This is a genomic window from Serratia marcescens subsp. marcescens ATCC 13880 (genome assembly GCF_017299535.1).
GTDB classification, from domain to species: domain Bacteria; phylum Pseudomonadota; class Gammaproteobacteria; order Enterobacterales; family Enterobacteriaceae; genus Serratia; species Serratia marcescens.
The window spans coordinates 1,310,799-1,421,100 of sequence record NZ_CP071238.1; the positions used below are offsets into that span (position 1 = coordinate 1,310,799).

The 110,302-nt window shown below is 62.1% G+C and carries 115 protein-coding genes, 1 pseudogene and 1 riboswitch (2 of these 117 only partly in view); of the genes and pseudogenes, 54 read left to right on the forward strand and 62 right to left on the reverse strand.

Annotated features, from left to right (window positions below):
* From galM to modE, 7 genes are all read right to left on the reverse strand, one after another.
* Window positions 1-561: the 5' portion of a galactose-1-epimerase gene (gene galM / locus J0F90_RS06155; RefSeq protein ID WP_033641062.1), read on the reverse strand. It extends 483 nt beyond the left edge of the window; 561 of the gene's 1,044 nt are visible here — the first part of the coding sequence; its start codon is at window positions 559-561; its stop codon lies off the left edge, out of view.
* On the reverse strand, window positions 555-1,706 hold the full coding sequence (gene galK / locus J0F90_RS06160) for a galactokinase (protein ID WP_033641061.1): 1,152 nt from the start codon (window positions 1,704-1,706) through the stop codon (window positions 555-557). Before galK ends, galM begins: the two co-directional genes overlap by 7 nt.
* On the reverse strand, window positions 1,703-2,755 hold the full coding sequence (gene galT / locus J0F90_RS06165) for a galactose-1-phosphate uridylyltransferase (RefSeq protein WP_033641060.1): 1,053 nt from the start codon (window positions 2,753-2,755) through the stop codon (window positions 1,703-1,705). Before galT ends, galK begins: the two co-directional genes overlap by 4 nt.
* A 285-nt stretch (window positions 2,756-3,040) precedes the next feature.
* The gene (locus J0F90_RS06170; protein WP_033641059.1) at window positions 3,041-3,859 is read right to left on the reverse strand and encodes a CPBP family intramembrane glutamic endopeptidase; all 819 of its coding nucleotides are present in this window, start codon (window positions 3,857-3,859) and stop codon (window positions 3,041-3,043) included.
* Window positions 3,860-4,025: 166 nt separating this feature from the next.
* Complete coding sequence (locus J0F90_RS06175) at window positions 4,026-4,598, reverse strand: cysteine hydrolase family protein (RefSeq protein ID WP_016928708.1); 573 nt, start codon at window positions 4,596-4,598, stop codon at window positions 4,026-4,028.
* A gap of 94 nt (window positions 4,599-4,692) precedes the next feature.
* Window positions 4,693-6,180, reverse strand: coding sequence for a molybdate ABC transporter ATP-binding protein ModF (gene modF / locus J0F90_RS06180; RefSeq protein ID WP_033641473.1), 1,488 nt, complete (start codon window positions 6,178-6,180; stop codon window positions 4,693-4,695).
* A gap of 90 nt (window positions 6,181-6,270) precedes the next feature.
* Entirely contained in the window at window positions 6,271-7,062 is a 792-nt protein-coding gene (modE, locus tag J0F90_RS06185; protein WP_033641058.1) for a molybdenum-dependent transcriptional regulator, read from the reverse strand.
* A 188-nt stretch (window positions 7,063-7,250) separates the two neighbouring features.
* Here modE and J0F90_RS06190 point away from each other — a divergent pair, with 188 nt between their 5' ends.
* From J0F90_RS06190 to modC, 9 genes are all read left to right on the forward strand, one after another.
* The gene (locus J0F90_RS06190) at window positions 7,251-9,410 is read left to right on the forward strand and encodes a TonB-dependent siderophore receptor (protein WP_033641057.1); all 2,160 of its coding nucleotides are present in this window, start codon (window positions 7,251-7,253) and stop codon (window positions 9,408-9,410) included.
* Window positions 9,411-9,414: 4 nt separating this feature from the next.
* Entirely contained in the window at window positions 9,415-10,410 is a 996-nt protein-coding gene (locus J0F90_RS06195) for an ABC transporter substrate-binding protein (protein WP_033641056.1), read from the forward strand.
* 1 nt (window position 10,411) lies between these two features.
* On the forward strand, window positions 10,412-11,167 hold the full coding sequence (locus J0F90_RS06200; RefSeq protein WP_033641055.1) for a class I SAM-dependent methyltransferase: 756 nt from the start codon (window positions 10,412-10,414) through the stop codon (window positions 11,165-11,167).
* 1 nt (window position 11,168) lies between these two features.
* Entirely contained in the window at window positions 11,169-12,194 is a 1,026-nt protein-coding gene (locus tag J0F90_RS06205) for a FecCD family ABC transporter permease (RefSeq protein ID WP_033641054.1), read from the forward strand.
* A 23-nt stretch (window positions 12,195-12,217) separates the two neighbouring features.
* Complete coding sequence (locus J0F90_RS06210) at window positions 12,218-12,979, forward strand: ABC transporter ATP-binding protein (protein WP_407826306.1); 762 nt, start codon at window positions 12,218-12,220, stop codon at window positions 12,977-12,979.
* Between the two features lie 146 nt (window positions 12,980-13,125).
* Window positions 13,126-13,275: an AcrZ family multidrug efflux pump-associated protein gene (locus J0F90_RS06215; RefSeq protein ID WP_004939813.1), complete on the forward strand. Its 150-nt coding sequence runs from the start codon at window positions 13,126-13,128 to the stop codon at window positions 13,273-13,275.
* A gap of 158 nt (window positions 13,276-13,433) precedes the next feature.
* On the forward strand, window positions 13,434-14,207 hold the full coding sequence (gene modA, locus J0F90_RS06220; protein WP_033641052.1) for a molybdate ABC transporter substrate-binding protein: 774 nt from the start codon (window positions 13,434-13,436) through the stop codon (window positions 14,205-14,207).
* The gene (gene modB / locus J0F90_RS06225) at window positions 14,204-14,893 is read left to right on the forward strand and encodes a molybdate ABC transporter permease subunit (protein WP_016928698.1); all 690 of its coding nucleotides are present in this window, start codon (window positions 14,204-14,206) and stop codon (window positions 14,891-14,893) included. Before modA ends, modB begins: the two co-directional genes overlap by 4 nt.
* Window positions 14,894-15,961, forward strand: coding sequence for a molybdenum ABC transporter ATP-binding protein ModC (modC, locus tag J0F90_RS06230; RefSeq protein WP_016928697.1), 1,068 nt, complete (start codon window positions 14,894-14,896; stop codon window positions 15,959-15,961).
* A 31-nt stretch (window positions 15,962-15,992) separates the two neighbouring features.
* On the opposite strand, the gene J0F90_RS06235 is transcribed toward modC, so the two are convergent.
* Window positions 15,993-16,811, reverse strand: a complete 819-nt coding sequence (locus J0F90_RS06235; protein WP_033641472.1) for a pyridoxal phosphatase — start codon at window positions 16,809-16,811, stop codon at window positions 15,993-15,995.
* Between the two features lie 178 nt (window positions 16,812-16,989).
* Here J0F90_RS06235 and pgl point away from each other — a divergent pair, with 178 nt between their 5' ends.
* Window positions 16,990-17,985, forward strand: a complete 996-nt coding sequence (gene pgl, locus J0F90_RS06240; RefSeq protein ID WP_033641051.1) for a 6-phosphogluconolactonase — start codon at window positions 16,990-16,992, stop codon at window positions 17,983-17,985.
* 65 nt (window positions 17,986-18,050) lie between these two features.
* Here pgl and J0F90_RS06245 read toward each other — a convergent pair whose 3' ends face one another.
* Both J0F90_RS06245 and dmeF read right to left on the reverse strand, forming a co-directional pair.
* Entirely contained in the window at window positions 18,051-18,533 is a 483-nt protein-coding gene (locus tag J0F90_RS06245; RefSeq protein WP_016928694.1) for a kinase inhibitor, read from the reverse strand.
* A gap of 32 nt (window positions 18,534-18,565) precedes the next feature.
* A complete protein-coding gene (dmeF, locus tag J0F90_RS06250; protein WP_072009686.1) occupies window positions 18,566-19,534 on the reverse strand; it encodes a CDF family Co(II)/Ni(II) efflux transporter DmeF in 969 nt (322 codons plus the stop codon).
* Window positions 19,535-19,612: 78 nt separating this feature from the next.
* On the opposite strand from dmeF, the gene J0F90_RS06255 reads away from it, so the two are divergent.
* Window positions 19,613-19,888, forward strand: coding sequence for a metal/formaldehyde-sensitive transcriptional repressor (locus J0F90_RS06255; protein WP_004939805.1), 276 nt, complete (start codon window positions 19,613-19,615; stop codon window positions 19,886-19,888).
* Window positions 19,889-19,890: 2 nt separating this feature from the next.
* Window positions 19,891-20,292, forward strand: a complete 402-nt coding sequence (locus tag J0F90_RS06260) for a YkvA family protein (RefSeq protein WP_025301916.1) — start codon at window positions 19,891-19,893, stop codon at window positions 20,290-20,292.
* A gap of 4 nt (window positions 20,293-20,296) precedes the next feature.
* Here J0F90_RS06260 and bioA read toward each other — a convergent pair whose 3' ends face one another.
* A complete protein-coding gene (bioA, locus tag J0F90_RS06265; protein ID WP_033641049.1) occupies window positions 20,297-21,571 on the reverse strand; it encodes an adenosylmethionine--8-amino-7-oxononanoate transaminase in 1,275 nt (424 codons plus the stop codon).
* A gap of 88 nt (window positions 21,572-21,659) precedes the next feature.
* Here bioA and bioB point away from each other — a divergent pair, with 88 nt between their 5' ends.
* From bioB to bioD, 4 genes are read left to right on the forward strand one after another with little or no spacing between them, the layout of a single operon-like run.
* The gene (bioB, locus tag J0F90_RS06270) at window positions 21,660-22,697 is read left to right on the forward strand and encodes a biotin synthase BioB (RefSeq protein WP_028127661.1); all 1,038 of its coding nucleotides are present in this window, start codon (window positions 21,660-21,662) and stop codon (window positions 22,695-22,697) included.
* The gene (gene bioF / locus J0F90_RS06275) at window positions 22,697-23,848 is read left to right on the forward strand and encodes an 8-amino-7-oxononanoate synthase (RefSeq protein WP_033641048.1); all 1,152 of its coding nucleotides are present in this window, start codon (window positions 22,697-22,699) and stop codon (window positions 23,846-23,848) included. The genes bioB and bioF overlap by 1 nt, the downstream gene beginning before the upstream one ends.
* Window positions 23,832-24,599 (forward strand): malonyl-ACP O-methyltransferase BioC, encoded by a 768-nt coding sequence (gene bioC, locus J0F90_RS06280; protein ID WP_033641047.1) that lies wholly within the window; start codon window positions 23,832-23,834, stop codon window positions 24,597-24,599. Before bioF ends, bioC begins: the two co-directional genes overlap by 17 nt.
* Window positions 24,592-25,266, forward strand: a complete 675-nt coding sequence (gene bioD, locus J0F90_RS06285; protein ID WP_033641046.1) for a dethiobiotin synthase — start codon at window positions 24,592-24,594, stop codon at window positions 25,264-25,266. Before bioC ends, bioD begins: the two co-directional genes overlap by 8 nt.
* A gap of 28 nt (window positions 25,267-25,294) precedes the next feature.
* Here the strand turns inward: bioD and J0F90_RS06290 are convergent, their stop codons facing one another.
* Window positions 25,295-26,017, reverse strand: a complete 723-nt coding sequence (locus J0F90_RS06290) for an ATP-binding cassette domain-containing protein (RefSeq protein ID WP_016928685.1) — start codon at window positions 26,015-26,017, stop codon at window positions 25,295-25,297.
* Window positions 26,018-26,386: 369 nt separating this feature from the next.
* Here J0F90_RS06290 and J0F90_RS06295 point away from each other — a divergent pair, with 369 nt between their 5' ends.
* The 3 genes from J0F90_RS06295 (at window position 26,387) to J0F90_RS06305 (ending at window position 29,504) form a co-directional block, all read left to right on the forward strand.
* Window positions 26,387-26,593 (forward strand): hypothetical protein, encoded by a 207-nt coding sequence (locus J0F90_RS06295; protein WP_126186656.1) that lies wholly within the window; start codon window positions 26,387-26,389, stop codon window positions 26,591-26,593.
* 531 nt (window positions 26,594-27,124) lie between these two features.
* Window positions 27,125-29,137, forward strand: a complete 2,013-nt coding sequence (gene uvrB / locus J0F90_RS06300) for an excinuclease ABC subunit UvrB (protein WP_016928683.1) — start codon at window positions 27,125-27,127, stop codon at window positions 29,135-29,137.
* A gap of 100 nt (window positions 29,138-29,237) precedes the next feature.
* The gene (locus J0F90_RS06305) at window positions 29,238-29,504 is read left to right on the forward strand and encodes a VF530 family protein (RefSeq protein ID WP_004939783.1); all 267 of its coding nucleotides are present in this window, start codon (window positions 29,238-29,240) and stop codon (window positions 29,502-29,504) included.
* A 6-nt stretch (window positions 29,505-29,510) separates the two neighbouring features.
* Here the strand turns inward: J0F90_RS06305 and J0F90_RS06310 are convergent, their stop codons facing one another.
* Window positions 29,511-30,428, reverse strand: coding sequence for a gluconeogenesis factor YvcK family protein (locus tag J0F90_RS06310; protein WP_025301926.1), 918 nt, complete (start codon window positions 30,426-30,428; stop codon window positions 29,511-29,513).
* A 260-nt stretch (window positions 30,429-30,688) separates the two neighbouring features.
* A riboswitch (molybdenum cofactor riboswitch) is annotated at window positions 30,689-30,833 on the forward strand.
* Here J0F90_RS06310 and moaA point away from each other — a divergent pair.
* The 6 genes from moaA to J0F90_RS06340 all read left to right on the forward strand — a co-directional run bounded on the left by moaA (window position 30,820) and on the right by J0F90_RS06340 (window position 34,382).
* A complete protein-coding gene (moaA, locus tag J0F90_RS06315) occupies window positions 30,820-31,806 on the forward strand; it encodes a GTP 3',8-cyclase MoaA (RefSeq protein ID WP_033641045.1) in 987 nt (328 codons plus the stop codon). It overlaps the preceding riboswitch by 14 nt.
* 24 nt (window positions 31,807-31,830) lie before the next feature.
* Entirely contained in the window at window positions 31,831-32,346 is a 516-nt protein-coding gene (gene moaB, locus J0F90_RS06320; RefSeq protein WP_033641044.1) for a molybdenum cofactor biosynthesis protein B, read from the forward strand.
* A gap of 3 nt (window positions 32,347-32,349) precedes the next feature.
* Window positions 32,350-32,829: a cyclic pyranopterin monophosphate synthase MoaC gene (gene moaC / locus J0F90_RS06325; protein ID WP_004939770.1), complete on the forward strand. Its 480-nt coding sequence runs from the start codon at window positions 32,350-32,352 to the stop codon at window positions 32,827-32,829.
* The gene (moaD, locus tag J0F90_RS06330; RefSeq protein WP_004939768.1) at window positions 32,826-33,071 is read left to right on the forward strand and encodes a molybdopterin synthase sulfur carrier subunit; all 246 of its coding nucleotides are present in this window, start codon (window positions 32,826-32,828) and stop codon (window positions 33,069-33,071) included. The genes moaC and moaD overlap by 4 nt, the downstream gene beginning before the upstream one ends.
* 2 nt (window positions 33,072-33,073) lie before the next feature.
* The gene (moaE, locus tag J0F90_RS06335) at window positions 33,074-33,541 is read left to right on the forward strand and encodes a molybdopterin synthase catalytic subunit MoaE (protein ID WP_033641043.1); all 468 of its coding nucleotides are present in this window, start codon (window positions 33,074-33,076) and stop codon (window positions 33,539-33,541) included.
* 130 nt (window positions 33,542-33,671) lie between these two features.
* Window positions 33,672-34,382 carry a Bax inhibitor-1/YccA family protein gene (locus J0F90_RS06340; RefSeq protein WP_004939761.1) on the forward strand — a complete coding sequence of 237 codons (711 nt, stop codon included), beginning with the start codon at window positions 33,672-33,674 and terminating at the stop codon, window positions 34,380-34,382.
* Window positions 34,383-34,452: 70 nt separating this feature from the next.
* Here J0F90_RS06340 and J0F90_RS06345 read toward each other — a convergent pair whose 3' ends face one another.
* From J0F90_RS06345 to J0F90_RS06365, 5 genes are read right to left on the reverse strand one after another with little or no spacing between them, the layout of a single operon-like run.
* Window positions 34,453-35,559, reverse strand: a complete 1,107-nt coding sequence (locus tag J0F90_RS06345) for an ABC transporter permease (RefSeq protein ID WP_033641042.1) — start codon at window positions 35,557-35,559, stop codon at window positions 34,453-34,455.
* A 12-nt stretch (window positions 35,560-35,571) separates the two neighbouring features.
* On the reverse strand, window positions 35,572-36,726 hold the full coding sequence (locus tag J0F90_RS06350; protein WP_033641041.1) for an ABC transporter permease: 1,155 nt from the start codon (window positions 36,724-36,726) through the stop codon (window positions 35,572-35,574).
* Window positions 36,723-38,459, reverse strand: a complete 1,737-nt coding sequence (locus J0F90_RS06355; protein ID WP_033641040.1) for an ATP-binding cassette domain-containing protein — start codon at window positions 38,457-38,459, stop codon at window positions 36,723-36,725. The genes J0F90_RS06350 and J0F90_RS06355 overlap by 4 nt, the downstream gene beginning before the upstream one ends.
* A gap of 8 nt (window positions 38,460-38,467) precedes the next feature.
* Complete coding sequence (gene hlyD, locus J0F90_RS06360) at window positions 38,468-39,454, reverse strand: secretion protein HlyD (RefSeq protein WP_033641039.1); 987 nt, start codon at window positions 39,452-39,454, stop codon at window positions 38,468-38,470.
* An 18-nt stretch (window positions 39,455-39,472) separates the two neighbouring features.
* Window positions 39,473-40,171, reverse strand: coding sequence for a CerR family C-terminal domain-containing protein (locus J0F90_RS06365; RefSeq protein WP_033641038.1), 699 nt, complete (start codon window positions 40,169-40,171; stop codon window positions 39,473-39,475).
* Window positions 40,172-40,468: 297 nt separating this feature from the next.
* On the opposite strand from J0F90_RS06365, the gene rhlE reads away from it, so the two are divergent.
* The 3 genes from rhlE to dusC all read left to right on the forward strand — a co-directional run bounded on the left by rhlE (window position 40,469) and on the right by dusC (window position 43,932).
* On the forward strand, window positions 40,469-41,842 hold the full coding sequence (rhlE, locus tag J0F90_RS06370) for an ATP-dependent RNA helicase RhlE (protein WP_033641037.1): 1,374 nt from the start codon (window positions 40,469-40,471) through the stop codon (window positions 41,840-41,842).
* Window positions 41,843-41,955: 113 nt separating this feature from the next.
* Entirely contained in the window at window positions 41,956-42,915 is a 960-nt protein-coding gene (locus tag J0F90_RS06375) for a D-2-hydroxyacid dehydrogenase family protein (protein ID WP_033641036.1), read from the forward strand.
* Between the two features lie 84 nt (window positions 42,916-42,999).
* A complete protein-coding gene (gene dusC, locus J0F90_RS06380; protein WP_028127658.1) occupies window positions 43,000-43,932 on the forward strand; it encodes a tRNA dihydrouridine(16) synthase DusC in 933 nt (310 codons plus the stop codon).
* A gap of 41 nt (window positions 43,933-43,973) precedes the next feature.
* On the opposite strand, the gene J0F90_RS06385 is transcribed toward dusC, so the two are convergent.
* The 8 genes from J0F90_RS06385 to J0F90_RS06420 form a co-directional block, all read right to left on the reverse strand.
* Entirely contained in the window at window positions 43,974-44,240 is a 267-nt protein-coding gene (locus J0F90_RS06385) for a hypothetical protein (protein ID WP_004939738.1), read from the reverse strand.
* 246 nt (window positions 44,241-44,486) lie between these two features.
* The gene (fbpC, locus tag J0F90_RS06390) at window positions 44,487-45,533 is read right to left on the reverse strand and encodes a ferric ABC transporter ATP-binding protein (RefSeq protein WP_033641035.1); all 1,047 of its coding nucleotides are present in this window, start codon (window positions 45,531-45,533) and stop codon (window positions 44,487-44,489) included.
* Window positions 45,534-45,544: 11 nt separating this feature from the next.
* Window positions 45,545-47,623: an ABC transporter permease gene (locus J0F90_RS06395; protein WP_033641034.1), complete on the reverse strand. Its 2,079-nt coding sequence runs from the start codon at window positions 47,621-47,623 to the stop codon at window positions 45,545-45,547.
* 67 nt (window positions 47,624-47,690) lie between these two features.
* Complete coding sequence (locus J0F90_RS06400) at window positions 47,691-48,722, reverse strand: ABC transporter substrate-binding protein (protein ID WP_004939729.1); 1,032 nt, start codon at window positions 48,720-48,722, stop codon at window positions 47,691-47,693.
* Window positions 48,719-50,023 (reverse strand): MFS transporter family glucose-6-phosphate receptor UhpC, encoded by a 1,305-nt coding sequence (gene uhpC / locus J0F90_RS06405; protein ID WP_033641033.1) that lies wholly within the window; start codon window positions 50,021-50,023, stop codon window positions 48,719-48,721. The genes J0F90_RS06400 and uhpC overlap by 4 nt, the downstream gene beginning before the upstream one ends.
* A gap of 84 nt (window positions 50,024-50,107) precedes the next feature.
* Window positions 50,108-51,649, reverse strand: a complete 1,542-nt coding sequence (locus tag J0F90_RS06410) for an MASE1 domain-containing sensor histidine kinase (protein ID WP_033641032.1) — start codon at window positions 51,647-51,649, stop codon at window positions 50,108-50,110.
* Entirely contained in the window at window positions 51,649-52,278 is a 630-nt protein-coding gene (locus J0F90_RS06415) for a response regulator transcription factor (RefSeq protein WP_028128264.1), read from the reverse strand. Before J0F90_RS06415 ends, J0F90_RS06410 begins: the two co-directional genes overlap by 1 nt.
* A gap of 122 nt (window positions 52,279-52,400) precedes the next feature.
* Entirely contained in the window at window positions 52,401-53,165 is a 765-nt protein-coding gene (locus J0F90_RS06420) for an arylamine N-acetyltransferase family protein (RefSeq protein WP_033641031.1), read from the reverse strand.
* A 158-nt stretch (window positions 53,166-53,323) separates the two neighbouring features.
* Between J0F90_RS06420 and J0F90_RS06425 the strand changes: the two genes are divergently transcribed.
* Window positions 53,324-53,944: an HD domain-containing protein gene (locus tag J0F90_RS06425; RefSeq protein WP_016928662.1), complete on the forward strand. Its 621-nt coding sequence runs from the start codon at window positions 53,324-53,326 to the stop codon at window positions 53,942-53,944.
* On the opposite strand, the gene J0F90_RS06430 is transcribed toward J0F90_RS06425, so the two are convergent.
* The 3 genes from J0F90_RS06430 to pyk are packed head-to-tail and all read right to left on the reverse strand — an operon-like array spanning window position 53,904 to window position 57,011.
* Window positions 53,904-54,836, reverse strand: a complete 933-nt coding sequence (locus tag J0F90_RS06430) for an AEC family transporter (protein WP_033641030.1) — start codon at window positions 54,834-54,836, stop codon at window positions 53,904-53,906. The two genes, J0F90_RS06425 and J0F90_RS06430, sit on opposite strands and share 41 nt — an antisense overlap.
* A gap of 7 nt (window positions 54,837-54,843) precedes the next feature.
* A complete protein-coding gene (locus tag J0F90_RS06435; protein WP_033641029.1) occupies window positions 54,844-55,578 on the reverse strand; it encodes a TSUP family transporter in 735 nt (244 codons plus the stop codon).
* Window positions 55,578-57,011: a pyruvate kinase gene (pyk, locus tag J0F90_RS06440; protein WP_016928659.1), complete on the reverse strand. Its 1,434-nt coding sequence runs from the start codon at window positions 57,009-57,011 to the stop codon at window positions 55,578-55,580. Before pyk ends, J0F90_RS06435 begins: the two co-directional genes overlap by 1 nt.
* 304 nt (window positions 57,012-57,315) lie before the next feature.
* Between pyk and J0F90_RS06445 the strand changes: the two genes are divergently transcribed.
* Window positions 57,316-58,068, forward strand: coding sequence for an SDR family NAD(P)-dependent oxidoreductase (locus J0F90_RS06445; protein WP_033641028.1), 753 nt, complete (start codon window positions 57,316-57,318; stop codon window positions 58,066-58,068).
* Here J0F90_RS06445 and J0F90_RS06450 read toward each other — a convergent pair.
* Entirely contained in the window at window positions 58,053-58,949 is an 897-nt protein-coding gene (locus tag J0F90_RS06450; protein WP_033641027.1) for a LysR substrate-binding domain-containing protein, read from the reverse strand. The genes J0F90_RS06445 and J0F90_RS06450 overlap by 16 nt on opposite strands.
* Window positions 58,950-59,066: 117 nt before the next feature.
* Here J0F90_RS06450 and J0F90_RS06455 point away from each other — a divergent pair, with 117 nt between their 5' ends.
* Complete coding sequence (locus J0F90_RS06455) at window positions 59,067-59,846, forward strand: HalD/BesD family halogenase (protein WP_033641026.1); 780 nt, start codon at window positions 59,067-59,069, stop codon at window positions 59,844-59,846.
* A gap of 38 nt (window positions 59,847-59,884) precedes the next feature.
* Here the strand turns inward: J0F90_RS06455 and ansP are convergent, their stop codons facing one another.
* Together ansP and J0F90_RS06465 are read right to left on the reverse strand one after the other, a co-directional pair.
* Window positions 59,885-61,351, reverse strand: coding sequence for an L-asparagine permease (gene ansP / locus J0F90_RS06460; protein ID WP_028127655.1), 1,467 nt, complete (start codon window positions 61,349-61,351; stop codon window positions 59,885-59,887).
* A 432-nt stretch (window positions 61,352-61,783) separates the two neighbouring features.
* Complete coding sequence (locus tag J0F90_RS06465; RefSeq protein WP_004939694.1) at window positions 61,784-62,221, reverse strand: PACE efflux transporter; 438 nt, start codon at window positions 62,219-62,221, stop codon at window positions 61,784-61,786.
* A 112-nt stretch (window positions 62,222-62,333) separates the two neighbouring features.
* Between J0F90_RS06465 and J0F90_RS06470 the strand changes: the two genes are divergently transcribed.
* A complete protein-coding gene (locus tag J0F90_RS06470) occupies window positions 62,334-63,227 on the forward strand; it encodes a LysR family transcriptional regulator (RefSeq protein WP_016928653.1) in 894 nt (297 codons plus the stop codon).
* Between the two features lie 16 nt (window positions 63,228-63,243).
* Here the strand turns inward: J0F90_RS06470 and J0F90_RS06475 are convergent, their stop codons facing one another.
* Window positions 63,244-63,807, reverse strand: coding sequence for a DedA family protein (locus J0F90_RS06475; RefSeq protein WP_025301947.1), 564 nt, complete (start codon window positions 63,805-63,807; stop codon window positions 63,244-63,246).
* A gap of 50 nt (window positions 63,808-63,857) precedes the next feature.
* Entirely contained in the window at window positions 63,858-64,535 is a 678-nt protein-coding gene (locus tag J0F90_RS06480; RefSeq protein ID WP_033641025.1) for a DJ-1/PfpI family protein, read from the reverse strand.
* 91 nt (window positions 64,536-64,626) lie between these two features.
* Here J0F90_RS06480 and J0F90_RS06485 point away from each other — a divergent pair, with 91 nt between their 5' ends.
* The 3 genes from J0F90_RS06485 to pbpG all read left to right on the forward strand — a co-directional run bounded on the left by J0F90_RS06485 (window position 64,627) and on the right by pbpG (window position 67,800).
* Entirely contained in the window at window positions 64,627-65,571 is a 945-nt protein-coding gene (locus J0F90_RS06485) for a GlxA family transcriptional regulator (RefSeq protein WP_016928650.1), read from the forward strand.
* 44 nt (window positions 65,572-65,615) lie between these two features.
* The gene (locus tag J0F90_RS06490; protein WP_033641024.1) at window positions 65,616-66,719 is read left to right on the forward strand and encodes an adenosylhomocysteinase; all 1,104 of its coding nucleotides are present in this window, start codon (window positions 65,616-65,618) and stop codon (window positions 66,717-66,719) included.
* Window positions 66,720-66,870: 151 nt separating this feature from the next.
* Window positions 66,871-67,800, forward strand: a complete 930-nt coding sequence (gene pbpG, locus J0F90_RS06495; RefSeq protein ID WP_033641023.1) for a D-alanyl-D-alanine endopeptidase — start codon at window positions 66,871-66,873, stop codon at window positions 67,798-67,800.
* A gap of 34 nt (window positions 67,801-67,834) precedes the next feature.
* On the opposite strand, the gene J0F90_RS06500 is transcribed toward pbpG, so the two are convergent.
* Window positions 67,835-68,290, reverse strand: a complete 456-nt coding sequence (locus tag J0F90_RS06500) for a GNAT family N-acetyltransferase (protein WP_033641022.1) — start codon at window positions 68,288-68,290, stop codon at window positions 67,835-67,837.
* 76 nt (window positions 68,291-68,366) lie between these two features.
* Here J0F90_RS06500 and J0F90_RS06505 point away from each other — a divergent pair, with 76 nt between their 5' ends.
* The 3 genes from J0F90_RS06505 to J0F90_RS06515 all read left to right on the forward strand — a co-directional run bounded on the left by J0F90_RS06505 (window position 68,367) and on the right by J0F90_RS06515 (window position 70,864).
* Window positions 68,367-68,771, forward strand: a complete 405-nt coding sequence (locus J0F90_RS06505) for a VOC family protein (protein ID WP_033641021.1) — start codon at window positions 68,367-68,369, stop codon at window positions 68,769-68,771.
* Between the two features lie 120 nt (window positions 68,772-68,891).
* Window positions 68,892-69,821, forward strand: a complete 930-nt coding sequence (locus J0F90_RS06510; protein WP_033641470.1) for an alpha/beta fold hydrolase — start codon at window positions 68,892-68,894, stop codon at window positions 69,819-69,821.
* A gap of 122 nt (window positions 69,822-69,943) precedes the next feature.
* Window positions 69,944-70,864, forward strand: a complete 921-nt coding sequence (locus J0F90_RS06515) for a DUF808 domain-containing protein (protein ID WP_028127651.1) — start codon at window positions 69,944-69,946, stop codon at window positions 70,862-70,864.
* A gap of 42 nt (window positions 70,865-70,906) precedes the next feature.
* Here J0F90_RS06515 and J0F90_RS24915 read toward each other — a convergent pair whose 3' ends face one another.
* The 6 genes from J0F90_RS24915 to J0F90_RS06540 form a co-directional block, all read right to left on the reverse strand.
* Complete coding sequence (locus J0F90_RS24915; RefSeq protein ID WP_016928643.1) at window positions 70,907-70,990, reverse strand: small membrane protein YohP; 84 nt, start codon at window positions 70,988-70,990, stop codon at window positions 70,907-70,909.
* Window positions 70,991-71,093: 103 nt separating this feature from the next.
* On the reverse strand, window positions 71,094-71,633 hold the full coding sequence (locus tag J0F90_RS06520; protein ID WP_033641020.1) for a GNAT family N-acetyltransferase: 540 nt from the start codon (window positions 71,631-71,633) through the stop codon (window positions 71,094-71,096).
* Window positions 71,634-71,768: 135 nt separating this feature from the next.
* The gene (locus tag J0F90_RS06525) at window positions 71,769-72,581 is read right to left on the reverse strand and encodes a MetQ/NlpA family lipoprotein (protein ID WP_015377051.1); all 813 of its coding nucleotides are present in this window, start codon (window positions 72,579-72,581) and stop codon (window positions 71,769-71,771) included.
* A gap of 130 nt (window positions 72,582-72,711) precedes the next feature.
* A complete protein-coding gene (locus J0F90_RS06530) occupies window positions 72,712-73,563 on the reverse strand; it encodes a DUF1460 domain-containing protein (protein WP_033641019.1) in 852 nt (283 codons plus the stop codon).
* A gap of 104 nt (window positions 73,564-73,667) precedes the next feature.
* Window positions 73,668-74,210 carry a GNAT family N-acetyltransferase gene (locus tag J0F90_RS06535; RefSeq protein ID WP_033641018.1) on the reverse strand — a complete coding sequence of 181 codons (543 nt, stop codon included), beginning with the start codon at window positions 74,208-74,210 and terminating at the stop codon, window positions 73,668-73,670.
* Window positions 74,210-74,677 (reverse strand): acyltransferase, encoded by a 468-nt coding sequence (locus tag J0F90_RS06540; RefSeq protein WP_016928638.1) that lies wholly within the window; start codon window positions 74,675-74,677, stop codon window positions 74,210-74,212. The genes J0F90_RS06535 and J0F90_RS06540 overlap by 1 nt, the downstream gene beginning before the upstream one ends.
* Window positions 74,678-74,882: 205 nt before the next feature.
* Between J0F90_RS06540 and J0F90_RS06545 the strand changes: the two genes are divergently transcribed.
* A complete protein-coding gene (locus tag J0F90_RS06545) occupies window positions 74,883-75,473 on the forward strand; it encodes a Yip1 family protein (RefSeq protein WP_025301967.1) in 591 nt (196 codons plus the stop codon).
* Window positions 75,474-75,530: 57 nt separating this feature from the next.
* Here the strand turns inward: J0F90_RS06545 and J0F90_RS06550 are convergent, their stop codons facing one another.
* Window positions 75,531-76,382 carry a DMT family transporter gene (locus tag J0F90_RS06550; protein WP_033641017.1) on the reverse strand — a complete coding sequence of 284 codons (852 nt, stop codon included), beginning with the start codon at window positions 76,380-76,382 and terminating at the stop codon, window positions 75,531-75,533.
* Between the two features lie 243 nt (window positions 76,383-76,625).
* Entirely contained in the window at window positions 76,626-76,916 is a 291-nt protein-coding gene (locus J0F90_RS06555) for a hypothetical protein (protein WP_126186426.1), read from the reverse strand.
* Between the two features lie 64 nt (window positions 76,917-76,980).
* Here J0F90_RS06555 and J0F90_RS06560 point away from each other — a divergent pair, with 64 nt between their 5' ends.
* The 3 genes from J0F90_RS06560 to J0F90_RS06570 are packed head-to-tail and all read left to right on the forward strand — an operon-like array spanning window position 76,981 to window position 79,674.
* Entirely contained in the window at window positions 76,981-77,697 is a 717-nt protein-coding gene (locus tag J0F90_RS06560) for an ABC transporter ATP-binding protein (RefSeq protein ID WP_033641016.1), read from the forward strand.
* A 16-nt stretch (window positions 77,698-77,713) separates the two neighbouring features.
* Complete coding sequence (locus J0F90_RS06565) at window positions 77,714-78,670, forward strand: ABC transporter substrate-binding protein (RefSeq protein WP_033641015.1); 957 nt, start codon at window positions 77,714-77,716, stop codon at window positions 78,668-78,670.
* Window positions 78,667-79,674 carry a FecCD family ABC transporter permease gene (locus tag J0F90_RS06570; protein ID WP_033641014.1) on the forward strand — a complete coding sequence of 336 codons (1,008 nt, stop codon included), beginning with the start codon at window positions 78,667-78,669 and terminating at the stop codon, window positions 79,672-79,674. Before J0F90_RS06565 ends, J0F90_RS06570 begins: the two co-directional genes overlap by 4 nt.
* Window positions 79,675-79,677: 3 nt before the next feature.
* Here the strand turns inward: J0F90_RS06570 and J0F90_RS06575 are convergent, their stop codons facing one another.
* From J0F90_RS06575 to J0F90_RS06595, 5 genes are all read right to left on the reverse strand, one after another.
* Window positions 79,678-81,201 (reverse strand): flavodoxin domain-containing protein, encoded by a 1,524-nt coding sequence (locus J0F90_RS06575; RefSeq protein WP_033641013.1) that lies wholly within the window; start codon window positions 81,199-81,201, stop codon window positions 79,678-79,680.
* Between the two features lie 5 nt (window positions 81,202-81,206).
* Entirely contained in the window at window positions 81,207-81,632 is a 426-nt protein-coding gene (locus J0F90_RS06580; protein ID WP_023447580.1) for a PAS domain-containing protein, read from the reverse strand.
* A gap of 227 nt (window positions 81,633-81,859) precedes the next feature.
* Entirely contained in the window at window positions 81,860-83,566 is a 1,707-nt protein-coding gene (dld, locus tag J0F90_RS06585) for a D-lactate dehydrogenase (RefSeq protein ID WP_033641012.1), read from the reverse strand.
* 126 nt (window positions 83,567-83,692) lie between these two features.
* On the reverse strand, window positions 83,693-84,487 hold the full coding sequence (map, locus tag J0F90_RS06590; protein WP_033641011.1) for a type I methionyl aminopeptidase: 795 nt from the start codon (window positions 84,485-84,487) through the stop codon (window positions 83,693-83,695).
* Complete coding sequence (locus J0F90_RS06595; RefSeq protein WP_004939618.1) at window positions 84,484-84,687, reverse strand: ParD-like family protein; 204 nt, start codon at window positions 84,685-84,687, stop codon at window positions 84,484-84,486. The genes map and J0F90_RS06595 overlap by 4 nt, the downstream gene beginning before the upstream one ends.
* Window positions 84,688-84,856: 169 nt before the next feature.
* Between J0F90_RS06595 and ddlA the strand changes: the two genes are divergently transcribed.
* Window positions 84,857-85,960 carry a D-alanine--D-alanine ligase gene (gene ddlA, locus J0F90_RS06600; protein ID WP_015377061.1) on the forward strand — a complete coding sequence of 368 codons (1,104 nt, stop codon included), beginning with the start codon at window positions 84,857-84,859 and terminating at the stop codon, window positions 85,958-85,960.
* Window positions 85,961-85,994: 34 nt separating this feature from the next.
* Here the strand turns inward: ddlA and J0F90_RS06605 are convergent, their stop codons facing one another.
* Window positions 85,995-86,774: an ABC transporter substrate-binding protein gene (locus J0F90_RS06605; protein WP_033641010.1), complete on the reverse strand. Its 780-nt coding sequence runs from the start codon at window positions 86,772-86,774 to the stop codon at window positions 85,995-85,997.
* 34 nt (window positions 86,775-86,808) lie between these two features.
* On the reverse strand, window positions 86,809-87,963 hold the full coding sequence (locus J0F90_RS06610; RefSeq protein ID WP_033641009.1) for a methionine aminotransferase: 1,155 nt from the start codon (window positions 87,961-87,963) through the stop codon (window positions 86,809-86,811).
* Window positions 87,964-88,081: 118 nt separating this feature from the next.
* Here J0F90_RS06610 and J0F90_RS06615 point away from each other — a divergent pair, with 118 nt between their 5' ends.
* The 3 genes from J0F90_RS06615 to J0F90_RS06625 all read left to right on the forward strand — a co-directional run bounded on the left by J0F90_RS06615 (window position 88,082) and on the right by J0F90_RS06625 (window position 92,409).
* Window positions 88,082-89,002 (forward strand): LysR substrate-binding domain-containing protein, encoded by a 921-nt coding sequence (locus tag J0F90_RS06615; protein ID WP_033641008.1) that lies wholly within the window; start codon window positions 88,082-88,084, stop codon window positions 89,000-89,002.
* A gap of 112 nt (window positions 89,003-89,114) precedes the next feature.
* Window positions 89,115-91,412, forward strand: a complete 2,298-nt coding sequence (gene bglX, locus J0F90_RS06620; RefSeq protein WP_033641007.1) for a beta-glucosidase BglX — start codon at window positions 89,115-89,117, stop codon at window positions 91,410-91,412.
* 73 nt (window positions 91,413-91,485) lie between these two features.
* Window positions 91,486-92,409: a DUF7916 family protein gene (locus J0F90_RS06625; protein ID WP_033641006.1), complete on the forward strand. Its 924-nt coding sequence runs from the start codon at window positions 91,486-91,488 to the stop codon at window positions 92,407-92,409.
* Here the strand turns inward: J0F90_RS06625 and J0F90_RS06630 are convergent.
* The gene (locus tag J0F90_RS06630; RefSeq protein WP_016928625.1) at window positions 92,406-93,434 is read right to left on the reverse strand and encodes a methyltransferase; all 1,029 of its coding nucleotides are present in this window, start codon (window positions 93,432-93,434) and stop codon (window positions 92,406-92,408) included. The genes J0F90_RS06625 and J0F90_RS06630 overlap by 4 nt on opposite strands.
* Before the next feature lie 352 nt (window positions 93,435-93,786).
* On the opposite strand from J0F90_RS06630, the gene J0F90_RS06635 reads away from it, so the two are divergent.
* The gene (locus J0F90_RS06635; RefSeq protein ID WP_016928624.1) at window positions 93,787-94,179 is read left to right on the forward strand and encodes a hypothetical protein; all 393 of its coding nucleotides are present in this window, start codon (window positions 93,787-93,789) and stop codon (window positions 94,177-94,179) included.
* A gap of 75 nt (window positions 94,180-94,254) precedes the next feature.
* On the opposite strand, the gene J0F90_RS06640 is transcribed toward J0F90_RS06635, so the two are convergent.
* Window positions 94,255-95,052, reverse strand: a complete 798-nt coding sequence (locus J0F90_RS06640) for an alpha/beta fold hydrolase (protein ID WP_080286930.1) — start codon at window positions 95,050-95,052, stop codon at window positions 94,255-94,257.
* Window positions 95,053-95,289: 237 nt separating this feature from the next.
* Between J0F90_RS06640 and J0F90_RS06645 the strand changes: the two genes are divergently transcribed.
* Window positions 95,290-96,051, forward strand: a complete 762-nt coding sequence (locus tag J0F90_RS06645; protein WP_033641004.1) for a CDP-diacylglycerol diphosphatase — start codon at window positions 95,290-95,292, stop codon at window positions 96,049-96,051.
* A gap of 41 nt (window positions 96,052-96,092) precedes the next feature.
* On the opposite strand, the gene J0F90_RS06650 is transcribed toward J0F90_RS06645, so the two are convergent.
* The 6 genes from J0F90_RS06650 to lsrK all read right to left on the reverse strand — a co-directional run bounded on the left by J0F90_RS06650 (window position 96,093) and on the right by lsrK (window position 101,642).
* Complete coding sequence (locus J0F90_RS06650; RefSeq protein WP_033641003.1) at window positions 96,093-96,395, reverse strand: hypothetical protein; 303 nt, start codon at window positions 96,393-96,395, stop codon at window positions 96,093-96,095.
* A complete protein-coding gene (locus J0F90_RS06655; RefSeq protein ID WP_033641002.1) occupies window positions 96,392-97,027 on the reverse strand; it encodes a division plane positioning ATPase MipZ in 636 nt (211 codons plus the stop codon). Before J0F90_RS06655 ends, J0F90_RS06650 begins: the two co-directional genes overlap by 4 nt.
* Before the next feature lie 270 nt (window positions 97,028-97,297).
* Window positions 97,298-97,639: an HNH nuclease YajD gene (yajD, locus tag J0F90_RS06660; RefSeq protein WP_016928619.1), complete on the reverse strand. Its 342-nt coding sequence runs from the start codon at window positions 97,637-97,639 to the stop codon at window positions 97,298-97,300.
* A gap of 79 nt (window positions 97,640-97,718) precedes the next feature.
* Window positions 97,719-98,612, reverse strand: coding sequence for a LysR family transcriptional regulator (locus tag J0F90_RS06665; protein WP_033641001.1), 894 nt, complete (start codon window positions 98,610-98,612; stop codon window positions 97,719-97,721).
* Between the two features lie 59 nt (window positions 98,613-98,671).
* The gene (locus tag J0F90_RS06670) at window positions 98,672-99,856 is read right to left on the reverse strand and encodes an MFS transporter (protein ID WP_033641000.1); all 1,185 of its coding nucleotides are present in this window, start codon (window positions 99,854-99,856) and stop codon (window positions 98,672-98,674) included.
* A gap of 220 nt (window positions 99,857-100,076) precedes the next feature.
* Window positions 100,077-101,642 (reverse strand): autoinducer-2 kinase, encoded by a 1,566-nt coding sequence (gene lsrK / locus J0F90_RS06675; protein ID WP_033640999.1) that lies wholly within the window; start codon window positions 101,640-101,642, stop codon window positions 100,077-100,079.
* 193 nt (window positions 101,643-101,835) lie between these two features.
* Here lsrK and lsrG point away from each other — a divergent pair, with 193 nt between their 5' ends.
* The 3 genes from lsrG to J0F90_RS06690 all read left to right on the forward strand — a co-directional run bounded on the left by lsrG (window position 101,836) and on the right by J0F90_RS06690 (window position 103,796).
* Window positions 101,836-102,129, forward strand: a complete 294-nt coding sequence (gene lsrG, locus J0F90_RS06680; RefSeq protein WP_033640998.1) for a (4S)-4-hydroxy-5-phosphonooxypentane-2,3-dione isomerase — start codon at window positions 101,836-101,838, stop codon at window positions 102,127-102,129.
* An 87-nt stretch (window positions 102,130-102,216) separates the two neighbouring features.
* Entirely contained in the window at window positions 102,217-103,122 is a 906-nt protein-coding gene (locus tag J0F90_RS06685; protein WP_004939557.1) for an O-acetylserine/cysteine exporter, read from the forward strand.
* Between the two features lie 83 nt (window positions 103,123-103,205).
* On the forward strand, window positions 103,206-103,796 hold the full coding sequence (locus J0F90_RS06690; RefSeq protein ID WP_033640997.1) for a LysE family translocator: 591 nt from the start codon (window positions 103,206-103,208) through the stop codon (window positions 103,794-103,796).
* On the opposite strand, the gene J0F90_RS06695 is transcribed toward J0F90_RS06690, so the two are convergent.
* Window positions 103,772-104,599 carry an AraC family transcriptional regulator gene (locus J0F90_RS06695; RefSeq protein WP_033640996.1) on the reverse strand — a complete coding sequence of 276 codons (828 nt, stop codon included), beginning with the start codon at window positions 104,597-104,599 and terminating at the stop codon, window positions 103,772-103,774. The two genes, J0F90_RS06690 and J0F90_RS06695, sit on opposite strands and share 25 nt — an antisense overlap.
* 69 nt (window positions 104,600-104,668) lie before the next feature.
* Between J0F90_RS06695 and J0F90_RS06700 the strand changes: the two genes are divergently transcribed.
* Window positions 104,669-104,887 carry a DUF7661 family protein gene (locus J0F90_RS06700; protein ID WP_016928610.1) on the forward strand — a complete coding sequence of 73 codons (219 nt, stop codon included), beginning with the start codon at window positions 104,669-104,671 and terminating at the stop codon, window positions 104,885-104,887.
* 9 nt (window positions 104,888-104,896) lie between these two features.
* Here the strand turns inward: J0F90_RS06700 and J0F90_RS06705 are convergent, their stop codons facing one another.
* Window positions 104,897-105,745: a PA4780 family RIO1-like protein kinase gene (locus tag J0F90_RS06705; RefSeq protein ID WP_016928609.1), complete on the reverse strand. Its 849-nt coding sequence runs from the start codon at window positions 105,743-105,745 to the stop codon at window positions 104,897-104,899.
* Window positions 105,746-105,865: 120 nt separating this feature from the next.
* A complete protein-coding gene (gene amyA / locus J0F90_RS06710; RefSeq protein WP_016928608.1) occupies window positions 105,866-107,356 on the reverse strand; it encodes an alpha-amylase in 1,491 nt (496 codons plus the stop codon).
* Between the two features lie 500 nt (window positions 107,357-107,856).
* On the opposite strand from amyA, the gene J0F90_RS06715 reads away from it, so the two are divergent.
* Window positions 107,857-108,762 (forward strand): bifunctional helix-turn-helix transcriptional regulator/GNAT family N-acetyltransferase, encoded by a 906-nt coding sequence (locus J0F90_RS06715; RefSeq protein ID WP_033640995.1) that lies wholly within the window; start codon window positions 107,857-107,859, stop codon window positions 108,760-108,762.
* A gap of 85 nt (window positions 108,763-108,847) precedes the next feature.
* Window positions 108,848-110,146 (forward strand): SLC13 family permease, encoded by a 1,299-nt coding sequence (locus J0F90_RS06720; RefSeq protein WP_033640994.1) that lies wholly within the window; start codon window positions 108,848-108,850, stop codon window positions 110,144-110,146.
* Here J0F90_RS06720 and J0F90_RS06725 read toward each other — a convergent pair.
* Window positions 110,121-110,302 (reverse strand): annotated as a pseudogene (locus J0F90_RS06725) (hypothetical protein) (its annotated part continues 71 nt past the right edge of the window); the annotation flags it as partial. The gene J0F90_RS06720 and the pseudogene J0F90_RS06725 overlap by 26 nt on opposite strands.

A 110,302-nucleotide genomic window follows, 5' to 3' on the forward strand; every position in this document is an offset into this window, starting at 1 on the left:
GGCGTCGGTGCCGGCACCGTCCAGATTGAAATAGGCGTGGTTGGTCAGGTTGACCGGGCAGGGGCGATCGACCTGTGCCAGATAGCTGATTTCCAAACGATTATCCGGGGTCAGACGGTAGCAGACCTGCACGTCGAGATTGCCGGGGAAACCCTGATCGCCCTCCGCCGAGTGCAGCGCATAGCAGACCTGTTGCGCATCCTGCTGGACCCGGCGCCAGCGGCGGGCATGAAAACCGTCGGGGCCGCCGTGCAGCTGGTGGAGGCCCTGATTGGCGGCCAGCGCATGGGGTTTCCCGTCGATGGGCAGGCTGGCGTTGGCGATGCGGTTGGCGTAACGGCCGACGGTGGCGCCCAGATAGGCGCCCTGGCGCGGGTAGTCTGCCGGGCTGCGGCAGCCGAGCAGCAGTTCGCGTTTTTCACCGGATTTGAGCGGCAAGACGGCGGACAGCCAGGTGGCGCCCCAGTCCATCAGCGTCACCGTCATGCCGGCGGCGTTTTGCAGCTGCGTCAGCTGATAAGGCTCCCCATCGGGCGCCGCCGCCGTGCTCATCGTCAGCATGTACCGGCCCCCTGCGAAGCCTGGCAGACATAGAACGTTTCCTGCAATCCGCCGGTTTGCCGCGGATACTCGTGCGCCACGGCGGCACGCACCGTCTCCACGAGATCCTGCGGCATCAGCGCGACGATGCAGCCGCCAAAGCCGCCGCCGGTCATGCGCACGCCACCGCGCGGGCCGATCGTCGCTTTGACGATCTCGACCAACCGATCGATCGGCGGCACGGTGATTTCGAAGTCGTCACGCATCGAGGCGTGGGACTCCGCCATCAGCCGGCCCATGCGTTGCAGATCGCCGGCCGCCAGCGCATCGGCCGCCGCCAGCGTGCGGGTATTCTCGCTGATGACATGGCGCGCGCGTTTGGCCACCAACGGATCCAACTGATGTTGACGTGCTGCAAACTGTTCCGGGCTGACGTCACGCAGCGCCTTGACGCCGAAGAACCGAGCCGCTTCTTCACACTGTTTGCGGCGGGTGTTGTACTCGCTGTCCACCAGCCCGCGCTGCACATTGGAGTTGATGATCACCACCGCGACGCTGTCCGGCATCGGCACCGCACGGGTCTCCAGCGAGCGGCAGTCGATCAGCAGAGCGCTGTCGCGCCGGCCGAGCGCGGAGATCAACTGGTCCATGATGCCGCAGTTGCAGCCGACGAACCGGTTCTCCGCCTCCTGGCCGTTCAGCGCCAGCGCCACGCCGTCCAGCGGCAGCTGATAGAGCGCCTGCAGCGCCTGGCCCACCGCCACCTCCAGCGCGGCGGAGGAGCTGAGTCCCGCCCCTTGCGGCACATTGCCGGCGATCACCAGATCCGCGCCGCCGAAGTCGGCGTTGCGGCGCTGAAGATGTTTCACCACGCCGCGCACATAGTCGGACCAGCGCTGATCGGGGTGGCTGACGATCGGCTCGTCGAGCGAGAATTGATCCTGCTGATTCTGATAATCGGCGGCCAGCACGCGGATCTGGCGGTCGTCGCGCTTGGCGCAGGCGATGACGGTTTGGTAATCGATGGCGCAGGGCAGCACGAAGCCGTCGTTGTAATCGGTATGCTCGCCGATCAGGTTCACCCGCCCCGGCGCCTGGATGGTCAACGCCGGCGCGTAGCCGAAGTGCTCGGTAAACAGGGAATGGGTAAGCGGTTTCAGGCTCATGCTTGGGCTCCGGCTTCACGGTAATGGATATCGCTGACGGCGCGCAGACGCTCTGCGGCCTGTTCGGCGGTCAGATCGCGCTGGGTTTCCGCCAGCATCTCGTAACCGACCATAAATTTGCGCACGCTGGCTGAACGCAGCAGCGGCGGATAGAAATGGGCGTGCAGCTGCCAGTGTCGGTTGTCGGCGCCGTTGAACGGCGCGCCGTGCCATCCCATCGAATAGGGGAAAGAACACTGGAACAGGTTGTCGTAGCGGCTGGTCAGCTTCTTCAGCGCCAGCGCCAGATCTTGGCTTTGTGCCGCGCTGAGATCGGTGATGCGCTGCACCGCCGTTTTCGGCAGCAGCAGCGTTTCAAACGGCCAGGCGGCCCAGTAGGGCACCACCGCCAGCCAGTGTTCGGTGTTCACCACGATGCGTTCGCCTGCGGCCAGCTCGCGCTGCACATAGTCCAGCAGCAGCGGGGAGGCGTGCTCCCGAAAATACGCTTGCTGCAGGCGATCTTCGCGCTCGGCCTCGTTTGGCAGAAAACTGTTGGCCCAGACCTGCCCGTGCGGGTGCGGGTTGGAGCAGCCCATCGCCGCGCCTTTGTTTTCGAACAATTGCACCCAGGGGTAGTGCTTGCCCAGCTCCTCGGTTTGCGCCTGCCAGGTGGTGACCACCTGCTCCAGCGCCGGCAGCGTCAGTTCGGGCAGGGTCTTGCTGTGATCGGGAGAGAAGCAGATCACCCGGCTGACGCCGCGCGCGCTCTGGCTGCGCATCAGCGGATCCTGGCTGTCGGGCGCCGGCGGCGTATCGCTCATCAGCGCGGCGAAATCGTTGGTGAAAACATAGGTGCCGCGATAATCCGGATTGCGATCGCCGGTGACGCGCGCGTTGCCCGGGCACAGGAAACAGTCGGGATCGTGCGCCGGCAGCGTTTCTGTGGGGACGGCCTCCTGCTGGCCCTGCCAGGGGCGCTTGGCGCGGTGCGGTGAGACCAGCACCCACTGGCCGCTCAGCGGATTGTAGCGGCGGTGCGGATGATCGATAGGGTTAAATTCCGTCATACGGTTCCTTTCTTGGCGCCGACGAAAGTGTAATCGCTTCCAATTACCGTCTTGAGACGCCCGTTGCTGAACAGGGAGAGGCTGTTGCGCAGAAAGATAGCACGCGCGCGGCGGTAAAAAGGTGATCTAACGCGAAAAATGGAATCGTTTACACTTCATTGCAAAGCGCAGGAGGGGGGAAGAAAAGCAGGCGGCAACGTGATTGAGGGCATTGCGGTGAAGTGCCGGTGATAGCGTTTTCACCCGACCAGCCGGCAGAGAGGGGCTCTCTGCCGGCTTCAGCCGTTAAGAATGCTGGTACAGCGGATAGGTGAAGAACAGCAGATGGGTCAGATTAAGCCCGAAATGGAACAGAATCGGCACCCACAGACGGCCGCTCCACATCCACGCCAGGCCGTAGATCACCCCGGCGAGGGTTGCGAAGATCACCATCAGCGTACCGCCCGCCAGATGCGCGGCGCCGAACACCAGGGAGGCGACGATCAGCGCCGGCCAGGCGCCCAGCCACTGGCTGAGGCGCTGTTGCAGGTAGCCGCGAAACAGCGCTTCCTCGGCCATGCAGACAAAGAACAGGTTCGCCATCACGAAAGGCAGGATCCAGGCGGGCGCATGCCACTCAATTTTTAAGCCGCCCAGCGCGACGGCCAGCAGCAACAGCGCCGGCACGGCCAGCAGCAGCGCAATCCAGCCCGCTCTGCCGGCGTTGCCGCCGCGTTCGGCGGAAAACAGCGTGGGCAAGCAGGCGAACAGCAGGAAGGGCACCATCGCCTTATCGAAGTTGTAATACATGGTGAACGGCGCGCTGAGCGGACCGGCTTTTTCGCCGTCGATCATCAGTTGATTGTGGATGCCGGGCACCAGGTGCAAGAACAGCGCCACGCAGCCGGCGACCACCAGCCCTTCGAGCGCAATCGCCAGATTACGCTGCGCGCGAAAATGGTGGCGCAACCCCGCCAGCGCTACGATCGCCAGCAGATAACTCAGGCTGAGCGGCGTCAGTACCCCATGATAAAGCCCCATGCCCGCCGAGGCGGCCAGGATCACCCAGGCTATCAGCCGATTAAACGGCAAGAAAAATAACGAAGCAGCCAGTACGCCCCACATGATATGTCCCTTTAAATATGTACACGGCGCTCAGCGCCTTTGCGGCGTGCGATGATGGCAAAATTGAGCGCTAGAGCGGATAGTAGCACACCAGGATGACGCTAAAGGTCGGGGCAGTGATGCATTTGTGCATGATGCCGGCCCACACGACCGGCGGCGAGGAGGGTTAGCCTTTCATCCATGCCTGCGAACGGGTGATTTCGGCCAGGTTTTGCAGGGTATCCAGGCTCTGCTGGTGGATCTCCTGCGTGGGGGCCGCGCACAGATCGTGCAGCACGGTCACCTGAAAGCCGGCGTCGTGCGCCTGCCGCGCGGTGCTCTCGATGGCGAGCGGCGTGCTGATGCCCGCCAGCAGCAGATGGTGGCACCGATGTTGCCGCAGCCAGGCTAACAAATTGTTACCGGAGAAAGCGCTGACTGCCGTTTTTTCAAACTGCAGATCGGTCTCTTCCTGATGCAGTTCGGGCATCCAGCGGCAGCCCGGGCCATTTAGCCGCAGCGCGCCGATCTGCTTGAGATGGTTGAACAGCGGCGAATGGGGCGGGATGTCATGATAATCGTCGGCGAATCCCACCCGCACCCAAATCACCGGGATTTTTCGCACCCGGGCATAGGCCGCGGCGGCATTGACGTTGGCGAGCAGGTGGGTCGTCATCACCTGTTCGCGGCAGTGGTTGGCGCGCCCTTTGGGCCCGATCAGATCTTCGATCAGGTCGATGATAATCAACGCAGCGGACATGGCGTCTCCAAAAATGGCCTTCTTCCTTTCTATGATAAAAGGCCAAATGTGATGTGCTGCGGTGAAGTGTTGCCGGATATGTTTACGCCGCGTTTCAGGCGGAGGCCGCCTCCAGCCGTTGCTGTTGGTAACCATAGCCGCCTTCGCCGTCGGGCACGAAGCTGAGGCGGTGAGTGATGCACTGCGGCGCATCTTCGGCATGGTGCGAGACGAACAGCAACTGGGTGGCGCCCTGGCCGATCAGCACGTCGATAAAGCGGCGCACCAGCTGGCGATTGAGCGGATCCAGCCCCTGCAGCGGCTCGTCGAGGATCAGCAGCGCCGGGTGTTTCACCAGCGCGCGGGCGATCAGCGCCAGCCGCTGTTGGCCCCAGGAAAGGCTGTGGAACGGGGCGTCACCGCGCGCGCCGTTGAGCCCGAGCAGCGCCAGCCATTGCTCTGTCAGCTGCCGCTGACGATCCGAGACCGCCTGATAAATGCCGATCGAATCGAAGAACCCCGACAGCACCACGTTGCGCACGCTGGTGTTGACGCGATAATCCAGATGCAGGCTGCTGCTGACGTAGCCGATATGGCGTTTGATTTCCCAGATGGTTTCCCCGCTGCCGCGGCGGCGGCCGAACAGCGTCAGATCGTTGCTGTAGCCCTGTGGATGATCGCCGGTGATCAAGCTGAGCAGCGTGGATTTGCCGGCGCCGTTCGGGCCGACGATCTGCCAGTGCTCGCCGGGGTTAACCTGCCAGTCGAGATGATTGAGGATCGGCCGATCGTTATAGCTGACCACGCCGTCGCGCAGGACGATCAGCGGCCGATCCGCCGGCAGGGCCACTTTTTGCGTCGGATCCTCGGTTTCCGGCAGCGCCAGCCCGCTGAGGTTTTCGCTGTGCGCCAACTGCGCCACCAGCGCGTCCGCCATTACCTGGCTGCGCGGCCCGCGGCTGGTCAGGGTGCAGTCCGCCAGCACGCCCACCTGGCGGACAAAATCCGGTATTTCGTCGAACCGGTTGAGCACCAGCACCACGGTTTGGCCCTGGGCGGAAAGCTCGCTCAGCAACGCGGCGAGCTGCGCGCGCGAGTGCACGTCCAGCCCGTCGAAGGGTTCGTCGAGGATCAGCAGGTCGGGCTCGGGCATCAGCGCCCGGCACAGCAGGGTCTTGCGCGTTTCGCCGGTGGAGAGGTATTTGAAGCGGCGCGTCAGCAGGGCGGTGATGCCGAACTGCGCGGCCAGCCGCTCACAGCGCGCGGCGTCTTTCACCTCTTCCTGAATGATCTCCGCCGCGGTGCGGCCGGTGTCGTCTTCGTCCGCGCTGAGCAGATCGGTGTTGTTGCGTTGCCACTCGTCGCTGACCATTTTTTGCAGCTGTTCGAAGGAGATGCGCACCGCGTGCTGAAAGTCGCTGCGGCGCTCGCCGCTCAACAGAACCAGTTCGTCGGCCAGCGCGCGCGCCAGGGCGGATTTGCCGCTGCCGTTGGCGCCGACGAAGGCCCAGCTGTCGCCGGCCTGGATCGCCAGTGCATCCAGCGTCAGGGTGCGGGTATCGCTTAAGCGGAATGAACCTTGCGAAATATGCAACGACGACATCACCTGTTCCTTTTTTTGCAATTATTTGCCTTAGAAATAGGCGCATTGCAGGGGGATGTCAATCAACAAAAATGCAACGTTACGTTGCGCTTAACACAACGTGGCGACAATCACGTGGTCGGCGTTGAACAGGGCGTGTACGGCGGCGCCGACGCTCAGCTGCAGGCGCTGCAACTCCGCCGTCGTCAGCGTGGCGCACAGGGTTTCGCCCCCCGCCAGCGTCACCAGCACCTCGCTGTGTTCGGCGCCCGGCTGAATGCCGGCCACCACGCCCGCCAGCGCGTTATCCGCGTCGGCATGTTCCGCCGTCTCGACGCTTAACCGCACCCAGGGCGCCTTGATCAGCGCCAGCACCTCTTTGCCTGGCGTCAGTTGCAGCCGGTCGGCGCTTTGCTGGGTGATGGCCGCCGTCAGGCGAGTGCTGCCGTCGTTCAACAAGATCGCCAGATGCTGCTGCACCTGCTGATGATCGCGCTCGATGACGGTGCCGAAAAATTGATTGCGCGCGCTGGTTTGCAGCGAGAAGCGCGAGATGGCCGCCAGCAGACTGTCGAGCGGCAGATCGTCCTGCTGCAACACGTCGAAGGCCTTTTGCTGCACCTGGCCCAGCAGGTCATACAGCTGGATCAGCCGCTGGCCGTAGTGCGTCAGCTGCGCGCCGCCGCCGCCTTTTCCGCCGGTGGCGCGGTCCACCACCGTGTGTTCCGCCAGCTGGTTCATCTCATTGATGGCGTCCCAGGCGCTTTTGTAGCTGATGCCCGCCAGTTTGGCGCCCTGGCTGATGGAGCCGGTGTGCTGTACCTGTTTCAGCAGCGCGATGCGGCGCGGATCGGCGAACAGCTTTTGCTGGAGTTTGAGAGTCAGAAGAATTTCGGCCTGCATAGCGCATCCTGTCGGCGGCAAAAATCTTATTGTCGCCGATTTGGCGACAAAGCGCCAAACGCAGTGCGCTGGAGAGCGGGGTAATAAAGACTGGCATTGCCTTATTGTTATAATATAACATAACAGAAAAACGATAAGGCTTTACGCCGGCTGCGGCCGGTTTTTATTTCACCACAGGGATGCACCACATGAGTACGACACGCCGGCGTCTTGGCACGTCCAGAAAATCTTTATGCCTTGCCGCCTGGGTCGGCGGCGCACTGACGGCGCCGCTGGCTTTCGCCGCCGACTGCGATAAAGCTCGCAATGCCACGGGATGTGAAGAACATCTCACCGTGGAGGCGGCGGCCTCCGCCGGGCGTTACGATGCGTTGAACGCCCTGAGCCGCAGCGCGTCACAGCTCGGGCTGAGCGCTCGGGAGACGCCGCGCAGCGTCGATATCATCCGCGCGCGGGCGATCCAACAGCGGGGCGATCGCTCGCTGGCCGCCGCCGTCGAGCGCGCCACCGGTCTGTCCGGCGTCGCTTCGCCAACGTTGTCCAACAACTTTTCCGCGCGCGGTTTTCGGCCGATCGCCTGGCTGTATAACGGCGTAGAGATGCCCGGCAGCACGCTGCAGCTGGGCGATCCGGCGCATTACGACAGCATTGAGGTGCTGCGCGGGCCGGGGTCGGCATTGAACGGGCTGAGCGCCGCAGGCGGCAGCGTCAACCTGATCTCGCGGCGGCCGACCTTCAGCCGCCAGCCGGTTGAACTCGACTATGGCTTCGGCAGCTACCGCAGCCAGCGTATGCATCTGGGGGCCGGCGGCGCGCTGGTGGACGATGCGGTGGCGTACCGGTTAGACGTCAGCGGCAACGACAGCGGCAGCAACGTGCAGTATGAACGCGATCGGCAGAAGCGGGTTTCCGGCTCGCTGCTGTTTAAATTGACGGACGATGCGTTGCTGACGCTGAGCCTGGACCGCATGCTCAACCGCACCAACAACCCTTACTACGGCACGCCGCTGCTGGATGGGCGCATTGCCGGCGAGCTGCGCGACATCAATTACAACAACCTGACCGACAGCCGCATCCAGAGCAACGCCACCGCGTTTCAGGCCAGTCTGGACTGGTTTATGACGCCCGAAGTGGAGTGGCATAACCAATTCTATTACTACAGCGGCTTTCGCGAATGGCGCAACGTCGAGCGTTTCCGCGTCGCGGCGGCGGCCCGGCCCGGCGACGTCAACCGCGACTCTTTCGGCGCTCTGGCGCACGACGACGATCTGATCGGCAACCGCAGTTCGCTGGTGTTCGATCGCGTTATCGCCGGTTTCGATAACCGGTTGCTGGTCGGCTTCGATCTGAGCAAGCGGCATTTTCAGTACTACTCCAACGGTTTCCCCGGCTCCGAGGACGTGCCGCTCGGCGCGCCGCCCAGAGAACCGTTCGCTCAGGGCACCGCCAGTCAACGCGCGCCGGTGCGCCACGTTACTCAGAATCAGTACGCCGCTTTTCTTGAAGATCGCTTCAGCCTGACCGAGCGTTTAGCGTTGCTGGGCCAACTGCGCTACAACCATATGGACATGGACTGGCGCTTCCAGGGGCCGCAGGAAGAGAGCCGCGCGCGCACCTATGTTTTCAGCACCTGGAGCCTGGGCCCCAGCTATGCGCTGACCGATAACCTCACGCTTTACGCCAACTACACCACCGGCCAGGAGCCGGGCAACGATCTGTTCTTCCTCAGCCCGACGCAGACCGATCTGCCGCTGACGCGAGCGCGCCAGTGGGAGGCCGGCGCCAAAGGGCAGTTTTGGGGTAACAAGGGCGAGGCGACGCTGGCGCTGTATGAACTGCGCAAGGACAACCTGTTTGTGCCCGATGCGCAGCGGCCGGATGCGTTGAACGCGGTAGGCAGGCAGACGTCGCGCGGCATCGAGCTTGGCGTGGTGCTGCGTCCCGACGATCGTTGGGAGCTGGCCGGCAACGCCGCCTATACGCACGCCCGCTACGACGACTATCGCGGCGGCAGCCCGCTGCGCAGCTACAACGGCAATCGCCCGGCCTATATCCCGGACTGGACCGCCAACCTCAGCGTGCATTATCAGGCGACGGAACGTTTGGGGCTGGCTTCTTCGCTGCGCTACGTCGGCAGCAGTTACAACGACGACGCCAACCAGCGCAAGATGCGCGCGTACACCACGCTTGATCTGGCGGCGGATTATCAGCTGACGCCGATCGTCGATGTCGGTTTCCGCATTCGCAACGCCACCAACCAGCTGTACGCCTATCAGCGCACCTACCCGGATCAGGCGCTGATCGCGCCGCCGCGCAGCTATGAAACCTTCGTGTCGGTCAGGTTCTGACGTCGTGAAACGTTCGCTTTACCTGTTGTTGTGCGCCCTGGGCTTGGGCTGGGGCGTGCCGCTGCACGCCTATGCCGTCAGCCTGCACAATTGCGGGGCAATGCGCGATTACCCGCAGCCGCCGCAGCGGGTGCTGGTCTACGCCAATCCGGCGCTGGAAAACCTGCTGGCGCTGGGGCTGGCTAGCCGTGCGATCGGCGTGGTCGGGTATGACCGCACGCGCGATCCCGCGCCGACGGCGTCGGCCGATACGCTGCGGGCGCCCGTCGGCCCGGCGCCGCCCACGGCGGAAGCGTTGCTGCTGATGCGGCCGGATTTTGTCTATTCGGCCAGCTATTACTGGCTGCACAGCCCGGAAACGCCCGATCGGGCGCGGTTGGCGGAATGGGGCATCGATACTTATCTCTCTCCCGGCGCCTGCAGCGGCCAGCAAAGCGCGATCGCCGCCGCGCTGACGTTCGAAGACATTTTCACCGAGCTGCGGGAGCTGGCGCGCATTTTTAACGCTGGCCGCGCCGGTGAAGCGCTGATCGCGCGGCTGCGCGAGCAGCTGAAGGCGCTCGAACCGCAGCGCGCGTCATTGCCGCATCGGCGTCTGCTGTGGTGGTATGCCGGCACGCAGACGCCCTACGTGGCGGGTTGCTGCGGCGCGCCAGGTTTGCTGAGCCGCAGCGTCGGCAGCGAGAACCTGTTCGGCGATCTGCCCGAGCTGTGGCCGACGGTATCCTGGGAGATTATCGCCGCCCGCGATCCGGATGCGATCGTGCTTGGCGATCTGCCGCGCGGCGGCTTCGGGGACAGCGCGGCCGACAAGATCGCCTTTCTGGAGCATCACCCGCTGACCGCTACGCTGCGCGCCGTACGTCAGCGGCACTACGTGATCCTCCCCGGTTACGACATGGACCCTTCCGCCCGCACCGTGGCGGCGCTGGGCCGTTTGATTCGGGGCCTGGCGGCCTTGCCGCCGCAGACTCCGATGCTTTCCAACAAGGAACCTTGATATGACTGCCGTTTCATTCTCTTCGCTGCTGGACTCCTGGGATCGCCAGCAGGCGGCTTACATCGCCGAACGCGAAGCGCGTTTTAACGCCCAACTGGACGTGCTGGCGCTGGCCGTCGGCCAGGATTTTCACGTGCTGGATCTGGCCTGTGGCCCGGGATCGCTGAGCCTGCGTATTTTGCAGCGCTTTCCGCAGGCCAGGGTGACCGCCATCGATCTCGATCCGCTGCTGCTGGCGGTGGCGCGCGGCGCGCTGGCGGCGTACGGCGATCGGATCCGCATTCTGCAGGTCGATCTGGCGGATCCTGCCTGTTTTTCCGTGCTGTCCGGCCCCACGCCGCAGGCGGCGGTGTCCAGCACGGCGCTGCACTGGCTGATGCCGGAGCAGCAGCTGGCGTTGTACCGTAACGTCGCCGGGCTGCTGGCCGCCGGCGGCGTATTCCTCAATGCCGATCATCAGCGCTATGACCACCGTCAGCCACGGCTGAAAGCGTTGGCCGAACGGCACGACGAGCAGACCCAACAACACGCCTGGGACAGCGGCGTTGAGGATTGGGATCGTTGGTTCGCCGGCGCACTGCAATCGCCGGCCTTGGCCGCTTATCAGGCCGAGCGCGAAGCGCTGTTCGCCGGCCGGCCGGTACCGCCGCCGACGCCGGTGGATTTCCAGCTTGCGGCCCTCAGACAAGCCGGTTTCAGCGAGGCGGGGACGGTGTGGCAACTGTTGGACGACTATGTGATCGCAGGCTGGAAATAGCATGAGCCGGCGGTTACTGCCCGGCCGTGAGGCCGGCGGGTTGTTGCTGCTGGCGGCGGCGCTGCCGCTGGCCCTGCTGGGCGCCACCTTGTCGGGGCCCGCGCCGATCGCGTGGCACGACGCCTGGCGCATCGTGCTCGGCGTCAGCGGCGGTGCGCAGACCGATGCCGAGGTGTATCAGCGCATCATCTGGTCGCTGCGGATGCCGCGCGCGCTGCTGGCGGCGCTGGCCGGCGCCGGGCTGGCGCTGGCGGGCACCGTGCTGCAGTCGCTGACCCGCAACCCGCTGGCCGATCCCTGGGTGCTGGGGATCTCCTCCGGCGCCGGCGTGGGGGCGGTGACGGTGTTGGTGTTGGGGCTGGGGGGCGGCCTATTGTCGGTGTCCGGCGGGGCGTTTATCGGCGCGCTGGCGGCGTTTGCATTGGTGATGCTGTTGGCCGGACGTTCGCTGGAGGGGGAGTCCACGCTGTTTATTCTGGCCGGGGTGGCGGTGACGCAGCTGCTCTCCGCGCTGACTTCGCTGATCACCCTTTGGCAGGCGGACGCCAACGCCACGCGCGGCGTGATGTTCTGGCTGCTGGGATCGTTCAGCGACGCGCGCTGGCCGCAGGTCGGGCTGTGCGGGCTGGCGCTGGCGGCGACGCTGCTGCTTTGTTGGCTGCGGGCGGGTGAGCTGGACGCGCTGGCGTTCGGCGGCGTGACCGCCGCTTCGCTGGGGGTGGCGGTGGCCCCGCTGAAGCTGCTGCTGTATGTGGTGACCACCGCGCTGACGGCGGCGATCGTCGCGTTCAGCGGCGCGGTGGGGTTTATCGGGTTGACGGTGCCGCATGTCGCCCGGCGGCTGGTGGGCTCGCGGCATCGGCTGCTGTTGCCGGCCAGCGCGCTGTGCGGCGCCCTGTTCGCCGTGGCGGCGGACACGCTGGCCAGAACGCTGTTTGCGCCGCGCGAGCTGCCGGTCGGCGTGCTGACGGCGCTGCTGGGGGTGCCGATATTCCTGCTGTTGCTGTATCGAAAGGTCAATGCATGACGATTGAAAAAGCGCGATCCGGCCTGTGCGCCGAAGCGGTGAGCTGGCGAGCGGGGGCGCGCACGGTGCTGGAAAATCTCAGTTTCTGCGCCTTGCCCGGTGAGATCACCGGCGTGCTCGGCGTCAACGGCAGCGGTAAATCGACGCTGCTTAAGCTGCTGGCCGGGCTGCAGCCCGCCGCCGGCGGCCGCGTTTGGCTGGAAGGGCGCGAAATCGCCGCATTTTCCGGACGGGAACGCGCCAGGCGCATCGCTTTTCTCGAGCAATCCGCCCCCGGCGCCTTCGCGCTGCCGGTGAAGGAGGCGGTATTGTTGGGGCGTCTGGCCCATGTCGGCCGCTGGCGTGGTTTTGGTTCCGAGGATCGCCGCCTCGCCGGGCAGGCGATGGAGCAAGTGGGCATCAGCCACCTGGCCGATCGCGATTGGCAGCGGCTGTCCGGCGGTGAACGGCAGCGGGTGCATCTGGCGCGCGCGCTGGCGCAGCAAACGCCGTGGCTGCTGCTGGACGAACCCGCCAATCATCTGGATATCGCTCATCAGCAGCAGTTTATGGCCTTGCTGCGGCGGCTGAAACTCAGCGTGGTGGTGACGCTGCACGATCTGAATCTGGCGGCCTGTTATTGCGATCGGGTCGCGCTGCTGCAGCGGGGCGGGATCTGTGCGGCAGGCGCGCCGCGGCAGGCGCTGACGCCGGAGAACATTCACGCGGTATACGGTGTGGAGGCCAAGCTGGCGGCGCCCGCCGGCTATGCGCCGCCGTTGATCTATTACCCCGCGCCGGGATGAGGGAGGCTGAAAGGGCACGTTTGGCCGATCACAATTTCGCCTCGCTGGCTAAAATAACTCCGGTTTTAGCGATTTTTTTGGGTTAGAATAACCCGATATGCGGTGAAAGGCATTTGCCGCTCAATGGGCAGTTAAGCGAGGCTATCATGTTGGAATTATTGAAAAGTCTGTTGTTCGCCGTGGTGATGGTGCCGGTGGTCATGGCGCTCATTCTCGGCCTGATCTACGGTTTTGGCGAAGTGTTCAACGTCTTCTCCAAAGTGGGCCGTTCGAAAGAAAACCGCACCCAGCACTGACCGTTCCCGATCCCGATACCCGCCGGCATCCCCCGGCGGGCATTCCTCAAGTTATCTCACGCTTTGCCGATAAACCGCATGACAAGCTTTCGCGCAACGTTATATTATTTTTTATATAACGAAGAGTGATAATGCACGTTAACTTGCGGAGAAAAACAATGAAACAGCAATGGACCAAATGGGTTGGCGGGATCGTTCTGGCATCGGGCCTGGTGGCTCAGGCTTCGGCGGCGGAAAAGATCACCGTGTTCGCCGCCGCGTCGCTGACCAACGCGCTGCAGGACATCGCCACCCAATATCAAAAAGGCAAGGACGTGCAGGTGGTTTCCTCCTTTGCGTCATCCTCGACGCTGGCGCGCCAAATTGAGCAGGGCGCTCCGGCCGATCTGTTTATCTCCGCCGATCAGCAGTGGATGGATTACGCCATCGACAAGCAGCAGATGGTGAAAGACACCCGTTACACGCTGCTGGGCAACGAACTGGTGCTGATCGCCGCCAAGAGCGATAAACAAGACAAGATTGCCATCGACAAGCAGACCGACTGGGCCAAGTTGCTCAGCGGCGGCCGCCTGGCGGTGGGCGATCCGGATCACGTGCCGGCCGGCATCTACGCCAAAGAGGCGCTGGAGCATCTGGGCGCCTGGAGCGCGCTGGAACCGAAACTGGCGCGCGCCAACAACGTGCGCAGCGCGATGGCGCTGGTGGAACGCGGTGAAGCGCCGCTCGGCATCGTCTACGGCTCCGATGCGGTCGCCAGCGACAAGGTGAAAGTGGTGGGCGTGTTCCCGGAAGACAGCCACAAACCGGTTGAATATCCGATGGCGATAGTGAAAGATCGTCAAACTCCGACGGTCAGCGCTTTCTATACCTATCTGAAGAGTCCGGAAGCGGCCGCTATTTTCGAACATTATGGATTCACCCCGCGTAAATGATTCTGAGCGAGTATGAGTGGCAGGCGGTTGAGCTGAGCCTGAAAGTCTCCGGTTTGGCGGTGGTCTGCAGCCTGCCGTTCGGCATTCTGATGGCCTGGGTGCTGGTGCGTTGCCGTTTTCCCGGCAAAGCGCTGCTGGATGGCGTCATTCACCTGCCGCTGGTGCTGCCGCCGGTGGTGGTCGGCTATTTGCTGCTGATCGCCATGGGGCGGCGCGGCGTCATCGGCGAGCGGCTGTACGACTGGTTCGGTTTCAGCTTCAGCTTTAGCTGGCGCGGCGCCGCGCTGGCGTCGGCGGTGGTGGCGTTTCCGCTGATGGTGCGCGCCATTCGGCTGGCGCTGGAGGCGGTGGACACTCGGCTGGAGCTGGCGGCGCGCACGCTGGGCGCCAACCCGTGGCGGGTGTTTTTCACCATCACGCTGCCGCTGTCGCTGCCCGGCGTCATTGTCGGCGTGGTGCTGGCCTTCGCCCGCTCGTTGGGGGAGTTCGGCGCCACCATCACCTTCGTCTCCAACATTCCCGGTGAAACCCGCACCATTCCGCTGGCGATGTATACGCTGATCGAAACGCCGGGGGCGGAAGCCGCCGCCGCGCGGCTGTGCGCGATCGCCATCGTGCTGTCGCTGGCTTCGCTGATGGTGTCCGAATGGCTGGCCCGCTGGGGCCGCAAACGGATGGGGGCGTAAATGCTGGAGCTGGATTTCTCGCAGCAGCTGGGCGACCTTAATCTCAACGTCCGCGCCGATTTGCCGGCGCAGGGCATCACCGCGATTTTCGGCCTGTCCGGCGCGGGAAAAACCTCATTGATCAACGCCATCGGCGGCCTGACCCGTTTACAGCAGGGGCGCATCGCGCTCAATGGCCGCACGCTGGTGGATACCGCCGCGGGCCTCTGCCTGCCGCCGGAAAAGCGCCGTATCGGCTACGTGTTTCAGGATGCGCGCCTGTTCCCGCATTATCGGGTGCGCGGCAACCTGCAGTACGGCATGGCGGCCGGTATGCGCGCGCAGTTCAATACCATTGTCGAGCTGCTGGGCATCGGGCCGCTGCTTAATCGGCTGCCGTTGACGCTCTCCGGCGGTGAAAAACAGCGGGTGGCGATCGGCCGCGCGCTGCTGACGGCGCCGGAACTGCTGCTGATGGACGAACCGTTGGCCTCGCTCGATCTGCCGCGCAAACGCGAGCTGCTGCCGTATCTGGAGCGGTTGGCGCAGGACGTGAACATCCCTATCCTCTACGTCAGCCATAGCCTGGACGAGATCCTGCGGCTGGCCGAGCAGGTGATGGTGCTGGATCGCGGTGAGGTGCGCGCGTTCGGCGGGCTGGAAGCCGTCTGGGCCAGCAGCGCGCTGCGGCCGTGGCTGCAACGTGAAGATCAGAGCAGCGTGCTGCGCGTCAGCGTGATTGAGCATCATCAACGCTATGCCATGACTGCGCTGGCGCTCGGCGATCAGCGGCTGTGGGTCAGCGGCATCGACGCCGAATTGGGCACCCAACTGCGCATTCGCATCAACGCCGCCGACGTCTCGCTGGTGCTGCAACCGCCGGTCAACAGCAGCATTCGCAACGTCTTGCCGGCCAAGGTCAGCGAGTGTCTGGACGTGGACGGGCAGGTGGAAGTGAAGCTGGCGGTCGGGGAACACGTGCTGTGGGCGCGGATCACGCCGTGGGCGCGCGATGAACTGGCGATCCGCCCCGGGCAGTGGCTGTACGCGCAGGTGAAGAGCGTGTCGATCAGCCGCGAGAGCCGCTAAGGCAGGCCCTCCCGGCGGGAGGGCGAAAAAACTAGAGTATGCGGGTGCGGATCACTTCGGCGATGCCCGGCTGCAGGTTATCGGCGATCACCAGATCGGCGCGTTCCTTGATCGCGTCATCGGCGTTGCCCATCGCCACGCCCAACCCGACCGCTTCCAGCATGCTGATGTCATTGTAGTTGTCGCCGAACGCCACCACCTGATCCATGCTAAGCCCCTGCGACTCCACCCATTGGCGCAGGCGTTTGCCTTTGCTGTTGCCGCCTTTGGCGATATCCACCTGATCGTGCCAGGACCATTCGCACGCCAGCCCCAGCTCTTTTTCCACCGTGTCGGCAAACTCGCGCAGCGCCGGAATATCGGCGTGCGAGGTGGCGAATTTCCAGATCGCCTGCGCGTCGTCGGCCGCCTGCGTCAGGCTGCCGACCTGCAGCAGCGTTGGGCGCTGCGCCGCCGGCAGGGTTTCCGCCCAGGCCAGCGAACGGGTCACGTGGCCGCTCGGTTCCTGATACAGCATGGCGTCGTCAACGTACATCAGCCCGTGAATGTCGGTCTGTTTGAGCATCTGCAGCACCTGCTTGGCTTGCTCCTTCGCCAAGGGATCGGCGGCCAGCACCTTTTTCTGCTGAAAATCATACAGGTAGGTGCCGTTGCAGCAGATGGCCGGGGTATCTATCTGCAGCGCCTGGTAAAACGGATGGATGGCGACGTGATGGCGGCCGGTGACCACCACCACCTGGACGCCGGCGGTGCGCGCCTGCGCCAGCGCTTCCAGCGACTGCGGTAAGATGCGTTTTTGATTGTCCAGCAGGGTGCCGTCAAGATCGAGGGCGATGACGCGGTAGCTCATAGGGTTCTCGTTATCGTTAGCCATAAAATTAATCCGATGGTACACCGGATAGCCTATGGAGAAAACCGCGTGAGCTTCCGGTGCTAAGCAGGGTTGCCATGCGACGGATGTGCGGTAAGCTAGGAGCAATCGAACGGCCTGAAACCGGTTCCTCTTTTACCCTTTGCAAGGAGAACACATGAAGCAAATCGTTTATGTCGCCAGCCCGGAGAGCCAGCAGATCCACGTCTGGCAGTTGGACGACGCCGGCGCGCTGGCGCTGCTGCAAACCGTTGACGTGCCGGGCCAGGTGCAGCCGATGACCCTTCATCCGGACAAGACCCACCTGTACGTCGGCGTGCGTCCGGCGTTCGGCATCGTCAGCTACCGCATCGAGGCGGACGGCACGCTGCAGCAGGCCGGCATGGCGCCGCTGCCGGGCAGCCCGACCCATATCTCCACCGATTTGCAGGGGCGTTACCTGTTCTCCGCCTCCTACAGCGGCAACTGCGCCAGCATCAGCCCGATCGGCCACGACGGCGTGGTGACGGCGCCGATCCAACAGATCGACGGCCTGAGCGCGCCGCACTCGGCGAACATCGATCCGACCAACCAGCTGGTGCTGGTGCCGTGTCTGAAAGAAGACCGCATCCGTCTGTTCAACCTGAGCCTGGCGGGCCAGCTGACGCCGCACGCGCAGGAGGCGGTGGATATCGCCGCCGGCGCCGGCCCGCGCCATATGGCGTTCCACCATAACGACAAGTTCGCCTACTGCGTCAATGAGTTGAACGGCACGGTGGACGTGCTGGCGATTTCGGAAAACGGCGGCAAATACACCGTGACGCAAACGCTGGATATCATGCCGGACGACTTCGACGGCACCCGCTGGGCGGCGGACATTCATATCACGCCGAACGGCCGTTTCCTCTACACCAGCGATCGCACCGCCAGCATTCTGACCCTCTTCAGCGTCTCCGAAGACGGCGGCACGTTGAGCGTGGTCGGCTATTATCCGACCGAAACGCAGCCGCGCGGTTTCAATATCGATCACAGCGGCCGCTTCGTGATTTCGTCCGGCCAGAAGTCCGATCACATCGCGGTGCATGAAATTGATCAGGCCAGCGGTAAGTTGACTACGCTGGCGCGTTATCCGGTGGGCAAAGGCCCGATGTGGGTCAGCGTGCTGGCGAAGTAATTCGTCGGCCAGGCCAGAGTGGAAAAGCGCGGTGCGGTTGACCGCGCTTTTTTATGGGCGGGGGATCAGTTGAACATCACCGTCAGCGTGGCGCTGCCGAGGCTGTGGAAATGCACGTTAAAGCCCACCAGTGCGCCGCTGGACCCTTCATCCACCTCAATGCTTTCCACGTCCAGCGCGTGCACGGTGAACTGATAGCGGTGGCTTTCGCCATTCGGCGGCGCGGCGCCGCCGTAACCGGCCGAACCGAAGTCGGTACGGGTTTGCAGCGCGGCGCTCGGCAGCGGCGCTTTGCCGGAGCCTGCGCCCTGCGGCAGCTCACGCACGTCGGCCGGAATATTGGCCACCACCCAGTGCCACCAGCCGGAGCCGGTTGGGGCGTCGGGATCGTACAGGGTGACGACGAAGCTCTTGGTGCCCTCGGGCACGCCGTCCCAGGCCAGGTGCGGCGACAGGTTATCGCCGTGGTAGCCCATGCCGTTGAAGACCTGCGTCTGCGGCATTGTGCCGCCGTCCTGCAGATCGTTGCTGTACAAACGAAAAGCCATAATGACTCCCAGTTATCGATAAACGCGGACCCCTAAGCTAGATCTTTTCGGTGGAACAATACAACCCCTTGCGCCAACGGCGGACGGTTGATCTCGACGGTGACATGCACCAGTTCGGGATGCGCGGCCAACAGTTGGCGCACACGATCGGCGGTGAGGGCGCGATCGGCGCTGCTCAGGGCGATGACGCAATGATATTTTCCTTTACCGATGCGGCCTACGTGCAAATCGGTCAGCGTGAGTGGGTGGCCGGAAGTGGCCAGGGTCTGACGAATCTCTTGCGCCACGGGGGCGTCCATTTCGGCATCCAGCAAAATCTTCCCGCTATCGCGCATCAGGCTATAGGCCCAGGCGGCCACCATCATTGCGCCGACGATGCCCATCAACGGATCGAGCCAAGCGGCGCCCCAAAGCTTGCCGCCAAACAGCGCGACGAGGGCCAACACCGAGGTGGCGGCGTCGGCGATGACGTGGATATAGGCGGAGCGCAGGTTGAGGTCATGATGAGGGTCATCGTGGTTATCCCCGTGGTGGTGATGGTGGCCGCCGCCGCGCAACAGCCAGGCGCAAAGCAGATTGACAGCCAGCCCGATCGTACCGATGGCGATGGCTTCGTTGTAATGAATCGGGCTGGGATTCAGCAGCCGCTGCGCGGACTGGAACAGCATCAGCGCCGCCACCAGCACCAACAACACCGCGCTGGTGTAACCGGCCAGCACTTCTATTTTCCAGGTGCCGAGGCTGAAGCGGCGATCCTTGGCCAACCGGCGTGCGGCGCCGTAAGCCAGCAGCGACAAGCCCAGAGCCAGCGCATGCGAGCTCATGTGCCAGCCGTCGGCCAGCAATGCCATCGAGTTAAACAGCCAACCGCCGGCGATCTCGATGACCATCATACTGGCGGTGAGTATCACCGCCCATCTGGTGTTTCTTTCGGCCAATGGGTTACCATCGTCAAAAACGTGGCTGTGCTCGCGGTGCAAAGCGGGCGCGTGAGACGTCATGGTGAAGTTCCTCAGCAAAAGGTAGTGTGCTGGAATATACTATACCCCAGTATAGTAAATAACAATCGGGCGGAAATAATGAGCCATACCCTCAGAGATCAAAAGAAGCTGTTGGCGCGGGTGCGCCGCATTAAAGGGCAGGCCGAAGCGCTGGAGCGCGCGCTGGAGAGCGGCGGCGAATGTTCTGCTGTTCTGCAGCAGATCGCGGCGGTGCGCGGCGCGGTCAACGGTTTAATGGCGCAGGTGCTGGAAGGGCATGTGCGCGAACATCTGGCTGCCGCGGACGCTACGCCGCAGCAGCGTGAGCAGGACATCGAGCAATTGATGACCGTTTTACGTTCTTATATGAAGTAATCATGATTTCACTGAAAAAACGCACGCCGTGGTTCGGTTGGTTGCGCCGTTGGGCCAAAGGCATCAAACGCGATATCTACGCGCTGTGGCTGGCCGCCCGTGATAAGCGCACCCCATGGTACGCCAAGCTCATCGCGCTGCTGGTGGCCGGCTATGCGATCTCGCCAATCGATTTGATCCCGGATTTCATTCCGGTGCTGGGCTATCTGGACGATGTGATCATCGTGCCGTTGGGCATCATGCTGGCGGTGCGCCTGATCCCCAAACCGCTGATGGCCGAGCTGCGTGAGAAGGCGCAAAAGCGCGTCGATAACCCCACCGGCCGCATGGCGGCGGCGATGATCATTTTACTCTGGCTGCTGTGTCTGGGATTGCTGGCCCGCTATCTGGACCAGCATTGGTAAGGCATTAACGCGCGGCGGCGGCCACGGCGGCGGTCAGGCGGCTGAGCTGTTCCGCTTCGATGATGTAAGGCGGCATCAGGTAAATCAGTTTGCCGAATGGCCGGATCCATACCCCGCGCTCGACGAACCCGCGCTGCAGCTCGGCGACATCCACCGGTTCGCGCATCTCCACCACCCCAATCGCCCCCAGCACCCGCACGTCCGCCACCTTCGGCAGCGCCGCCAACGGCAGCAGTTCCCGCTTCAACTGGGCTTCGATGGCGCTCACCTGCGCCTGCCAGCGATTTTCCGCCAGCAGCGCCAGGCTGGCGTCCGCCACCGCACAGGCCAGCGGGTTGCCCATAAAGGTCGGCCCGTGCATAAAGCAGCCGGCCGCGCCGTTGCTGATGGTCTCCGCTACGTGGCGGGTGGTCAGGGTAGCGGACAGCGTCATGTAGCCGCCGGTCAGCGCCTTGCCCAGGCAGAGAATGTCCGGCACCACCTGCGCGTGTTCGCAGGCGAACAGCTTGCCGGTGCGGCCGAAGCCGGTGGCGATCTCATCGGCGATCAGCAGCACCTGATGGCGATCGCACAGCTCGCGCACCCGCTTGAGGTAGGTTGGGTGGTAGATGCGCATGCCGCCGGCGCCTTGCACCACCGGTTCCAGGATCACCGCCGCCACTTCACCGGCGTGCTGCTCCAGCAGCGCGGCGAACGGCGCAATGTCCTCTTCGCGCCATTCCTCATCGAAGCGGCACTGCGGTGCGGTGGCGAACAGGTGCGGCGCCAGATAGCCCTGATAGAGGCTGTGCATCGAGTTGTCCGGATCGCAGACCGACATCGCGCCGAAGGTATCGCCGTGATAGCCGTGGCGCAGCGTCAGGATGCGCTGCCGGCGCTCGCCGCGCGCCTGCCAATACTGCAGCGCCATCTTCAGCGACACTTCCACCGCCACCGAACCGGAATCCGCCAGGAACACGCACTGCAGCGCTTCCGGCGTCATCTCCACCAGCCGACGGCACAGCGAGATGGCGGCCGGATGGGTGATGCCGCCGAACATCACGTGCGACATCTTCTCCAGTTGCTGACTGGCGGCCTGATTCAGACTCGGATGGTTGTACCCGTGGATCGCCGCCCACCAGGAGGACATGCCGTCCACCAGACGCCGGCCATCCGCCAGCTGCAGCTCGACGCCGCTGGCCGACTCGATCGGGTAACAGGGCAACGGGCGGCTCATGGAGGTGTAGGGATGCCAGATATGGCGTTGGTCAAACGCCAGGTCGGAAGCGGTGACAGACATACTTGTAAACCAAATTGAATTAAGATTGGTTGACAGTATATCCACAATATTTAAACTGGCGACACTTTTTCGTTTTGGAGACGCCATGATGGCCGATCGCATTCACTGGACAGTAGGGCAAGCCCAGGCCCTGTTTGATAAACCGCTGCTTGAACTGCTGTTCGAAGCGCAAACCGTACACCGCCGGCACTTCGACCCGCGTCAGGTGCAGGTCAGCACGCTGCTGTCGATCAAAACCGGCGCTTGCCCGGAAGACTGTAAATACTGCCCGCAGAGCTCACGCTACAAGACCGGCCTGGAGTCGGAGCGACTGATGCAGGTTGAGCAGGTGCTGGAATCGGCGCGCAAAGCCAAAGCGAACGGCTCGACCCGTTTTTGCATGGGCGCGGCGTGGAAGAACCCGCACGAGCGCGATATGCCTTATTTGCAGCAGATGGTGCAGGGCGTGAAAGCGATGGGCATGGAAACCTGCATGACGCTGGGCACGCTTGACGGTACTCAGGCCGAGCGGTTGGCGGAAGCCGGATTGGATTACTACAACCATAACCTCGACACCTCGCCGGAGTTCTACGGCAACATCATCACCACCCGCAGCTACCAGGAGCGTCTGGATACGCTCGACAAGGTGCGCGACGCCGGCATCAAAGTGTGCTCCGGCGGCATCGTCGGGCTGGGTGAAACGGTGCGCGACCGCGCTGGGCTGCTGGTGCAGCTGGCCAACCTGCCGAAACCGCCGGAGAGCGTGCCGATCAACATGCTGGTGAAGGTGAAAGGCACGCCGCTGGCGGATAACGACGACGTCGATCCGTTTGACTTCATCCGCACCATCGCGGTGGCGCGCATCATGATGCCATCCTCTTATGTCCGCCTTTCCGCCGGCCGTGAACAGATGAACGAACAGACGCAGGCGATGTGCTTCATGGCCGGCGCCAACTCCATCTTCTACGGTTGCAAGCTGCTGACCACGCCGAATCCGGAAGAAGATAAGGATCTGCAGCTGTTCCGCAAGCTGGGATTGAACCCGCAGCAGACCGCCACCGAACACGGCGACAACCAGCAACAGCAGGTGCTGGCCAAGCAACTGCTGAACGCCGATACCGCCGAGTTTTACAACGCGGCGCCGTGATGAGCTGGCCACAACGCATCGAGCAGGCGCTGGCGGAGCGGCGCCTCAACGCCGCCTACCGTCGGCGACAGGCCACCGAGGGCGGCAACGGCCGCCAGATCCGGCTCGACGATCGTCTCTATCTGAACTTCTCCGGTAACGACTACCTGGGGCTGAGCCAGGATGCGCGGGTGATCGCCGCCTGGCAGCAGGGCGCGCAGCGTTACGGCATCGGCAGCGGCGGTTCGGGCCACGTCACCGGCTTTAGCGTGGCGCATCAGGCGCTGGAAGAGCAACTGGCGGCGTGGCTCGGCTATCCGCGCGCGCTGCTGTTCATCTCCGGTTACGCCGCCAACCAGGCGGTGCTGGCGGCGTTGATGCAGAAGGGCGATCGCATTTTGGCCGATCGCCTCAGCCACGCCTCGCTGCTGGAGGCGGCGGCGCAGTCGCCGGCCGAGCTGCGCCGGTTTCAGCACAATCAGCCGCAGGCTTTGGCGGATTTGCTGGCCAAACCCTGCGACGGGCAGCGGCTGGCGGTGACCGAAGGGGTGTTCAGCATGGACGGCGATGGCGCGCCATTGGCGGAACTGTACCGCTTAACCCGCGCGGCGGGCGCCTGGCTGATGGTGGACGATGCCCACGGCGTCGGCGTGCGCGGCGAGCAAGGCCGCGGCAGCTGCTGGCAGCAGGGCGTGCGCCCTGAACTGCTGGTGGCGACCTTCGGCAAGGCGTTCGGCGTCAGCGGCGCGGCGGTGCTGTGCGATGAGGCGACCGCCGAGTATCTGCTGCAGTTCGCCCGCCATCTGATTTACAGCACCGCGATGCCGCCGGCGCAGGCCTGCGCGCTGCAGGCGGCGCTGGCCCGCATTCAAGAGGGCGATGAACTGCGCGCCCGGCTGCAGGACAATATTCGCCGTTTCCGCCAGGGCGCGGCGCCGTTGGCGCTGACCCTGACGGACTCCGACACCGCCATCCAGCCGCTGCTGGTGGGTGACAATCAACGCGCGCTCGATCTGGCGACCCGCCTGCGCGAGCGGGGGCTGTGGGTGAGCGCCATCCGTCCGCCGACGGTGCCGCCGGGCGGCGCGCGGCTGCGTATTACCCTGACGGCGGCGCACCAGCCGCAGGACATCGATCGCCTGCTGGAGGTATTGCATGACGTCAGCCAATGACAGGGTGAACAAACAGGCGGTCGCCTCGGCCTTCAGCCGCGCGGCCGGCAGCTACGACGCCGCCGCCGCGCTGCAGCGTGACGTTGGCGAGCGCTTACTGGGGATGGGGAGTTCCCACCCGGGCGAACGGCTGCTGGACGCCGGCTGCGGCACCGGCTATTTCAGCCGTATGTGGCGCGAGCGCGGCAAGCAGGTGACCGCGCTCGATCTGGCGCCGGGGATGTTAGCGTTCGCCCGTCAGCAACAGGCGGCGCACCATTATCTGCTGGGCGATATCGAACAGGTGCCACTGCCCGACGCGGCGATGGACATCTGTTTCAGCAGCCTGGTAGTGCAGTGGTGCAGCGATCTGCCCGCTGCGCTGGCGGAGCTGTATCGCGTGACCCGTCCCGGCGGCGTGATCCTGTTTTCCACGCTGGCGGCGGGCTCGCTGGAGGAATTGGGGGACGCCTGGCAACAGGTGGACGGCGAACGTCACGTGAACGCCTTTTTGCCGTTGACGCAGATCCGCGCCGCCTGCGCTGCCTATCGACACGAGCTGGTGACGGAATTACGCACCCTGAACTACCCGGACGTGATGACGCTGATGCGTTCGCTCAAGGGCATCGGGGCGACGCATTTGCATCAGGGGCGCGAGGGCGGCCTGATGTCGCGCGGCCGTCTCGCCGCGTTGCAGGCGGCTTACCCGTGCCGGCAGGGACAGTTCCCGCTCAGCTATCATCTGGCTTATGGAGTGATTTATCGTGATTAAACGTTGGTTCGTGACCGGCACCGACACCGAAGTGGGGAAAACCGTCGCCAGCAGCGCCTTGCTGCAGGCCGCCAACCGGGCGGGTTACCGCAGCGCCGGCTATAAGCCGGTCGCTTCCGGCAGCGAGATGACCGCCGAGGGGCTGCGCAACGGCGACGCGCTGGCGCTGCAGGCCAACAGCGGCGTGGCGCTGGATTACGACGAAGTGAACCCTTACGTTTTTGCCGAACCGACCTCGCCGCATATCGTCAGCGCCGATGAAGGCCGGCCGATCGACGCGGCGCGGCTGTCCGACGGCCTGCGCCGGCTGGAGCAGCGCGCCGACTGGGTGCTGGTCGAGGGCGCCGGCGGGTGGTTTACTCCGCTGTCGGCGGAGTACACCTTCGCCGACTGGGTACGGCAGGAGCAACTGCCGGTGATCCTGGTGGTGGGCATCAAACTGGGGTGCATCAACCACGCGGTGCTGACGGCGCAGGCGGTGCAACAGGCGGGGCTGACGCTGGCCGGTTGGATCGCCAACGACGTGACGCCGCCGGGGCGGCGGCATCAGGAATACCTGGCCACGCTGCGCCGCATGCTGCCGGCGCCGCTGCTGGGCGAAATCCCGCACCTGCCGCAGGCCGAACGGGCGCGGTTGGGGCAGTATCTGGACATCAGCCTGCTATAAACAAACGCCCCATGAGGGGGACCCCCCCTCATCTTCCTTCCTGTCCCGCCAGCCCGGCGCCGATCAGCGCCTCATCCAGCTGCGCCAGCGCGCCGTGCGCCACGGTGCGCCCGCTATCCAACAGGCAAAAGCGGTCCGCCACCCGGCGCACGAACGGCAGCTGATGTTCTACCAGCAAAATGGTCATGCCCAATTCATAGTTGAGCCTGCGGATCACGTTGCCGATGTCGGCGGCGATCGAGGGCGGCACGCCCGCCGTGGGTTCGTCGAGGATCAGCAGCGCCGGCTCCTGCGCCAGCGCACGACCGATCGCCAACTGGCGCTGGGCGCCTTCGCACAGATCGCCGGCGCGGCGGGTACGCATCTGGCGCAAATTGGGAAACAGGCTGTAGATCAGCGGCGGAATGCGGCGAGGGGCGCCGCGCACGGCCATCTGCGCCACCTGCAGATTCTCTTCCACGCTCAGCTGCGAGAAGAGTTGCCGCCCTTGCGGGACGTGGCTGATGCCCAGTGCCGCGCGGCGCTCCATCGGTTGCAGCAGCAGGTTTTGCGGCGGCTGATCCGCCGGCTGCCAGGTCATGCTGCCGCTCACCACCGGCAAATGCCCCATGATGCAGTTGACCAGCGTGGTCTTGCCCACGCCGTTGCGCCCGAGCAGCACGGTGCACTGGCCGCGCGGCAGCTCCAGGTTGATGTCCCACAGGGTGTGGTTTTGACCGTAGAATTGATTGACCGATCTCAGGCTCAGCATTTGGCATTCTCCTCATAGACGCTCGTTTCACTCGTTGGCGGGGGACAGCAAAGGCCGCATGCGCGGCGAATTTCCCGAGTGTGGCAATGTCTGGAACAAGATGCCGTCCGTCCAATGAGCCAGAGCAAGGTCTGCGGTGGACGGAATGACAGTCAATATGTCGTTAAAAACGACGCTTGTGACGACTTGGTGTCGTTCTTGCGCTTTTACAGGCGATAGCACCGCGAGGGGTACACGCTGCGGCTGGCAGCGCATCACGCTGCCGCACCGCATTTATACGCAGGAAGATAAAGCAACTCTCAGGCCAGTTTTACCGCCGGGTGAAAACGGGGATTGTTATCGCCTTGTTAACCGCTGGTCAGGCCTGACGTGCGCTGCCGTGACAGCCTGAAAATACGCGGGGAAGTTAACCCGGACGTTTTTTGCACTCTTGTGGTGCTCTTCGGTGAGGGCATGGTGCAAGGCATTGCGCCGCCGTCAAGCGCGATCCGCGAGAAAGGGGCCGATGCGATTTTGGCAATGGGGATTTTTAGTATTAATCGGCATAAACAAAGCGATATTTTTATGAAAAAATAACTAAAAAAGCCATTTTGGCGAGTGTAAAGGGCGAAAAGCTTTCTTTCTGTAACTCCCGCCCCGGGCGGGGCGGTGAGAGTTATCCACTATTCCTGTGGATAACCTTGTGTATTAGATTTAGAAAAACGCTGTAAAGCGAGAGCGGACGCGGGTTCTGTTCGCTTTGCCCGCATTCTCGTCTTTTTATTAAATATCTTATATATCAATAGATTAATTAAAATCAAGACGCAGGGGTATTGATCAGGTCTCTATGTATGATTTTTCGACGCGGTGCTATCAATAAGTTAATTCGCGGCAAGTTCTGGGGATAAATCTGTTATTGACAATAAAAATGTCACCCCGCTGTAACGTCACGGTGCAACGGCATTGCCGCAGTGCCGGGCGCGGCGACGAATCCGCTTGAAGCTGGTTTTATATCCAGTATCATGGGCACTGGCGCAAATCGCCGACACTTTCCATAATTAGGGGCCATGTCCGGCGCAGAGCCGGCTGGCCGCCTGAGCGCGCGCATCTCCACAGGGTAGCCGAGCAATGAGTAAACTTTTCAAACTGCATTCCGAGTTCAAACCGGCCGGCGATCAGCCGGAAGCCATCCGCAAGCTGGAAGAGGGGCTGGAAGACGGCCTGGCGCACCAGACGCTGCTGGGGGTCACCGGTTCGGGCAAGACGTTCACCATCGCCAACGTGATAGCCGATCTGAATCGGCCGACCATGGTGCTGGCGCCGAACAAGACGCTGGCGGCGCAGCTGTACGGCGAGATGAAAGCGTTTTTCCCAGAGAATGCGGTGGAGTACTTCGTCTCCTACTACGACTACTACCAGCCGGAAGCCTACGTGCCCAGCTCCGACACCTTCATTGAAAAAGACGCTTCGGTGAACGAGCACATCGAGCAGATGCGTCTTTCCGCCACCAAGGCGCTGTTGGAGCGGCGCGACGTGGTGGTGGTGGCGTCGGTGTCGGCGATCTACGGCCTGGGCGATCCGGATCTTTACCTGAAGATGATGCTGCATCTGACCCAGGGGATGATCATCGATCAGCGCTCCATTTTGCGCCGCCTGGCGGAGCTGCAGTATTCCCGCAACGATCAGGCTTTCCAGCGCGCCACTTTCCGCGTGCGCGGCGAGGTGATCGATATCTTCCCGGCGGAATCGGACGAGCTGGCGTTGCGCGTCGAGCTGTTCGACGAAGAAGTGGAGCGGTTGTCGCTGTTCGATCCGCTGACCGGCCAGATTGAACAGGTGGTGCCGCGTTTTACCATCTACCCGAAATCGCACTACGTGACGCCGCGCGAGCGGATCATGCAGGCGATGGAAGAGATCAAGGTCGATCTGGCGGACCGCCGCAAGGTGCTGCTGGCCAACAACAAGCTGCTGGAAGAGCAGCGCCTGACGCAGCGCACCCAGTTCGATCTGGAGATGATGAACGAGCTGGGCTACTGCTCGGGCATCGAAAACTACTCGCGCTACCTTTCCGGGCGCGCCGAGGGCGAGCCGCCGCCGACGCTGTTCGACTACCTGCCGGCGGACGGCCTGCTGGTGGTCGACGAATCCCACGTGACCATTCCGCAGATTGGCGCGATGTTCAAGGGCGACCGCGCGCGCAAGGAAACGCTGGTGGAGTACGGCTTTCGTCTGCCGTCGGCGCTGGACAACCGCCCCTTGCGCTTCGAGGAGTTCGAGGCGTTGGCGCCGCAGACCATCTATGTTTCCGCCACGCCGGGCAAATATGAGCTGGAGAAATCCGGCGGCGATCTGATCGATCAGGTGGTGCGGCCGACCGGGTTGCTGGATCCGATCGTGGAAGTGCGGCCGGTCGCCACCCAGGTGGACGATCTGCTCTCCGAGATCCGCAAGCGCGCGGCGATCAACGAGCGCGTGCTGGTGACCACCCTGACCAAACGCATGGCGGAAGACCTGACCGAATATCTGGAAGAGCATGGCGAGCGCGTGCGCTACCTGCACTCGGATATCGATACCGTGGAACGGGTCGAAATCATTCGTGACCTGCGTCTGGGCGAGTTCGACGTGCTGGTGGGCATCAACCTGTTGCGTGAGGGGCTCGACATGCCTGAGGTGTCGCTGGTGGCGATTCTGGACGCCGACAAGGAAGGCTTCCTGCGTTCCGAACGTTCGCTGATCCAGACCATCGGCCGCGCGGCGCGTAACCTGAACGGTAAGGCGATCCTGTATGGCGATCGCATCACCGATTCGATGGCCAAGGCGATCGGTGAAACCGAGCGGCGCCGCGCCAAGCAGCAGGCCTATAACGAAGCCAACGGCATCGTGCCGCAGGGGCTGAACAAGAAGATCGGCGACATTCTGCAGATCGGTCAGCCGGTCAACCGCGCCAAGGGTAAAGGCAGGAGCAAGGCAGTGGACGGCGGCGCTCAGCTCCAGAACCTCACGCCGAAAGCGCTGGATCAGAAAATCCGCGATCTGGAAGCGCAGATGTACACCCACGCGCAAAACCTGGAGTTCGAGCAGGCGGCTGCGCTGCGCGACGAGATCCACCAGCTGCGCGAGCAGTTCATCGCGATTTCCTGACCGTTGGACGGCGCCCGCGCCGTGGGCGTCAAAATTCCTTGTCGGCCGCGCCAAAGCTGTTATGGTGTGCGGCCCGATTTGACCACGAAGAGTACCGAACATGAGCCAACACCAGTCTAAAGACCCGCTGCACGGCGTGACGCTGGAGCAACTGCTGAATAAACTGGTGGATCACTACGGTTGGTCCGAACTGGGCGCGCGCATTCGCATCAACTGCTTCCGCAGCGATCCGAGCATCAAGTCCAGCCTGAAGTTTTTGCGTCGCACGCCCTGGGCGCGCAAAGAGGTGGAAGATCTGTATATCGATATGGTCAGCCATCCCGCCCCGGCCAGCGATAATCCCTGGCTGCGCGGGCGAGACGGTTAAATTCGGTCAGCGGCGGGCGGCCAGCTCCACCAGCGCGTGATCCAGCGCCTGGCGCAGCAGTTGGCGATCGTGGCGGTAGGGGATGTCGCTCGCTTCCAGCGGCTGTTGAATCACCACCCGATCCTGCACTTCACTGGCGTCCACCGCCGGGCCGACGATCAGCGCATCGATCATCCGGCGGCCGATCTTCTCTTCCATCAGCGTCAGCTTATCCTTTAACGACAGCGCCGCGGCGGCCACGCTCAGCTCGCGGCCGAGGTTGCCGATATAGATCATGCTGGCGCTGCTGCGGCGCAGCGCCTGGGTGAGATCGTCCAGCAGCAGCAGCGGCATCAGGCTGGTGAGAAAGCTGCCCGGCCCGATCAGGATCACGTCGGCTTGCGCGATGGCGTCCAGCGCTTCGCGCGTGGCGTTGACCGGGGGCGACAGCATCAGCTCCTGCGGCATGTGGGCCAGTTGATCGACATTCACTTCACCGTAAACGTGATTGCCTTCGTGATCGTGCGCCATCAAATCCACCGGCTGCTCCGACATCGGGATCAGCGCCGCATCCACCTTCAGCAAGCTGCGCACCAGATTGATCGCTTCCAGCGGGCGCACGCTCAGGTGATCCAGCGCTTTCAGCATCAGGTTGCCCAGGTTATGGCCGGCCAGCTCACCGTTGCCGCTGAAACGGTATTCGAACATCGCCGAGGCGACGCTCGGTTCGGTGATCAGCTGGTTGAGACAGTTGCGGGTATCGCCCCAGGCAATGCCGCCTTCCGAACGGCGGATGCGGCCGGTGGAACCGCCGTTGTCGGTGGTGGTGACGATGCCGGTCAGGCGGGAGCCTAAGGACGACAGGGCCGACATCACACGGCCCAGGCCGTGTCCGCCGCCCAACGCCACCACGCGGTCGAGATCGGCCAGGGTACGATTACGCATAAATTTCCTTACAAAGGGGCTGAACTGCCCGCATAAGGTAGCGGATCCGGCATAAAAACGCGATAAAGAGTGTCATTTGCGTGATTCTGGTCAATTCGTCCACGCAAGCGATGTTTATCATGGTTTACCCGAATAGACGGCGTCTAAAAACGCTGTATAGACAATTATATAGCGAATTAACGCGTTGGCTATCGTTGCCGATTAGCGCTAGAATTCTGCTGAAAACCACGGTTTCATTCCGGCTACTCAAGGTAGCGGGAAGAGAAATCAAACTCCTAGCCCCTGCGCCTACGTTGTTCATCCGGAACGATATGGCGCCTGGGCCGTGGCGAAGTCAGCCACCAGGGTGCAGAGGGGAAACGCTCGCATCTCCCGACTTTGGAAAGGTGTTATGGTACCGCAACTCATTGATGCTTATGAGCGCAAGTTCTATTACCTGCGCTTGTCGATCACCGACGTGTGCAACTTTCGTTGCACCTATTGTCTGCCCGACGGCTACAAGCCGAGCGGCAGCCCGAAAAGCTTCCTGTCGCTGGATGAAATCCGCCGCGTCAGCCGCGCGTTCGCCGAACTGGGCACCGAAAAGGTGCGCCTGACCGGTGGCGAACCTTCGCTGCGCCGTGATTTTACCGAGATCATCGCCGCCGTGCGGGAAAACCCGGCCATCCGTACCTTGGCGGTCACCACCAACGGCTACCGTCTGGCGCGCGACGTCGCCGCCTGGCGTGACGCCGGCCTGACGGCGATCAACGTCAGCATCGACAGCCTGGATCCCCGTCAGTTTCACGCCATCACCGGCCAGGACAAGTTCCGCCAGGTGATGGACGGCATCGACGCCGCCTTCAGCGCCGGTTTCAGCAAGGTCAAGGTCAACGCCGTGCTGATGCGCGACGTCAATCACCAGCAACTCGGCGCGTTTCTCGCCTGGATCAAGGATCGGCCGATCCAGCTGCGCTTTATCGAACTGATGGAAACCGGCGAGGGCGGCGAGCTGTTTCGCAAACACCACGTTTCCGGCGAAGTGATTCGCCGGCAGCTGGAACAGCAAGGCTGGCAGCGCCAGGCGCGCGGCCGCAGCGACGGCCCGGCTCAGGTGTTCAGCCACCCGGACTACCAGGGTGAGGTGGGTCTTATCATGCCGTATGAAAAAGACTTCTGCGCCAGCTGCAACCGGCTGCGCGTTTCTTCCATCGGCAATCTGCATCTGTGCCTGTTCGGCGAGCAGGGGGTGCCCCTGCGCGATCTGCTGGCGGACGACGGCCAGCTCGACGCGCTGAAGGCGCGCATTCAGAGCGGGCTGCTGAGCAAGAAGCAGACCCATTTCCTGCATCAGGGCAACAGCGGGATCACCCAGAACCTGTCGTTTATCGGCGGCTGACAGCCAATAGGAGCTTATTGAACCATGAGCCATGCGAGCAGCGAGTTTATTCCGGTGCATATCGCCATCCTGACCGTGTCCGACAGCCGCGGCGCGGCGGAAGACACCTCCGGCCAATATCTGCAGGAAGCGGCGCAGGAAGCCGGCCATCAGGTGGTGGATCGCGCCATCGTCAAAGATGACATTTACCAGATCCGCGCGCGGGTTTCCGCGTGGATCGCCGATGACAACGTGCAGGCGGTGCTGATCTCCGGCGGCACCGGTTTTACCGCGCGCGACAACACGCCGGAAGCGCTGTTGCCGCTGTTCGACAGAGAGGTGGAAGGGTTCGGCGAACTGTTCCGCATGGTGTCGTACGAAGAGATCGGCACCGCGACGATCCAGTCGCGCGCGCTGGCCGGCCTGGCCAACCGCACGGTGATTTTCGCCATGCCGGGTTCCACCCGCGCCTGCCGCACCGCCTGGGAGCGGATTATCGAAGAGCAGTTGGACGCGCGCCATCGCCCGTGCAACTTCCAGCCCCATTTGAAGAAGCCCTGATTCATGACACAGCTAACCCACATTAACGCCGCCGGCGAAGCCCATATGGTCGACGTTTCCGCCAAGGCCGAAACGGTGCGCGAGGCGCGCGCCGAAGCCTTCGTCGAGATGCTGCCCGCCACGTTGGCGATGATCGTCGACGGCAGCCATCACAAGGGCGACGTGTTCGCCACGGCGCGCATCGCCGGCATTCAGGCGGCCAAACGCACCTGGGAACTGATCCCGCTATGCCACCCGCTGATGTTGAGCAAAGTCGAAGTGCAGCTGGAGGCGCAAACGGAGCACAGCCGGGTGCGCATTGAAACCTGCTGCCGGCTGACCGGCAAAACCGGCGTCGAGATGGAAGCGCTGACCGCCGCCTCGGTGGCGGCATTGACCATCTATGACATGTGCAAAGCGGTACAGAAAGATATGGTGATCGGCCCGGTGCGCCTGCTGGCGAAAAGCGGCGGCAAATCCGGCGATTTTAAGGTGAACGCATGATCGATATTCTTTTCTTCGCGCAGGTGCGCGAACTGGTGGGCACCGGCGCGCTGTCGATGCCGGCGGATTACCCGACCGTCGAGGCGCTGCGCCAGGCGTTGTGCGCGCGCGGCGATCGCTGGGCGCTGGCGCTGGAGTCCGGCAAGCTGTTGGCGGCGGTCAATCAGTCGCTGGTGGCGGCGGATCACCCGCTGCGCGCCGGCGATGAAGTGGCCTTCTTCCCGCCGGTTACCGGAGGGTAAGCATGGAAAACACCCGCATTCGCGTGGGCGAAGCGCCGTTCAACGTCGGCGACGAGTATCAGTGGCTGGCGCAGTGCGACGCCGACGGCGCGGTGGTGACCTTCACCGGCAAGGTGCGCAACCATAACCTCGGGGACGACGTCAGCGCGCTGACGCTGGAACACTACCCCGGCATGACCGAGAAGGCGCTGGCGGAGATCGTGGCCGAGGCGCGCAGCCGTTGGCCGCTGCAGCGCGTGACGGTGATTCACCGCATCGGCGCGCTGTATCCCGGCGACGAGATCGTGTTCGTCGGCGTGACCGGCGCGCACCGCGGCATGGCGTTCGCCGCCAGCGAGTTCATCATGGACTACCTGAAGACCCGGGCGCCGTTCTGGAAGCGCGAAGCGACCGGCCAGGGCGATCGTTGGGTGGACGCTCGCGACAGCGATCGCGAGGCCGCGCAGCGCTGGCACGACGCGGCTAAATAACGCCTCAACAGCGGAAACAAATCAAGACCTTTGCCGCTTTCGCGCGGCCTATTCTGTGGTACGCTTATAGCAGGCGAAGCCCCGTTCGCGGGGCTTCGGAATCTTGTTTACAACGCAAAAGGTAACCGTCATGGACCGATATCCACGCTCTAATGGTTCAATCGTCGAACGTGCCAACAGCGGCATTCAGGCCTACATGGCGCAGGTTTACGGCTGGATGACCTGCGGTCTGCTGCTGACGGCGTTCGTTTCCTGGTATGCGGCCAATACGCCCGCGATCCTCAACTTCATCTTCTCCAGCCAGATCACCTTCTTCGGTCTGATCATCGCCCAGTTGGCGCTGGTGTTCGTGATTTCCGGCATGGTCAACCGCCTGAGCGGCGCGGTGGCCACCTCGCTGTTCATGCTGTACTCGGCGCTGACCGGGCTGACGCTGTCGAGCATCTTCATCGCTTATACCTACAGCTCGATCGCCAGCACCTTCGTGGTCACCGCCGGCATGTTCGGCGCGATGAGCCTGTACGGCTACACCACCAAGCGCGATCTGAGCGGCTTCGGCAGCATGCTGTTCATGGCGCTGATCGGCATCGTGCTGGCTTCGCTGGTGAACATCTGGCTGAAAAGCACCGCGCTGATGTGGGCGATTACCTACATCGGGGTGGTGGTGTTCGTCGGCCTGACCGCGTACGACACGCAGAAACTCAAGGCGATGGGCGAGCAGCTGAACGCCGATGATAAAGACGGCTTCCGCAAGTACGCCATCGTCGGCGCGCTGACGCTGTATCTCGACTTCATCAACCTGTTCCTGATGTTGCTGCGCATCTTCGGCAACCGCCGCTAAATCCGTCGTCTTTCAAGCCTTAGGGTATCTGGCGATCAAAAAGCTCTGCATGTGATATGCAGAGCTTTTTTTATGCGATTTTGCGGCGAAACAGCGCGTAGGCGGCGCTGCCGGTGGTGGCGGTGATCACCAGCAGCGGCCACAGGCTGCGCCAGATGATGCTGAAGCTGGCGTCTTTCAGGTAGATCTGCTTGGTGATGTCGGTGAAGTGGCGTATCGGGTTCACCCAGGTCAGATCCTGCAGCCACACCGGCATATTCTCCACCGGCGAGACGTAACCTGAGAGCAGGATCGCCGGCATCATGAACACGAACACGCCGATAAACGCCTGCTGCTGAGTGGCGCACAGCGACGAGATCAGCAGGCCGAAACCGACCAGCGACAGCCCGTAGATCAGCATGGTGGCATAGAACAGCAGCAGCGATCCGGCGAACGGGATCTGGTACAGGAAGATGCCGATCAACAGCACGATGCTGGACTGGAAGCTGGCGACGATCAGCGCCGGCACCGCCTTGCCGATAAAGATTTGCCAGGTGGTGAGCGGCGAGACCAGCAGCTGTTCCAGCGTGCCCTGTTCGCGTTCGCGCGCCACCGACAGCGAGGTGACGATCAGTACGCCGATGGTGGTGATCATGGCGATCAGCGACGGCACCACGAACCATTTGTAGTCCAGATTCGGGTTATACCAGTTGCGCACCACCAGTTCGCTGTTGTTGGGTTTGGCGCGGTTGCCGAGCAGCTCGTTCTGATATTCCTGCACGATCTGCTGCACGTAGTTGGCGGCGATCTGCGCGCTGTTGGAGTTGCGCCCGTCGAGCAGCAGCTGCAGCGGCGCGGTATTGCCGGCGGCGATATCGCGCGAGAACTGCGCCGGGAAGCGGATCAGCAGCAGCGCCCGTTGGTTATCAATGGTGGTCTTTATCTCCTGCGGGTTGCGCAGCAGCAGCACATGGGAGAAAGCTTTAGCCTTGGCGAAGCGTTGGGTCAGCTCCACCGAAGCCTGGCCGCTGTCCTCGCTGTAGACCGCGATGGTGGCGTTGGTCACCTCCAGCGTCGCGGCGAACGGGAACAGCAGCACCTGCAGGATCACCGGCATGATCAGGATGGCGCGGGTTTGCGGATCGCGCAGCAGCGCCTGCATTTCCTTGATGATGAGCGTCAACAGACGGTGAAACATCGCTCTTTCTCCTTAATCCAGCCGACGCTGGGTTTTCCAGGCCGTCAGGCCGATGAACACCACGGCGGAAGCGATCAGGAACAGCAGATTGATCGCCAGCACGGTGCCGACGTTGCCCGCCAGGAACAGCGTTTGCAGCGTGCTGACGAAGTAACGCGCCGGAATGATGTAGGTCACCGCGCGCACGATGGCCGGCATGCTGTCGATCTGGAAAATGAAGCCGGACAGCATGATCGACGGCAGAAAGGCGGCGTTCAGCGCCACCATCGCCGCGTTGAACTGGTTGCGGGTGAGGGTGGAGATCAGCAGGCCCATGCCGAGGGTGCTGGCGAGGAACAGGCTGCTGATCAGCAGCAGGATCGGCAGCGAACCGCGATAGGGCACGCCGAGCACCCACACCGCCACCGCCATGCACAGCGCCATGGCGATCATGCCGAGGAAGTAATAAGGGATCAGTTTGGAGAGCAGCAGCTCGCTGCGCGTCACCTGGGTGGACAGCAGAGCCTCCATGGTGCCGCGCTCCCATTCGCGGGCGATCACCAGCGAGGTGAGAATGGCGCCGATCACCGTCATGATGATGGTGATGGCGCCGGGAATGATGTAGTGCCGGCTGATGGCCGCCGGGTTGAACCAGTAGCGCATCTGCACGTCAATCAGCGGTTTGTCGTTGTTCCCCCGATCGGCGGCGCGCTGCTGCTGCCAAACTTGCCATACGCCCTGGGCATAGCCCTGCACGAAGTTGGCGGTGTTCGGCTCGCTGCCGTCGGTGATCACCTGGATAGGGGCGCTGTCGTGCGGGCGCGCCATGCGCTGGTCGAAATCCACCGGGATCACCACCAGGCCGCGGATCGTGCCGGCCTGCATCTGCTGGATCAGCTGTTGGCGGTTGTCGCTGATGGTCGGTTCGATATAGGGCGAACCGGCGAAGGCGTGGGCCAGATCGCGCGCGTCTTCGCTCTGTTGCTCCATCAGAATGCCCAGATGCAGCTTGCTGGAGTCCAGGTTTATGCCGTAGCCAAAGATGAAAAGCAGCATCAGCGGGATGACGAAGGCGATCAGGCCGCTGCTGGGATCGCGCAGTATCTGCCGCGTTTCCTTCAGGCACAGCGCGCGCAGCCGGCGCCAGGAGAAGCCGCTCTCGTCGATTGGGGTTCGGTTATCGCTCACCGCGTTTCCTCCTCGTCGTAGCCCTGCACCAGCTCGATAAACGCCTGCTCCATCGAAGGGCTGGGATTGTCGTCGCGCGCCACCTGCTGTTTGAGATCGTCCGGCGTGCCGGCGGCGATGATCTTGCCGCGATACACCAGGCCGATGCGGTCGCAGTATTCCGCCTCGTCCATAAAGTGGGTGGTCACCATCACCGTCACGCCCTTGTCGACCATGCCGTTGATGTGCAGCCAGAACTCGCGCCGCGTCAGCGGATCGACGCCGGAAGTCGGTTCGTCGAGGAACAGAATATCCGGTTCGTGCATCAGCGCGCAGGCCAGCGCCAGGCGCTGTTTGAAGCCGAGCGGCAACGCGTCCGGCGTCTGATCGAGGATCGGCGCGAAGTTGAAGGCGCGCGACATCTCGTCGATTTTGTCGCGCTGCGCCTTGCCGCTCAGGCCGTAGACGCCGGAGAAGAATTTCAGGTTCTGCGCCACCGTCAGGTTGCCGTACAGCGAGAATTTTTGCGCCATGTAGCCGAGGCGTTGGCGCGCCTTGCCGGAACTGGTCTTCAGATCCATCCCCAGCACCAGCGCCTTGCCGCCGGACGGCACCAGCAGGCCGCACATCATTTTGAAGGTGGTGGACTTGCCGGCGCCGTTCGGGCCGAGCAGGCCGAAGATTTCGCCGCGCCGCACCTGGAAATCGACGTGATCGGTGGCGGCGAAATCGCCGAATTTCTTGGTCAACTGCACCGCTTCGATCACCGTTTCGCCACTTTCGCCGTTGACGGTCGGCATGATCTCCGCCAGCGCCGAGCGATGGTTGGGGCCGCCGCCGAGCAGATCGATAAACGCATCCTCGAAGCGCGGATCCGCTTCGTTCAGTTCGGCGTCCGGCAGATCCAGCGCCTGCAGCAGCTGGCGGTGATCTTCGCCTTCTTTCAGGATCAGGCGCAGGTACTTGCCCTGGATCACGCCGTCGGTGACCGCCGGCAGGCAGATCGCCCGCTGCAGCAACGATCGATGGCTGCCCGGCGGCGCGGCGATCAACACCGTGCGCCCGGCCATACGGCGAGTCAGATCCTGCGGCGCGCCGCTGAACAGCAGCTCGCCCTCGTTGAGCAGCAGCACTTCGCGGCACTGCTCGGCTTCGTCGAGATAAGAGGTGCTCCACAGGATCAACATGCCGTCGTTGGCCAGCTCGTGCACCATGCGCCACAGTTCGCGGCGCGAGATCGGATCGACGCCGACGCCCGGTTCATCCAGCAGCAGCACCTGGGGGGCGCCCACCAGCGTGCAGGCCAGTCCCAGTTTTTGCTTCATGCCGCCGGACAGCTTGCCCGCCAGGCGCTCAGTGAAGCGGGTCAGATCGGTGAATTTCAGCAGCCGTTCGAAGGTCTGGCGGCGAAGATCGCCGGTGACACCGCGCAGAGCGGCGTACAGCGTCAGGTTCTCCATCACCGTCAGATCCTCATACAGCCCGAACTTCTGCGGCATGTAGCCGAGGATCGCGTGCAGTTGACGATCCTGGCCGATCGGATCCAGCCCGGCGACCCGCAGCTTGCCGCTGCTGGGCTGCAGCAGCCCGGCCAGCATGCGCAGCAGGGTGGTTTTGCCGGCGCCGTCCGGGCCGACCAGCCCGATCACCGCGCCGCTGCGCAGGGTGGTGGTCAGGCTGGCGACCGCCGGTTTCTCAAGCGACGGGAAGCGTTTTTCCAGCCCTTCCAGCTCGATGGTGTGCGCCTGTTCCATGGCCGGCCTCAGGGTTTGGCGAAGCGCAGGGTGACCGGCATGCCCTGGCGCAGCGCGTCGTCGGCGTCGGTGACGATCACCCGCAGGCGATACACCAGATCGGTGCGCAGATCCGGCGTTTCAACGCTTTTCGGCGTGAATTCCGCGGTCGGCGAGACGAAACCGATCTTGCCGTGATAAGGCTTGCCGGGGCGGCCGTCGGTGTAAATTTCCAACTCGGTGCCGGGCACCGCCTGATTCAGGCTGGTTTCGTTGACGTAGGCGCGCACCCACACCGGCCGGGTCAACGACAGGGCGAACACCGTGCCGCCGGCGCCGAGCATGGTGCCCGGCTCTACCGCACGGGTCAGCACCGTGCCGGCGGAAGGGGAGATCAGCGTGGCGTCTTGCAGGTTCAACTGCGCCTGCGCCAACGCCGCTTCGCTTTGCGCCACGTCGGCCTTGGCCTGTTCAATTTCTTGCGGGCGATTGCCGCTGCGGTATTGCGACAGCTTGTCCTTCGCCGCCTGCAGATTGGCCTGCGCCTGATTGCGGGCGGTGCGCGCATCCTCCAGCGCGTCGGCGGAGGTGGCGTTTTTCGCCCACAGCCCCTGCTGGCGTTTCAGGAAGCTGTCGGCATAGGTGAAGGCGGACTGGCGCTGCGCCATTTCTGACTGCACCTGGGCTATCTCTTCGGTGCGATAGCCGGCCTGCAGCAGCGACAGTTTGGCGCGCGCGCTGCCGACGTTGGCTTCGGCCTGCTGCAGCGCGTTGCGGTAGGGGGCGTCGTCCAGCTTGCCGAGCAACTGGCCTGGCTGAACGGCATCGCCTTCATCCACCGTCAGCGACGCCAGGCGGCCGTCGACGCGAAAGCCGAGGTTGACCGTGCGGATATCGACGTTGCCGTACAGCGTCAGCGGCTTATCCTGCTGCTGTTGGTAATGCCAGACCCCGTAAGCGGCGGCCGCGATCAGCAGAATTAACAACACGATCAAGGCACTGCGTTTTTTGTTCATAACACTCCCTGCCTGAATTTACGCGCCGTGACGTTGGCGCAGCCCAATAACTAAAATCTCGATATGCTCGCTCAGCACCGCCGCGATTTGCGCCGCTTCGCCCTCGCCAATCTCTTGCCAGCCGGCCTGACGGCGAATGGTCTCTCGCGCCACGCGGAACGACAGCACCTCGCCGATCAGCGCATGGGTATGCAACACCAGGCGGGTGGCGCGTTCGTCGATGCCGGTGGCGGCCGACAGCAGGCGGCACAGCCGCTCGTGCATCGGCGCGATCACCTGGCGGTGGATCAGCGGGTAGGCCTCGGTCGGGGCGAGCTGTTCGCGCGACATGATTTTGCTCAGGTTCAGCGTGTGCGGCTGGGTCATCAGCTCGCTGAAGGCCAGCAGGCCACGCTGCAGCAAGCGTAGCGCCGCGTCGGGTGAGCGTTGTTCGGGCGCTTCTTGCCCAAAGCGATCGACCTCTTCGGCCAACGGGGCGAACGCCTGCTGGATGAAATCGGCGAGCGACTGCGCCACGGCCAGATACAGCCCCTCTTTGGAGCTGAAGTAATAGGTAATGGCGGCGATGTTCTGGCCGGCGCGCTGGGCGATATCGCGCGTGGTGGCGCCCTGCAGGCCGAATTCGCCGAACAGTTCGGTCGCCGCGGCGAGCAGCTGCCTGCGCGTTTGCTCGCCGCGCGCCCGGCCGGCGGCCTGATGAGGGACGGAAGCTGGCATGGGTCACGCTCGAAGTTAATCAATCATATGATTAACTTTATGCCAGATTGTCTAAAACGCAACCGCTAACCACAATGAGTTATGTGATCGGCTTCAGACAATGCTGAATTTACGGCAGATTGTGCTCTAGGTGCGTAAAAGTGCTTTTTATTGCGCGACTTCTGTTACAATCGGCGCCTGGTGCACTGCAGTTTGTGCCAATCCCTCGTGGTCATGCTTAATGCCCCGTCTGATCATCCTCCCAGGAAACTGCACCGAACACCGTTAGGTTAGGGGGGATCTGGAGTTTTTCTCTTTATGTCATTTGAAACCCTCGGCTTAAGTGCTGAAATTGTGCGCGCTGTTGAAGAACAGGGCTATCGCGAACCGACGCCAATCCAGCGTCAGGCTATCCCTGTCGTGCTGGAAGGTCGTGACCTGATGGCCAGCGCCCAGACCGGCACCGGTAAAACCGCCGGTTTTACCCTGCCGCTGTTGCAGCTGCTGAGCAAGCATGACCATCCGGTCAAAGGCCGTCGCCCGGTGCGCGCGCTGATCCTGACGCCAACCCGTGAGCTGGCGGCGCAGATCGGCGAAAACGTCGAGGCCTACAGCAAACACCTGCGCCTGCGTTCGCTGGTGGTGTTTGGCGGCGTGAGCATCAACCCGCAGATGATGAAGCTGCGCGGCGGCGTCGATATCCTGGTGGCGACGCCGGGCCGTCTGCTGGATCTGGAACATCAGAACGCGGTTGACCTGTCCAAAATCGAAATTCTGGTGTTGGACGAAGCGGACCGCATGTTGGACATGGGCTTTATCCACGACATCCGCCGCGTGCTGGCCAAGCTGCCGGCCAAGCGCCAGAACCTGCTGTTCTCCGCGACCTTCTCCGACGACATCAAGGCGCTGGCCAACAAGCTGCTGCACAACCCGGCCTCGGTGGAAGTGGCGCGCCGCAACACCGCGTCCGAGCAGATCGAACAGAGCGTGCACTTCGTCGACAAGAAGCGTAAGCGGGAACTGCTGTCGCAGATGATCGGCGAAGGCGACTGGAAACAGGTGCTGGTGTTTACCCGCACCAAGCACGGCGCCAACCACCTGGCGGAACAGCTGAACAAAGACGGCATCACCGCTGCGGCGATCCACGGCAACAAGAGCCAGGGCGCCCGTACCCGTGCGTTGGCCGATTTCAAAGACGGCCGCATCCGCGTGCTGGTGGCGACCGATATCGCGGCGCGCGGTCTGGATATCGACCAGCTGCCGCACGTGGTGAACTATGAGCTGCCTAACGTGCCGGAAGACTATGTGCACCGTATTGGCCGTACCGGCCGCGCGGAACGCACCGGTGAAGCTATTTCGCTGGTGTGCGTGGATGAACACAAGCTGCTGCGCGACATCGAGCGTCTGCTGAAGCGTGAAATTCCGCGCATTGCGCTGCCGGGCTACGAGCCGGATCCGACCATCAAAGCCGAGCCGATCATCAACGGCCGCCAGGGCGGCGGACGCGGTGCGCCGCGCGGCAACGGCGGCGGCCAGCGTTCCGGTAACGGCGGCGGTCAGCGCAGCGGTAACGCGAACGGCGGCCAGCGTGAAAACCGTGGCAACGGCAACACTCGCCCGCAGGGGGACGGTCAACGCCGTTCCGGCGCGCCGTCTTCGCGCCGCCCGCGCAATCGCAAACCGGCTGAATAAGCCTGATTGCTCAAAGAGTAAGCCGCCGATACGGGCGGCTTTTTTTTGCCTGGCGGAACGCCATTTTCGTACTAGGCTGGACGGTGGCTACCCCTACATTCCAGGAGACGGAGATGAAATTGAAGTGCGCAATTCTCGATGATTACCAGCAGGTGGCGCTCAAGATGGCGGACTGGTCGGCGCTGGCCGATCGGGTGGAGGTGTCCGCCATCAGCGCGCACTTTACCGATGAAGCGGAACTGGCGGTGCATCTGCAGGAGTGCGACATTTTGGTCATCATGCGCGAGCGCACGCCGATGACCGCCTCGCTGCTGGCGCGGCTGCCGAAGCTGAAGCTGCTGATCACCTCCGGCATGCGCAACGCCGCTATCGATTTGGCCGCCGCCGCCGAGCGTGGCGTAGTCGTGTGCGGCACCCGCAGCGGGTCGGCGGCGCCGATGGAGTTGACCTGGGCGCTGCTGCTCGGGCTGGCGAAGCATATCGTACCGGAAAGCGTCGGGCTGCAAAACAACGGTCCGTGGCAACGGGATCTCGGCGTCACCCTGCAGGGCAAGACGCTGGGGCTGCTGGGATTGGGCAAGATCGGCGGCCAAATGGCCAAGGTGGCGCAGGCGTTCGGCATGCGGGTGCTGGCCTGGAGCCAAAACCTGACGGCGGAACGGGCGGCGCAGGAGGGCGCTGAGCTGGCGTCATCCAAACGGGCGCTGTTTGAGCAGAGCGATTTTGTCTCCATTCACCTGGTGCTGAGCGACCGCAGCCGCGGGTTGGTGGGGCGTGATGAATTGGCGGCGATGAAGCCCACCGCTTACCTGATCAACACCTCGCGCGCGGGGATCGTCGATCGGGCGGCGTTGGTGGACATCCTGCAACAGCGGAAGATCGCCGGCGCCGGGCTGGACGTGTTCGAGACGGAGCCGCTGCCGGCCGACGATGTGTTTCGCCAACTGCCCAACGTGCTGGCGACGCCGCATGTGGGTTATGTGGCGGACGACAACTACCGCGCTTACTTCACCGAGGCGGTCGAGGACATTGCGGCGTTCCTCGCCGGCCAACCGATCCGCCGGCTGGGCTGACGGCATTTTTAATGCCCGCTGAGGCTTGTCTGACGCGGGCATTCACCCGTATCATTGCGGGTCTTTTTTTAGCTGGGATTGGTCATGCGCGTATTATTGGCTCCGATGGAGGGCGTTCTCGACTCTTTGGTGCGTGAGTTGCTCACCGAAGTGAACGACTACGATCTGTGCATCACCGAATTTTTGCGCGTGGTCGATCAGCTGCTGCCGGCCAAGTCGTTCTACCGGCTGTGCCCGGAGCTGCGTCACGCCAGCCGCACGCCATCGGGCACGCTGGTGCGGGTACAGCTGCTGGGGCAGTACCCGCAATGGCTGGCGGAGAACGCCGCGCGTGCGGTGGAACTGGGCTCTTACGGCGTCGATCTCAACTGCGGCTGCCCGTCCAAGCTGGTGAATGGCAGCGGCGGCGGGGCGACGCTGCTCAAAGATCCGGAATTGATCTACCAGGGCGCCAAAGCGATGCGCGCGGCGGTGCCGGCCCATCTGCCGGTCACGGTGAAGGTGCGTCTGGGCTGGGATTCCTCCAGCCGCAGCTTTGAAATCGCCGATGCGGTGCAGCAGGCCGGCGCCAGCGAGCTGACGGTGCATGGCCGCACCAAAGAGGACGGCTACAAGGCGGATCGCATCAATTGGGCGGCGATCGGCGAGATCCGTCAGCGGCTGAGCATCCCGGTGATCGCCAACGGCGAGATCTGGGATCACCAGAGCGCGCAGGATTGCCTGCAGGCGACCGGCTGCGACGCCGTCATGCTGGGGCGCGGCGCGCTCAACGTGCCGAACCTGAGCCGGGTGGTGAAGTATAACGAGCCGCGCATGCCCTGGCCGCAGGTGGTTGAGCTGCTGCAAAAATATGTCCATCTGGAAAAGCAGGGCGACACCGGTCTGTATCACGTGGCACGCATCAAACAGTGGCTGGGTTATTTGCGTAAAGAATATGACGAAGCCACCGAACTGTTCAGCGAAATACGCGCGCTGACGACGTCTGGGGATATTGCGCGCGTCATCTGCCGCAGCTAAAAATAAACCCGCGCGCGGCGGGTTTATTTAAAATGGTATTATCAGGCGGCTTTGTCGAGACGGTTCAATTCTATCTCGATATCCTGAATGGTTTTTTCCAGTCCTTCCAAACAGGCGCCCTGTTTATTCAACAGGTCGTTAATGGCTTCGGCGAATGCCTTATTTTTACATTCCCCCTGATCGAAGGCCAGCCAGTGTGCGGAGAGCGTCTCGGTATTCGCCTGCGCATAGTGGCGCATTTCCTTCAGCTGGGAAGCGACGTTGCGTAAATTATCCAGCTGCGCCTGTGCGTTTGCATTGTTGCTCATGAATTTCTCCTTGAGTTGGCCGTTAAATAATTTCGACTGCGGAATCAAGCTTACCCCATTTAAATAAAAATATCACCCTGAGTGGTCTGGGTGGTTATTTTCTAGCGGGTGTGGTTATATTTATTGCTCGGCTGAACAAGGACTTGGGTGGAATTGTAAAAATAGATAAATACGGTGTTTTTGGCGATTATTTTCGGCCATCCCGTTCGGGATGGCCGTTATTCTAACGCTTAAGAGTGATGCTTATTATGCCGCATCCGCCAGCATAAACATGCCGTAGGGATGAATTTCCAGATAATACTGCTCGCCGACGTTCGGCTGCAGGCGGGTGGCGTTAACCTGCAGCAAAATCTGCTGTCCGTGCCATGCCACCGTCACCTCATACTGCGGCCCCATGTAGGCGACATGTTCGATCACGCAGCGCTGGCTTTCATCGCCATGCTCGCTCAGCGTGATCGCCTCCGGGCGCACGCCCACCGTGCCGGCGCCCTGGGCGGCAAAGTGCGCGGGGCGCGGCAGGCGATAGCCGCTGATATCGACATGTTCCGCGCTGAAACTGGCCGGGAACAGGTTGGCGTCCCCCATAAAGCTCGCCATAAAGCGCGAAGCGGGCTGCCGATAGAGATCCTGCGGCGAACCCATCTGCATGATATGCCCTTTGTTCATCACCAGCACGGTGTCTGAGACCGCAAAGGCCTCGCTCTGATCGTGGGTGACGTACAGCGACGTGATATCAAACTGCTTTTGCAGCTCGCGGATCTTTTCGCGCATGCTGCGGCGCAGGTTGGCGTCGAGATTGCTCAACGGCTCGTCGAACAGCAGCACTTTAGGCTTGAGGATCAGCGCGCGCGCCAGCGCCACGCGCTGCTGTTGGCCGCCGGAGATCTGATCGACATAGCGATCGTCGAACCCCGCCAGATCCACCATCGCCAGCGCTTCCTGCACGCGCGCTTTCACTTCGGCGCGCGGGATGCCGAGCATCTTCAGGCCATAGCCGACGTTCTCCCCCAGCGACATGTGCGGGAACAGGGCATAAGACTGGAATACCATGCAGATATCACGCTGCTGGATGGAACGATGGGTGACGTCTTCACCATCAATGAATATCTGCCCGTCGCTCGGTTTCTCCAGCCCGGCGACCAGGCGCAAAATGGTGGTCTTGCCGCAGCCGGAAGGGCCGAGCAGCGTCACCATTTGCCCCCGTGGGATGGTGAGCGTGATGTTATCGATTACCGTGTTGCTGCCGAACCGTTTGGAGACATTACGCAGTTCAACGAAATTTTTCTGGCTCATCATGGGCTCCATTACGCCTGGTTTTTGGCTTTTGAACGGGAGATGCGTGCCTCACCGATCAGCCAGTCAAAGAGGAAAATAATCGCCAGTATCACCACGATCAGAATTGAACCGTAGGCGATCGCCACGCCGTATTCGCCGTCTTCCACGCGGTTGAGGATGTAGGCGGTGGCCACGCGGGTATCGGGGGTGACCAGGAAGACGATGGCGCTGACGGTGGTGATGGCGCGCACGAAGCTGTAGATCAGCGCCGACAGGATCGCCGGGCGCAGCAGCGGCAGCAGAATGTGCGTGATGGTGCGCAGCGAGCCGGCGCGCAGGCTGAGCGAGGCTTCGTCCAGCGATTTGTCTATCTGGCCCAGCCCGGCGATCCCGGCGCGAATGCCCACCGGCACGTTGCGCATCACCATCGAGATAATCACGATGGCGGCCGTCCCGGTGAGGTACACCGGCGCGCTGTTGAAGGCGAGAATGTAAGAGACGCCCGCCACGGTGCCCGGCACCGCAAAGCACAGCATGGTGGTGAACTCGATGGTCTTTTTGCCCTTGAACTGCTGGCGCACCACGATCCAGGCGATCAGCAGACCAAACGCGGCGGTGATCGGCGCGGCGATCCCGGCGTACAGCAGCGTGTCGAGCAGCGAAGGCCACGCGCCGTCGCTCATGCCCTGGCCGAACAGCTTGATGAAGTTATCCAGCGTCAGCGTGTAATCCACCCCCCAGTTGACGGTGAAGCTGCCGTAGAAAATGCTGCCGTAGAGCAAGGCGTTAAAGGCTACCCACACCGCCAGCAACGCGATCACGCTCCACACCAGCGTGACCGGCAGCGGCTGCACGTCGCCGCGGTAGGATTTGCCGGACACGGTGACGTAGGAACGCTTGCCGATCCACAGGTACTGGATGCAGAACACCAGCAGCGAGAACAGCAGCAGGAAGGCGCCGAGGGTGCTGGCGGCCTGATAGTCGAGCTGCGAGCCGGTGATGTAGAAATAGATTTGCGTCGCCAGCACGTCGAAGTTGCCGCCGAGCACCAGCGGGTTGCTGAAGTCGGCCAGCGATTGCACCACCACGATCAGAAACGCGTTGGCCAGCGCCGGTTTCAGCAGCGGCACGAACACGCCGTTAAAGGTTTGCCAACGGCTGGCGCGCAGGGTGTAGGAGGCCTCTTCCAGCGAAGGATGAATGGTCTTGATCGCGCCGTCGAGGATCATGAACGCCATCGGCGTGAACGCCAGCACCTGCGCCAGCCAGATGCCGGTAAAACCATACAGCCAGTTGGTGTTGGTCAGGCCGAACCAGGTCACCATCCACTCGGTGACGTAGCCGGAGCGCCCCATCATCAGCGTGACGCCCAGGCCGACGACGAACGGCGGCGTGACGATGGGCAGGATGGAGAAGATGCGGCCGATAATGGCGCTGCGTTTGGCGATGCGGGTGGTGTAAATCGCCAGCACCAGGCCGAAGAAGGTGCAGCCGGCGCCCACCGCGATCGATAGGGCGATGGAGTTGAGGATCACCTGAACGATATGCGCCTGCGACAGCACGTTCATAAAGGCCAGCGGCGCGAACGCGCCCGTCTGGTCGGTAAACATCGGAATGAAAATCGCGATGCTCGGCCAGACGATGAAGACGCCGATCAGCGCCACGATGGTGACCAGCGCGCCGATAACGAAACGGTCGCCGCCCAGCCATTCGAGGCGGGTCAGCGCCAGCGTCATGATGGCGCCCAGCGCGGTCAATTGCACCAGGGTGGCGTAGCCTAAGCCGCGTCCCGCCACCGTGGCGCTGACGACGATAAAGGCCATGCACAGCAGCGCCCAGCCGGCGTCGAACGCGTGCCGCCGCCGCCGTTCACCGCCCGCCGCGGCGTAGGGGCGAAGCAGCAGCAGGCTCGGCAACAGGCACCAAAGCCAGCTGATATTGCGGTGTGACCAGCCGTAGGCCGCGAGGATTTCATCGCCGGTGGACTCCAGCAGGCCGTAATCCAGGCTCCAGCTCGGCAGCAGGGCGAACGCCAGCCAGCCAAGCAAAACCCAAAGGAATATCGCATCTCGTTTTTTCACGAGATGGAGTGCATGTGTATGTGACATAAGTTTCCCGGATGTTCAGGCCGGGCAAGGCGTGAGGCTTACCCGGCAACAGGCGCAGAATGTGGGCTTATTTACCCATCTTGACTTCGCTGACCCATTTGTTGATCAGCGCCTTGCGGACCTCGGTCGAGCCGTACTTGTCCATGTCGTAGTTGATCAGCTTCAGGTCGTCGAGCTTCAGCGAGTTCGGCGAGGTGTCGGCGGTGGTATTGGTCAGGATCTGATAGGACTTGCCTTGCTTCCACGCCAGCTCCTGCGCCTCTTTCGACAACACCCAATCCACGAACAGCTTGGCGTTGTCGAGGTTGCGCGCGCCTTTGAGGATGCTGACGCCGCCGATTTCGTAGCCGGTGCCTTCACACGGCGAGATCAGCTCAAGCGGCGCGCCCTGTTCCTTTTCGAGCGAGTAGTCATGCAGGAAACCGATGCCGATCGCCGTTTCACCGCGGGCGGCGTTGCGCGCCGGGGCAATGCCGGACTTGGTGTACTGCGAAACGTTGGCGTTCAGCTGCTTGAGGTAATCGAACGCCTGATCGTCTCCCCACAGCTGGGCGAAGGTCGCCAGCGCGGTGTAGGCGGTGCCGGAGCTTTGCGGATCGGCGATTTGAATCTCGCCCTTGTATTCCGGCTTGGTCAGGTCTTTCCAGCACTTGGGCACCGGCAGGTTTTTCTCTTTCAGGCGCTGGGTATTGACGCCAAAGCCGAGAATGCCGACGTAGACCGCCGAGGAGTAGTTGCCTTTCAGCTTGGCCGGATCGCGGAATTGCGTCATCACCTGGTCGAGGTTCGGCGATTTGTACGGCTGCAGCAGCCCCATTTCACCGGCCTGGGATTGCGGATCGAGCGTGCCGCCATACCAGACGTCCGCCTGCGGGTTCTTCTTCTCGGCGTCCACTTTTGCCAGCGTGCTGCCGGAACCGTTGCGGATGAACGAGGTTTTCACGTCATATTTCTCGCCGAAGGCTTTGGTTTCCGCTTCGCACATTTCATTGGTGGCGCTGCAGTAAACCACCAGGCGGCCCTTGGCGTGCGCGGCGCCGCTCAGCGTCGCCAGCGCGATGCCGGATGCTATCAGGGTAGTGACCCACGTTTTTTTCATTGTTTTATCCTTCTCTCGGTAGAGGTGGTAACGCTCGCCATCAGCAGCGGCATCAGCAATAAACCCATAAGAACGGCGGCGATCGACAGCAAACTGAACATGCCTGACCAGCCATAGCCTTCGATGACCCGCGACAGCGGCCAGCCCGCCAGCGCCGCCCCCAGATAGGCGAACAGGCCGAGAAAGCCGGTGATGGAGCCCGCGGCGCCTTTGTGCCCGCATTCCACGGCGGCGAGGCCAATCAGCATCTGTGGGCCGAAGACAAAGAAGCCCACCGCAAAGAAACAGCCCGCCAGCAGCGCGTAGTGATGCACCGGCGCCAGCCACAGCGCGGCGACGGACACCATCAGCCCGAGCGTGAACAGCAAAATCATCGGTGCGCGCTGCCCGCCGAACAGCACATCCGAGCCCCAGCCGGCGAACAGCGCGCCGAGCAGGCCGCCTATCTCGAACAGCATCACCGTCGCGTTGGCGCTGAGCAGGTTGACGCCGTGACTTTCCGTCAGCCACAGGTTGCCCCAGTCGTTCAACGCAATGCGGATCAGGTAGACCAGCACGTAAGAGACGCCGAGCAACCAGATCATCGGGTTCTTCAGCATCGTGGTGCGCAGCATCCGCCACAGCCCCATCGGCGGGCTTTGCTGTTCCTGGCGCAGCTCCAGCGGATCGTGGCGCCACTGGCCGACCGACGGCAGGCCTTCTTCCTGCGGCGTGCCTGTCAGCTGCCGCATGAGCCAGATGCCCAGCACCATGCTGACGGCCCCCGGGATCAACATCGCCGCCTGCCAGCCCCAGCGCTGGGCGGCGAAGGCGCTGATCAGCGGCACAATCGCGCCGCCGAGGTTGATCGACATATTCCAGCAGCCCCACCAGAAGCCGCGCTCGTTGCGCGAATACCAGTGGGTCAGCAGCCGCGCGCAGGGCGGCCAGCCCCAGCCCTGAAAGAAGCCGTTCAGCGCCCAGACCGCCAGCAGCAGCGTCAGCGATTCGCCGAAGGCGAACGCCACGTTCAGCACTCCGGTGGCGAACAGGCCGATCCCCATAAACCCGCGCTGCCCATGGCCGTCGTGCCACAACCCGGCGGCGAATTTCGACAGGCCGTAGCTCAGATAAAACAGCGAGCCGAGCAGGCCGATGTCCCCTTTATCCAGCCCCAAATCCGTTTGCAGCGCCGGCAGCACGTAATTCACGCTTTTGCGCGTCAGGTAAAAGGCGGCGTACCCGATGACCATATACAGCAGCAGTCGCGGGCGCAGCGCGCGGTAACGATGATCGATTTCAGATGCCGAGCGTGCTTGCATAGCCGCCTCCCTGGTGCTGACTATAAGAAGGTGAAAGGGAAAGGGGATGAGAGAAAGTCCGGAGTGGCTAAGACTTTTTCCTAGTTAGTCGACGGTTTGTTGCAAATTTGTGGGCAGGTTAACAATTACTCGGGTGCCGCGCTGCGTTTCCAGCGTCAGTTCGCCACCGAGCGCGCTGACCCGTTCGCGCATCCCCTGAATGCCGAAGCCGGGCACCTTGTCCGCATGGATGCCGATGCCGTTGTCCCGCACCTCGAGGTGCAAAAGCTCACCCTGTTGATGCAAGACGATGGCGACTTCGCTGGCTTCGGCGTGTTTGCACACGTTGTTGAGCAGCTCTTGCAGCAGCCGGTAGAGGGTGAAGCGCACCGTCTCGCCGGCGGGCGTGTCGATGAGTCGGTAGTCGAAACGGCAACGGATGCCTCGTTCGCTGAAGGCGAATTCATTCAGCAGGTGGTGAAGCGCGTCTTTGAACGCCAGCTCGTCCAGCGCGGGCGGGCGAAGCTGGCGCAGCAGCTGGCGCGTGGAGTGATGAATGCGCCGGGCGAGATCGGCTATCTGGTTCGCGGCGGCCTGGGTTTGCGCCGGATCGCGCGCCCGCTTGACCAGCTGCGACTGAATTTGAATCGCGGTGATGTTCTGGCCGATTTCATCGTGCAACTCGCGCGCCAGGTTTTTCCGCGTGTCTTCTTCGGTGTGGATCAGTTTTTCGGTCAGCGCCCGCCGCGCCGCCAGCTCTTCTTCCAGCCGTCGGCGATAATGGTGCAGGTTTTGCGCCAAGTGTTGCTGGCGGCTGATGGCGATGCCCAGACCGATGCCGAGCAGCGCCTGCGTCGCCAGAAAGATTTCCAGCTCGACCAGATTGCCGAACCCCACGCCGACCTGCCGGGCGAGGGTGATCATCATGCTGCCGAGCAGGCCGGACAGCACGCCGCCCTGCCAACCGAACTTCCACGCCATCACCACGTTCGGCAGAAACACCACGATCAGCAGCAGGCGTTCGATTTCCGGCGACAGCACCATCTGGGTGCCGATGCCGATAACGAAAAACAGGCTGCACCAGATGATTAAGGAGGCGCGCAGCGGCGGGTTGGTGGTGTCCAGCCCCAGCAGGTGGTAACGGTGCTGCTGGCGCAGAAATTCAAAGATCAGGTAGACGAACGGGGTCAGCAAGACGCCGCCGGTAAACGACGCCAGGCCGAGCAGCATCGCCGGGCTGTGCGCGAAAGGCGCAAGCAGGGCGGTATTGAGCAACGAGGCGGCGGTCACGGCGGCCAGCAGCAGCGTCAGCCGCTGCCAGTAGAGCGGAAAACGGCGCCAGAACCGCTGCGCGAGCGCGGCCGGGAGCAGGGTGATGAACGGCGCGGCCAGCAGGCTGTAGCCGCTCAGCAGGCGTTCGCCGTGCAGCCAGAACAGCAGCAGCACCGGCGGTATCATCAGGGCGGGCCAATAGCGGCGCGCCAGCAGGATCAGCAGCGCGAGATAGACGCCGTGAGGCAGAAACAGCGCCGCCTGATTGCCGTTGTGGGTCAGGTAGAAACCGAGCGTCCACAGCATCAGCCAGCCGCTGCCCCAGGCCAACAGGATAAACAGCGAGATAACCCAGGGCCGGAAGCGGGGTGACATCAATGCCCCGCCAGCAGCTGATGGTCGAGGGCGAAATGCACCAGCTCGATGGTGCTGTTGCACTGCAGCTTGCCCAGGACGTTGGCGCGATGCACGTGTACCGTTTTATGGCTGAGATCGAGCTTGAACGCGATCTCCTTTACGCTGTCGCCTTTGACCAGCAGATCGAAGATCTCGCGCTCGCGCGGGGTTAACGCTTCCAGCGCCGTGGCCGGCTGCTCGCCGCCGCGCAGCGCCCGCAGCGCGTCGGCGCACAGGTAATGGCCGCCCATATCGACGGAGCGCACCGCCTGCACCAGTTCTTCCGGCCCGCAGCGTTTGGTCAGATAGCCGCTGGCGCCGGCATCCAGCGCGCTCTGCACGAAGGTCGGGGAGTCATAGATACTGAGGATGATCGCGCGGAACTGCGGCTTCTGCGCTCGCAGGCGTTTCAACAGGCTCAGGCCGTTTTCATCCGGCATGGCGATGTCCATCACCGCGACGCTGACGTCGTCGCGCAGCAATGCCGGCCAAGCTGCCGCCGCGCTGCTGTATTGCCCCACCACGTCGAGATCGTCTTCGAGGCTGAGCAATTGCGCAAAGCCGGAGCGCACCACCACATGGTCATCCACCAGTATCACACGGATCATTTTCGCACTCTGTTGCCGAATCATGACCCTATGATGCCTGCCGCCGCGGTGCTGGCAATCAGCCAAGCGCGGTTATGCAATCGATGTAACAGAATCGTAATAAAAGGGCGTTGCCGGCGCCGTCAACGATCCAAATCGATGGCGAAATGCTGCCACAGCGCGGCGCGGCGTTCCTCTTCCGAATGCAGCGTCGTTTCGTGGCGCTGGTGATCTTCGGTCACGATCAGCTTCATGTCGCTGAGGGTCACCCGGCCGTGTTCCGTCGGCCGTGAACACACCAGGCGTTGGGTGAAATGCGACTGCGGCGAGGTGCTGTGGAACCGGCACATCTCGTCGAACTCGTGCAACTCGCGCGGCTGAACGGTAAAGCGATACAGCGTTTTGGCATGCGAGCGTTGGTCGCCGTTGCGGCGCTCCAGCAGGTAATACTCGCCTTCCCGCTCCAGGTGGAAGGTGCCGCTGGCCTGCGGTTGCGGCTCGGCGGCGACGATCTTCAGCGGTGTCAGGAAGGAATCGCCGAAACCGACGTCCACCAGCCAGGCCTGCTCCGCCAGATCCACCCGCAGCGCCAGATGGTCGTAGGGCGGGCCGAAATGGCCGTCGCGCGCGCGGATCTCGCCGGAGATGAAGCTCACCTTGAAACCGATCTCCCGCAGCAGCAGGGCGAACAGCGTGTTCAGCTCATAACAGAAACCGCCGCGGTTACGCTCGACCACCTTGCTGAACAGCGCTTCGGGCGCCAACTGAATGCCCTGATGATAAATCATGCTCAGGTTCTCGAACGGTACGCTCAGCATGTGGCGATGGTGCAGCTGTTGCAACGTGGGGAGATCGGGGCGGGCGGCGCCGGCAAAGCCGATATGCTGCAGGTAGCGTTGGGTATCCACAGGGTGTCTCGCATGAGAAAAAGTAGGCATAAAATAGCGGGCTTTGCGGCGTTTGTGAGCGCATTACGTGCTGCGTTGTCGGCATAACTCATAACCAAATCGACTCAGATGTCAGCATGGCTGCCGTTACACTGAATCGATATGGATAAGGAGAAAGTATGGATTTAACCTTGAAAGCGCAGCGATTTGCCAATGACGCTCATCATGCCTGCAATCAGCGACGCAAGTTCACCGGGGAGCCGTATATCGTGCATCCTGCAGCGGTGGTGGATTTGCTGCAGCGGGCTAAGCCGACGCCAGAAATGGTCGCCGCTGCCTGGCTGCATGATACGGTAGAAGATACGGCGGTGACCCTGGCGGATATCCGGCGAGAATTCGGTCCGACGGTCGAGCGTTATGTGGAAATGTTGACCGACGTGCAGCCTCGCAGCTACGGCGGTGAGCGTCTGCACCGTAAAAATGCCAATCTGCGGCACAGCGCGCAGGCCTGTGCGGAAGCGCAGACCATCAAACTGTGCGACTTGATTGACAACAGCAAGAACATTACCGATTACGATGTCTCCTTTGCCCGTCACTATCTGGTGGAAATGGCGCGCTTATTGGCTGTTTTATCGGCGGGCGAGGCCGGCCTGTTGGCCTTGGCCCGCCGACAGTGTGCGGAAGCGGTCGAGCGCATCAACGATCGTCATGGAGACGATGGCTGGTTCGACGCGTTGTGGCGGAAGTATGAGGCCCATCTTAAGCTGGATGAGCTGAAAACTGGGTCAGCAGCAAAATAACAGGAATGGTGACCGCCGCCAGCAACGTTTGGATCGTGATGATACCGGCCGACAAGCGATGATCGCCGCCCAGCAGTCTCGCCATGATGTAGGCGGAAGGTGTACAGGGTAAGGCGTTAAACAGGACGATAGTCGCCAGCACCGGGCCGGAGATGCCCAGGGTGATGCCGATTCCCAGCGTCAACAGCGGTACCAGCAGTAACTTGACGAAGGACGATTGCAGTACGGGGCCCTGCGCCGTACGCGCCGCCTGTATATCCAGCCCTGCGCCGACCGCCAGCAACCCCAATGGTAGAGAGGCGCCGCCGAGAATGGTGAGAATGTTCTCCAGCGCCGCGCCAAGCGACCAGCCGCTGGCGTTGAAGGCCAGACCGGCCAAGACCGAAAGGATCACTGGGTTTTTCCCCAGCGCTTTGGCGATCTGTTTGCCGCCGGGGCGGGTACCCTGACCGTAATGCATCAGTATGACAATCGAGGCCACGTTCAACAGCGGGATGGCGACGGCGATGCTGATGGAGGTCACCGTCAGGCCGGTGTGGCCGAAAGTCGCCGCCGCTGCGGCAACCCCGATGTAGGTATTGGGGCGCAGAGCGCCCTGTATGACCGAAGAAAAAACCGGCCCGGGCTGTTTTAGCCAGATTCGCCAGAGGTACAACGACAAGGCGCCAATCAGGACAGCGCCCAGTACAGACAGGGCAATCGGCCGCACCGGAAACTGGCTGAGGTCGGCTTTGCCGACCTGGATAAACATCAGCGCCGGGAAGAGATAAAAGTAATTCAGCTTTTCGCAGGGCAGCCAGAAAGCCCGATCGATCAGGTTCTTGTGCCGTAGTGTGAATCCCATGGCGATTAAAAATATCACCGGGATCAGAGAAAAGAGAGTCGTCGTCATGGGGAGCCTATAAATAGCCTTTAGTGAGAACGACCACGCCATAGAAGGCAATAAAGCCGGTCACCATTTTTTCATAAACGGGAGCGCTGGCTCTCTTGAACAGCAGATTGCCGACGACCAGATACACCAGTAGAGCCAGCGGTGCCGCGGTGAAACCGTCGAGGCTCAGGGCTTGCCATTTAATGCTGGCCAGCGTGGCCAATTGAATTAAACCGAACATCAGGTAGTAACGGGAGACGGTGGTTCTTATCTCCAGTTTCTCGCGATGGCTGGCGGCAGCGTAGAGTGCCAGCAAGGCGCCACCCATGTTGGTGACGCCATGTATCAGACCCATGACTGCGACATAAGCGCGCTGATGTTTGCCGAGATAACGTTTCAATGTTTCTTGCAGTGACAGACGAAAGCGCATCAAGGCGGAAAACAGCAGGATGGCGCCCACCAGCAGATCGACATTCACTTTCACCGTCGAATGCAAGACCAGGCTCAGCGCCAGAATGACGAAAATGGCGCAAATCAGCATATTGACCTTTTCGCGAGCGGGAAAAGCAATGCGGCGGGCGCCAAGCGTCTGCGTCAGAGAGATCAGCACCGACGACGGCAGCAGCAGCCCAAGTACGGAGGAGAAATCAACGCCCAGCATTAATAGCGTCGGTGTACCGAACACCAAGATGCCCATGCCGAAAACCGATTGGATCACGGCAAATAGCGCAATCACCAGATAGAACAACGTATGATTATCCATCAGGCCACCTCTTCTTTCCGGTGAGGTTCCCGCGCCGCGTCAGATTGCAGGTAGGCATCGGCGCTGAGCGTGCGCAAGATATTCCCGCTGATATGCTGATTGTCTTGCTGGGCGCTGACCAGCAGCAAAACATCGTGCCGATTTATCAATCCATTGTCTGACAGGACATTCAGAGCCAAACGTTCGGTTTCCGGCTGTGTCAGATCGATCCGAGGCAATGTCAGGCCGGTGATGCCTGGCAGCATATTCCAGCTGCGCACCGTCGCCGCATCGTTGCCGAATGCGACGATCGGGATGCCGATGTTGGCCATGGCGGCGATGCGCACGCTGTAACCTGTGCGAGAAAACACCACCACCCGGGAGATCGGCAAGGCGCGGATAAGGGCGCCGACAGCCTGTCGAATATCGTCAACCTGCGCAGGGGGGGATGAGTGGGGCGCATGCGCTAAATGCTGTTCCGCCTGATGGGCTACGCTGGCGATACGGGCAACGGCCTCCAGAGGATAGCGGCCTACGGCGGTTTCACCGGAGAGCATCACCGCCGCGGCGCCATCCAGCACCGCGTTGGTGATGTCGCTGACCTCCGCTTTGGTTGGCAGCGGGTTCTCTATCATGCTGTGCAGCAATTCCGTCGCTACAATGGTGGGTTTGCCCGCATGGGAGGCGGCTAGGAGGATCTGTTTTTGGTAGAGAGAAACGCGGTCGATCGAGGTTTCTACCGCCAGATCGCCGCGATCGATCATGATAACGTCGGCGGCGGCGATGACTTCCTCCAGATGCTCTATGCCGCCGCTGTTTTCCACTTTCGCCACGATGCGGGGCGTATCGCCTCCGATCAGCGTTCTGATCGCGTTGATGTGTGCCGCGCTTTCGACGAAGCTTATGCCGATGTAGTCCACTTGATGTGCTTTGGCGAAGGCGATCATGTCGCGATCTTTCTCCGTTATCAGCGCCTGCCCGAGATCGATGCCAGGCACATTGATGCCTTTGCGGCTTTTCAGTTGGCCGTCCATGTCGGCCTGCAGGTGGATGTCCCGATCGACGATGTTAACGACCTGGAACGAGAGGGTGCCATCATCGGCGAAAACCTTATCGCCCACCGTCAGCCGTTCATGCAACCGGCCGTACCCCACCGGGACTTTTTCCTCCCCGTTATGCGAGGTATCGGTCGTGAGGATCAGCGTTTGCCCTTTAGTGAATGAGGGTTCGTGTTTCAGTTGCAATGTGCGGATTTTTCTACCGGGAATGTCCAACAGCACCGGCGTATCCGGCAACGTTTTACGCAGCAGGGCGATGGTTTCCGCATGCCAGTCGAGCGTGTTGTGCGAACCGTTCAATCGGGCGACGGACATGCCGGCTTTTTCCAGCGCTGCCAACGTGTTGATGTGGCGAGAGGCGGGGCCGATGGTAGCGATAATGCGAGTCTTTGCCATGATAAATGCTCCGAAAAGTTAAGATGCATTTATCTATGACAGTTTTGTGACAGCGGGGAAAATAGGGGTTTAATCTAACTAATATATAAAAAGTTATAATGAGTTTTGGCGTCAGAGTGGGTGCGCCTTATACATTTAATGATGAAAATAAAATGGTTATACAATTTACTTCCATCGTATAGATAAAATATTGATAAGCATTACTCCTTTTATTTCTCGCCGTGTTGGGCATCACTGCTGCCGCAAACTGTCACTTGCCGGCGCTAGCCTGTTCCCCTGAGTTCAACGTTACAGGAGAACGGCTATGCAAGATTTCAAACATCGGGTGGCGCTGGTGACCGGCGCGTCCACCGGCATTGGCGAAGCGATCGCCGCCGAGCTGTTTCGGCGCGGAGCCACGGTGGTGGTGACCGGCCGCCACGCAGCGCCTCTCACCGCCGCCGCTGCGCGGCTCGATCCCGACGGCCGGCGGGTGATGACGTTGCGGATGGACGTGCGCGATGCGCAGTCGGTACAGCAGGGTATTGAAGAGACCGTGCGGCGCTGCGGCGCGCTGCATCTGCTGGTCAACAACGCCGGGATCACCGGCCCGCACGAGGTGGATATCGATCGGTACGCGGTCGACGATTGGCATGAGGTGATCGCCACTTGCCTGAGCGGCACGTTTTTCGGCATGAAGTATGGCCTGCCAGCAATCGTCGCCGGCGGCGGCGGGGCGGTGGTGAACCTCTCTTCCGCCAACGGCGTGGTGGGTATTGCCGGGATCGCACCTTATACCGCCGCCAAGCATGGCGTGCTGGGCCTGACGCGCTCGGCGGCGCTGGAATTCGCCACGCGCGGCGTGCGCGTCAATGCCGTCGGGCCGGGCTATGTGGATACGCCGGCGATGGGGGAACTGCCGGCGTCGGCGCGGGCGCAGATGGCCGCTTCGCACCCGATGGGGAGAATGGCGACGCGGGAAGAGGTGGCGAAAACGGTGGCTTTCCTGCTTTCGGACGACAGCAGTTTCACCACCGGCGCGTTTTACAGCATCGACGGCGGTTATACCGCGCGCTGAGCCAGCGCCTGCACCCAACGGAGAAACGCCGCTGCGCCGGGTTTTTCCAGCGTGCGCGGCGGGTAAACCACGTAGTAGGGTTTGCTGAGCGGCAGCGCCGGTTCGGCCAGCGTGACCAGTTGGCCCTCCGCCAGTTCACGGGCGATCAGCCGCCGCTGGCCGAGCAGCACCCCGCGCCCTTGCACGGCGGCGTCGATGGCCAGTGACGTCAGGTTATAGGTCAGCCCGCGCCGCGGCGGCGGTGGCCGATCGGCGGCGGTGAACCACTCGTGCCAGCCCGGCAAAAACTGGCTCTCCTTACCCCAGTCGACGTGGATCAGCGGCAGCTGCGTCCAGTCGCCGCACTCGCGCAGCGCCGGGCTGCACACCGGCTGCACCCAATCCTGAAACAGCCGCGCCTTTTCCAGCAGCGGGTAATCCTGATCGCCGAAGCACAGGGCGAAATCCGCCGCCGAATGGGCGAAATCGACCGCCGCATGGGTCGCGTGCAGCCGCAGATCGCCGTCGGGGCACTGCGCCAGCCAGTCGCCCAGCGCCGGGTTCAGCCATTTGGAGGCCAATGCCGGCAGGGTGAACACCGTCAGCGTCTGTTTGCCGCGCTGGCGTTCCACGTGCTGCTGCGCCACGCGCAGCGTTTCAAACGCCTCCTGCACGTAGGCCAGGTAGTCCGCGCCCTGCTCGGTCAGCGTGACGCCGCTTTTGGCGCGAATGAACAGCGTGATGCCCAGATGTTGTTCGAGCTGGCGGATCTGTTGGCTGACGGCGGCGGCGGTCAGCGCCAGCGCATCCGCCGCGCGGGCCAGGCTGCCGGTGCGAGCGGCGGTTTCGAACGCCAGAATGGCGCTCAGCTTGGGCAAGCGCGCACGGGACGGTGAGTGCATGAGCAGGACTTATCGCTAAGAATTCGTTAGCTTATCCATAACGTATTTTTGTTATGGCGGCAATGCGGCATTCGCTACAGTGAGAGGCATCCGGCTTTCGCACACGAGGGGAACGTCATGCCGCCACTTGCCGATATTATCGATCTGTCCGCCCATCCCATCGACGACGCCGCGTTCCGCGCCCGTTGCCGGCAAACGCTGGCGCGCGCCGGCGCGCTGGTGCTGCCGGGATTTCTGCGCGAAGCCGCGCTGGCGACGATAAGGCTGGAGGGCGCCGAACAGCACCATGCGGCGTTTTACGCCATCAGCCAACACAACGTGTATCTACGGCCGCAGGACGACGCGCTGCCGGCCGATCACGCGCGCAACCGGCTGGTGTCGTCGTCCAAGGGCTGCATTACCGACGAGGATATCCCGCCGCAGTCGCCGCTGCGCGCGCTGTACGACGCCCCGGCGTTTCGCGAGTTTCTCTGCGCGGTGTTGGATGAGGCGCAGCTGTATCCCTACGCCGATCGGCTGTCGTCGATCAACCTGCATTACGCCCACGCCGGTCAGGAGCTGGGCTGGCATTTTGACAACTCCTCGTTCGCCATCACGCTGCTGATCCAGAAACCGCAGGCGGGCGGCCGTTTCGAATACGTTGAGAACCTGCGCGACGCCGATCGCGGCGAGATGAACTATGCCGGGGTCACGCAGGTGCTGGACGGCGAGCGGGCGGTCAAACAGCTGGCGATCGAGGAGGGGGATTTGGTGCTGTTTCGCGGGCGCAACGCCATGCACCGGGTGACGCCGACCGAAGGCGACACCACGCGCATGCTGGTGGTGCTGGCCTACAATGCGCAGCCGGATGTTATGCTGTCGGAAAGCGCCAGAATGACGTTTTACGGCCGGTTATAGCGGATAAAAAAAACCGCCCCGGAGGGCGGTTTGTCGATTCAGCGCGGGTTCTGCTCTTCGTGAGCCTGCTGCTCCAGCTTCACTTCCTGCGCGCGCTTGCGCAGGCCGAACCAGCCCAGCGTCAGCAGCACCGCCAGCACCGGAATGGTGGCGATGGTCCAGGTGCCGTTCGGGTAGTCGAACGCCATCATCACCACCACGATCAGCAGGAACGCCAGCGTCAGCCAGGAGGTGAACGGCGCGCCCGGCATTCTGAACGATACCGGCTGCGCACGGCCTTCGCGCACGGCTTTGCGCAGGCGCATCTGGCAAACGATGATAAACGCCCAGGAGGCGATGATGCCCAGTGAGGCGATGTTCAGCACGATCTCGAATACCCGCGACGGCACCAGGTAGTTGAGCACCACGCCGATCACGTAGATGCCGCAGGTAACCAGGATGCCGGCGTAAGGCACCTGCTGGCTGCTCATTTTAGCCATCAGCTTCGGCGCGGAGCCGCCCATTGCCAGCGAACGCAGGATGCGGCCGGTGGAATAGAGGCCGGAGTTGAGGCTGGACAGCGCGGCGGTCAACACCACGATGTTCATGATGGTGCCGATGTAAGGCACGCCCAGCTTGCTGAAGAAGGTGACAAACGGGCTTTGGCCGGCCTGATAGGCGTTCCACGGCAGCAGCAGCACCAGCAGCACCACGGAGCCGACGTAGAACAGACCGATGCGCCAGATCACGCTGTTGATCGCTTTGGGCATCATTTTAGCCGGATCTTTACACTCGCCGGCGGCGGTGCCGATAAGCTCGATGCCGGCGAAGGCGAAGATCACCCCTTGCACCAGCACCAGCGCCGGCAGCAGGCCGTGCGGGAACATGCCGCCGTTTTCGGTGATCAGGTGCATGCCGGTGGTGTGGCCGGCGACCGGGGTGCCGGTGCCGAGGAAGACGACGCCGACAATCAGGAACAGCGCGATGGCGACGACCTTGATCAGCGCGAACCAGAACTCCATTTCGGCGAACCACTTCACGCCGATCATGTTCATGGTGGCGACGATGCCGAGCGCGCCGAGGGCAAACAGCCACTGCGGCACGTCGGCGAAGGTGCCCCAGTAGTGCATGTACAGCGCCACGGCAGTGATGTCGACGATGCCGGTCATCGCCCAGTTGAGGAAATACATCCAGCCGGCGACGTAAGAGGCTTTCTCACCGAGGAATTCGCGGGCGTAAGAAACGAAGCTGCCGCTGGAAGGGCGATGCAGCACCAGTTCGCCCAGCGCGCGCAGGATGAAGAAAGAGAAGATCCCGCACACCAGGTAGACCAGCGCCAGCGCCGGCCCGGCCAACTCGAGACGGCCGCCGGTACCGAGGAACAAGCCGGTACCGATGGAGCCGCCGATGGCGATCATTTGGATTTGCCGGTTGCCCATGCTTTTGTGATAACCGGATTCATGAGAGTCTAGCCAGCGTCTTCTGGCGGCGTGTTTGTCATCCGCCGACTTTTTTTGTGAGTGCATTATCCGTCCTGTTTACCTGTCTATGTTAACCCTGCTCTTAACGAGAGCAAACGATTGCTATGACCAATCGTCATGAGAATGAGGTCGTGGCATCATTCCGCTGTTTATTGTGTATACAGCCATCATTAAAATAACGGCGAAGCATGCTACCTTTTCTCCGTAATGGTGGCAAAAAATACTGCGCATAAAACGTGAACAATTGTGTTTATTTTTTAATCCAAATATAAAAGGATATATTATTCAAAAAGATGTGATGTTTTATCAAGACGGAAATATCGAAGAATAAAAAGTGATTAAAATCACAAAATAATAATTACCGTGCAAATTACAGGGTGTTGTTCTTATATTTCGCGGTGAGAATTAAGGGGGAAGGAAATGGCGACCCGCGCAGAAAATGGGATCAGCAGCGGGTCGGTGGGCGCGTAGCGAGTCTTAGGCCGATTCACCGGCCGGCAGGGCCGATGCGGGCAGGCCGAACAGCTTGTCGAACGCCCAGTTAAACAGGAAGGTGTAGCAAGGAATGATGACGATCAACGCCATATCCAGCAGCAGCGCCTGCCACAGCGTGATGCCCATCCACCAGGCGATCAGCGGGATCAGATACACCACCAGCGTCAGCTGAAAGCCGACGGCGTGCAAAATGCGGCGTTTGAGCGTGCGGGTGCGCGACACCTGGCGGCTTTCCCACCACTCGAATAAATAGTTGTAAATAAAGTTCCAGCTGACCGCAATGGTGGTGATCACCACCGCCAGCGGCCCGGTGCTGCTTGGCGCATGGCCTGACAACAGCGCCAGCCCCAGCGCCGAGATCGCCATGCCGATGATTTCATAAGCGGTGACATACACCAGTTTGCGTTTGACGCCTTGCATCGTTTTCTCCCGATCGGTTTTTAGTTGCCTCTGTGGCGACGGCGGCTAAGATAACGTCAATCACATTGATAGAAAAAGTCAGGAGCTGTCAGTTTTATTGACAAGTTAAACAATGAATTTCTCCAGCGACAATATCGAACTGTTTTTGGCGGTGCTCGATCGCGGCTCGTTTTCCGCGGCCGCCCGCGCGCTGCGGCGCGTGCCGTCCGCCGTCAGCATGGCCATCGCCAACATGGAGGCGGAGCTCGGTTTTGCCTTGTTCGACCGTTCTCACCGCGAACCGACGCCGACCGCGCTGGCGCTGGCTCTGGCGCCGCACGCCCGCCTGATCGCCGGGCAGCTCAAGCAACTGCAGGTGCACGCCATCGAGCTATCCCAGGGGCTGGAGAGTCGACTTTCGATCGGCGTGGCGTCGGATATCAACGGCGCCGGCCTGCTGGCGGCGGTGAAAACGCTGTCGCAGCGTTATCCGCTGCTGAACATCGAAGTGCTCAGCGCGCCGCAGGACGACGTGCTGCATATGCTGCATCAGGAGCGCGTCGGCGTTTGTCTGGCGTTTGGCGGGCTGAACATCAACAGCGCAGAACAGTTCCACTTCGTCGGCGCGGAATCGCTGGTGGCGATGCTGTCGCCGCAGCACCCGGCGCTGGACGGCGCGGCGGGCGAGCTGTTTCTCGAGGATCTGGTCAACGTGCGGCAGATCATGGTGGCCAGCCGCGATCTGCCGATCGGCGATCTGCGCCCGCAGGTGGCGGAGGCGTATTGGCGCACCGACAGCCTGCCGATGGCGCTGAACATGGTGGAGGCGGGCCTGGGCTGGGGCAACTTCCCGCTGTCGCTGGCCGAGCCGCTGCTGGCGCAGGGGAGGCTGGTGCGGCTGAAATTCAAAAACACCAAGAACGAGCTGCGCTTGCCGATGCATTTGATCTGGCTGAAGAACCGCCCGCTGGACAAGGCGGCGCGCGAGCTGGTCGAGCTGATGCGCGCGGCGCCGCAGGAAAGCTGACGCCCGCTGCGTTTGCTTACTCCGGGTGGCGTTTACGCCACCAGAAGCGCACCAGCAGGATGGCGGCGATCGCCAGCGCGACAAACAGCAGGCCGGAGAGCTTTTTGTCGAAGCCGGTAACGAAGCGTTCGATCGCCTGGCCGCCAAAATAGCCGAGCATGACGAAGATCGTCGCCCAGAGAATGGCGCCGAGGATATTGAGCGGCACGAAGCGCGACGGCGGCAGGCGGCTGGCGCCGATCAGCACCGGGCCGATGATGCGGAAACCGTACATGAAACGCACCCCGATAACGAACAGCATCGGGTGGCGGGCGATCAGCCTTCTGGCGCGCGCGATGCGCTTTTCCTGCCCCTTGAGCCGCGAGATGACGCGGCCTTCGAACCGGCGGCCGGCGAAGTACAGCAGCTGGTCTCCCATCATGCCGCCCAGCGCCACCACCGCGATCACCCACGGCCAGTGCAGTAAGCCTTCATGGGCGGCGATGCCGCCCAGCAGCGTGATGGTTTCCCCTTCCGCCAGGCAGCCGATAAACAACGCCCAGTAACCGTAGTCCGTAATGTAGTGGGCCAAATCGGTCATTCCTTGCTCCTTATGTGGCTGACGCATAAGGGCAAGTATACGCCCGATCGCTAGTCTTGGGCGATTTGGGCCACCAACGCTCTGCGCCGCGCCAGGCTTTCCGCCATTTGTGCCTGTACCCTGGCGTAAATGTGCGGCGGGGCCAGTTCCGGCGTGCCGCCCTCGAACGGCGGCGCCGGGGCGTATTCCAGATAAAGCTGGATCATTTGGGCGGTGTCTTCACCGTGCAGTTCGGCGATCAGCGCCAGCGCAAAGTCGATGCCGGCGGTGACGCCGCCGCCGCTGATCACATTGCCGTCGCGTTCTACGCGAGCAGCGCTGGGTATGGCGCCGAACAGCTTCAGGCTGTCGCGCATCGACCAGTGGCAGGCGGCGCGTTTGCCCGCCAGCAGACCGGCGGCGGCCAGGATCAGCGAACCGGTGCATACCGAGGTCAGGTAGCGGGCATCGGCCCCCAGCCGCCGGATTTGCTGCATGAACGCTTTATCCTGCAGCGCCTGGGTGCAGCCGCTGCCGCCCGGCACGCACAGCACGTCGCAGCGCGCGATCTCCGGCAGCGGGCGCAACTGGGTGAAGTGCAAGCCTTCCGACTCGACATCCGCGCCGTCTACCGAGGCGACGATGATTTCCGCGCCCGGCATGCGGCGCAGGAACTGCAAGGGGCCAGTGAAGTCGAGTTGGGTGACGCCTTGATAGATGGGAAATACAATCACGAGTGGTTCAGACATGACATTCGCCTCATTTTTATCGTTGGACCTGGGCCATAATAGCCGCCCTGTATTTGGCTGATATGACAGATAACCCTCAAAAAGCGCCATCATGAAAACGATCGGTTTTGTGGTTTTTCCCGGTTTCAACCTGCTGGACTTTGCCGGCCCGCTGGCGGCGTTCGATAACGTCAGTCAGTTTACCGATCCGCCGGCCTACCGCTGCGTGGCGATCTCGCCGCAGGGCGGCATGGTCGCCAGCTCGGCCGGGGTGGAAATCGCCACGCAACCGTGCGGCGACGAGCGTTTCGATACGTTGGTGGTGGCCGGCGGCAGCGGCAACGTGATGGCGGCGCAGTCACCGGCGCTGGCGGCGTTCCTGGCCAACCAAAGCCGACGAGCGCGGCGTATCGCCAGCGTGTGCACCGGGGCGTTTATTCTGGCGGCCTGCGGGCTGCTGGACGGCAAACGCGCCACCACCCACTGGTATCATGCGGCGCGGCTGCAGCAGAGTTATCCGCGCATTCGCGTCGACAGCAACCGCATTTTCATTCGCGATGGCGATATCTGGACGTCGGCCGGCATCAGCGCCGGCATCGATCTGGCGTTGGCGCTGATCGAGGACGATCTGGGCGCCACCCTGGCGGCGGCCGTGGCGCGGCAGCTGGTGGTCTATCACCGTCGTCCCGGCGGGCAGTCGCAGTATTCGCTGTTGCTGGCGTTGAACCCGTCGTCGGATCGCATGCGCGCTGCGCTGTCGTACGCGCGCGAACATTTGCACCTGCCGCTGTCGGTGGCGGATCTGGCCGACGCCGCCTGCCTGAGCGAGCGGCAGTTCGGTCGGCTGTTCCGCGCCGAAACCGGGCAGACGCCGGCCAAGGTGATCGAACAGCTGCGGGTGGAGGCGGCCAGGGTACGCATCGAAGAGAGCGCCGAGCCGCTGGAGGCGATCGCCCGTTCGGTGGGATTCAGCGATCCGGAGCGCATGAGGCGGGCGTTTATCCGCGTCTTTGGCCTGTCGCCGCAGGCGATCCGCCGGCTCGGCCGCGCGGGATAATTTTTTGCCACGCCTGGCGGCGGGGCACACCAGAGGAGCAACGGATGTATCAGGATTTTGAGAGCGAATTGAGCTGGGCGACGCGTCATATGCCGCGCACCCGAGCCGCGGTGGCGGCGTTGCCGGACCTGCACGGGGTGCGGCTGGCGTGCAACATGCACCTGGATCTGAAAATGGCGCCGCTGGTGGCCGGCCTGCTGGACAAGGGCGCGGCGATCTTCCTGACCACCTGCAATCCCACTACGGTGCAGGACGATGTGGTGAGCTGGCTGGAGCGGCGAGGCGCGCAGGCCTATGCCTGGCGTGACATGAGCGCCGGCGAATGGTCGGAATCCTTCGACCGCGCGCTGGCCTGGCGGCCGACTCATTTGTGCGAAATGGGAGCGGATTTGACCACCCGTTTGCACCAATCGCCGAACGGCCCGCAGATCGTCGCCGGGCTGGAGGCCACCGGCTCGGGCATCAACCGGTTGAACGGCGTGGCGCCGCGCTACCCGATCTTCAACTGGGACGATCTGCCGGTGAAAGAGGGGCTGCACAATCGGCATATGGTTGGGCTGACCGCCTGGCACACTTTCTTCCAGACCACCCACTTGACGCTGCATGAAAAGCGCGTGCTGGTGATCGGTTACGGCCTGGTCGGGCAGGGGACGGCGGCCGCGGCCAGAGCCTACGGCGGCCAGGTGATGGTGGCGGAAATCGATCCGGCGCGCGCGTTGCAGGCGCGTTATGACGGCTGGCAGGTGGTGGATCTGGCGAGCGGGGTCGCGCAGGCGGACGTGATCGCCACCGCGACCGGCGCGAAAAACGTGCTTTCGGCGCAGCATCTGCAACAGGCGCAGGACGGCGTGTTTATCCTCAACGTCGGCCACGTGGCGGAAGAGATCGACGTCGGCTTCCTCAAGGGCTTGCCGCACCACGAGCCGATGCCTTATGTGAATGCTTACCAACTGAATGAAAAGACGGTCTATTTGCTGGCCAACGGGTCGATGTTCAACCTGACCGCCGGCTACGGCGACAGCCTCAACGCCTTCGACGTCACGCTGGCGGTGATGGCGGCCGGCATCGGCCATATCGTCGGCGCGGGAGCGCGGCAAACGCCGGGGCTGTACCTGCTGCCGCAGTCGGCCTGGCAGCCGGCGCTGTAACTTTTTCTACGCGGGCGTTCATCCCAGAGCGCCCGCGGGCTGCGTCGTTTTTCGGCCGACAGAATTTGTCACAAATCCGCCATACAATCCCAGTGCCAAGCGCTGAACCCTCACATATAATTCGCTGAGTTCAAGCCCCCATTTCAGAGTAATGCCTGTGAAAATACGTGTTTTGGTTCTGACCCTGCTCGCTTTGCAGGCGGGCGCAGGCTTTGCGCCGCGCGTGCTGGCCAGCGACAACGCCGCCGCCGTGCACGCCACCCAGCCTGAGCTGGCCTCCGGCAGCGCGATGGTCGTCGATATGCAAACCCATAAGGTGATGTATGCGCGCAACCCGGATGAAGTGGTGCCGATCGCCTCGATCACCAAGCTGATGACCGCCATGGTCACGTTGGACGCGCACCTGCCGCTCGATGAGATGCTGGCGGTGGACATCCGCCAGACGCCGGAGATGAAAGGGGTGTATTCACGGGTGCGGCTGAACAGCGAAATCAGCCGCAAGGATATGCTGCTGCTGGCGCTGATGTCGTCGGAAAACCGCGCGGCCGCCAGCCTGGCGCACCACTATCCGGGGGGCTACAACGCCTTCATCAAAGCGATGAACGCCAAGGCCAGGGCGCTTGGCATGACCAACACCCATTACGTGGAACCGACCGGGCTCTCTATTCATAACGTATCGACGGCGCGCGATCTGACCAAGCTGCTGATCGCCACCAAGCAATACCCGTTGATCGGCCAGCTCAGCACCACCACCGAACGCATGGCCAGCTTCAAGGATCCGAACTACACGCTGCCGTTCCGCAACACCAACCACCTGGTGTACAACCCGAAATGGAACATTCAGCTGACCAAGACCGGCTTCACCAACCAGGCGGGCCACTGCCTGGCGATGCGTACCGTGATCGGCAACCGCTCGGTGTCGCTGGTGGTGCTGGACGCCTTCGGCAAATATACCCACTTCGCCGACGCCAACCGGCTGCGCAGCTGGATTGAAACCGGCAAGGTGACGCCGATCCCGGCCGCCGCCCGTGACTATCGCCGCCAAAAAGACGCCCGTCTGGCGAAAAACGACAGCGAATAACCCGCCTGGCGGCCTGCCCGTTTGCTGCAGGCCGCTATCGGCCCTCGGGCCGCCTGATGACAAATCCCCGCTCGCGATCGCCGTCGAAACCCGCTTTGAGATAAAGCTGGTGCGCGCCGGTGCGTTGCTGTCCCGACAGCAGCATCACCTTGTAACAGCCTTTACGCCAGGCCAGCTGCAGCGTGTATTCAATCATGGCGAGCGCTACGCCGTGGCCGCGGTAGGGCTCCGCCGTCACCACGTGTTCGATGACGCCGAACGGTTGCGCCTGATGCGCCAGCCCCGGGATCAGCGCCAGCATGCAGGTGGCGATCGGCTGTTCCTCGTCCGCCGCCACCACCAGGCGGATCGCCGGATCGTCCAGCAGGCGTTGCAGGGTGCGGCGCGCGTCGTCGGCGCGCAGCGGCGCGTCCTGCGGGCGCAGCTCGCGATACAAGGCTAACAGGCCGTTGAGATCGTCCGGCTGCGCCAGGCGATGAATGATGCTCATGGTTGCTCCTTTCCGCCGCTTCAACGGTAATCCGCTATCCTCCATTAATACCACAACGTTTGCCGGAGGGGATGTTATGAGTCAGGTTTCGACCTTTGTCATGTTCCAGGGAGAGGCGCAGCAGGCGATCGATCTCTACAGCCAGGTGTTCGAGCGTTTTCGGCTCATGCAGGTGCAGCATTACGACCCGACGCCGGACGGCCGGCGGTTGATCAAGCATGCGTCCATCGATTTTGATCGGCAGAACCTGGTGTTTACCGATAGCCCGATCAGCCATGACTTCAGCTTTACCCCGGCGGTGTCACTGTTCATCAACCTGCCTAACGAAGAAGCGTTGGAGCGGGCGTTCCACCGGCTGGCGGAGGGCGGCAAGGTGCTGATGCCGCTCGATGATTACGGCTTCAGCGCCCGTTTCGGTTGGCTCAACGATTGTTTCGGCCTTTCCTGGCAGCTCAATGTGCCGGCGGGCGATCTGCCCTGATACTAAGGGCTCAGCGTGTAAAAGGCATGGTAGTTCCTGCTGTTATTTCATATGCTTATCATCATGAGGGCGGGGAATTTTGCCGTAGGAAATACCGACAACGTCAGGGAAAGGTGCGCTTTGATTGATTTTGACCGCTATGTTGAGCAAGCGAAGTCTTACGGTGAGTGGTCGGCCGGGCATGTGGACATGTCGTCCGGTCGTATCGATGGGTTGAGCTATCGTCTGTATCGGCACACTGCCGAGAGTGAAGACGTGATCGTGGTTTATCACGGCGGCGGGGTTAACAGCGCCGCCGGGTATGACGTTCTTGCGCGCCAGTTGGCCGTCGTGCCAACGCTCGCGGTGTGCCTGGTGGATATCCGCGGACATGGCGATTCCGCGGGAGAGAAGGGGACGGTTGAGCGGCCTGAGCGTATTTGGCGCGATGTCGATGTCATCTTGGCGGAAATGCGCCGCCGTTTTCCGTTGGCGCGCAGGCACCTGCTGGGGCATTCCAGCGGCGCCGGGATGTTGCTCAACTATTTGACCCGCTATCCTGGCGAGCAGCAGGCGGACAGCCTGATCCTGCTGGCGCCCGAGCTGGGGCCATTTTCCGGGATGGCCCGCGATCTGGCGGCGACGGCCCGTTTTGCCCAGGTGCGCCAATGGCCGTTTGTCGCCAATGCGCTCAGCGGCGGGCGGTGGTTTGGGCACGCTCGGGCGGTCAGCCTGAATTTTCCCCCGGCGGTGCTGGCCGCCGCCCCCGATTTTGTCTGCCAATACAGCGTCAATATGGCTAATGCGTTGACGCCGCGCGCCCCGGCCAAGCAACTGGCGGCGTTGCGATTGCCGACCTTGCTGCTGGCGGCAGCGCAGGACGAGTTGTTCAGTGCGCAATCCTTGCAGCGCTTCGTCGAACGGCACGGCAACGTGCATGTTGCCTTTGGCTTGCTTGAGGGCAGTACGCATTTATCGTGCGTCTTTGATGCCCATCGTTTTGTCCTTCAACATATCACGCGTGCGTTCGCTATCGGATCCGATGAGGGGCTGGCGGGCGAGGGGGCTTAACGCCGGCGCCGGGCGGCAATCGCGCGCCCGGCATTTTCCGAGATCCTCCCATATCCTTTCATGATGCTTTACCGCTATGCTAAACATAGAATGGCCCGTGAATATGAAAAGGATGAATCATTTTGGCAGGAAGTAGCTTACTTACCCTCATCGACGACATCGCCTCGTTGCTGGACGACGTCTCTTTAATGAGCAAGATGGCGGCGAAAAAAACCGCCGGGGTGCTGGGGGACGATCTGGCGCTTAACGCGCAGCAGGTCACCGGCGTTAAAGCCGATCGCGAACTGCCGGTGGTGTGGAGCGTCGCCAAAGGCTCGTTGATCAACAAGGCGATCCTGGTGCCGCTGGCGCTGCTGATCAGCGCCTTCGCGCCCTGGGCGATTACGCCGCTGCTGATGGTGGGCGGCGCCTACCTGTGTTACGAAGGGTTCGAAAAGGTGTTTCACAGCCTGAGCCACGGCAAGGCGGCGCAGGAGGAAAAATCGGACGGGCCCGGCGCCAATGAGGACGCCGCGGCCTATGAGAAGCGCAAGGTGAAAGGGGCGATACGCACCGATTTCGTGCTCTCCGCCGAGATTATCGCCATCACGCTGGGCACGGTCGCCGGCGCCACCTTCAGCCAGCAGGTGATCGTCTTGTGCGGCATCGCCGTCGTGATGACGCTCGGCGTGTACGGCATTGTCGCCGGCATCGTCAGGCTGGACGATCTGGGGCTGTATCTGAGCCGCAAAGGCAGCGCGTTGGCGCGCGCCATCGGCAGCGGCATCGTGCGCGCCGCGCCTTATCTGATGAAAACGCTGTCGATCGTCGGCACTGTCGCCATGTTTATGGTCGGCGGCGGCATCCTGACCCACGGTTTGCCGCCGGTGCATCACCTGTTCGAAGACTGGGCCTCGTACACCACTGTGGTGCCGACGTTTGGCCATCTTTTGCAGGGTGTGGTTCCGGCTCTGCTGAACGTGGCGTTCGGGCTGGTGGCCGGCGGCGTGGTGCTGGCGGCGGTGTCGGCGCTGGGCGCGGTACGCGCGCGTTTCAAGGCATGATGAAAAGTCTCGCCCCGGAAGGGGCGGGACGTATGAGATGGATTAAAAGATCAGTTTGAGAACGCCGGTAATCGTCAACAAACCCACGATAAAGATGATGGCGACTATCCACAGAATAATTTTCATTTGATTCTCCCTTACCGGTTACAGGTGGCGCGCGGTTGGCGCTAACTCAATGAAATCACTCTTCACTATAGACGCTAACTCCCTATCGTGCGTCGCCATGCCTTCAAGGATGCCGATTGTCGCCCGCGCCCAGCGCGCGCTGCATAATCTGCGTGTCGCGCCATTCCCCCAGCTTGAACCCTACCGCTTTTAACGTCCCTGCGCTGGTGAAGCCGAGTGACTGGTGCAGCGCCAGCGAGCCGTGGTTGGCGGCGGAATCGCCGACGATCGCCAGCATCTGGCGCCAGGGACCTTGCTCGCAGCGGGCGATCAGCGCGCTCAGCAGTGCCTTGCCGACGCCTTTGCCCTGTTGCCCTTCGGCGATATATACCGAGTCTTCCACGGTAAAGCGATAGGCCGGCCGGGGGCGATACGGCGTGGCATAGCAGTAGCCGACAATACGGCCTTCGCTTTTCGCCACCAGCCAGGGCAGCCCGGCTTCCCGCACTTTGCTCAGGCGCAGCTGCATTTCCGTCAGCGTCGGCGGCTGTTCTTCAAACGAGGCCGCGCCGTACAGCACGTGGTGGGTGTAAATGCGCAGCACGGCGGCCATATCGTCCGGTGTGGCGTCAAGGAGGCTAAGTACGAGAGCGGAGAGCGTCATGGTAATGCCTGTTTACCTTGGAAATCAGCGGATAAACGCCATTATGCGCGCCGCTCGCCGCCGGGGTAAATCGGGTTTTCTTATGGTGAGATAAGAAAACCCGATGATGAGCGGGAAGGGGCTCTTTGCCTGTGATTACCAGCCTTTCACCGCGCCGCCGTTGAAGATTTTCTCGGCGGCCTTGGCCACTTCGTCCGACTCATAGGCCTTGATGAAGTTCTGCACGTTTGGCGCGTCCTTGTTGTCTTCGCGGGTGACGATGATGTTGGTGTACGGCGAGTCTTTATCCTCGATGAAGATGCCGTCTTTGGTCGGCGACAGGCCGGTCTGGTTGATGTAGGTGGTGCTGATGACGGCGACGGTGACTTTCGGATCGTCCAGCACGTGCGGCAGCTGCGCGCCTTCCAGCTCCATGATCTGATAACGATGCGGGTTGGCGCTGATGTCCAGGGCGGTAGGCAGCAACCCTTTGCCAGGCTTCAGGCTAATCAGCCCGGTTTTTTCCAGCAGCAGCAGGGCGCGCCCCAGGTTGGTCGGATCGAGCGGGATGGCGATCACCGCGCCGTCCGGCAACTCTTTCAGCGATTTTATCTTTTTAGAGTAGCCGGCCATCGGGAAGACGAAGGTATTGCCGACTGCCACCAGCTTATAGCCGTGATCTTTGTTTTGCTGTTCGAGGAACGGGCGGTGCTGAAACACGTTGGCGTCCAGTTCGCCTTTGTCGGTGGCGTCGTTCGGCAGCAGCGAACCGCTGAAGCCGACCAGCTCGACGTCCAGCCCGTATTTCTCTTTCGCCACCTGCCTGGCGACTTCCGCCACGTCCTGTTCCGCGCCGTTGATGACGCCGACTTTGATATGGTTTTGGTCGGTTTTTTGATCGCAGCCCTGCAGCGCCAATACGGCGGCGAAGGCCGCCGCCAGAGGGGTGATACGCCAGCGTAAGGTCATCGAAGTCTCCCTGAAAAGAACAATAAAATCAGTTGGTTTTTGTTCTTACAGCTAAGCCTGAACCGCCGATGAAGTCAAACGCTCGTTCAGCATAAACGGCTATAGCTTATAGCCGTTATGCGGCGGGGGATTATCGGCTGAGCGAGCGCAGCACCACGATGCCCGGCGTAGCCATCACGTAATCCATAAAGGGCGAATCGACCACCCGCATGTTGGCTTTGCGCGATGAGGCGTTGCGCAGCACCGGGCCGTTGTCGGTCATTACGAAGATGCCGGTATGGGTCACGTCCAGCCCGGCGAGGTTGGTGTAAATGCCGATGTAGTCGCCGGTACGCAGCTGGGCCAGCACCGTGTCGTCGACGTTGTCGCTGGGGATATAGGTCACGCTGCGTTGTACGTTGGGCAAACCGGGCAGGTAGCTGCCGCCGTCCGCCTTTTGATTGAGGGTTTTCACGAGGGTGACGGCGTGCGGGCTGAGCTGCGCGGTGATGTCTTCGGCCACCTTGTGCGGCCGCTGCGCCCAGTCGGTGAAGAAGTGTTTGCGCTGCGGGAAGGCTATCTTGCCGTCGACGTAGCGAATGTCCACCAGACGCTGAACGAACTCGGCCTCGCTGCGGGCGGTGCTGAGCGCTTCCACATAATCGATGTAGGTGAAGCAATCCAGCCCGCGGAAGTCGATCACCAGCCGCTCGGGCGTGCTCTGCGCACCGATCAGGCGGTTGGCGAGGTAGGGCGTGCCGAGGAATTCACGCGAAATCAAATCGACGCTGCGGCCATGCGGCTGCGCGGCGGGCCAACCGGCGCGCAGCGCGAGGATCTCACGCAGCTTGCTGCGGGTGCTGGCGTCCATCTCCGGCTGCGCGCCCGGCGGCGAAACGGTGACGCCGGTCGGCGGCGTTGCGGGGGCGACGGCGGCGGGGCGATCGGCGCATCCGCTCATGGCGATAGCTAACATCAGTAAAACAGCCTTGTTCTGGTTCATACGGCCCTCCCTGGGTGTCGCTGGCTTATCAGAGTAAGTGATAACAGTTCTCATCCGATGGTAGGGGTTAAAAAGTAAACATAGCCTCAATGACGTTCGATAAATCAGTAACCGATTTCGCTATTGAACGGCAAATACCAGAACAGCGCGATTTCGTGATCGGCGATCTCCGGCTCGGCGCGGTACAGCAAACGATCGATGCCGCCGAGAATAAACCCGTAATGCTGGTAGCAGCGGCAGGCCGCCAGATTGTTGTTCTGCGTTTCGAGCATCATACCTGAGGTTTCCTGCTGCCGCGCCCACTGTTTGGCGCAGTCCAGCAGCGCCCCGGCGATGCCCTGACGGCGCGCATGAGCGCTGACGGCGATCTCGTCGATCAGGGTGTAACCGTTCCAGTTTTTGCTCAGCGTAATATGGCCAACGGCGTCATTCTGGCGATACGCCAGGAAGGTCACGCTGTCTTCGTTGGCGAACGGCGCCAGCGGATACCGCTTGCGAAACGGCGCCACCGGGCGGGTTGGCCAGCTGTCGACCGGGCTGTCGAACTGCGGCAGAGCGTAACAGGCGATGGTGAAGCTGAAATCGCCGCGCGTCAAATAATCATCGGGCAGCGCCTCAATGGCCGCGATGCGGATGGCCGGGGTCATTACGGCAGCTCCCGCAGCAGGCGCGCCGGGTTGCCGGCATAAATCCCCTTGCGGGTGATGTCACGGGTCACCACCGCCCCGGCGCCGATCACCGCGTCGCTGCAGATCTCCACCGCCAGGATCGTGGCGCCGGAGCCGATGGATACCCGATCGCCGATGCAGGTGCGCCCCCAACTGGCCGGATCGGCGTTGGGCGCGCCCTCTTTGAACAGATCGTTGGCGAAGGTGACGCCGTGGCCGATAAAGCACGCTTCGCCGAGGGTGACGTATTCGCAGATAAAGCTGTGCGACTGAATTTTACTGCGCGCGCCGATGCTGACGTGGCGCTGGATCTCCACGAACGGGCCGACGAAGACATCGTCGCCGAGCCGGCAGCCGTACAGATTGCAGGGCTCGATTACGGTGACGTTGCGCCCGGCGTCGACGTCGACGATCCCCGCCTGGCGGGTGGTGATTACGGATGACATGACCTTCCTCGCAGCCTGGTTTTTATGGTGGGAGTATAAGACAAAGCGCTGCGGCGTTGCGCTTTCCGCACGTTTTTTCGCCGAAAGACTATAATTAGTACAGGGGAGAGAGCCCCGTGGCCGCAATCCTCGCACGGGTAGCAGTCCGTCGGAGGTGTGAAATTCGTTCGCCGATCGCGGCCTACGGCGAGATAGGAGGTGTCTCATGGTCAGTCATGTTTGGGGACTTCTGGCGCATCCCAGCGCCGAGTTCGAACAGATCAAAAGCGAGAATGAAAGCGTCTCGCACCTATACACCCATCACGTGTTGCTCTTGGCAGCCATCCCGGTGGTCTGCGCCTTTATCGGCACCACCCAGTTGGGCTGGCTCTCCGGCGAGGGACATGCCATCAGGCTCGACATGTTTACCGCGTTTTATACCGCCGTGGCGTTCTACCTGCTGATGCTGGCGGGCGTAGCGGCCATGGGGAAAGTCATTCACTGGATGGCGCGGCGTTATGAATCGCGCCCCAGCCTGCACCGCTGCATGGTGTTCGCCGGCTATGTGGCGACCCCGATGTTCCTCAGCGGGATTGTGGCGCTCTATCCGGTCGTCTGGCTGTGTCTGTTTGTCGGCATTATCGGCCTGTGCTATTCGGGCTATCTGCTGAATCTGGGGATCCCGCACTTCCTGAATATCGACAGTAAGGAAGGGTTCATCTTCTCCAGCTCGACCTTCGCCATCGGCATTCTGTTGCTCGAGCTGCTGCTTGGGGTGACGGTGCTGCTGTGGGGGTACGGTTCCTGGTTGTTCTGAGTTAACGGTTGTTGTTGTCGCCCCCGCGCCGGTGGAACGGCGCGGGGGCTTTTGCTTTTATGCGCGGCGGAAAACCAGCATCACGCCGAGCACGATGCCCGCCATCCCCAACAGGCTCAGCGCGGTCAGCGCGTGGCCGAGCAGCAGGTAATCCAGCAGGGCGGTGACCGCCGGGATCAGGTAGAACAGGCTGGTGACCTGCACCAGATTGCCGCGCTGGATCAGGCGATACAGCAAGAAGGTCGCCAGCACTGAGATCACCACCGCCATCCACAGCAGCGGCAGCACGAACTCAGGCCGCCAGTCGACCCGCAGCGGCTCAAACGGCAGCGCCAACGCACACATCAACAGCCCGATGGCATACTGCAGCGGCAAGACCGCCAGCGGCGGCTGCGTCATGCCCTTTTGCAGCAGGGTGCCGGCGGTCATGCTCCCCAATGCGATAAAGGCGAACAGCATGCCGCTCGGCGAGAAATGAGCCACCATCAGGCTTTGGTACACCACCAGCGTCAACCCGGCCATCGCCAGCGCCAGCCCGAATGCGCGCAGCCCGGCGCAGCGCCGTTCGGTGATGAACTGGGTGAGGATCGGCTGTACGCCGAGCAACGTGGCCAGCACGCCGGGCGTAATGCCCTGTTCCAACGCCAGCAGATAGCAGATCTGATAGCTGCCGATCATCAGCACGCCGATCAACGCGACGCGCCGGCGGGTGCCGGGGGTGGGCAGGCACTGGCGCCGCCACAGGCCGATGGCCAACAGTACCGCCAGCGCGATGGCGCAGCGGAAGAACAGAAAAGCGAAAGCGGAGGCGTGCTCCAATCCCCAACGGGAGAAGATCGCGCCGCTGCTCCAGAGCAGGACGAACAGCGTAGCCAGGCCGGCATTGGCCCAGAGAGAAGGGAATCGCATATCAATTTCACCTGTCGTGAAAATTACAGGCTCCGGCGCGCGCGGCGGTCTACGCCTGAACGCAACAGATCAATAAGCCGGAGGTAAAAGTCGGTGTGGCTTAGCGCACAACCACAATGCGTGGCGGGTAAGCGGCAACCGCTGAAACGACAGAGGAAACGGCGGGTGGGGCGGAGGAAGCACACAGCAAAACGACGGCCGGAACGGTCGCGTTTGTCGGATCTGTGCTGTGCGCCAACGGAGTCATAGGGGTTCCTGCAAACCGGAAATAAAACTAATCGCTTCAAACATAACCAAGTTCAGCGGGGCGTGCAATCGGAAATCACAATGATTTGAATGATAATGAAAATCATTATCATTAATTAAAAGGTGTGCTATGTTGCTTTTGCCGCGCAGTGTTGACGCAGGGGTGCGGCTTGCTCCCAGTCTCGCGGCACGCAGCGCGTGCGGCAAAAGAGATTGCGATTCGCTTTTGCAGAAGGCGCGGAATCGTGGTAAAAACATTGATATGTTATAATATAACAATTGACGCATAATGAATTCAGTTCACGACATCCTCCGCGTTGATGGAGTTAGCCTGACCGGCCACGGCGGGGCATTGATACTCGACACCATCCATTTCGCGCTCCGCGCCGGTGAGAAGCTGGCGGTGATCGGCCCCAACGGCAGCGGCAAGTCCAGCCTGTTGCGCACCCTGATCGGCGAAACGCGGCCGGACAGCGGCGGCATTTACTGGCGGGGGCGCGCCTTGTCCGCGTGGCCGGCGGCGGAGCGCGCCAGAAGCATCGCCTTTCTGGCGCAAAACGATCTGCCGGATTTGCGGCTGTCGGTCGAGGATTACGTGGCGTTGGGCCGTTTACCGCATGGCGAACGCTCTGCGACGGGAAAGCGCATCGTTGACGAGGCCATCGGGGAAACCGGGCTGGCGCCGCTCAGGCACCGCCCGTTGGGGCGGCTCTCGGGCGGTCAGCGTCAGCGCGCCGCGCTGGCTCGGGCGTTGGCGCAGTCTCCCGACCTGTTGTTGCTGGATGAACCGACCAATCACCTCGATCCGCCCGGGCGCTCGGCGCTGCTGTCGCTAGTGAAGAATAAAGACATCGCCGTGATTGCGGTGCTGCACGATCTGCCCGTGGCGGAGGCGTTTGCCGATCGGATCCTGGTGCTCAACGATAGCCGCCAGGTGGCCTGTGGCACGCCCGAGGCGGTGTTGCAGACCCCGGTGATTTTGCCGGTGTTCGGCATGAACAGCTTCAAGGTGGCGCACCCCGTCAGCGGGAAAACGCTGCGTATTTTTGACGTTCCCCATTGCGCTTGATAAACCAGAGAGAAACATGAACACACGCGTATTCCCCCTGCTCCTGCTGCTGGCCGGCGGGGCGGCGGCGGCCGAAAAATTTCCCGTCACCGTAGAAAGCTGCGGTACGCCGGTCACCTTCAACCAGGCGCCGCAACGCGCCGTCATCAACGACATCAACATGGCCGAGATGGCCTTTGCGCTCCATCTGCAGGATCGCATTGTCGGGCTGACCGGCATCACCGGCTGGTACAAACTGACGCCCGATTTCAAGGCCGCGATGGGCGCCATTCCCGAACTGGCGCCGAAATATCCCGCTCTGGAAACGCTGCTGGCGGCACAGCCGGACTTCTTCTTCGCCGGCTGGAATTACGGCATGAAGATCGGCGGCGACGTCACGCCGGAGAAGCTCGCCCCGTTCGGCATCAAAACGCTGGTGCTGAGCGAGAGCTGCGTACAGGCCGGCGGGCGGCCGCAGAAGGCCGATATGAACCTGCTGTATGACGATGAGCTGAAGCTCGGCAAGATTTTCGGCAAGCCGCAAGAGGCCGCCGCGTTGGTTGAAGGCTGGCGGTGCCGGTTGGCTGCGCTTCCCGCCAGACCGGCGGGCCAGCCGCCGCTCAAGGTGTTCGTCTATGACTCGGGGGAGGAGAAGCCTTTCACCAGCGGCAAATACGCCATGCCGACGGCGATCATCGAAGCGGCGGGCGGCCGCAACGTGATGGACGATTTGCCGGCGAGCTGGACGACGGCGTCCTGGGAGGCGGTGGCGGCGGCCGAGCCCGACTTCATTATTCTGCTGGATTACCAGACCGGGTCAGGCGCCGATGCGCTGCGGCGCTTCCTCGAGTCTCACCCGTTGATGAAGTTGACGCCCGCGGTACGGCACCATCGTTATCTGAAACTGCAGTATGCGGAGCTGACGCCGGGGCCGGCCAACATCGGCGCGGTGGAAAAGCTGGCGCGGGCGCTGTACGCGCCGGCGGCTGAATGAACTCGCCGATCCGGCGGTTTATGCTGCTCGCGCCGTTGGCGCTGTCAGTGTTGTGCGGGCTAATGATCTGGAGCCTGCAGCTGGGCAGCGTCGCGCTGTCATGGCGGCAGACGATGGCGGCATTGGGGCTTTCATCGGCGCCCCTATCCGGCATGCTGGATACCATCGTCGTGCAACTGCGGGTGCCCAGAGCCTTATTGGCGGCCTTGACCGGCGCCGGGCTGGCGATGACCGGCGCGCTGCTGCAGACCACCACCCGCAATGAGCTGGCCGATCCTTTTTTGTTTGGGCTCTCCTCCGGCGCCTCCGCCGGCGCGGTGCTGGTCATCACGCGCTTCGGCGATGCGCTGGGCGCGCTGACGCTGCCGCTGTCCGCTTTCGCCGGCGGCATTTTGTCCGCGATGGCGGTGATGATCCTGTTTCGCGTCAGCCGGGTCAGGCGCGCCGAGCAGCTGATCGTCTGCGGCCTGGCGGTCTCGTTTTTGTTCAGCGCGCTCACCAGCTACCTGGTGTTTTCCGGCGATCAGCGGGCGGCCGGTTCGGTGTTGTTCTGGTCGCTGGGCGGGTTGGGGTTGGCGCGTTGGGATAATCTGTTCATTCCGTTGGTGAGTTTCGCGCTGCTGGCCGGGTTTACGGCGCTGCGTTGGCGGGCGCTGGACGCGCTGCTGGCGGGCGAGCACACCGCCCATTCGATGGGGGTCAATGTGGCGCGCCTGCGCACCGAGACCTTTCTGTGCTGCGCATTGTCTACGGCGTTTCTCGTGTCGCTGACGGGCGTCATAGGGTTTGTCGGGCTGATGGTGCCCTATCTGGCCCGGCGCCTGGTGGGCGTGCGCCACCGTTTGGCCGTGCCGATGTGCGGCCTGCTGGGGGCGATGCTGCTGACCGGCGGCGACATGCTCAGCCGCAGCCTGATCCCCAATCAGGAGCTGCCCATCGGTATCATTACGGCCGGGCTGGGGGGCGCGTTCATCGTCTCCTTGCTGCTGCGCGCGGAACGATGAACGTCAATAGAGTTCCAGGTGCAGGCGCTGCTGCTCAATCAGCGTCTGCCACAGGTTTTCCGCCCCGCAGGCTTGCTCCAGCGCCGTCGCCACGGCATGTTCCAGATACTGACGATTGCCGCACAGGTAGACATGCGCGCCCCGCCGCAGCAGGCCGCTGACGACATCGGCGCGATCGTCGATGGCGTGTTGCACGTAATACTTGTCGGCGGCGTCGCGCGAGAATGCCGTGATGAGCCGTGTGAGTACGCCCGTCGCGTTCAGCGTGACCAACTCCTCGCCATAAAGGAAGTCTTCACCGCGCCTTTTCTCACCGAAGATCAGGACGGTTTCACGCCGTTCGCCCTGGGCGGCCATTTCGCGCAGTAAGCCAATCAACGGTGCGATGCCAGTACCGGTACCGATAAGCAGCACCGGCAAGGCGGTGTCGCGCGGCAGGTAAAAGCCGGGGTTGGCGCGGCAGAAAAGGCGGAAAGGACCGGGATGCTTGAGCAGCCAGCCGGTTGCCGTGCCGCGCCGTGTGCGGCCGTCGCGTTCATATCGTACGTCGCGCACGCACAGATCGAGGCTCTCTGCCCGCGTTGCCGAAGCGATGGAGTAGGCGCGCGGCAGGCAAACGGGCAGCAGCGCCAACAGGTTCTCCAGCGTGATCGTGTGCGGCGGGCAAAAATCGTGCAGCACGTCCAGCAGATCGGCGCCGTACAGATAGCTCTCCAGGGCTTTGCGCTGACGGATCTTCAGCAGGCCTTTGAGCTCTTCGCTGTCGGCCAACTGCGCCAGTTCGCGCAGCGTCGTTTTGCTGAGCTGGCGCAGCTCCCGGCGCCGCAGCGCGTCGACGGCCTCCGGCCTGCCGAGCCAGTCTGCCAGCCGGATCAATAATCCTTCGTCGTTCTCCGGCAACAGATAGACGGTATCTCCCGCCCGGTAAACGATGCCGCTGCCGGCGATATTCAGCCGCAGGTGCCAGGCCTGCGGCGTGCGTGCGCTGAGCGGCCGCCGTTCGAGGAGGGCGGCGCTGAACGCATGGTCTTCGCCGTAGGCGGTCACGCGCAGATGCAAATCGCGGCCGGCCTGGGCATCGCCGGCCAGCACCTTCTCCAGCGTCGTCAGCCAGGTGGTGAAGAACGGTTCGAAGTTAACGTCGGCGTCGACGCGATTGATGATGGCGCGGGCGCCGTATTGCGTCAGGCGCGCATCCAGCGCCTGCGTGAAGCCGCAGAAATGCGGGTACGCGGTGTCGCCGAGACCGAAGATGGCGTAGCGCAACCGGTGGCGATCCGGCCATTGCGCCAGCGCGTCGGAAAAACGCTCGGCGTTGGCGGGCGGCTCGCCGTCGCCAAATGAACTGGAGACGATCAGCAGGGCGTCACGTTCGCCCACATCGGCGGGCTGGATGGCGTTGAGTTCTTTCACGACGGGGCGGTAGGGTTGCAGGCTGCTTTGCTCGCCCAGGCGCATCGCCAGCGCCCGGGCGTTGCCCGACTCCGAACCGTAACCAATCAGGATGCGTTCGATGATGTCGGCCATAGCGGTTACTTGTCGTAGTGGTTGTCGAACTGTTCTTTGGCGAATTCCACCGATTCGAAGTCGGTCATCAGATCGTTGATCACGCGGCGGATGCTGATATAGGCCTCGATATTGCCCTGGGCGTCATACAGCGGCTGCACCGTGGTGTCGACCACGTACAGCACGCCGCCCTTGCCGACGTTCGGAATGATGCCGGTCCAGATGCCGCCCGCCTTGATGGTGTCCCACATCGCTTTGTAAACGGCTTTCGGCACGGAAGGGTGGCGCACGATGCTGTGGGGCTGGCCCACCAGCTCTTCCCGGGAAAAGCCGGTCAGCTGACAAAAAAGATCGTTGACGTAGGTGATGGTGCCCTGCAGATCGGTGGTGGAGATCACCATTACTTTATCGAGCGCGGCCAGCAGCTGGGCGGAATCGAGGGTTTGACTCATGGTAGGTTCCTTCTCATTAACTTCGCGGTGAATGCCACGGCGGATGTCATGTATCCGTCATGACAGCTTTGTAATTGATTCTCATTTGCGATGATAGAGTGAATGGTAATCGGGAACTTTATAAGTTGCAATAAGAATGCATCTTTAAAGGCGCAGAAAGATCGCGATGAGGCCGGTAGGGCAGAGGAGGCCCGCGCCGGGTGCGGCGGCGGGCTAATTGAGCGGTCTTAGCGGGGGTCTTCGGCCCAGCCTTTGCGTTTGCTGGTTTTGCCGATGCCGGGGTTGAAGCTGTTGGTCGGATCGGCGGTGCGGTAGAACGCCTGCAGATCCGCCTTGGCGTGGTAGAGGTGGCCGACGTTATGCTCCGCCGGGTACTCGGCGCCGCGCCGGTTGAGGATCTCGAGCATCTTTTCTTTCAGCGCATGGCTGTCCACGCCTTTTTTCACCACGTAGTCCTGGTGGAAGACGTGGCACATAAAGTGGCCGTAATACAGTTTATGCACCAACTGACTGTCGATTTCCGGCGGCAGCGTTTCGAACCAGTCGGTGTCGTTGCGGCGCAGGGCGATGTCCAGCGCCAGAATATCCTCCACCTTGTCGGCGTGCACCGCGTGGTAGCGCACGGCGGCGCCGGCGGCGGCGAAGCGGTGCAGAAAAGCCTTTTTGCCCTCGTCAGGCGTGCAGGCGAAGAAGGCGCCTTCGGCCTGGGCGAAATAGTCGGTCAGGTAGCGCTGGGCCTCTTCCACGCCGGGGCCGGCCATCTTCAGCAGCAGATGGTGTTCGAAACGTTCGCGGTATTCCTTCATGCGCTTCGGCAGGTGGCTCGGCGCCAGATGGCTCAGGCCCTGCATCAGCCGATCGGTCAGGTTGTGCGGCAGCAGCGGCAGCTTGTTGAGGTTGGCGTCCATGCGGCCTTTCAGGGTGAAGAAGCGCGGCATCTGATCGGTGCCGAGCTTGTCGATCATCATGAAGGTATCTTTGCCGTACACCTCGGCGATGTCGAAGATATCGCGGTGCATGTATTCACCGGCCACCGGCAGGTTTTCGAATTTGCTCAGCATGTGGCGGCGCAGTTCGGTCAGCACCGCGGTGTCGTTGGTGCCGATATAGAACACCTGCTCTTTGCCCTCTTTCTCGAAGGTGTCGAGTCGCACCGCGAACACCGCCAGTTTGCCGGCGCAGCCGGAGGCTTCGTACAGGCGGCGTTTGTCGGCGTTGAAGCGGGAAGGGGTGTCGGCATCGACGTCGCGCACCCGGCTGGCGTATTCGTTATCCGAGGCGCGCAGCTCACCGTATTCGACGTCCTCTGGGCGATAGTCGCCTTTTTCCAGCCGGGTGAGGATCTCTTCCGGCGTGTCGCCGAGGCGGATGCCCAGATGGTTCACCAGGCGCAGCTGGCCGTCTTCCCCTAACTGGGCGTACAGCGCCATTTCGGTATAGGCCGGGCCGCGTTTCACCAGCGAGCCGCCGGAGTTGTTGCATACGCCGCCGATCACCGAGGCGCCGATGCAGGAGGAGCCGATCACCGAATGCGGTTCGCGGCCGTAGGGTTTGAGCAATTTCTCGAGGTGGTGCAGGGTGCTGCCGGGGAAGCCGACCACCTGCTTGCCGTTGTCCAGCACCTGAATATGATCGAGGCGCAGGGTGCTGACGATGACGATATCGCGATCATAGTCGTTGCCGCTGGGGGTTGAGCCCTCGGTCAGGCCGGTGTTGGCGGCTTGCATGATGACGATTTTGTCGGCGGCCACGCAGGCCTGCAGAATGCGCCACAGCTGCAGCAGGCTGGTAGGGAATACCACCGCCAGCGCCTGGCCTTCGCCGGAGCGGAACCCCTTGCGATAACGCTCGGTGTTGCGATCGCCGGTCAACAGCTGCGGGCCGCCGACGATGTCCTTGAGCTGATTGATAAACGTCTGATTGCCTGACTGCATGCTGCCTGTCTCCCTGTCATCTCCGTCGCTTTAACCGCGGCGCCGGGGTGCCGCGCAACAAGCTAAGAGGTTATTAATTAAATAACTTATTAAGCTATCAGCTTGGTAGGCTAATGGCTTGCGGGTTTAGTAGCGCTCGACGTAACCGGCTCGGCGCTCTTCGTCGCGCAGCGTCAGGATCTCCACGCCGTCGGCGGTGACCGCCACGGTGTGTTCCCACTGCGCCGACAGTTTTTTGTCGCGCGTCACCACCGTCCAGCCGTCCTTCTTCTGTTTGATGCGGCGGTCGCCCTGGTTGATCATCGGCTCGATGGTGAACACCATGCCTTCCTGCAACGCCATGCCGCTGCCGGCTTGACCGTAGTGCAGCACCGCCGGCTCTTCGTGCATGTCGCGGCCGATGCCGTGGCCGCAATATTCCCGCACGATGCTGTAGCCGGCCTGTTCGGCGTGCCGCTGGATGGCGTGGCCGATATCCCCCAGAGTGGCGCCCGGTTTGACCGCGCGAATGCCCTGCCACATCGATTCGTAGACGTTGTTCACCAACCGTTTGGCCAGCGGCGTCACCTGGCCGATGCAGTACATCTTGCTGGAGTCGGCGATATAGCCGCCGTTTTCCAGCGTAATATCCACGTTGACGATCATGCCGGAACGCAGGATTTTGCTGGCCGACGGCACCCCGTGGCACACCACATCGTCCACGGAGGTATTGAGCACATAGGGGAAATCATACTGCCCCTTGCTGGCCGGGCGCGACTTCAGTTCTTCGACGATAAACGCCTCGGCGCGGTCGTTGATCTCCATGGTGGAGATGCCTTCGACGATGACCTCATCGAGCATAGCAAACACTTTGGCCAGCAGAGCGCCGGAATGGCGCATTTTGGCAATCTCTTCCGGCGTTTTAATCACAATCTGTTTCACCCGACAATCTCCTTCAGCGTCAGCGCGTTATCTTTCATCATTTTTTTTACCAGCTGCGGATAGGTCAGTTCCGGATGGAACTCCGCCAGCATGCCTATCCTGATCCAGTACTCGGCCTGCGCATTGATCGAACGCGTCATGGTCAGGCTGGCGAGGCGCAGATCGTCATGCAGCGCGTCCGAAATTTTTACGATGCCCATTGGCGTCTCCAATAAATGAACAATATACGAAGTGTATACGTTTTGGATGGTCGCGATGTGGCATTCTGTGGCGTAAGAAGATTCTGGCAACAACGATTGCCGCCGCCAGGCAATGCGTTTATTGTGATGAACGACTTTTTTGCCATGATTTTTCAGAAGGATTTAAGGCGTGACTAAACTACGTGTTGGGGTGATTTTTGGCGGTAAATCGGCGGAGCATGAGGTGTCGCTGCAGTCGGCCAAAAACATTGTGGATGCAATCGACAAAGAGAAGTTTGACGTCACGCTGCTGGGGATCGACAAACAGGGGCAGTGGCACATCAACGACGCCTCCAATTACCTGCTCAACGCCGAGAATCCGGCGTTGATCGCGCTGAACCGCTCGAACAAGAACGTGGCGCTGATCCCGGGCCAGGAAAAACAGCAGCTGATCGAAGCGGGCAGCGCCGGCGCGCTGGGCCAGCTCGACGTCATTTTCCCGATCGTGCACGGCACGCTGGGGGAGGACGGCTCGCTGCAGGGGCTGCTGCGCATGGCCAATATGCCGTTCGTCGGCGCCGGCGTGCTCGGCTCGGCGGTCAGCATGGATAAAGACGTGACCAAGCGCCTGCTGCGCGACGCCGGGCTGGCGGTGGCGCCGTTCGTCACCCTGACGCGCGCCAACCGCGCCGGCTTCACGTTTGAGCAACTGAGCGAGCGCCTCGGCCTGCCGCTGTTCGTCAAGCCGGCCAACCAGGGCTCGTCGGTCGGGGTCAGCAAGGTGGAAAACCGCGCCGAGTTTGACGCGGCGGTGGCACTGGCCTTCAGTTTCGATCACAAGGTGCTGGTGGAGTCGGCGATCGTCGGCCGCGAGATCGAGTGCGCGGTGCTGGGGAACGACGATCCGCAGGCCAGCGTGTGCGGCGAGATCGTGCTGAGCGACGCCTTCTACTCCTACGACACCAAATACATCAATGAGCAGGGCGCTCAGGTGGTGGTGCCGGCGGCGATCGCGCCGGAAGTGAGCGACCACATCCGCGAGGTGGCGCTGAAGGCGTTCCGCGCGCTGGAGTGCTTCGGGCTGGCGCGGGTGGATGTGTTCCTGACGCCGGACAACCAGGTGGTGATCAACGAGATCAACACGCTGCCGGGCTTCACCAACATCAGCATGTATCCCAAGCTGTGGGCCGCCAGCGGCGTCAGCTACCAGGCGCTGATCACGCGCCTGATCGAATTGGCGCTGGAGCGCCACCAGCAGGATCGCGCGCTGAACAGTTCGGTGTTCGATCGCTAAACGCGGCAGGGGGCGGCGGTGCCGCCCCCGTCCATCACTTCACCGTCACGTCGATATCGCCGAAATACTTCTTCGACAGCGCCGCCACCGTGCCTTGCTGCTTCACTTTGGCGATGGCGGCATCCAGTTTCTTCTTCAGCGCCTCATCCCCTTTACGCAGGCCGAAGGCGATGCCTTCACCGAGGATTTTGTCGTCGCGCACCGCCTCGCCGACGAAGGCGAAGCCTTTGCCGTCCGGCTGTGACAGGAAGCCGCTTTGCCCCGAGGGCGCCATCACCAGCGTGGCGTCGAGCCGACCGGCCGCCAGATCGAGATACACCTGATTCTGATCCTGGTAAGACACCACATCCACGCCCGCCGGCGCCCAATGGGTTTTGGCGTAAATCTCCTGAATCGAGCCTTGCAGCACGCCCACGTGTTTGCCCGCCAGCGCGTTGGCGTCCGGCAGCAGGCCGCTGCCGGCTTTGGCGATCAGGCGGTTCGGCACCTGATAGATGGCGTCGGTAAAGGCGATCGCCTGGCGCCGCTGTTCGGTCACGTTCATCGCCGAGTTGATGGCGTCGAACTTGCGCGCCTGCAGCGCTGGGATCAGGCTGTCGAACGAGGTTTCCACCCAGCTGCATTGCAACTGCGCGGCGGCGCACACCGCGTCGCCCAACTCGATGTCGAACCCTTCCAGTTTGCCGCTGGCGGATTTGGATTCGAACGGCGGATACAGCGCTTCCAGACCGAAGCGCAGGCTGTTTTCCGCCGCCAGAGAAGAGCCGGCGGCCAGCAGGCATCCGGCGGCGAACAGCGTTTTCAAAGCTTTCATAGGCAGTGCCCCTTTCCCATGGTCGGACAAAAAATTACACCTGGCTCAGGCGGCGCGCGCCTTCCAGCAGGGTCTCGTTATCTTTGGAAAAACTCAGCCGAATAAGGCCGGTATCGGTGCCGTCGCTGTAGAACGCCGACAGCGGGATCGTCGCCACCTTCGCTTCGCGGATCAAGCGCACGGCGAAATCATTGTCGCTTTCGTGACTGAAGCCGCTAAAGCGGGCCAGCATGAAGAAGCTGCCGCGGCTGGGCAGCAGCTCAAAGCGCGAATCCTGCAGGGCGCTGGCCAGCAGATCGCGCTTTTGTTGGTAAAACGCCGCCAGCCCCAGGTAGCTCTGCGGGTTGGCGAGCGCGGCGGCGAAGGCGTGCTGCATCGGCGTATCGGCGGAGAACACCATGAACTGGTGCACCTTGCGGATTTCGTCCATCAACGCCGCCGGCGCCAGGCAATAGCCGACGCGCCAGCCGGTGACGTGGTAGGTTTTGCCGAACGACGACACGATCACGCTGCGTTCCGCCAACTGCGGATAGCGCGCCATGCTGTGGTGAATATCGCCGTCGAACACCACGTGCTCGTAGACCTCGTCGGACAGGATCACGATGTCGGTGTCGCGGGTCAGGGCGGTCAGGCGGTCGATATCCTGCGCGTCGAACACCGCGCCGGTCGGGTTGTGCGGCGTGTTGACGATGATCATGCGCGTTTTGCCGTTGATGGCGGCGGCCACTTCGTCCCAGTCGACGCGAAAATCCTGCAGCGACAGTTTGATCGCCACCGGCGTGGCGCCCTGCAGGCGCACGATCGGCGCATAGCTGTCGAACGCCGGTTCGAAATAGATCACCTCGTCGCCGGGATGCACCAGCGCGCTGATCGCCGAGTACAGCCCTTCGCTGGCGCTGGCGATCACCGTGATTTCTTCGTCGGCGTCATAGCGCGCGCCATACAATCGTTCAGCTTTTTCCGCCAGAGCAGCACGTAACGCCACCACGCCGCTCATCGGCGCGTATTGGTTATGACCTGCGCGCATGGCTTGCGCCGTTGCCTCGATCAACTGCGGATCGCCGGCGAAATTGGGCGCGCCCTGCGACAGATTGAGGGCCTGATGTTCGGCGCTGAGTTGGCCAATGACGGTGAAGATAGTGGTGCCGACGTCCGGCAGCTTCGAGCGGGATGAGCAGGCGCTCTGCATGATGGGCTCCAGGCAAACAGGGAAGTGTTGAGCGATTAAGCATCAGCCGGCGTAGGCGGACAAGGGAAAGTTTGTCATACTTGCCATGCACTACGATCATACCTAATCGAGGCTCGCTATGCCGATACCCCTGCCGTCGCTCGACGTGTTGAAAACCTTTGTGGTGGTGGCGCAACGCCTTAACTTTACCCATGCCGCCCGGCAGCTGCACCTGACGCAGGGGGCGGTCAGCCGGCAAATCCTTGGGCTGGAACAGCGCCTGGGGTATCCGCTGTTCAGCCGCCAGGCGCGCGGTTTGGCGCTGACGCCGCAGGGCGCGCAGCTGCTGGCGCCGGTACAGCAGGCGCTGGGGCAGTTGGATGAAGCCCTGACGCGGGCCGCCGCCCCGCCGGGGGCGCTGCGCATCAAATGCCCGACCTGTGCCATGCGCTGGGTGCTGCCGCGCATCATTCGCCTGCAAAATGAACGGCCGGACATGCATATCGAGCTGACCGCCTCGGTGTCGCACGGCCTGGATTTCAGCGCCGAGCAGTTTGACGCCGCGGTGCTATTCGGCCGGCCGCCGGGCAAAAAGCTGGCCGCGCACCTGCTGTTCGACGAAATCCTCACGCCGGTCTGCACGCCGACGTTTCTGCCGCCGGCGCCTCGGCTGACGGACTTGACGGACAAAACTCTGCTGCACCCGACGCGCGATCGGCGCGACTGGCTGCGCTGGCTGAAGGCGGCGGGCGCCGATGCGTTGCCGTCCGGCAAGGCCCAGCATTTCGATACCCTCGATCTGGCGATGAGCGCGGCGCTGCAAGGGTTTGGCATCGCCATCGGCGATTTGTGCCTGTTGGAGGAGGATATTCAGGCGCGGCGCGTCGTGACGCCGTTCCCGCTCTGCGTCAGCAGCGGCGCGGCCTATTATTTGGTCTATCCTGAACGCACGGTGGCGCCGCCGACGTTAACCGCGCTGGTCGATTTTCTGTCGGCGGAGGCCGCCGACAGCCGCGCCCGGCTGCAGAATTACCTGCCGATAACCTGTAATGCTTTGTAAACATTAGCGATGCGAATTCCCTTGGCGATGAAACAGAGTGTGGCAAACTGTTTCTTCACTCCGATTAAACCCCGCGGCTTTGGCGGCGGAAACACGCCTGAGATAAAACAAGATGAAATGGCTTTGTGTGGTGAGTATGTTGTCCGGTCTGGCCCTCAGTCCGGCTTTTGCGCAGGAAACGCCGATAACGCAGGGCATTCACGCCCAGCAGCGCGACGCCTTCGTGTCCAATTTGATGAAGCAGATGACGCTGGAAGAGAAGATCGGCCAGCTGCGGCTGATCAGCGTCGGGCCGGATAACCCGAAAGAAGCGATCCGCGAGGGGATCCGCAAAGGGCAGATCGGCGCCATCTTCAATACCGTTACCCGGCCGGATATCCGGGTTATGCAGGATCAGGCGATGCAGCTCAGCCGCCTCAAAATCCCGTTGTTCTTCGCCTATGACGTGGTGCATGGCCAGCGCACCGTGTTCCCGATCAGCCTGGGGCTGGCGGCCAGCTTCGATCTGGAAGCCATTGCGCTCAGCGCCCGCGTGGCGGCGCAGGAGGCCAGCGACGATGGCCTGAACATGACCTTCGCGCCGATGGTCGATATCACCCGCGATCCTCGCTGGGGCCGGGTGTCCGAAGGCTTCGGCGAAGACACCTGGCTGGTATCGAAAATCGCCAAGGTGATGGTCGACGGTTTCCAGAACGGCGATCCGGCCAAACCCGGTTCGGTGATGGCCAGCGTCAAGCACTTTGCATTGTACGGCGCCGTCGAAGGCGGCCGCGATTACAACACTGTCGACATGAGCCCGCTGCGCATGCATCAGGACTATCTGCCGCCTTACAAAGCGGCGGTGGACGCCGGCAGCGGCGGGGTGATGGTGTCGCTCAACGCGATCAACGGCGTGCCGGCCACCGCCAACCCGTGGCTGCTGAAAGATCTGCTGCGCGAGCAGTGGGGCTTTAAAGGCATCACCATCAGCGACCACGGCGCGATCAAAGAGCTGATTAAACACGGCGTGGCCGCCGACGCGCGCGACGCGGTGCGGCTGGCGATCACCTCCGGCGTCGACATGAGCATGAGCGACGAGTTCTACGACAAGTACCTGCCGGGTCTGGTGAAGGACGGGCTGGTGCCTGAAAGCGATATCGACCGCGCCTGCCGCGACGTGCTGAACACCAAATACGACATGGGGCTATTCACCAATCCTTACGTGCATCTGGGCCCGGCGGGTTCCGATCCGCAGGACACCAACGCCGAAAGCCGTCTGCACCGCGCCGAAGCGCGGGTGGTGGCGCGCAAGACAATGGTGCTGCTGAAGAACGATAAGCAGACGCTGCCGCTGAGCAAACAGGCGACCATTGCGCTGGTCGGGCCGATGGCCGACAGCCAGCGCGACGTGATGGGCAGTTGGTCCGCCGCCGGGGTGGTCAAACAGTCGGTCACCCTGCGCGAAGGGCTGGAGCGGGCGGTGGGCGACAAGGCGCGCATTTTGTACGCCAAGGGCGCCAACGTCACGCAGGATAAAGGCATCATCGACTATCTGAACGAGTATGAGCCGGCGGTGGCGTTCGATACCCGCTCGCCGCAGCAGATGATCGACGAAGCGGTACAGGCGGCGAACAAGGCCGACGTGGTGGTGGCGGTGGTGGGGGAATCGCAGGGCATGGCGCATGAGGCCTCCAGCCGCGCCGACATCACGATCCCGCAGAGCCAACGCGATTTGATCGCCGCGCTGAAAGCCACCGGCAAGCCGCTGGTGCTGGTGCTGATGAACGGCCGGCCGCTGGCGCTGAGCTGGGAGAGCGAGCAGGCGGACGCGATGCTGGAAACCTGGTACAGCGGCACCGAGGGCGGCAACGCGGTGGCGGACGTGCTGTTCGGCGACTATAACCCGTCGGGCAAGCTGCCGATGACCTTCCCGCGCTCGGTCGGCCAGATCCCGATGTACTACAACCACCTGAACACCGGCCGTCCGTTCGGCAAGGAGAATCCGGGCAAGTACACCTCACGCTACTTCGATTCGCCGAACGGCCCGCTGTATCCGTTCGGTTACGGCCTGAGCTACACCACCTTCAGCCTGTCGGATCTGAAATTATCCAGCCCGACGATGGCGCGCAACGGCAAGCTAACCGCCAGCGTCACGCTGAAGAATACCGGCAAGTACGACGGCGCCACGGTGGTGCAGCTGTATCTGCAGGACGTGACCGCCTCGGTCAGCCGGCCGGTGAAGGAGCTGCGCAACTTCAAGAAAGTGATGCTGAAGGCCGGTCAGTCGCAGCAGGTCGAACTGCCGATTAGCGAAGACGATCTGAAGTTCTACAACGCCAGCCTGAAATGGGGGGCGGAGCCGGGTAAATTCAACGTGTTCGTCGGCCTGGATTCCGACAACGTGCAGGCGCAAAGCTTTACGCTGAAGTAACCTTTTCCCCCTCTTTCACTGCGGTGGGAGAGGGGGATCCATCCTATCCGCTAATGTCACCGGAGCTTGCCTCATGAAACGCTATCTGGACTGCAGCGCCAGCGATCTGGCCGATATCGGCAAAGCCGATTTGCTCTACGCCATCCGCGCCAGCGAAGGGCGCATCTTGGTCAGCGAAACCATCGCGGTCACTCAGCCGCTGCTCAATAACGTCACCAATGCCGAACTGGCGGCCAGTCAGGGCGCCGATCTGTTGCTGTTGAACCTGTTCGACGTCGATCGTCCGCATATCGCGGGCCTGCCCGCCGACGTGCCGCCGCAGGAGGCGCTGCGCACGCTGCAGCGCCTGACCGGGCGGGTGGTCGGGGTGAACCTGGAGGCGGTCGATCCGGCTTTCGCTACCGAACATAACGACTTCTGGCAGATGACGGCGGGCCGCGCCGCCACCGCCGAAAATGCCCGTAAACTGTATCAACTCGGCGCGCGCATGCTGGTGCTGACCGGCAACCCGAACAACGGCGTCAGCAATCAGGCGATCGCCGCCGCGCTGAAAGCGATCCGCGATGAAGTGGGCGACGAGATGGTGCTGGTGACCGGCAAAATGCACGGCGCGGGCATTGTGCGCGAAAGCGGCAGCCAGCTGATCGGCGAGCGGGACATCGCGCTGTTCGTGGAAAACGGCGCGGACATCGTGCTGTTGCCGGCGCCGGGCACGATTCCCGGCATGTCGCAGGAGAAAGTGGCGGCGTTGATCGCCTTTGCCCAGCGGCAGGGCGCGCTGGCGATGACGGCGATCGGCACCTCGCAAGAGGGGGCCGACGTGCAGACCGTGCGGCAGATTGCGCTGATGAGCAAAATGGCCGGCGCCGATCTGCATCATATCGGTGATACCGGCTATTTGGGGTTGGCGCTGCCGGAAAACATCTTCGCCTACAGCGTGGCGATTCGCGGCGTGCGCCACACCTACAGCCGCATGGCGCGATCGGTGAACCGTTAAGTCAGGGGTTTTTGCGCCGTGACGATGCTGAAATAGCCGAGCGACGGCAGCACCTGAGCGGGCCCGAAGCCGATGTCGCGCAGCAGGCCGCCGATTTCCTTGCCGGAGTATTGGCGGCCCTGCGTCCATCCCATCATCATCAGGCTGTATCCCGCGGCGGCAGGCGGGCCGTCGCCGTCATCGTTGTACAGCACTTCGTGGATCACGATCCTGCCTCCGGGCGGGAGGGCCGCATAGCTCTTTTGCGCCAGGAAGCGGTTCTTGTCCATCGGCCAGTCGTGGAAAATATTGGAGTACAGGTGCAGATCCGCCGCCGGGTAGGGATCGCGCCACATATCGCCGCTGTGGGTGCCGATGCGGTGGCTGAGGCCGTAATGGCGCGCGTAGTCGGCGGCGAGCGGGCACACCTCCGGCAGATCGAACACGGTGCACGTGAGCGCCGGCCAGTGGGCCGCCAGGCTGATGGCATGGGCGCCGGAGGCGCCGCCGATATCCAGCGCCGCGCGGCAGGCGCCGAGGGGCAGCAACGTAGGCCAAACGCTGGCCGATCCCATGCTCAGGCTGTGCATGGCGTGGGTAAAACGCCGCATTCTGTCGGCGTCGAGCGTATGCGTTTCAAACAGCTCCTGCTCGCCATACACCTGCGAAGTATTCTTTCTGATGGCGCTTTCCAGGTTTTGCAGCGTGAAAATCTCGCTGTTTTCAATCATCAAATCCCAAAAATAGCCGAAGTAATGCGGGTTGTTTTTTAACAAAAAGATTTCCGCTTCCGGCGTCAGAGAGAATGTTTCGCCGTCTCTGGCGATCAATTTCAATGCCACTAGCGCCATGACCAGCGTCTCCGCCGGGCGTTTTTCCACATTGGCCTGAGCGCATATATCGGTCAGATTGCGGGGGTGCAGAGCAATAAACTCAAAGATGCCCAGGCGGTGCGCAATAAGCGCCGCCGGATAGAGATATAAATTCATCGTGATATCGAGAATGGTTTTGTCGTCGCATTGCGGCGGCCGGACGGAATGGTTCATGCGGCTCTCCTTCCCCTAAGGCGTGGCGCGTCTTAACAGGCTATGCCACGCCTGTGGTTTTAGCAAAGGGCGGGGGCGTGATTGACCGCAGACCAACGCTTCCGTTGTAAATCATTCCCTGTGAGACTATTTTAAATTGAATTGGGTGCGGTTAATGTCGCGCGTAAAAAACTGACGTCGAGCGGAATAATAACTCCATCATGCATTTTTATTTTATGAGAGGTTAACTTAATCACAGTTATTAACGCGTCAGGGTTGTGTTAATCTGGGCCGCCGTTATACCGTACCGACATTCACATTATTTTTGTGAATAATTCAAAGCTAAATAATTCATTATTAAAACGAGATAACAATGAAAAAGATCATTCTGACCGGCATGATTGCCGCGACTCTGGGCTTGTTCAACACCGCCAACGCCGAAGGGATGGATCCTGCCGCGTTGAAAAACGTCTATGACATCACGCGTAATACCGCCGGGCTGATGTCCTACTGTGTCGATAAAGGTTTCCTGAAAGCGGACAGCATCGACAACGCCAAGAAAATGGTGGCCTACGTGGCGGCGATCCCCGGCGGCGTCGACACCCGCGACGGCGACAAGCGCGAAGCGATGGGCCGTGAAGGCAATGTGCTGAACGACGACGGCAACGTGGTTGCGTTGGAGAAGGAAGCGCCGCAGGGTCTGCAGGCGTGGTGTCAGCAGGCTGACGAAGGGATCCGCCAGGGGCTGACGTCTATCGGCCAATAAGCGCCGGATTTAGCCTCCCCCTCCTTAAGGCTTCGTCTGAAGGGAATCTCCGGGCCAGCGGCCCGGAGCATCTTATCAGAACAGTGGCGTAGTGTTTTCAGCCAGAAACGCCAGCAGCGTTTCGTTGACCGCCGTCGGGTTTTCCTTGTTGCTGATATGCCCGGCGTCAGGGATCAGTACATGCCGACAACCGAGAAGATCCGCCATGCGCTGGCCTTCTGCCGGCGGGCGCGGCTTATCTTGCGCGCCGGTGATGACGATGCTGGCGGCGGTGATGTTTTCCAGCAGCGCCAGCTTGTCGGGGCGGCCAAAGATCATCCGGCCCAGCGGTACGATGCTCTCGCGCAGGCGATCGGCGGGCAGGCTCTGGAGCTGGCACAGCAGCGATTGCAATAAGGCGTCGGGGACATCATCGGAATAAAACAGCGACGCGACATGTTCCAGCAGCGGCGATGCGATGGCGCCGGCCTGTTCCACGGCGGCCAGCATGCCCATATAGCGCTGCCGCGCCTCTGGGGTTTCGTCGCCCAGGTAGCTGTCCAGCAGCGCCAGCACTTTCACCCGCTCCGGCGCCAGCGCCGCCAGTTCGGCGCCCCACATGCCGCCTACGGACAGGCCGACGATGCCGAACTCTTCAATATCCAAACGATCCATCAGCGCCAAATGATCGGCGGCGATATCCGACAGGCTGTTTCGCCCGGGCGGCAGCGCCGGTGAATCGCCGTGGCCCCAGAGATCCGGCACGATCAGGCGGTAGCGTTTCGCCAGCGCTTCGAACTGCGGCGCCCACATATTCAGATCGAACAGATAGCTGTGGCCCAGCAGCAACGGAAAGCCCGAACCCACGTCGAGGTAATGCAGGGATTTGCCCATCGTTGGCATCTTATCGGTTCCTTATATAAAGAGAGTCCGGCTGCTTATATCATACTCATATTCAACCTGCGGTATTAATTTACCTTAAATTACTCAGGTGGCGACGTATTTGTCATTATCCTTTGCTAACAAGAGGTCAATGAAAGGTGGCATTAAGGATAATATTCTGGTCGAGGCCGGAGCCTTGATTTATGCTGGCGCTCCTTTCAAGATGGAATAACTAAACAGGGCGTCGCGATGAAAAGACTTTTCAGACTATTAATTATTTTGCTTGTTATTTTGCTGCTGGCGGCGGTGCTGTGGTGGTTCTTCGGGCGCGGCAATCCGAATGCGTTATGGCAAATCGTTAGCCAGCAGTGCGTGCCCAATCAGCAACAGAACCACGATCCGGCGCCCTGTGTAAAGGTTGGCTTAACCGAGGGTTATGTACTGTTTAAAGACAGCAAAGGTCCCTATCACGATCTGGTGATGCCAACCGAAAAGGTCAGCGGCATCGAGAGCCCGATATTGCAAGCGGAGCGAACGCCGCATTATTTCGCCCTGGCCTGGAACAACCGCGAACATATATCCGGCGAGCTGGGTAAACCGTTAAAAGACGCGTGGCTTTCTCTGGCGGTCAATTCGAAATATGGCCGTTCTCAGAATCAGCTGCATATTCACGTTGCCTGCTTGCGCCAGGATGTCTATAACGCGCTGGGGGAACAGGCGGAGCAATTAGATCAACAGTGGCGACCGCTGGCGGTGAAATTGGTCGGCCACCACTACCTGGCCAGAAAATTGGCGGGCACCGATTTAACCCAGGAAGATCCTTTCCGCTTGTTGCAAAACTATGTGGCCGAGCAGGGCGACAGCATCGGCAATTACGGTCTGGCGCTGGCGGTCAGCCCGCAGGGCGAGATGCTGCTGTTGGCGAACCGTTTGACGTTGACCGATCTGAACCTGGGCTCGGCCGGCGAAATTCAGGACTACCGGTGCGAGGTGGCGGGGAACTCAAGATGATAACGGCCCGCCGGCTGGGTCAGCCGGCGGCTGCCGTGCGGTCAGAGCTTCTTCAGCAGTTCCAGCAGCTGCGCTTCGCTTTTCTCCGCCAGCCCGTCGATGGCGAGCTTGATGATGTCGGAGCGGGTGATGCGCACGATGCCGTTGCGCGCCGCCTGCACGATCACCTCATCGATGGCTTCGATGTGGTTGTCCGTCAGGCTGACGGAAATCGCCTTATAGGTGCGCTTGCGGCCGGCCGGCTTGGTTTCCGGCGCGGGCGCCGCGACCGGCAACGTGTGCGAGGTGGCACTGTTGATGAATTCGTCTTCCGACATGCGGTGGGTGGGGGTGCGCTTCTTCACAGGATCACCTCTTTCACCAGGCATTCGATCTCGGCCTGCGCCTTTTCATTGTTCGCCTCATGCACGGTGATGGCTTCGCCCCAGGCGTCGCGGTAAATTTTGCGGTCGCACAGGCGGTTGCTCACCAGGGTGAACTCCGGGTATTCGCTCAGCACCTGCGCCGCTTCGTTGGCTTCATTAATGAAGATGTTGGTCGGGCACATGTTCAGCACGATGTAGCCTTTGACCTTCTCGTTATATTCCTGCGCGGTGGAGAACATCTCCGACAGATAGCCGATGGTGTCGAGGTCCATCTGCGAAGGGCGCAGCGGCGAGAGGAACAGATCGGCGGCCAGCAGGCCGGAGCGCAGTTCGGCGCTGTCGCGGCCGGCGGTGTCGACGATCACGTAGTCGTAATGGCGATCCAGCTCCAGCAGCGTTTCCTTGATTTTGCCCGACGCGGCCACCACCGGAATGTGCGGCAGCCCTTCGACGTTCTGACGGTCGTTGTACCAGGTCATGATTGATTTCTGGTCGTCGGCATCGACGATGATCGCCGTCTTGCCTTGCTTAAGAATCAGATACCCGGCGATATTCACCGCTTTCGTCGACTTGCCGACGCCGCCTTTTTGCGAGCCAATCAGAACAATCATGCTGCCATCTCTCAAGTTATTAAGCGGGTAACTTATTAAGTTAATGCGCTTATTAGGTTGATAATCAAACAGGTTAACAAGAACAACTCGCGAACAATATGCACCAACTGCGGCGGCTTGCCAAGCCAGTATGTCGTTAACTGCGCAGCTTATTTTGCGCTGGATGGCCCGGATGGGTAAGTAGGAATTCTCTGGGAAGTGACGATGCGGAGGTGGGTTTATTAATTTAACAGCTTAATAAGTTAGTTGGCTATTAAGCTGTTTTCGGCATTATTTCTTCATCATCGCTTTCAGGTTGGCGAACGGATTGTGGGTGGCGACGCCGACATCTTTCTGCGCGTCTTCACCGGCCACTACCGTCGAACCGTATTGATCGGCCTCGGTGTATTTCGAGTGCTCGTGGTCGTGGCAATACAGACACAACATTTCCCAGTTGCTGCCGTCTTCCGGGTTGTTGCTGTGATCGTGATCGATGTGGTGCACCGTCAGTTCGCGCAGGTTGGAATAGACGAACTCGCGTGAGCAGCGCCCACACACCCAGGGGAACAGTTTCAGCGCTTTTTCGCGGTAGCCGGTTTCCAGCTTCGCATAGTTTTTGGGGATATAGGCCATGGTGGTTGTCCGTGGTGAATCACTATGCGGTAAATAATACCACACTGCGCGCGGCTACAGCGTGCGGCTCATCTCGCTGCTAGCGAAACGTCTCCACCGCCCAGTCGATGAACGCCCGCAGCTTGCCGCTGAGATGGCGATTGGACGGGTAGACCACGTACATCTGCTCCGGCGGCGGCTGCCAGTCGTGCAGCAGGCTGACCAGTTCGCCGCGCTCGAGGTGCGGCTGCGCCATAAACCGATAAATCTGGATGATGCCTAATCCGGCCAGGCTCGCCGCCAGCAGCGCGTTGCCTTCATTGATGCTGACCGGGTAGCGCTGCTGGATGGCGATCTCTTTGCCGCGTTCGACATAGCGTTGCGGATGGATGCGGTCGTTGACCGGATGGCGGTAGTGCACCATCGGAAAACCCTGTTCCAGATCGCACGGGTGGCGCGGGGCGCCGTGGCGCGCCAGATAAGCCGGGGTGGCGCAGCTGACCCAGTCCAGATCGAACAGACGCCGGGCGATCAGGCTGGAGTCGGCCAATGGGCCGCTGCGGATCACGCAGTCGGCGCTGTCGCTGATCAGATCGATAACGCGATCGCCGATGCTGAGATCGATTTGGATTTGCGGGTAGCGTTCCAAAAAGCCGGGCAGCGCCGGCAACAGCAGTTGGCGAGCGGTGCCGCTGCCGGTGTCGATGCGCAGCACGCCCTGCGGAGAACTTTGCGACTCGGTCAGGCAGCCCTCCATCTGCTCCAAATCCGCCAGCCATTTCACCGTATTTTGGTAATAGCATTCGCCTTCGCGGGTGACCGACACGCTGCGAGTGGTGCGCTGAAACAGCTTGGTCTGCAGGTGATCCTCCAGATTTTGGATCAGCTTGGTGACCGTCGCTTTCGGCATGCCCAGCGAATCGGCGGCGCGGGTAAAGCCGCCGGTTTCCACCACGCGGTTAAATACCCGGATAGCGAGCAAATGATGGTCCATAGGTTCTCAACGCCATGCCCCGGCGGTGGCCGGGGCATGTTTCTGCAGATAGATAATGATTAACACTGTTTAGCGCCAATCGCGCCGGAGCGCAAGCTGAGGCCGAATACCAGCGTGGCGGAGAGGATCAGCGCGCCGCCGAACAGCATGGCGCTGCTGACGCCCTGCCAGTCCACCACTTCACCGCCCAGCAGTGCGCCGGAGGCCAGCGCGATCTGGATGACGCACACCAACAGCGCCTGACCGGCCTCCGGCGCCTGCGGCACGGCGGCGAACATCCAGTTGGTGGCGCAGACCGGCACGGCGCCAAAGGCCAGCCCCCATACCAGCACCATCAGCGTGGCGCCGGCGAGGCCGCTGAGCAGCGGCGAAACGATCAAAATGCCCGCCAGCATGGCGGCGATCAGTATGAAGGTGGCGCGTAGGCTGTGTTCCGCCAGACGCTCGCCGAGAAAGGTGCCCAGCAGACCGATGGCGCCATAGGCCAACAGCTGCAGCGAGATCGCCGACGGGCTGAGCACGAACACCTGCTGCAGCAGGGGCCGCAGGTAGGTGTAGGCGGCGAAGTGGCCGATGAACAACAGCACGATGGCGATCAGGCCGATGCGCGCCATCGGCAGGCGCAGCGGCAGCACCAGATCGCGCGGCGTGACCGGCCGGGAAGGCGGCACCGAGGTCAGCAAACGCAGCTGCGCCGCCAGTACGCCGACCGCCAATGCCGCACCGCCGAAGAAGGCGGCGCGCCAGCCGAACAGATCGCCGATCAGCGCCCCGGCCGGCACGCCGCACACCGCGCCGACCGAGATGCCGCTGAGGATCAGCGCGGTGGCGCGGCCCTGGCTGGCTTCCGGCACCAGATGGCGGCCGTAGTTGGCGGCGAACGACCAGAAACCGCCGACGCAGATGCCCAGCAGCACGCGGCCCAGCAGCATCATCGGGAAGTTGACGGCCAGCGCCGCCACCAGGTTGGACACCATCAGCAACAGCGACAGCCCCAGCATCAGTAAACGCCGATCCAGACGGCCGGAAATCAGGCTCAATGCGGGGGCGGCCACCGCCGCCACGATGCCGGGCATGGTGACCATCAGCCCGGCGGTGCCGGTGCTGACGCCGAGCGAGGGGGCGATGTTGGTCAGCAGGCCGATCGGCAGAAACTCGGTGGTGACCATGACAAAACAGGCGACCGTCAGCGAGAAGATCGCCGGCCACGGGGATGATGCAGGGTTATCTTTATTATTCAGCATAATGCCGCTCGTCTCAGGTGAATGCGCAGGCCGTGCGCGGGGCACGGTGTGACCGAAGTCACAATCTACGGCAGGCCGAAGGCGCAGATAAATCCATCTGCGGTGGTTACACTGTTTCTGAGAGGAAACAATCGCGGCGGCGAGTGAAAACGCGGCTTGCGCCGCGCCTAAGAGAAAGGAATAAAACGGCATAAGGTTATGACCGAATGCCGCGTGGCGCTTATAGCCCCGGCGCTTTCCACAGCGAGGTGGTCAGGCCGTTGTCCACCAGCGTCAACTGATCGGCGTAGACCCGCCGCCAGGTTTCTTTCTGTTCCTGATACAGCGCGTGGTGGGTCATGTCCGGCTGATGCTCGCGCTCCCAGCGCACCAGGCGCTCGCCGGTTTCGGCCAGTGATTCGTACAGCCCGGCGCCGACGCCGGCGGCGATCGCGCAGCCCAGCGCGGTGGCCTCTTTCACCACCGGCACCCGCACCGTCAGCCCGGTGACGTCGCTGAGGATCTGGCTCCACAGCTTGCCCTTGGCGCCGCCGCCGGCGAACACCAGCGAACGGGCCTGCACGCCGGAGAAGGCGGCGATCTGTTCCAGATTGCAGGCGGAGACGATGGCGGCATTCTCCTCCAGCGCGCGGAACAGCGTCTGTTTGTTGCAGCGCTCCGGGTCGATCGACATGTTGATGAACGACGGCGCCGCGTGATACCAGGTTTTGAAATGCATGGCGTCGGAGAAAATCGGCATCACGCCGTAGGCGCCCGGCGGCACTCTGGCCGCCATCTCTTCCAGCAGGCTGTAGGCGTCGATCCCCAGCCGCTCCGCCAGCAATTTTTCTTCCGCGCAGAAGGCGTCGCGGAACCAGCGCATGGTCAGGCCGGTAAAGAAGCTGATGGATTCCGCCTGCGCCATGCCGGGAATGACGTGGGGGTTGATGCGGATGTTCATCTCCGGATCGATGGCCGGCTCCGGCAGGTTGACGATTTGCTGCCAAAAGGTGCCGCCGAGCACCGCCGTCTGCCCGGCGCGCACGATGCCGAGCCCCAGGCTGCCGAGCTGCACGTCGCCGCCGCCCATCACCACCGGGGTGCCGCGCAGCAGCCCGCTCTCCTGCGCCGCCTGCTCGGTGACGCGCCCCAGCACGCTGCCGGTCTCTTTCACCGGCGACAGAATATCGGCGCGCAGCCCGGCCAAGTCGAGCAACGCCGGCCGCCAGTCGCGGCTGGTCAGATCCAGCATGCCGGTGGTGCCGGCGTTGGAAGGATCGACCGCCAGTTCACCGCTCAGCATGTTGGCCAGCCAGTCGCTGATCATGGTCAGCGTCGCCGCCTGGCGGTAGATGTCCGGCCGATGGTGCGCCAGCCAAAGCAGGCGCGGCATGGCGCTCAGTGCCAGCGTCTGGCCGGAGTGCTGGTACACCTCGCGTTCGAAGCCGTGGTTGTGCAGCTCTTTCAGCTCGCTGACTTCGTGGCTGGCGCGAGCGTCGACGTTGGCGCAGGCCCAGATCGGCACGCCGTTGCGGTCGTACAGCACGATGCCTTCACGCATCGAGCAGCAGGCCACCGCGCGGATCGCCTGAGCGCTCAAGCCTGCGCGTTGCATCGCCTGGCGGATGCACTGGCAGGCCAGCTGCCAGTTGCGGCTGAGGTCAAACTCCATCGAGCCGGGCACGCCCGGCACCGCCAGGTGTTGCCACTCCGCCTGGCCGTGCGCGATCTGGTTACCCGCCAGATCGAAGATCACCGCGCGAATGCTGCCCGTTCCTGCGTCCAGCGCCATCAAGTAGTTATCCATAGCCTATGCTCTCAGGGGGAGGAGTGTTAACTATAGATGCCGCCGCCTTACCCCGCCGGGGGAGGAGTGGGCGTCGCCGACGCGATTTGTGAGCCAGGCGGCAAAATTGCCGTTGCGGCAGGGCAATCGACGGGAATAAACCTATGGTTGGAAAGCGCCATGTTACGGCGCGCCGTTTAAACAAGGAGTTGTCATGCACGTCACATTGGTTGAGATCAACGTTAAACAAGACAAAATCGACGAATTTATCGATGTTTTCCGCGCCAATCACCTGGGCGCGATCGAAGAGCCGGGCAACCTGCGCTTCGATGTGCTGCAGGATGAACAGATCCCGACGCGGTTTTACATCTACGAAGCCTATCGCGACGAGCAGGCGGTGGCGGCGCACAAGCAGACCCCGCACTACCTGCAGTGCGTGGCGAAGCTGGAAGCGCTGATGACCGGCCCGCGCAAGAAGACCACCTTTATCGGCCTGATGCCGGAATAAGCGCCGGCGTTTGCCGGTGTCCATGTCCCCGGTTTGGTTGTAATCTGCAAGGCAAAGCGAATTTTCAATGGGATAAGCGGGGCGAGGATGACATTGCGCGATCGGCTGTTGGCGCTGTTGGTGGTGGTGATCTGGGGCGTGAATTTCGTCGTGATCAAGTTCGGTTTACAGGGCATGCCGCCGTTTCTGCTGGCCGGGATGCGTTTTTTGCTGGTGGCGTTGCCGGCGATCTTCTTTATCCCGCGCCCGACGATCCCGTGGAAATGGCTGCTGCTGTACGGCATGACCATGAGCTTCGCGCAGTTCGCGTTTTTGTTCGTCGCCATCAAGGTGGGCATGCCGGCGGGGCTGGCCTCGCTGGTGCTGCAGGCGCAGGTGTTCTTCACCCTGCTGTTGGGCGTCGTGCTGATGGGCGAAAAGCTGCGGGTCAACCATTTCGTCGGCATCGCTATCGCCAGCGGCGGCATGCTGGTGCTGGCGCAGGCCAGCCTGCATAAGCCGGGCAGCGGCGCGGTCCCCCTGGCGGGCCTGTTGCTGACGCTGGCGGCGGCGTTTTCCTGGGCGCTGGGTAACCTGACCAACAAGAAGATCCTGGCCGGTTTCCCGCAGCGTAATATTTTATCGCTGGTGGTGTGGAGCGCGCCGATCCCGGTCGTGCCGTTCCTGGCCTGCAGCTGGCTGTTCGACGGCCCTGAGGTGGTGCTGAGCAGCCTGAGCCATGTGCAGGTTGGCACGTGGCTGGCGGTGGCCTATCTGGCGTTCGCCGCCACGCTGTTCGGTTATTCGGTGTGGGGCAGCTTGCTGGGGCGCTATGAAACCTGGCGCGTTGCGCCGCTGACGCTGCTGGTGCCGCTGGTCGGGCTGTTCGCCGCCTGGCTGCTGCTGGACGAAGCGTTGTCGCCGGCGCAGTTCGGCGGCGCATTGCTGGTGCTGGCCGGCATGGCGGTCAACACCTTCGGGCTGCCGCGCCGCCGGGCCGTCGCCGTGCGCTAAACCGAACAGGGTAATTCTGTTCAATACGGTGTCGGCGGCGGTCGGCATTCTGGCGCCTGTGAATATTTTCTCAGGTGTCCATCATGAATATCTACCTTTCCATGGCCGCGTTTGCGCTGGCGGCTTCCATCACCCCTGGCCCGGTCAACATCGTCGCATTGAGCGCCGGGGCGCAATTCGGTTTTGGCGCGACCCAACGCCATGTGTTCGGCGCCACGCTGGGGTTTACCCTGTTGCTGGTGCTGCTGGGTTTGGGCATGCACCAGCTGCTGATCCTGTGGCCGGGGCTGACCCGCTTGATCCAGTGGGCCGGCGTGGCTTTTCTGCTGTTTATGGCCTATCGGCTGGCGTTTGACGACGGCAGACTGGGCAACGGCGCGGCGCAGGCGCCTTCCTGCTGGTACGGCGCGCTGATGCAATGGCTGAATCCCAAGGCATGGCTGGCGTCGGTGGCCAGCCTCGGCGCCTTTGTCGGCGATGGCGACATGCTGTTGCTATGGCAGTTCGCCGGGCTCTACTTCGTGATTTGCTATGCCTCGGTAGCCTGCTGGGCCTATGTCGGCGCGATGCTGCGCGGCCTGCTCAGGCAGGCGCGCAACGTACAACGCTTTAATCGCGCGATGGCGGCGTTGCTGGCGGCCAGCGCTTGTTATCTGTTGGCGGAGGGTTTTTGATACTGGCCGGGCGTGGCGGCCAACAGCTGTTTGAAGGTGCGCTGAAAGTGCGCCTGATCGGCAAAGCCGCTTTCGCTGGCGGCCGCGGCGATCGGCAGGCCGCTTTTCAATAACCGATGGCCGTGCTGCACGCGGCGGTTGATCAGATAGGCGTGCGGCGTCATGCCGTAACGCTGGCGGAAGGCGCGGATCAGGTAAGAAGGGGAGAGCGCGGCGGCGCGGCAAATGTCGTCCAGCGTCAGCGGCTGGGTGCAGTGCGCGTCGATAAACGCCGCCGCCGCTTCCAGTCGGCTATGCGGCGGCGTCTCCGGCTGGCGGACATCGCCCAGCCCGAGCTGCAGGGCGCTGAAATACTCCACCATGGCGATCTGTTTTTCCAGCGCGCTGCACAGCGGATCCGTCAGCAGCGCATAAAGGCGATTCAGGCCGTGGAACAGCGCCGGATCGCGACTGAGCGGCTGGCTGAACGGAACAAAACGCTCGCCTTCGCCGCCGAGCAGCTCCTGCTGCAGCGCGCCGATCCAGGCGAGATCGAGATAGAACATGATGTACGACCAATTGCGGTCGGCGATCGGATTACAGGCGTGCGCCTGCTGCGGGTTGATGATCACCAGATCGCCGGCGCTGACCTGCATGCGCCGCTCGCCGTTGACATAGGTGCTGACGCCGCCGGTGATGGCACCGATGGAAAAGAATTCGTGGCTGTGCAGGCTGTAACACGCCTGGCGGCCATCCGCGATGGCGCGGGCTTCGACGAACGGCAACTGCGGATCGCGCCAGAACTGCGGCGTTTTTTCACTCATACGCTTTCCTTTTCACTGAGGCGGCATCACAGTGTTATAGCCTGAAAGCGACGAGAGGGGGAATGGCGGATGATGATTTTTAACGTGTTCGGCCGTCTGCTGGGCGTGAAGCGCATCGGGGACGAATGGCGGCTGTTCCGCGTGACGCTGCCGGAGCGCAAATATGCCCCCAGCCACGATATCGTGTTGCCGGCCGATCTGCGCGAAGAGGAGATCGCCGGCTATCTGGGGGATATCTATCACGAGGCGGCGACGCCGCAGCGGCCGGAGGTGTTTCGCGTCGAATAGCGCGGCGCGTTACTCTTCCGCGTTGCGCGCCATGAGGCGGCGCTGGTGTTCCTCGCTGGCGGCCTGGATCTCTTCCAGCACCGAGCCGACATCGGCGCGCTTCTGGATTTCGCTGAACCGGCCGCTGAGGGCGCTGTCCGGCGTCAGATTGCCTTCCTGATACAGCGCCCAAATCTCTTTGGCGTATTGGCTGTCGCGCAGTTCCGGCGCGAATTGGCCATAATATTCCGCCAAATTGTTGATATCGCGCTCGAACATGCTTTTGGCGTGATTGTTGGCGGCGGCGTCCACCACCTGCGGCAGATCGATGATCACCGGCCCGTCTTTATCCATCAGCACGTTGAATTCCGACAGGTCGCCGTGCACCAGCCCGGCGCACAGCATGCGCACCGCGTAATTCATCATCAGGGCGTGATCGGCGCGCGCCTGTTCCGGCGTCAGGATGACATCGCTCAGGCGCGGCGCCACCAGACCTTCTTCGTCGGTAATCAGCTCCATCAGCAGCACGCCGTCCAGGCAGATATCCGGCTGCGGCACCCGCACCCCGGCCTTGGCCAGCAGATACAGCGCGTCCACTTCGGTGTTTTGCCAGGCTTCTTCCTGCTGCTGGCGGCCGAATTTGGAGCCTTTGCTCATGGCGCGCGCGTCGCGGCTGTTGCGCACCTTGCGCCCTTCCTGATAGTGAACCGCCTGCTTGAAGTTGCGCTTCTCGGCCTCTTTGTACACTTTGGCGCAGCGGATCTCATCGCCGCAGCGCACGATAAACACGTCGGCTTCTTTGCCGCTTTTCAACCGGCGGATGACGTCGTCGATTAACCCGTCATCCACCAGCGGCTGGAGTCGTTTTGGAATTTTCATGCAGCCTTGTACCCTATTTAGGCTCCGGTGTGAATGGCTTGCGCAGTTGATAGCGTAAGTTAGACCCGAAAGGCAAACATTAGTTTTGCCGCCGCGGCATCATTGCGCGGCGGCGGGCGTTCACAGGCTGCCTGTCGGCACCCAGACGCTGACGCTGCCGGCGTTAACCGGGAAATGGGCGCTGCCCTGGTCGTCGGTGGTGATTTCCTCCTGGCGATTACCGAGGAAATCGCGCCAGGCGGTGTGCGCCAAATCGGCGCCCAGCGCGACCGTCTTGCCGCTCTCGCCGCCGTTGGTCAGCACCACCACGCAGCCGGGGGCCTCGGCGGTGCCGGCGCGGCTGAAGGCCACGCAGTGGCTGTCGTCGAAGTAGTCGGTTTGCGGGCCGTTGGCGAAGCGCTGGCGGGCGGCGATCAGCTTCTCCAGCTCCGGGATCGCCGGCATGTCGATCTGGTATTCGCCGCCGTCGCGCCCCTTGTCGCGGTAGCTGGCGCCATACAGGTCGGGGTAAAACACGCAGGGCACGCCCTGTTCGCGCAGCAGGATCAGCGCATAGGCCAGCGGTTTGAACCAGGGTTCCACCGGCGCTTCCAGCGATTGCAGCGGCTGGGTATCGTGGTTGGCGACCAGCGTCACCGCGTGGGCCGGATCGGCGGCGGTCAGGGTATCGGTGAAGATCTGCGCCATGTCGAAGCCGTCGCCCTGTTTCGACGCCTGATGAAACTTCAGGTGCAGCGCCACGTCGAACAGCATCACCTTGCCGTCCACCAACTCGATATATTGTTGCAGCGCGCCGAGATCGTGCGACCAGTATTCGGCAACGATAAACAGGTCGCGCTGCGCGCTGCCGCGCACGTGATCCGCCCACTCTTTGAAGAACCAGGCGGGAATGTGTTTGGCGGCGTCAAGGCGAAAGCCGTCGCACGGCAGCGTGTCCAGCAGCCAGCGCGCCCAGTATTTGAGTTCCTCCGTCACCGCGGCGTTGCGGAACTCCACGTCGGCGCCCATCAGGTAGTCGTAGTTGCCTTTCTCGTCGTCGACCTGATCGTTCCAGCCGTCGTCGCCGTAGTCGTTGGCGATTTTAAACACCCCTTTGTCGTCCGGCTGCTCAACATAGTCGACGCCGCTGAAGCATTTGTAATCCCAGATAAACTCGGAATGCACGCCCTGGCGACCGGGAAAGGTGAAGCGGGTGTAGGCCAGCGCGTCGAAGCCCTGGTCGTCGATATCGTTGCGGTTGTTGGCGTCCACCTTGAATACGTGTACCCGTTCTTTTTCGTCCGCGCCGAGCTTGTGGTTGAACACCACGTCGTAGATCACCCCCACGCCGTGTTCGCGCAGCGTAGTGGCGGCATGTTCCAGCGCCGCCTTGTCGCCGTATTTGGTGGCCACGCTGCCTTTCTGGTCAAATTCGCCCAAATCGAACAGATCGTAGGTGTCGTAGCCGACGGAGTAGCCGCCGGAAGCGCCCTTGCAGGCGGGGGGCAGCCACAGATCGGTGATGCCCAGTTCGGCCAGGTGCGGGGCGCGCTCGGCGGCCTCCTGCCACAGTTTGCCGCCGTCGGGGTAGTACCAGTGGAAGAATTGCAGCAGGGTGGTTTTTTTCGTCATGAGCCAGCGTCCCGGTTAGCCAGAAGGAGAGGTGCAGTTAAAGCATGGGCTACTTTTGGCAAAAGGGACAATGGCGCAGGGAGGCGCGCGAAGGCAGGCGTAAATATGTAACCGATATTGACGGGATAGCGATTAAGTTGCTGCTATCAAGTTTTCACGTTTTAGTTTTTATTAACTATTTTTCAAATAGATATTTGCTTTATTTTTTGTTCTGTCAAATTTTGATGTTTTTACTCCCATTTTCATTGGTTTTTTATTTTAATTTTAAATATTAATTTGGATTTTAGTTTCTAAAATAATAAATTAAATGGCTTTAAATTCTGGTTAATGAAATGTTTTGACATATTCAGATGCCCCGTTGGTTATTCATTCGCAATTGTTTATGCGTTATCGTTATGTTCTAAATTAGGTAACACTATCAACCAATAATCCATCCAACGCAGCGTGAAGGTGGAAGTACAGGGGAGCATAACGCCGTGAACATCAGGGATTTCAGAGCATTGGCGCGCAGTTTGGTCAGAGAATTCGGCATGTTGAACAAGCAGAGCAACGGCTCGCGCTTTTCGCCGCTGCAGATCCATCTGATGATCGAAGTCAGCGAGCAGCCGCTGGGCGTCACCGAGCTGGCGGCCCGGCTTTGCATCGACAAGGCCAGCGCCAGCCGGGCGCTGCGCAGCCTGGTGGCCGCCGGCGTGATAGAAACGGTGGATCATCCGGATGACAAGCGGCACAACCTGCATCGGCTGAGTAAAAAGGGCGGTAAGGCGCTGGCCGGCATCGAGAGCGACGCCGACGGTTTTATGCAGGCGGCGCTGGCGCAGTTGGACGACGATGAGCTGGCGAGTACCACTGCGGCGATGAAAAAGATGACCGCGGCGCTGCGCAGCGCGCGCAAACAGCGCGACGCCAACCTGCGGGTGCGGCCGATTGCCGCGCGCGACGATGCGGCGATGGCGGCGATCATTCGCGACGTGTTTCGCGAGTATGGCATGGACAAGATGGAAGGGGTCAGCCTGCACGATCCGGATCTCGATCGGCTGACCGGCCTGTATCGGGACAACGGTGGCCGCTACTGGGTGCTGGAGCGGGACGGGCAGGTGGTGGGGGGCGTCGGCATGGCGCCGCTGGCGGGCGAAGAGCCCGGCTATTGCGAACTGCAAAAACTGTTCTTCAAACCCGGTGTGCGTGGGTTGGGCATGGCGCGCTATATGGTGGTGCAGGCGCTGAAGGCGGCGCGGGCGGCAGGGTATCGCTACTGCTATCTGGAAACCACCGAACAGTTGAAAGAGGCGATTGGGCTGTATTACGCGCTGGGTTTCACGCTGCTGACGGAACGGCGCGGCAATACCGGCCACCACGGCTGTAATGTGTGCATGCTGAAAAATCTGCAGAACGACGATATGTGAGCGGTTTCAAGGTTAGCGCCCGCGCCTTGTGTCACCCTGTTAACCGTTTGATAACAATCACAACGTTTTATCAGGGAGGAAAACTATGTTGGCGGATCCGATGGCGCTGTCTGCGCTGGTCACGCTGGTGGTCATCGCGCTATGGGTCAGTGCCCGCTTACCGGAGTATTTGGTCGCGCTGCTGTTCTTTGCGGCGGTGATGGTGTTGCAGCTGGCGCCCGCCGCGGTGACCTTTTCCGGTTTCGCGTCTTCCGCATTCTGGCTGGTGCTCAGCGGCTTCGTGCTGGGCACCGCCATCCGCAGCACCGGCTTGGCGGATCGCCTGGCCAACCGGCTCTTGCCGCACCTGGCCGGTTCCTGGCCCCGTCTGGTGGGCGGCGTGGTGGCGATAAGCTACGCGCTGGCGTTTGTCATGCCCTCCAACATGGGGCGCATTACGCTGCTGATGCCGATCGTCATGGCATTGGCCGATCGCGCCGGTCTGGCGGAAGGCACGCGCGGCCGCATCGGTTTGGCGCTGGCGGTGGGGTTCGGCACCTTCCAGCTCTCCGCCAGCATTTTGCCGGCCAACGTGCCCAACCTGGTGATGAGCGGCGCGGCGGAAAGCGCCTACGGCAGCCACTTCGCTTATCTCTCTTATCTGCTGTTGCATGCCCCGGTGCTCGGGTTGGCCAAAGGCGCATTGTTGACGCTATGCATCTGCGGCCTGTTCCGTGCGCGGCCGCAACCGGTGGTGGCCGAGGCGGGGCAAACGCCGCTCAGCGCCGCCGAGTGGCGGCTGATCGCGCTGTTGGGCATTACGGTGTTGCTGTGGATGTCCGACAGCTGGCACGGCATTGCCCCCGCCTGGATCGGGTTGGCGGCGGCCTGCGTCTGCCTGCTGCCGCGCATCGGTTTTCTCAACGGTGAGCAGTTCGCCGCCGGGGTTAACGTGCGCACCTGCATTTACGTGGCGGGGATTCTGGGGCTGACCGCGCTGGTCAGCCACTCCGGCCTTGGCGATCGGCTGGGCGGTGCGCTGCTGGCGATGATGCCGGATCTGCACGGCAAGCCGTTCACCGCATTCGGTTCGCTGGTGGGGATCACCGCGTTGCTGAATTTCGTGGTGACCGCCAACGGCGTGCCGGCGCTGTTTACCCCGCTGGCACAGGCGTTGTCCGCAGGCAGCGGCCTGCCGCTGCTGACGGTGTTGATGACCCAGGTGATCGGTTATGCCACGCCGCTGCTGCCGTATCAGGCCTCGCCGATCGTGGTGGCAATGGGGATGGGCAAAGTACCGGCGCGAGAAGGGCTGAAGCTGTGCCTGCTGTTGGCCGCGCTCAGCTTCGCACTGCTGGTGCCGTTGGATTATCTGTGGTTCAGGCTGCTGGGGTGGATCCCGTAAACAGCCCCGCGCCGCCGGCAAAACAATCTTCGTCCAGCGTCAGGGTGGCGATTTTATGCACCGGTCCGCGCATGCTGACCTGAAAATCGCCGCTGAAGGCGATCTGCAGTTCGCCGCCCGGCATCCGTACGCTAACCCGATCGCCGACTCGTCCCA

Excerpts from the sequence above, each read along its gene's own strand:
- J0F90_RS06640 (WP_080286930.1), bottom strand. The coding sequence starts at position 95,052 with ATGGGCAAATCCCTGCATTACCTCGACGTGGGTTCGGGCTTTCCGTTG.
- J0F90_RS06595 (WP_004939618.1), bottom strand. The coding sequence starts at position 84,687 with ATGGGCATCGTAAAAATTTCGGACGCGCTGCATGACGATCTGCGCCTC.
- J0F90_RS06465 (WP_004939694.1), bottom strand. The coding sequence starts at position 62,221 with ATGCAAGGCGTCAAACGCAAACTGGTGTATGTCACCGCTTATGAAATC.
- amyA (WP_016928608.1), bottom strand. The coding sequence starts at position 107,356 with ATGACGAAAAAAACCACCCTGCTGCAATTCTTCCACTGGTACTACCCC.
- hlyD (WP_033641039.1), bottom strand. The coding sequence starts at position 39,454 with ATGAACAAAAAACGCAGTGCCTTGATCGTGTTGTTAATTCTGCTGATC.
- J0F90_RS06665 (WP_033641001.1), bottom strand. The coding sequence starts at position 98,612 with ATGGACCATCATTTGCTCGCTATCCGGGTATTTAACCGCGTGGTGGAA.
- J0F90_RS06200 (WP_033641055.1), top strand. The coding sequence starts at position 10,412 with ATGACTGCCGTTTCATTCTCTTCGCTGCTGGACTCCTGGGATCGCCAG.
- J0F90_RS06415 (WP_028128264.1), bottom strand. The coding sequence starts at position 52,278 with ATGATCCGTGTGATACTGGTGGATGACCATGTGGTGGTGCGCTCCGGC.
- bioC (WP_033641047.1), top strand. The coding sequence starts at position 23,832 with ATGACGTCAGCCAATGACAGGGTGAACAAACAGGCGGTCGCCTCGGCC.
- J0F90_RS06375 (WP_033641036.1), top strand. The coding sequence starts at position 41,956 with ATGAAATTGAAGTGCGCAATTCTCGATGATTACCAGCAGGTGGCGCTC.
- J0F90_RS06435 (WP_033641029.1), bottom strand. The coding sequence starts at position 55,578 with ATGGATAATCATACGTTGTTCTATCTGGTGATTGCGCTATTTGCCGTG.
- J0F90_RS06530 (WP_033641019.1), bottom strand. The coding sequence starts at position 73,563 with ATGAACCAGAACAAGGCTGTTTTACTGATGTTAGCTATCGCCATGAGC.
- J0F90_RS06175 (WP_016928708.1), bottom strand. The coding sequence starts at position 4,598 with ATGTCCGCTGCGTTGATTATCATCGACCTGATCGAAGATCTGATCGGG.
- J0F90_RS06605 (WP_033641010.1), bottom strand. The coding sequence starts at position 86,774 with ATGAAAGCTTTGAAAACGCTGTTCGCCGCCGGATGCCTGCTGGCCGCC.
- J0F90_RS06570 (WP_033641014.1), top strand. The coding sequence starts at position 78,667 with ATGAACTCGCCGATCCGGCGGTTTATGCTGCTCGCGCCGTTGGCGCTG.
- J0F90_RS06540 (WP_016928638.1), bottom strand. The coding sequence starts at position 74,677 with ATGTCATCCGTAATCACCACCCGCCAGGCGGGGATCGTCGACGTCGAC.
- yajD (WP_016928619.1), bottom strand. The coding sequence starts at position 97,639 with ATGGCCTATATCCCCAAAAACTATGCGAAGCTGGAAACCGGCTACCGC.
- lsrK (WP_033640999.1), bottom strand. The coding sequence starts at position 101,642 with ATGGATAACTACTTGATGGCGCTGGACGCAGGAACGGGCAGCATTCGC.
- J0F90_RS06400 (WP_004939729.1), bottom strand. The coding sequence starts at position 48,722 with ATGAAAAAAACGTGGGTCACTACCCTGATAGCATCCGGCATCGCGCTG.
- J0F90_RS06610 (WP_033641009.1), bottom strand. The coding sequence starts at position 87,963 with ATGCAGAGCGCCTGCTCATCCCGCTCGAAGCTGCCGGACGTCGGCACC.
- J0F90_RS06490 (WP_033641024.1), top strand. The coding sequence starts at position 65,616 with ATGTATCAGGATTTTGAGAGCGAATTGAGCTGGGCGACGCGTCATATG.
- dusC (WP_028127658.1), top strand. The coding sequence starts at position 43,000 with ATGCGCGTATTATTGGCTCCGATGGAGGGCGTTCTCGACTCTTTGGTG.
- J0F90_RS06555 (WP_126186426.1), bottom strand. The coding sequence starts at position 76,916 with ATGCGTCAATTGTTATATTATAACATATCAATGTTTTTACCACGATTC.
- J0F90_RS06475 (WP_025301947.1), bottom strand. The coding sequence starts at position 63,807 with ATGACCGATTTGGCCCACTACATTACGGACTACGGTTACTGGGCGTTG.
- J0F90_RS06615 (WP_033641008.1), top strand. The coding sequence starts at position 88,082 with ATGCCGATACCCCTGCCGTCGCTCGACGTGTTGAAAACCTTTGTGGTG.
- galK (WP_033641061.1), bottom strand. The coding sequence starts at position 1,706 with ATGAGCCTGAAACCGCTTACCCATTCCCTGTTTACCGAGCACTTCGGC.
- J0F90_RS06205 (WP_033641054.1), top strand. The coding sequence starts at position 11,169 with ATGAGCCGGCGGTTACTGCCCGGCCGTGAGGCCGGCGGGTTGTTGCTG.
- bioB (WP_028127661.1), top strand. The coding sequence starts at position 21,660 with ATGGCCGATCGCATTCACTGGACAGTAGGGCAAGCCCAGGCCCTGTTT.
- J0F90_RS06290 (WP_016928685.1), bottom strand. The coding sequence starts at position 26,017 with ATGCTGAGCCTGAGATCGGTCAATCAATTCTACGGTCAAAACCACACC.
- J0F90_RS06480 (WP_033641025.1), bottom strand. The coding sequence starts at position 64,535 with ATGTCTGAACCACTCGTGATTGTATTTCCCATCTATCAAGGCGTCACC.
- J0F90_RS06450 (WP_033641027.1), bottom strand. The coding sequence starts at position 58,949 with ATGCACTCACCGTCCCGTGCGCGCTTGCCCAAGCTGAGCGCCATTCTG.
- pyk (WP_016928659.1), bottom strand. The coding sequence starts at position 57,011 with ATGGCAAAGACTCGCATTATCGCTACCATCGGCCCCGCCTCTCGCCAC.
- J0F90_RS06535 (WP_033641018.1), bottom strand. The coding sequence starts at position 74,210 with ATGACCCCGGCCATCCGCATCGCGGCCATTGAGGCGCTGCCCGATGAT.
- rhlE (WP_033641037.1), top strand. The coding sequence starts at position 40,469 with ATGTCATTTGAAACCCTCGGCTTAAGTGCTGAAATTGTGCGCGCTGTT.
- J0F90_RS06545 (WP_025301967.1), top strand. The coding sequence starts at position 74,883 with ATGGTCAGTCATGTTTGGGGACTTCTGGCGCATCCCAGCGCCGAGTTC.
- lsrG (WP_033640998.1), top strand. The coding sequence starts at position 101,836 with ATGCACGTCACATTGGTTGAGATCAACGTTAAACAAGACAAAATCGAC.
- J0F90_RS06505 (WP_033641021.1), top strand. The coding sequence starts at position 68,367 with ATGAGTCAGGTTTCGACCTTTGTCATGTTCCAGGGAGAGGCGCAGCAG.
- J0F90_RS06215 (WP_004939813.1), top strand. The coding sequence starts at position 13,126 with ATGTTGGAATTATTGAAAAGTCTGTTGTTCGCCGTGGTGATGGTGCCG.
- J0F90_RS24915 (WP_016928643.1), bottom strand. The coding sequence starts at position 70,990 with ATGAAAATTATTCTGTGGATAGTCGCCATCATCTTTATCGTGGGTTTG.
- J0F90_RS06580 (WP_023447580.1), bottom strand. The coding sequence starts at position 81,632 with ATGAGTCAAACCCTCGATTCCGCCCAGCTGCTGGCCGCGCTCGATAAA.
- moaD (WP_004939768.1), top strand. The coding sequence starts at position 32,826 with ATGATCGATATTCTTTTCTTCGCGCAGGTGCGCGAACTGGTGGGCACC.
- pbpG (WP_033641023.1), top strand. The coding sequence starts at position 66,871 with ATGCCTGTGAAAATACGTGTTTTGGTTCTGACCCTGCTCGCTTTGCAG.
- modA (WP_033641052.1), top strand. The coding sequence starts at position 13,434 with ATGAAACAGCAATGGACCAAATGGGTTGGCGGGATCGTTCTGGCATCG.
- moaC (WP_004939770.1), top strand. The coding sequence starts at position 32,350 with ATGACACAGCTAACCCACATTAACGCCGCCGGCGAAGCCCATATGGTC.
- moaA (WP_033641045.1), top strand. The coding sequence starts at position 30,820 with ATGGTACCGCAACTCATTGATGCTTATGAGCGCAAGTTCTATTACCTG.
- J0F90_RS06625 (WP_033641006.1), top strand. The coding sequence starts at position 91,486 with ATGAAACGCTATCTGGACTGCAGCGCCAGCGATCTGGCCGATATCGGC.
- J0F90_RS06235 (WP_033641472.1), bottom strand. The coding sequence starts at position 16,811 with ATGAGCTACCGCGTCATCGCCCTCGATCTTGACGGCACCCTGCTGGAC.
- fbpC (WP_033641035.1), bottom strand. The coding sequence starts at position 45,533 with ATGAGCCAGAAAAATTTCGTTGAACTGCGTAATGTCTCCAAACGGTTC.
- ansP (WP_028127655.1), bottom strand. The coding sequence starts at position 61,351 with ATGCACTCACAAAAAAAGTCGGCGGATGACAAACACGCCGCCAGAAGA.
- J0F90_RS06425 (WP_016928662.1), top strand. The coding sequence starts at position 53,324 with ATGGATTTAACCTTGAAAGCGCAGCGATTTGCCAATGACGCTCATCAT.
- J0F90_RS06695 (WP_033640996.1), bottom strand. The coding sequence starts at position 104,599 with ATGAGTGAAAAAACGCCGCAGTTCTGGCGCGATCCGCAGTTGCCGTTC.
- J0F90_RS06410 (WP_033641032.1), bottom strand. The coding sequence starts at position 51,649 with ATGTCACCCCGCTTCCGGCCCTGGGTTATCTCGCTGTTTATCCTGTTG.
- J0F90_RS06690 (WP_033640997.1), top strand. The coding sequence starts at position 103,206 with ATGAATATCTACCTTTCCATGGCCGCGTTTGCGCTGGCGGCTTCCATC.
- J0F90_RS06355 (WP_033641040.1), bottom strand. The coding sequence starts at position 38,459 with ATGGAACAGGCGCACACCATCGAGCTGGAAGGGCTGGAAAAACGCTTC.
- modC (WP_016928697.1), top strand. The coding sequence starts at position 14,894 with ATGCTGGAGCTGGATTTCTCGCAGCAGCTGGGCGACCTTAATCTCAAC.
- J0F90_RS06395 (WP_033641034.1), bottom strand. The coding sequence starts at position 47,623 with ATGTCACATACACATGCACTCCATCTCGTGAAAAAACGAGATGCGATA.
- J0F90_RS06630 (WP_016928625.1), bottom strand. The coding sequence starts at position 93,434 with ATGAACCATTCCGTCCGGCCGCCGCAATGCGACGACAAAACCATTCTC.
- moaB (WP_033641044.1), top strand. The coding sequence starts at position 31,831 with ATGAGCCATGCGAGCAGCGAGTTTATTCCGGTGCATATCGCCATCCTG.
- J0F90_RS06685 (WP_004939557.1), top strand. The coding sequence starts at position 102,217 with ATGACATTGCGCGATCGGCTGTTGGCGCTGTTGGTGGTGGTGATCTGG.
- J0F90_RS06525 (WP_015377051.1), bottom strand. The coding sequence starts at position 72,581 with ATGACCTTACGCTGGCGTATCACCCCTCTGGCGGCGGCCTTCGCCGCC.
- J0F90_RS06345 (WP_033641042.1), bottom strand. The coding sequence starts at position 35,559 with ATGTTTCACCGTCTGTTGACGCTCATCATCAAGGAAATGCAGGCGCTG.
- J0F90_RS06485 (WP_016928650.1), top strand. The coding sequence starts at position 64,627 with ATGAAAACGATCGGTTTTGTGGTTTTTCCCGGTTTCAACCTGCTGGAC.
- galT (WP_033641060.1), bottom strand. The coding sequence starts at position 2,755 with ATGACGGAATTTAACCCTATCGATCATCCGCACCGCCGCTACAATCCG.
- uvrB (WP_016928683.1), top strand. The coding sequence starts at position 27,125 with ATGAGTAAACTTTTCAAACTGCATTCCGAGTTCAAACCGGCCGGCGAT.
- modE (WP_033641058.1), bottom strand. The coding sequence starts at position 7,062 with ATGCAGGCCGAAATTCTTCTGACTCTCAAACTCCAGCAAAAGCTGTTC.
- J0F90_RS06700 (WP_016928610.1), top strand. The coding sequence starts at position 104,669 with ATGATGATTTTTAACGTGTTCGGCCGTCTGCTGGGCGTGAAGCGCATC.
- J0F90_RS06340 (WP_004939761.1), top strand. The coding sequence starts at position 33,672 with ATGGACCGATATCCACGCTCTAATGGTTCAATCGTCGAACGTGCCAAC.
- J0F90_RS06500 (WP_033641022.1), bottom strand. The coding sequence starts at position 68,290 with ATGAGCATCATTCATCGCCTGGCGCAGCCGGACGATCTCAACGGCCTG.
- bioF (WP_033641048.1), top strand. The coding sequence starts at position 22,697 with ATGAGCTGGCCACAACGCATCGAGCAGGCGCTGGCGGAGCGGCGCCTC.
- bglX (WP_033641007.1), top strand. The coding sequence starts at position 89,115 with ATGAAATGGCTTTGTGTGGTGAGTATGTTGTCCGGTCTGGCCCTCAGT.
- J0F90_RS06670 (WP_033641000.1), bottom strand. The coding sequence starts at position 99,856 with ATGCTGAATAATAAAGATAACCCTGCATCATCCCCGTGGCCGGCGATC.
- J0F90_RS06260 (WP_025301916.1), top strand. The coding sequence starts at position 19,891 with ATGATTTCACTGAAAAAACGCACGCCGTGGTTCGGTTGGTTGCGCCGT.
- pgl (WP_033641051.1), top strand. The coding sequence starts at position 16,990 with ATGAAGCAAATCGTTTATGTCGCCAGCCCGGAGAGCCAGCAGATCCAC.
- J0F90_RS06445 (WP_033641028.1), top strand. The coding sequence starts at position 57,316 with ATGCAAGATTTCAAACATCGGGTGGCGCTGGTGACCGGCGCGTCCACC.
- J0F90_RS06705 (WP_016928609.1), bottom strand. The coding sequence starts at position 105,745 with ATGAAAATTCCAAAACGACTCCAGCCGCTGGTGGATGACGGGTTAATC.
- J0F90_RS06385 (WP_004939738.1), bottom strand. The coding sequence starts at position 44,240 with ATGAGCAACAATGCAAACGCACAGGCGCAGCTGGATAATTTACGCAAC.
- J0F90_RS06575 (WP_033641013.1), bottom strand. The coding sequence starts at position 81,201 with ATGGCCGACATCATCGAACGCATCCTGATTGGTTACGGTTCGGAGTCG.
- J0F90_RS06255 (WP_004939805.1), top strand. The coding sequence starts at position 19,613 with ATGAGCCATACCCTCAGAGATCAAAAGAAGCTGTTGGCGCGGGTGCGC.
- J0F90_RS06645 (WP_033641004.1), top strand. The coding sequence starts at position 95,290 with ATGAAAAGACTTTTCAGACTATTAATTATTTTGCTTGTTATTTTGCTG.
- J0F90_RS06520 (WP_033641020.1), bottom strand. The coding sequence starts at position 71,633 with ATGACGCTCTCCGCTCTCGTACTTAGCCTCCTTGACGCCACACCGGAC.
- J0F90_RS06720 (WP_033640994.1), top strand. The coding sequence starts at position 108,848 with ATGTTGGCGGATCCGATGGCGCTGTCTGCGCTGGTCACGCTGGTGGTC.
- J0F90_RS06245 (WP_016928694.1), bottom strand. The coding sequence starts at position 18,533 with ATGGCTTTTCGTTTGTACAGCAACGATCTGCAGGACGGCGGCACAATG.
- J0F90_RS06170 (WP_033641059.1), bottom strand. The coding sequence starts at position 3,859 with ATGTGGGGCGTACTGGCTGCTTCGTTATTTTTCTTGCCGTTTAATCGG.
- modF (WP_033641473.1), bottom strand. The coding sequence starts at position 6,180 with ATGTCGTCGTTGCATATTTCGCAAGGTTCATTCCGCTTAAGCGATACC.
- J0F90_RS06305 (WP_004939783.1), top strand. The coding sequence starts at position 29,238 with ATGAGCCAACACCAGTCTAAAGACCCGCTGCACGGCGTGACGCTGGAG.
- J0F90_RS06430 (WP_033641030.1), bottom strand. The coding sequence starts at position 54,836 with ATGACGACGACTCTCTTTTCTCTGATCCCGGTGATATTTTTAATCGCC.
- J0F90_RS06470 (WP_016928653.1), top strand. The coding sequence starts at position 62,334 with ATGAATTTCTCCAGCGACAATATCGAACTGTTTTTGGCGGTGCTCGAT.
- J0F90_RS06565 (WP_033641015.1), top strand. The coding sequence starts at position 77,714 with ATGAACACACGCGTATTCCCCCTGCTCCTGCTGCTGGCCGGCGGGGCG.
- dmeF (WP_072009686.1), bottom strand. The coding sequence starts at position 19,534 with ATGACGTCTCACGCGCCCGCTTTGCACCGCGAGCACAGCCACGTTTTT.
- J0F90_RS06655 (WP_033641002.1), bottom strand. The coding sequence starts at position 97,027 with ATGATTGTTCTGATTGGCTCGCAAAAAGGCGGCGTCGGCAAGTCGACG.
- J0F90_RS06550 (WP_033641017.1), bottom strand. The coding sequence starts at position 76,382 with ATGCGATTCCCTTCTCTCTGGGCCAATGCCGGCCTGGCTACGCTGTTC.
- J0F90_RS06365 (WP_033641038.1), bottom strand. The coding sequence starts at position 40,171 with ATGCCAGCTTCCGTCCCTCATCAGGCCGCCGGCCGGGCGCGCGGCGAG.
- J0F90_RS06455 (WP_033641026.1), top strand. The coding sequence starts at position 59,067 with ATGCCGCCACTTGCCGATATTATCGATCTGTCCGCCCATCCCATCGAC.
- moaE (WP_033641043.1), top strand. The coding sequence starts at position 33,074 with ATGGAAAACACCCGCATTCGCGTGGGCGAAGCGCCGTTCAACGTCGGC.
- bioA (WP_033641049.1), bottom strand. The coding sequence starts at position 21,571 with ATGTCTGTCACCGCTTCCGACCTGGCGTTTGACCAACGCCATATCTGG.
- J0F90_RS06635 (WP_016928624.1), top strand. The coding sequence starts at position 93,787 with ATGAAAAAGATCATTCTGACCGGCATGATTGCCGCGACTCTGGGCTTG.
- modB (WP_016928698.1), top strand. The coding sequence starts at position 14,204 with ATGATTCTGAGCGAGTATGAGTGGCAGGCGGTTGAGCTGAGCCTGAAA.
- J0F90_RS06190 (WP_033641057.1), top strand. The coding sequence starts at position 7,251 with ATGAGTACGACACGCCGGCGTCTTGGCACGTCCAGAAAATCTTTATGC.
- uhpC (WP_033641033.1), bottom strand. The coding sequence starts at position 50,023 with ATGCAAGCACGCTCGGCATCTGAAATCGATCATCGTTACCGCGCGCTG.
- dld (WP_033641012.1), bottom strand. The coding sequence starts at position 83,566 with ATGCAGTCAGGCAATCAGACGTTTATCAATCAGCTCAAGGACATCGTC.
- J0F90_RS06310 (WP_025301926.1), bottom strand. The coding sequence starts at position 30,428 with ATGCGTAATCGTACCCTGGCCGATCTCGACCGCGTGGTGGCGTTGGGC.